The 111,242-nt window shown below is 61.6% G+C and carries 113 protein-coding genes, 7 tRNA genes, 3 rRNA genes and 1 riboswitch (2 of these 124 running past the window's edge); of the genes, 23 read left to right on the plus strand and 100 right to left on the minus strand.

Annotated elements, in window-relative coordinates; genetic code table 11:
* A protein-coding gene (locus LOY42_RS23730; protein ID WP_258599534.1) for an alpha/beta hydrolase crosses the window boundary here: on the plus strand, window positions 1-152 show its end. Its footprint begins 739 nt before the window's first position; only the last 152 of its 891 coding nucleotides appear in the window; its start codon lies off the left edge, out of view; it ends in the stop codon at window positions 150-152.
* A gap of 111 nt (window positions 153-263) precedes the next feature.
* Here LOY42_RS23730 and LOY42_RS23735 read toward each other — a convergent pair whose 3' ends face one another.
* Genes LOY42_RS23735 through LOY42_RS23745 form a run of 3 tightly spaced genes read right to left on the minus strand, consistent with a single transcriptional unit; the run spans window position 264 to window position 3,475 of the window.
* On the minus strand, window positions 264-1,061 hold the full coding sequence (locus LOY42_RS23735; RefSeq protein ID WP_139668176.1) for a nucleotidyltransferase domain-containing protein: 798 nt from the start codon (window positions 1,059-1,061) through the stop codon (window positions 264-266).
* Window positions 1,062-1,100: 39 nt separating this feature from the next.
* Window positions 1,101-2,306 carry an RtcB family protein gene (locus LOY42_RS23740; protein WP_198754406.1) on the minus strand — a complete coding sequence of 402 codons (1,206 nt, stop codon included), beginning with the start codon at window positions 2,304-2,306 and terminating at the stop codon, window positions 1,101-1,103.
* 38 nt (window positions 2,307-2,344) lie between these two features.
* Entirely contained in the window at window positions 2,345-3,475 is a 1,131-nt protein-coding gene (locus LOY42_RS23745; RefSeq protein WP_139668172.1) for a slipin family protein, read from the minus strand.
* Window positions 3,476-4,076: 601 nt separating this feature from the next.
* Between LOY42_RS23745 and rtcR the strand changes: the two genes are divergently transcribed.
* Together rtcR and ribB are read left to right on the plus strand one after the other, a co-directional pair.
* Window positions 4,077-5,660 carry an RNA repair transcriptional activator RtcR gene (rtcR, locus tag LOY42_RS23750; RefSeq protein ID WP_258599537.1) on the plus strand — a complete coding sequence of 528 codons (1,584 nt, stop codon included), beginning with the start codon at window positions 4,077-4,079 and terminating at the stop codon, window positions 5,658-5,660.
* A 36-nt stretch (window positions 5,661-5,696) separates the two neighbouring features.
* A riboswitch (FMN riboswitch) is annotated at window positions 5,697-5,838 on the plus strand.
* Between the two features lie 80 nt (window positions 5,839-5,918).
* Window positions 5,919-6,569, plus strand: coding sequence for a 3,4-dihydroxy-2-butanone-4-phosphate synthase (gene ribB / locus LOY42_RS23755; protein WP_139668168.1), 651 nt, complete (start codon window positions 5,919-5,921; stop codon window positions 6,567-6,569).
* Window positions 6,570-6,620: 51 nt separating this feature from the next.
* Here the strand turns inward: ribB and LOY42_RS23760 are convergent, their stop codons facing one another.
* From LOY42_RS23760 to LOY42_RS23770, 3 genes are read right to left on the minus strand one after another with little or no spacing between them, the layout of a single operon-like run.
* Window positions 6,621-7,814, minus strand: a complete 1,194-nt coding sequence (locus LOY42_RS23760; RefSeq protein WP_258599540.1) for an SGNH/GDSL hydrolase family protein — start codon at window positions 7,812-7,814, stop codon at window positions 6,621-6,623.
* A gap of 1 nt (window position 7,815) precedes the next feature.
* Entirely contained in the window at window positions 7,816-8,988 is a 1,173-nt protein-coding gene (locus tag LOY42_RS23765; protein ID WP_258599541.1) for an SGNH family hydrolase, read from the minus strand.
* Window positions 8,975-10,390, minus strand: a complete 1,416-nt coding sequence (locus LOY42_RS23770; protein WP_258599543.1) for an MBOAT family protein — start codon at window positions 10,388-10,390, stop codon at window positions 8,975-8,977. The genes LOY42_RS23765 and LOY42_RS23770 overlap by 14 nt, the downstream gene beginning before the upstream one ends.
* A 220-nt stretch (window positions 10,391-10,610) precedes the next feature.
* On the opposite strand from LOY42_RS23770, the gene LOY42_RS23775 reads away from it, so the two are divergent.
* The 4 genes from LOY42_RS23775 to LOY42_RS23790 all read left to right on the plus strand — a co-directional run bounded on the left by LOY42_RS23775 (window position 10,611) and on the right by LOY42_RS23790 (window position 15,766).
* Window positions 10,611-10,853 carry an exodeoxyribonuclease VII small subunit gene (locus tag LOY42_RS23775; protein WP_011531978.1) on the plus strand — a complete coding sequence of 81 codons (243 nt, stop codon included), beginning with the start codon at window positions 10,611-10,613 and terminating at the stop codon, window positions 10,851-10,853.
* Window positions 10,850-11,737 carry a (2E,6E)-farnesyl diphosphate synthase gene (gene ispA, locus LOY42_RS23780; RefSeq protein ID WP_139668164.1) on the plus strand — a complete coding sequence of 296 codons (888 nt, stop codon included), beginning with the start codon at window positions 10,850-10,852 and terminating at the stop codon, window positions 11,735-11,737. Before LOY42_RS23775 ends, ispA begins: the two co-directional genes overlap by 4 nt.
* Window positions 11,738-11,906: 169 nt before the next feature.
* Complete coding sequence (dxs, locus tag LOY42_RS23785) at window positions 11,907-13,802, plus strand: 1-deoxy-D-xylulose-5-phosphate synthase (protein ID WP_258599547.1); 1,896 nt, start codon at window positions 11,907-11,909, stop codon at window positions 13,800-13,802.
* 110 nt (window positions 13,803-13,912) lie between these two features.
* Window positions 13,913-15,766 carry a TonB-dependent receptor domain-containing protein gene (locus LOY42_RS23790; RefSeq protein WP_258599549.1) on the plus strand — a complete coding sequence of 618 codons (1,854 nt, stop codon included), beginning with the start codon at window positions 13,913-13,915 and terminating at the stop codon, window positions 15,764-15,766.
* On the opposite strand, the gene LOY42_RS23795 is transcribed toward LOY42_RS23790, so the two are convergent.
* The 12 genes from LOY42_RS23795 to nrdR form a co-directional block, all read right to left on the minus strand.
* Window positions 15,744-16,556 carry a cobalamin-binding protein gene (locus tag LOY42_RS23795; RefSeq protein WP_258599551.1) on the minus strand — a complete coding sequence of 271 codons (813 nt, stop codon included), beginning with the start codon at window positions 16,554-16,556 and terminating at the stop codon, window positions 15,744-15,746. The two genes, LOY42_RS23790 and LOY42_RS23795, sit on opposite strands and share 23 nt — an antisense overlap.
* Complete coding sequence (locus LOY42_RS23800) at window positions 16,556-16,975, minus strand: MFS transporter (RefSeq protein ID WP_111533279.1); 420 nt, start codon at window positions 16,973-16,975, stop codon at window positions 16,556-16,558. The genes LOY42_RS23795 and LOY42_RS23800 overlap by 1 nt, the downstream gene beginning before the upstream one ends.
* On the minus strand, window positions 16,972-17,589 hold the full coding sequence (ribA, locus tag LOY42_RS23805) for a GTP cyclohydrolase II (protein WP_023631163.1): 618 nt from the start codon (window positions 17,587-17,589) through the stop codon (window positions 16,972-16,974). The genes LOY42_RS23800 and ribA overlap by 4 nt, the downstream gene beginning before the upstream one ends.
* A 150-nt stretch (window positions 17,590-17,739) precedes the next feature.
* Window positions 17,740-18,486, minus strand: coding sequence for an ABC transporter substrate-binding protein (locus LOY42_RS23810; RefSeq protein WP_258599553.1), 747 nt, complete (start codon window positions 18,484-18,486; stop codon window positions 17,740-17,742).
* A gap of 16 nt (window positions 18,487-18,502) precedes the next feature.
* Complete coding sequence (locus LOY42_RS23815; protein ID WP_023632630.1) at window positions 18,503-19,006, minus strand: phosphatidylglycerophosphatase A; 504 nt, start codon at window positions 19,004-19,006, stop codon at window positions 18,503-18,505.
* Window positions 19,003-19,959 carry a thiamine-phosphate kinase gene (gene thiL / locus LOY42_RS23820; RefSeq protein WP_198754400.1) on the minus strand — a complete coding sequence of 319 codons (957 nt, stop codon included), beginning with the start codon at window positions 19,957-19,959 and terminating at the stop codon, window positions 19,003-19,005. Before thiL ends, LOY42_RS23815 begins: the two co-directional genes overlap by 4 nt.
* A gap of 18 nt (window positions 19,960-19,977) precedes the next feature.
* Window positions 19,978-20,478 (minus strand): transcription antitermination factor NusB, encoded by a 501-nt coding sequence (gene nusB / locus LOY42_RS23825; protein ID WP_023631200.1) that lies wholly within the window; start codon window positions 20,476-20,478, stop codon window positions 19,978-19,980.
* Window positions 20,475-20,951, minus strand: coding sequence for a 6,7-dimethyl-8-ribityllumazine synthase (gene ribE, locus LOY42_RS23830; RefSeq protein WP_258599555.1), 477 nt, complete (start codon window positions 20,949-20,951; stop codon window positions 20,475-20,477). The genes nusB and ribE overlap by 4 nt, the downstream gene beginning before the upstream one ends.
* 91 nt (window positions 20,952-21,042) lie before the next feature.
* Window positions 21,043-22,134: a bifunctional 3,4-dihydroxy-2-butanone-4-phosphate synthase/GTP cyclohydrolase II gene (gene ribBA, locus LOY42_RS23835; protein ID WP_038707258.1), complete on the minus strand. Its 1,092-nt coding sequence runs from the start codon at window positions 22,132-22,134 to the stop codon at window positions 21,043-21,045.
* An 18-nt stretch (window positions 22,135-22,152) separates the two neighbouring features.
* A complete protein-coding gene (locus LOY42_RS23840; protein WP_102683825.1) occupies window positions 22,153-22,818 on the minus strand; it encodes a riboflavin synthase in 666 nt (221 codons plus the stop codon).
* Window positions 22,819-22,860: 42 nt separating this feature from the next.
* The gene (gene ribD / locus LOY42_RS23845) at window positions 22,861-23,988 is read right to left on the minus strand and encodes a bifunctional diaminohydroxyphosphoribosylaminopyrimidine deaminase/5-amino-6-(5-phosphoribosylamino)uracil reductase RibD (protein ID WP_258599556.1); all 1,128 of its coding nucleotides are present in this window, start codon (window positions 23,986-23,988) and stop codon (window positions 22,861-22,863) included.
* Window positions 23,989-23,990: 2 nt separating this feature from the next.
* Window positions 23,991-24,455 carry a transcriptional regulator NrdR gene (gene nrdR / locus LOY42_RS23850; RefSeq protein WP_009685710.1) on the minus strand — a complete coding sequence of 155 codons (465 nt, stop codon included), beginning with the start codon at window positions 24,453-24,455 and terminating at the stop codon, window positions 23,991-23,993.
* Window positions 24,456-24,560: 105 nt separating this feature from the next.
* Between nrdR and LOY42_RS23855 the strand changes: the two genes are divergently transcribed.
* The 3 genes from LOY42_RS23855 to trxA are packed head-to-tail and all read left to right on the plus strand — an operon-like array spanning window position 24,561 to window position 26,592.
* Window positions 24,561-25,013, plus strand: coding sequence for a YbaY family lipoprotein (locus LOY42_RS23855; protein ID WP_110704211.1), 453 nt, complete (start codon window positions 24,561-24,563; stop codon window positions 25,011-25,013).
* Window positions 25,014-25,673 carry a methyltransferase gene (locus LOY42_RS23860; protein ID WP_139668155.1) on the plus strand — a complete coding sequence of 220 codons (660 nt, stop codon included), beginning with the start codon at window positions 25,014-25,016 and terminating at the stop codon, window positions 25,671-25,673. It abuts the gene before it with no gap.
* 31 nt (window positions 25,674-25,704) lie between these two features.
* Window positions 25,705-26,592: a thioredoxin gene (gene trxA / locus LOY42_RS23865; protein ID WP_198754399.1), complete on the plus strand. Its 888-nt coding sequence runs from the start codon at window positions 25,705-25,707 to the stop codon at window positions 26,590-26,592.
* Window positions 26,593-26,618: 26 nt separating this feature from the next.
* On the opposite strand, the gene LOY42_RS23870 is transcribed toward trxA, so the two are convergent.
* A complete protein-coding gene (locus LOY42_RS23870; RefSeq protein WP_139668151.1) occupies window positions 26,619-26,963 on the minus strand; it encodes a hypothetical protein in 345 nt (114 codons plus the stop codon).
* A gap of 134 nt (window positions 26,964-27,097) precedes the next feature.
* Between LOY42_RS23870 and LOY42_RS23875 the strand changes: the two genes are divergently transcribed.
* The 5 genes from LOY42_RS23875 to LOY42_RS23895 all read left to right on the plus strand — a co-directional run bounded on the left by LOY42_RS23875 (window position 27,098) and on the right by LOY42_RS23895 (window position 31,000).
* Window positions 27,098-27,667, plus strand: a complete 570-nt coding sequence (locus tag LOY42_RS23875; protein ID WP_102683830.1) for a DUF2796 domain-containing protein — start codon at window positions 27,098-27,100, stop codon at window positions 27,665-27,667.
* On the plus strand, window positions 27,668-28,378 hold the full coding sequence (locus LOY42_RS23880) for an ABC transporter ATP-binding protein (protein ID WP_046857325.1): 711 nt from the start codon (window positions 27,668-27,670) through the stop codon (window positions 28,376-28,378).
* Entirely contained in the window at window positions 28,378-29,643 is a 1,266-nt protein-coding gene (locus tag LOY42_RS23885; protein ID WP_110704223.1) for an ABC transporter permease, read from the plus strand. Before LOY42_RS23880 ends, LOY42_RS23885 begins: the two co-directional genes overlap by 1 nt.
* A gap of 8 nt (window positions 29,644-29,651) precedes the next feature.
* Complete coding sequence (locus tag LOY42_RS23890) at window positions 29,652-30,206, plus strand: DUF3299 domain-containing protein (RefSeq protein ID WP_408981066.1); 555 nt, start codon at window positions 29,652-29,654, stop codon at window positions 30,204-30,206.
* Window positions 30,207-30,316: 110 nt separating this feature from the next.
* Window positions 30,317-31,000: an OmpW family protein gene (locus tag LOY42_RS23895; RefSeq protein WP_046857328.1), complete on the plus strand. Its 684-nt coding sequence runs from the start codon at window positions 30,317-30,319 to the stop codon at window positions 30,998-31,000.
* On the opposite strand, the gene LOY42_RS23900 is transcribed toward LOY42_RS23895, so the two are convergent.
* On the minus strand, window positions 30,988-32,211 hold the full coding sequence (locus tag LOY42_RS23900) for an MFS transporter (RefSeq protein ID WP_258601336.1): 1,224 nt from the start codon (window positions 32,209-32,211) through the stop codon (window positions 30,988-30,990). The two genes, LOY42_RS23895 and LOY42_RS23900, sit on opposite strands and share 13 nt — an antisense overlap.
* Before the next feature lie 98 nt (window positions 32,212-32,309).
* Between LOY42_RS23900 and LOY42_RS23905 the strand changes: the two genes are divergently transcribed.
* Window positions 32,310-32,750 (plus strand): helix-turn-helix domain-containing protein, encoded by a 441-nt coding sequence (locus LOY42_RS23905; protein WP_139668149.1) that lies wholly within the window; start codon window positions 32,310-32,312, stop codon window positions 32,748-32,750.
* 30 nt (window positions 32,751-32,780) lie between these two features.
* On the opposite strand, the gene LOY42_RS23910 is transcribed toward LOY42_RS23905, so the two are convergent.
* A complete protein-coding gene (locus tag LOY42_RS23910; RefSeq protein ID WP_139668147.1) occupies window positions 32,781-33,713 on the minus strand; it encodes an NAD-dependent epimerase/dehydratase family protein in 933 nt (310 codons plus the stop codon).
* Complete coding sequence (locus LOY42_RS23915; protein WP_038707252.1) at window positions 33,706-34,590, minus strand: sugar nucleotide-binding protein; 885 nt, start codon at window positions 34,588-34,590, stop codon at window positions 33,706-33,708. Before LOY42_RS23915 ends, LOY42_RS23910 begins: the two co-directional genes overlap by 8 nt.
* Before the next feature lie 181 nt (window positions 34,591-34,771).
* Between LOY42_RS23915 and LOY42_RS23920 the strand changes: the two genes are divergently transcribed.
* Complete coding sequence (locus LOY42_RS23920) at window positions 34,772-35,611, plus strand: alpha/beta hydrolase (RefSeq protein WP_111533286.1); 840 nt, start codon at window positions 34,772-34,774, stop codon at window positions 35,609-35,611.
* A 195-nt stretch (window positions 35,612-35,806) separates the two neighbouring features.
* On the opposite strand, the gene LOY42_RS23925 is transcribed toward LOY42_RS23920, so the two are convergent.
* Entirely contained in the window at window positions 35,807-36,619 is an 813-nt protein-coding gene (locus LOY42_RS23925; RefSeq protein ID WP_023632678.1) for a helix-turn-helix transcriptional regulator, read from the minus strand.
* 181 nt (window positions 36,620-36,800) lie between these two features.
* Here LOY42_RS23925 and LOY42_RS23930 point away from each other — a divergent pair, with 181 nt between their 5' ends.
* Both LOY42_RS23930 and LOY42_RS23935 read left to right on the plus strand, forming a co-directional pair.
* The gene (locus LOY42_RS23930) at window positions 36,801-38,243 is read left to right on the plus strand and encodes a sodium:alanine symporter family protein (protein WP_023632679.1); all 1,443 of its coding nucleotides are present in this window, start codon (window positions 36,801-36,803) and stop codon (window positions 38,241-38,243) included.
* A gap of 75 nt (window positions 38,244-38,318) precedes the next feature.
* Window positions 38,319-39,308 carry an asparaginase gene (locus tag LOY42_RS23935; RefSeq protein ID WP_258599557.1) on the plus strand — a complete coding sequence of 330 codons (990 nt, stop codon included), beginning with the start codon at window positions 38,319-38,321 and terminating at the stop codon, window positions 39,306-39,308.
* 95 nt (window positions 39,309-39,403) lie between these two features.
* Here the strand turns inward: LOY42_RS23935 and LOY42_RS23940 are convergent.
* The 16 genes from LOY42_RS23940 to LOY42_RS24015 all read right to left on the minus strand — a co-directional run bounded on the left by LOY42_RS23940 (window position 39,404) and on the right by LOY42_RS24015 (window position 56,062).
* A tRNA-Sec gene (locus tag LOY42_RS23940) sits at window positions 39,404-39,499 on the minus strand.
* 6 nt (window positions 39,500-39,505) lie between these two features.
* A complete protein-coding gene (gene selB / locus LOY42_RS23945; RefSeq protein WP_258599558.1) occupies window positions 39,506-41,428 on the minus strand; it encodes a selenocysteine-specific translation elongation factor in 1,923 nt (640 codons plus the stop codon).
* Window positions 41,425-42,852, minus strand: coding sequence for an L-seryl-tRNA(Sec) selenium transferase (gene selA / locus LOY42_RS23950; RefSeq protein ID WP_139668141.1), 1,428 nt, complete (start codon window positions 42,850-42,852; stop codon window positions 41,425-41,427). Before selA ends, selB begins: the two co-directional genes overlap by 4 nt.
* A 153-nt stretch (window positions 42,853-43,005) precedes the next feature.
* A complete protein-coding gene (fdhE, locus tag LOY42_RS23955; protein WP_258599559.1) occupies window positions 43,006-43,932 on the minus strand; it encodes a formate dehydrogenase accessory protein FdhE in 927 nt (308 codons plus the stop codon).
* Between the two features lie 4 nt (window positions 43,933-43,936).
* A complete protein-coding gene (locus tag LOY42_RS23960; protein ID WP_102684367.1) occupies window positions 43,937-44,593 on the minus strand; it encodes a formate dehydrogenase subunit gamma in 657 nt (218 codons plus the stop codon).
* Window positions 44,590-45,540: a formate dehydrogenase subunit beta gene (gene fdxH, locus LOY42_RS23965; RefSeq protein ID WP_258599560.1), complete on the minus strand. Its 951-nt coding sequence runs from the start codon at window positions 45,538-45,540 to the stop codon at window positions 44,590-44,592. Before fdxH ends, LOY42_RS23960 begins: the two co-directional genes overlap by 4 nt.
* Window positions 45,540-48,608 (minus strand): formate dehydrogenase-N subunit alpha, encoded by a 3,069-nt coding sequence (fdnG, locus tag LOY42_RS23970; protein WP_139668136.1) that lies wholly within the window; start codon window positions 48,606-48,608, stop codon window positions 45,540-45,542. The genes fdxH and fdnG overlap by 1 nt, the downstream gene beginning before the upstream one ends.
* A gap of 129 nt (window positions 48,609-48,737) precedes the next feature.
* Window positions 48,738-48,926, minus strand: a complete 189-nt coding sequence (locus tag LOY42_RS23975) for a rubredoxin (protein WP_139668134.1) — start codon at window positions 48,924-48,926, stop codon at window positions 48,738-48,740.
* A 51-nt stretch (window positions 48,927-48,977) separates the two neighbouring features.
* Window positions 48,978-49,865, minus strand: coding sequence for a LysR family transcriptional regulator (locus tag LOY42_RS23980; protein WP_177485978.1), 888 nt, complete (start codon window positions 49,863-49,865; stop codon window positions 48,978-48,980).
* Between the two features lie 169 nt (window positions 49,866-50,034).
* The gene (locus LOY42_RS23985; RefSeq protein WP_177485977.1) at window positions 50,035-50,904 is read right to left on the minus strand and encodes a DMT family transporter; all 870 of its coding nucleotides are present in this window, start codon (window positions 50,902-50,904) and stop codon (window positions 50,035-50,037) included.
* Between the two features lie 66 nt (window positions 50,905-50,970).
* Window positions 50,971-52,218 carry a cation:proton antiporter gene (locus LOY42_RS23990; RefSeq protein ID WP_258599561.1) on the minus strand — a complete coding sequence of 416 codons (1,248 nt, stop codon included), beginning with the start codon at window positions 52,216-52,218 and terminating at the stop codon, window positions 50,971-50,973.
* Between the two features lie 57 nt (window positions 52,219-52,275).
* Window positions 52,276-53,511 carry an ATP-grasp domain-containing protein gene (locus tag LOY42_RS23995; protein ID WP_258599562.1) on the minus strand — a complete coding sequence of 412 codons (1,236 nt, stop codon included), beginning with the start codon at window positions 53,509-53,511 and terminating at the stop codon, window positions 52,276-52,278.
* Complete coding sequence (locus LOY42_RS24000; protein ID WP_177485976.1) at window positions 53,508-54,383, minus strand: iron-containing redox enzyme family protein; 876 nt, start codon at window positions 54,381-54,383, stop codon at window positions 53,508-53,510. Before LOY42_RS24000 ends, LOY42_RS23995 begins: the two co-directional genes overlap by 4 nt.
* Before the next feature lie 10 nt (window positions 54,384-54,393).
* Window positions 54,394-54,840 carry a DUF3291 domain-containing protein gene (locus LOY42_RS24005; RefSeq protein WP_139668125.1) on the minus strand — a complete coding sequence of 149 codons (447 nt, stop codon included), beginning with the start codon at window positions 54,838-54,840 and terminating at the stop codon, window positions 54,394-54,396.
* Window positions 54,837-55,295 carry a VOC family protein gene (locus tag LOY42_RS24010; RefSeq protein WP_139668123.1) on the minus strand — a complete coding sequence of 153 codons (459 nt, stop codon included), beginning with the start codon at window positions 55,293-55,295 and terminating at the stop codon, window positions 54,837-54,839. Before LOY42_RS24010 ends, LOY42_RS24005 begins: the two co-directional genes overlap by 4 nt.
* Before the next feature lie 17 nt (window positions 55,296-55,312).
* Window positions 55,313-56,062 carry an ArpA protein gene (locus LOY42_RS24015; RefSeq protein WP_258599563.1) on the minus strand — a complete coding sequence of 250 codons (750 nt, stop codon included), beginning with the start codon at window positions 56,060-56,062 and terminating at the stop codon, window positions 55,313-55,315.
* A gap of 420 nt (window positions 56,063-56,482) precedes the next feature.
* Here LOY42_RS24015 and LOY42_RS24020 point away from each other — a divergent pair, with 420 nt between their 5' ends.
* On the plus strand, window positions 56,483-56,977 hold the full coding sequence (locus tag LOY42_RS24020) for a heme-binding protein (RefSeq protein ID WP_256659220.1): 495 nt from the start codon (window positions 56,483-56,485) through the stop codon (window positions 56,975-56,977).
* Between the two features lie 88 nt (window positions 56,978-57,065).
* Here LOY42_RS24020 and LOY42_RS24025 read toward each other — a convergent pair whose 3' ends face one another.
* Together LOY42_RS24025 and LOY42_RS24030 are read right to left on the minus strand one after the other, a co-directional pair.
* Window positions 57,066-57,614 carry a single-stranded DNA-binding protein gene (locus tag LOY42_RS24025; protein ID WP_023629920.1) on the minus strand — a complete coding sequence of 183 codons (549 nt, stop codon included), beginning with the start codon at window positions 57,612-57,614 and terminating at the stop codon, window positions 57,066-57,068.
* A 9-nt stretch (window positions 57,615-57,623) separates the two neighbouring features.
* Entirely contained in the window at window positions 57,624-59,018 is a 1,395-nt protein-coding gene (locus tag LOY42_RS24030) for an MFS transporter (protein WP_258599564.1), read from the minus strand.
* Window positions 59,019-59,147: 129 nt separating this feature from the next.
* On the opposite strand from LOY42_RS24030, the gene uvrA reads away from it, so the two are divergent.
* Window positions 59,148-61,982 carry an excinuclease ABC subunit UvrA gene (uvrA, locus tag LOY42_RS24035; protein ID WP_046857340.1) on the plus strand — a complete coding sequence of 945 codons (2,835 nt, stop codon included), beginning with the start codon at window positions 59,148-59,150 and terminating at the stop codon, window positions 61,980-61,982.
* A gap of 72 nt (window positions 61,983-62,054) precedes the next feature.
* Here uvrA and bfr read toward each other — a convergent pair whose 3' ends face one another.
* The 57 genes from bfr to tyrS form a co-directional block, all read right to left on the minus strand.
* Window positions 62,055-62,519: a bacterioferritin gene (gene bfr / locus LOY42_RS24040; protein ID WP_028690240.1), complete on the minus strand. Its 465-nt coding sequence runs from the start codon at window positions 62,517-62,519 to the stop codon at window positions 62,055-62,057.
* Window positions 62,520-62,681: 162 nt separating this feature from the next.
* Window positions 62,682-64,121: a catalase gene (locus tag LOY42_RS24045; protein WP_139668117.1), complete on the minus strand. Its 1,440-nt coding sequence runs from the start codon at window positions 64,119-64,121 to the stop codon at window positions 62,682-62,684.
* A gap of 170 nt (window positions 64,122-64,291) precedes the next feature.
* Window positions 64,292-64,678: a 50S ribosomal protein L17 gene (rplQ, locus tag LOY42_RS24050; protein ID WP_003255451.1), complete on the minus strand. Its 387-nt coding sequence runs from the start codon at window positions 64,676-64,678 to the stop codon at window positions 64,292-64,294.
* A 42-nt stretch (window positions 64,679-64,720) separates the two neighbouring features.
* Window positions 64,721-65,722, minus strand: a complete 1,002-nt coding sequence (locus LOY42_RS24055; protein WP_003255452.1) for a DNA-directed RNA polymerase subunit alpha — start codon at window positions 65,720-65,722, stop codon at window positions 64,721-64,723.
* A 22-nt stretch (window positions 65,723-65,744) separates the two neighbouring features.
* A complete protein-coding gene (gene rpsD, locus LOY42_RS24060; RefSeq protein ID WP_023629185.1) occupies window positions 65,745-66,365 on the minus strand; it encodes a 30S ribosomal protein S4 in 621 nt (206 codons plus the stop codon).
* 15 nt (window positions 66,366-66,380) lie between these two features.
* A complete protein-coding gene (gene rpsK / locus LOY42_RS24065) occupies window positions 66,381-66,770 on the minus strand; it encodes a 30S ribosomal protein S11 (RefSeq protein ID WP_012270237.1) in 390 nt (129 codons plus the stop codon).
* Between the two features lie 18 nt (window positions 66,771-66,788).
* A complete protein-coding gene (rpsM, locus tag LOY42_RS24070; protein ID WP_003255457.1) occupies window positions 66,789-67,145 on the minus strand; it encodes a 30S ribosomal protein S13 in 357 nt (118 codons plus the stop codon).
* 131 nt (window positions 67,146-67,276) lie between these two features.
* Window positions 67,277-67,393: a 50S ribosomal protein L36 gene (gene rpmJ / locus LOY42_RS24075; protein WP_011531897.1), complete on the minus strand. Its 117-nt coding sequence runs from the start codon at window positions 67,391-67,393 to the stop codon at window positions 67,277-67,279.
* A 30-nt stretch (window positions 67,394-67,423) separates the two neighbouring features.
* Window positions 67,424-68,755, minus strand: coding sequence for a preprotein translocase subunit SecY (gene secY, locus LOY42_RS24080; protein ID WP_003257108.1), 1,332 nt, complete (start codon window positions 68,753-68,755; stop codon window positions 67,424-67,426).
* Window positions 68,756-69,190, minus strand: a complete 435-nt coding sequence (gene rplO / locus LOY42_RS24085; protein WP_011531896.1) for a 50S ribosomal protein L15 — start codon at window positions 69,188-69,190, stop codon at window positions 68,756-68,758.
* Between the two features lie 3 nt (window positions 69,191-69,193).
* The gene (gene rpmD, locus LOY42_RS24090; RefSeq protein ID WP_011531895.1) at window positions 69,194-69,370 is read right to left on the minus strand and encodes a 50S ribosomal protein L30; all 177 of its coding nucleotides are present in this window, start codon (window positions 69,368-69,370) and stop codon (window positions 69,194-69,196) included.
* A gap of 2 nt (window positions 69,371-69,372) precedes the next feature.
* The gene (gene rpsE / locus LOY42_RS24095; protein ID WP_046857343.1) at window positions 69,373-69,873 is read right to left on the minus strand and encodes a 30S ribosomal protein S5; all 501 of its coding nucleotides are present in this window, start codon (window positions 69,871-69,873) and stop codon (window positions 69,373-69,375) included.
* A 3-nt stretch (window positions 69,874-69,876) separates the two neighbouring features.
* On the minus strand, window positions 69,877-70,227 hold the full coding sequence (rplR, locus tag LOY42_RS24100; protein WP_023629183.1) for a 50S ribosomal protein L18: 351 nt from the start codon (window positions 70,225-70,227) through the stop codon (window positions 69,877-69,879).
* A gap of 10 nt (window positions 70,228-70,237) precedes the next feature.
* Window positions 70,238-70,771 (minus strand): 50S ribosomal protein L6, encoded by a 534-nt coding sequence (gene rplF / locus LOY42_RS24105; protein WP_046857344.1) that lies wholly within the window; start codon window positions 70,769-70,771, stop codon window positions 70,238-70,240.
* A 12-nt stretch (window positions 70,772-70,783) separates the two neighbouring features.
* Window positions 70,784-71,176 carry a 30S ribosomal protein S8 gene (gene rpsH / locus LOY42_RS24110; protein ID WP_046857345.1) on the minus strand — a complete coding sequence of 131 codons (393 nt, stop codon included), beginning with the start codon at window positions 71,174-71,176 and terminating at the stop codon, window positions 70,784-70,786.
* Between the two features lie 210 nt (window positions 71,177-71,386).
* On the minus strand, window positions 71,387-71,692 hold the full coding sequence (gene rpsN, locus LOY42_RS24115; protein ID WP_023629181.1) for a 30S ribosomal protein S14: 306 nt from the start codon (window positions 71,690-71,692) through the stop codon (window positions 71,387-71,389).
* Between the two features lie 13 nt (window positions 71,693-71,705).
* Window positions 71,706-72,245, minus strand: a complete 540-nt coding sequence (gene rplE, locus LOY42_RS24120; RefSeq protein WP_003255474.1) for a 50S ribosomal protein L5 — start codon at window positions 72,243-72,245, stop codon at window positions 71,706-71,708.
* 20 nt (window positions 72,246-72,265) lie between these two features.
* Window positions 72,266-72,580 (minus strand): 50S ribosomal protein L24, encoded by a 315-nt coding sequence (rplX, locus tag LOY42_RS24125; protein ID WP_023629180.1) that lies wholly within the window; start codon window positions 72,578-72,580, stop codon window positions 72,266-72,268.
* An 11-nt stretch (window positions 72,581-72,591) separates the two neighbouring features.
* A complete protein-coding gene (gene rplN, locus LOY42_RS24130) occupies window positions 72,592-72,960 on the minus strand; it encodes a 50S ribosomal protein L14 (protein WP_008089810.1) in 369 nt (122 codons plus the stop codon).
* Window positions 72,961-72,983: 23 nt separating this feature from the next.
* The gene (gene rpsQ, locus LOY42_RS24135; protein ID WP_003255478.1) at window positions 72,984-73,250 is read right to left on the minus strand and encodes a 30S ribosomal protein S17; all 267 of its coding nucleotides are present in this window, start codon (window positions 73,248-73,250) and stop codon (window positions 72,984-72,986) included.
* Between the two features lie 2 nt (window positions 73,251-73,252).
* Complete coding sequence (gene rpmC / locus LOY42_RS24140) at window positions 73,253-73,444, minus strand: 50S ribosomal protein L29 (protein WP_002555481.1); 192 nt, start codon at window positions 73,442-73,444, stop codon at window positions 73,253-73,255.
* On the minus strand, window positions 73,444-73,857 hold the full coding sequence (gene rplP / locus LOY42_RS24145) for a 50S ribosomal protein L16 (RefSeq protein WP_009397508.1): 414 nt from the start codon (window positions 73,855-73,857) through the stop codon (window positions 73,444-73,446). The genes rpmC and rplP overlap by 1 nt, the downstream gene beginning before the upstream one ends.
* A gap of 12 nt (window positions 73,858-73,869) precedes the next feature.
* Entirely contained in the window at window positions 73,870-74,556 is a 687-nt protein-coding gene (rpsC, locus tag LOY42_RS24150; protein WP_011531889.1) for a 30S ribosomal protein S3, read from the minus strand.
* A gap of 13 nt (window positions 74,557-74,569) precedes the next feature.
* Entirely contained in the window at window positions 74,570-74,902 is a 333-nt protein-coding gene (gene rplV / locus LOY42_RS24155; RefSeq protein ID WP_003103908.1) for a 50S ribosomal protein L22, read from the minus strand.
* An 11-nt stretch (window positions 74,903-74,913) separates the two neighbouring features.
* Window positions 74,914-75,189, minus strand: a complete 276-nt coding sequence (gene rpsS, locus LOY42_RS24160) for a 30S ribosomal protein S19 (RefSeq protein ID WP_010486981.1) — start codon at window positions 75,187-75,189, stop codon at window positions 74,914-74,916.
* Window positions 75,190-75,205: 16 nt separating this feature from the next.
* Complete coding sequence (gene rplB / locus LOY42_RS24165) at window positions 75,206-76,030, minus strand: 50S ribosomal protein L2 (protein WP_003255483.1); 825 nt, start codon at window positions 76,028-76,030, stop codon at window positions 75,206-75,208.
* Between the two features lie 14 nt (window positions 76,031-76,044).
* Entirely contained in the window at window positions 76,045-76,344 is a 300-nt protein-coding gene (gene rplW, locus LOY42_RS24170) for a 50S ribosomal protein L23 (protein WP_003255484.1), read from the minus strand.
* Window positions 76,341-76,943, minus strand: coding sequence for a 50S ribosomal protein L4 (gene rplD / locus LOY42_RS24175; protein WP_003255485.1), 603 nt, complete (start codon window positions 76,941-76,943; stop codon window positions 76,341-76,343). Before rplD ends, rplW begins: the two co-directional genes overlap by 4 nt.
* A 12-nt stretch (window positions 76,944-76,955) precedes the next feature.
* On the minus strand, window positions 76,956-77,591 hold the full coding sequence (rplC, locus tag LOY42_RS24180) for a 50S ribosomal protein L3 (protein WP_011531887.1): 636 nt from the start codon (window positions 77,589-77,591) through the stop codon (window positions 76,956-76,958).
* 80 nt (window positions 77,592-77,671) lie between these two features.
* Window positions 77,672-77,983: a 30S ribosomal protein S10 gene (gene rpsJ, locus LOY42_RS24185; RefSeq protein ID WP_003186070.1), complete on the minus strand. Its 312-nt coding sequence runs from the start codon at window positions 77,981-77,983 to the stop codon at window positions 77,672-77,674.
* Between the two features lie 141 nt (window positions 77,984-78,124).
* On the minus strand, window positions 78,125-79,318 hold the full coding sequence (gene tuf, locus LOY42_RS24190) for an elongation factor Tu (protein ID WP_038707241.1): 1,194 nt from the start codon (window positions 79,316-79,318) through the stop codon (window positions 78,125-78,127).
* A 31-nt stretch (window positions 79,319-79,349) separates the two neighbouring features.
* On the minus strand, window positions 79,350-81,494 hold the full coding sequence (fusA, locus tag LOY42_RS24195; protein WP_139668115.1) for an elongation factor G: 2,145 nt from the start codon (window positions 81,492-81,494) through the stop codon (window positions 79,350-79,352).
* Between the two features lie 30 nt (window positions 81,495-81,524).
* Window positions 81,525-81,995, minus strand: a complete 471-nt coding sequence (gene rpsG, locus LOY42_RS24200) for a 30S ribosomal protein S7 (RefSeq protein ID WP_023628750.1) — start codon at window positions 81,993-81,995, stop codon at window positions 81,525-81,527.
* A 106-nt stretch (window positions 81,996-82,101) separates the two neighbouring features.
* Entirely contained in the window at window positions 82,102-82,473 is a 372-nt protein-coding gene (rpsL, locus tag LOY42_RS24205; protein ID WP_003255492.1) for a 30S ribosomal protein S12, read from the minus strand.
* Window positions 82,474-82,684: 211 nt separating this feature from the next.
* Complete coding sequence (gene rpoC / locus LOY42_RS24210; RefSeq protein ID WP_046857349.1) at window positions 82,685-86,884, minus strand: DNA-directed RNA polymerase subunit beta'; 4,200 nt, start codon at window positions 86,882-86,884, stop codon at window positions 82,685-82,687.
* Between the two features lie 62 nt (window positions 86,885-86,946).
* A complete protein-coding gene (rpoB, locus tag LOY42_RS24215) occupies window positions 86,947-91,020 on the minus strand; it encodes a DNA-directed RNA polymerase subunit beta (RefSeq protein ID WP_031314438.1) in 4,074 nt (1,357 codons plus the stop codon).
* 220 nt (window positions 91,021-91,240) lie between these two features.
* Complete coding sequence (gene rplL, locus LOY42_RS24220) at window positions 91,241-91,606, minus strand: 50S ribosomal protein L7/L12 (protein WP_003255496.1); 366 nt, start codon at window positions 91,604-91,606, stop codon at window positions 91,241-91,243.
* A gap of 77 nt (window positions 91,607-91,683) precedes the next feature.
* Window positions 91,684-92,184 (minus strand): 50S ribosomal protein L10, encoded by a 501-nt coding sequence (rplJ, locus tag LOY42_RS24225; RefSeq protein WP_023628748.1) that lies wholly within the window; start codon window positions 92,182-92,184, stop codon window positions 91,684-91,686.
* Between the two features lie 198 nt (window positions 92,185-92,382).
* Window positions 92,383-93,078, minus strand: a complete 696-nt coding sequence (rplA, locus tag LOY42_RS24230; RefSeq protein WP_023628747.1) for a 50S ribosomal protein L1 — start codon at window positions 93,076-93,078, stop codon at window positions 92,383-92,385.
* Window positions 93,078-93,509 carry a 50S ribosomal protein L11 gene (gene rplK, locus LOY42_RS24235; protein WP_011531881.1) on the minus strand — a complete coding sequence of 144 codons (432 nt, stop codon included), beginning with the start codon at window positions 93,507-93,509 and terminating at the stop codon, window positions 93,078-93,080. Before rplK ends, rplA begins: the two co-directional genes overlap by 1 nt.
* A 119-nt stretch (window positions 93,510-93,628) precedes the next feature.
* Window positions 93,629-94,162 carry a transcription termination/antitermination protein NusG gene (gene nusG, locus LOY42_RS24240; RefSeq protein WP_023628746.1) on the minus strand — a complete coding sequence of 178 codons (534 nt, stop codon included), beginning with the start codon at window positions 94,160-94,162 and terminating at the stop codon, window positions 93,629-93,631.
* 9 nt (window positions 94,163-94,171) lie between these two features.
* On the minus strand, window positions 94,172-94,540 hold the full coding sequence (gene secE, locus LOY42_RS24245) for a preprotein translocase subunit SecE (RefSeq protein WP_258599565.1): 369 nt from the start codon (window positions 94,538-94,540) through the stop codon (window positions 94,172-94,174).
* Window positions 94,541-94,584: 44 nt separating this feature from the next.
* Window positions 94,585-94,660, minus strand: a tRNA-Trp gene (locus LOY42_RS24250).
* A gap of 54 nt (window positions 94,661-94,714) precedes the next feature.
* On the minus strand, window positions 94,715-95,908 hold the full coding sequence (gene tuf / locus LOY42_RS24255) for an elongation factor Tu (RefSeq protein WP_038707241.1): 1,194 nt from the start codon (window positions 95,906-95,908) through the stop codon (window positions 94,715-94,717).
* Between the two features lie 79 nt (window positions 95,909-95,987).
* Window positions 95,988-96,063, minus strand: a tRNA-Thr gene (locus LOY42_RS24260).
* A 28-nt stretch (window positions 96,064-96,091) separates the two neighbouring features.
* Window positions 96,092-96,165, minus strand: a tRNA-Gly gene (locus LOY42_RS24265).
* Between the two features lie 24 nt (window positions 96,166-96,189).
* A tRNA-Tyr gene (locus LOY42_RS24270) sits at window positions 96,190-96,273 on the minus strand.
* 152 nt (window positions 96,274-96,425) lie between these two features.
* Complete coding sequence (locus LOY42_RS24275) at window positions 96,426-96,851, minus strand: hypothetical protein (protein WP_258599566.1); 426 nt, start codon at window positions 96,849-96,851, stop codon at window positions 96,426-96,428.
* A gap of 11 nt (window positions 96,852-96,862) precedes the next feature.
* Window positions 96,863-97,612, minus strand: coding sequence for a pantothenate kinase (locus tag LOY42_RS24280; RefSeq protein WP_139668113.1), 750 nt, complete (start codon window positions 97,610-97,612; stop codon window positions 96,863-96,865).
* A complete protein-coding gene (gene birA / locus LOY42_RS24285; RefSeq protein WP_102684361.1) occupies window positions 97,602-98,561 on the minus strand; it encodes a bifunctional biotin--[acetyl-CoA-carboxylase] ligase/biotin operon repressor BirA in 960 nt (319 codons plus the stop codon). The genes LOY42_RS24280 and birA overlap by 11 nt, the downstream gene beginning before the upstream one ends.
* A gap of 179 nt (window positions 98,562-98,740) precedes the next feature.
* A 5S ribosomal RNA gene (gene rrf / locus LOY42_RS24290) occupies window positions 98,741-98,856 on the minus strand.
* A gap of 137 nt (window positions 98,857-98,993) precedes the next feature.
* A 23S ribosomal RNA gene (locus LOY42_RS24295) occupies window positions 98,994-101,887 on the minus strand.
* 245 nt (window positions 101,888-102,132) lie between these two features.
* Window positions 102,133-102,208: transfer RNA gene (locus tag LOY42_RS24300), tRNA-Ala, on the minus strand.
* Between the two features lie 24 nt (window positions 102,209-102,232).
* Window positions 102,233-102,309, minus strand: a tRNA-Ile gene (locus tag LOY42_RS24305).
* 86 nt (window positions 102,310-102,395) lie between these two features.
* Window positions 102,396-103,932: ribosomal RNA gene (locus tag LOY42_RS24310) — 16S ribosomal RNA — on the minus strand.
* Together the 16S, 23S and 5S rRNA genes with 2 tRNA genes alongside form the textbook arrangement of a ribosomal RNA operon.
* Before the next feature lie 611 nt (window positions 103,933-104,543).
* Window positions 104,544-105,763, minus strand: a protein-coding gene (locus LOY42_RS24315; RefSeq protein WP_258599081.1) for an IS3 family transposase whose coding sequence is annotated in 2 segments (ribosomal slippage) — window positions 104,544-105,415 and window positions 105,415-105,763 — 1,221 coding nt in all. Because the reading frame shifts where the segments join, the coding sequence is not laid out codon by codon here.
* Between the two features lie 118 nt (window positions 105,764-105,881).
* Window positions 105,882-107,081 carry a tyrosine--tRNA ligase gene (gene tyrS, locus LOY42_RS24320; RefSeq protein WP_258599567.1) on the minus strand — a complete coding sequence of 400 codons (1,200 nt, stop codon included), beginning with the start codon at window positions 107,079-107,081 and terminating at the stop codon, window positions 105,882-105,884.
* Window positions 107,082-107,294: 213 nt separating this feature from the next.
* On the opposite strand from tyrS, the gene LOY42_RS24325 reads away from it, so the two are divergent.
* Complete coding sequence (locus LOY42_RS24325) at window positions 107,295-108,710, plus strand: peptidoglycan DD-metalloendopeptidase family protein (protein WP_258599568.1); 1,416 nt, start codon at window positions 107,295-107,297, stop codon at window positions 108,708-108,710.
* A 4-nt stretch (window positions 108,711-108,714) separates the two neighbouring features.
* On the plus strand, window positions 108,715-109,806 hold the full coding sequence (locus LOY42_RS24330) for an anhydro-N-acetylmuramic acid kinase (RefSeq protein WP_258599569.1): 1,092 nt from the start codon (window positions 108,715-108,717) through the stop codon (window positions 109,804-109,806).
* Between the two features lie 46 nt (window positions 109,807-109,852).
* Here the strand turns inward: LOY42_RS24330 and erpA are convergent, their stop codons facing one another.
* Together erpA and argC are read right to left on the minus strand one after the other, a co-directional pair.
* A complete protein-coding gene (gene erpA / locus LOY42_RS24335) occupies window positions 109,853-110,203 on the minus strand; it encodes an iron-sulfur cluster insertion protein ErpA (protein ID WP_023629312.1) in 351 nt (116 codons plus the stop codon).
* Between the two features lie 145 nt (window positions 110,204-110,348).
* A protein-coding gene (gene argC, locus LOY42_RS24340; protein WP_258599570.1) for an N-acetyl-gamma-glutamyl-phosphate reductase crosses the window boundary here: on the minus strand, window positions 110,349-111,242 show its 3' portion. 141 nt of this gene lie beyond the right edge of the window; 894 of the gene's 1,035 nt are visible here — the last part of the coding sequence; its start codon lies beyond the right edge, outside the window; it ends in the stop codon at window positions 110,349-110,351.

Raw genomic sequence — 111,242 nt, forward strand, 5'->3', positions numbered from 1 at the left:
TGCAACGACCTGCCCGGGCGCTGGTGGCCAGTCTGGCCGGAGTGAAGGGATTGTCAGTGACTTTCCAGCCATTCGACGGCCTGGACCACGGAGCAATGCTGCCGGCCTCACTGCGGTTCGTGCTGGACAGGATGTCCAAGTCGGCTCAGTGAGGCGTAATTCGTTGTAGAAGCAGTTTTAGCCGCGATGCAAGCCAGGTGTTGTCTGGCACCCGCTTCGCGGGTAATCGCGGCTGAAGCCGCTCCTACAGATGCCGCGCGCCCTCATCCAGCTTGGCGCACGATGTCCCGCAGGAAATCATCCAGCAACCCGGTGTCACCACGCGTCACCGGCACCTCCCGCGCCTCATCCGCCCGCGCCAGCTCGGCCTCGATGAACCCATGCAGTACCTCGTCTCGCGGCCCGTGCTCGGCTTCGCCGCTGCGTCGTTTCACGGCCAGCAACGCATCGATCGACGCCTGCAGGCGCGGGTCATCGACGGTGCGTGCCATCAACGCGGCGAACGCCGTCGGCGGCATGCCCAGGCCCTGGTCGATCCAGCGCACCGCCAGCAACGGTCGCAGCACATACAGGTACTTCTTGAAGCGCACCGTCTCGCCCATCAGGTAGCCACGCAGGTTCTTGCGTGCCATCGACAGGTAGTGATGGCGCACCGCGCGTGGCGAGTAGAACGCCTCGCCCAGCTCGCGCAAGCGCCTAGTAGCTTCGGCGTCGGCGCGATACACCAGCGGCGAGCCCAGCCACTCGAGCAGGCTCGGGTTGGCGCCGCGCATCAGACGCAGGGTCTTGCGCAGCTCCCAGCCGCTGATGTCCAGTTCGTCGCTCAGCGGCCGCTCGATCACGTCGCGAGGCTCGTCCACCCGCAGGTACCAGTCGTTGCGCGGCACGTAGACGAAGCGCACGTCGTAGTCGCTGTCGGGCGAGGCGAAGCCCCAGGCCCGGCTGCCGGACTCGCAGGCATAGAGCACGGTCACCTGGTGCTCGCGCTCGATACGTTGCAGTTCATCGAGCACCCGGGCGCGCATCGCCTCGGGCAGTGGGTGGGGGTCGTCCTGACACATGTCTTCGTTCCTTGTACTGGGCGCCACACGGCGCCCGTCTCAACCTTTCACACACACCACCTGACGCAGGGTGTGCACCACTTCGACCAACTCACGCTGGGCCTGCATCACCGCATCGATATCCTTGTAGGCCATCGGGATCTCGTCGATCACATCCTTGTCCTTGCGGCACTCCACATGGGCAGTGGCGCGCTGCTGGTCTTCGACCGTAAAGCGGCTCTTGGCCTTGGTGCGGCTCATCACCCGGCCCGCACCATGGCTGCACGAGCAGAACGATTCCTCGTTGCCCAGGCCGCGCACGATGAAACTCTTCGCGCCCATGGAGCCGGGGATGATGCCCAGCTGGCCCTTCTGCGCCGACACCGCGCCCTTGCGCGTCACCAGCACCTCGCGGCCGAAGTGCTGCTCCTTCTGCACATAGTTGTGGTGGCAGTTGACCGCCTCGAGGCTGGCCTCGAACGGCTTGCCCAGCACCTTGCGGGTGGCGGCGACCACCGCCTGCATCATCAGTTCGCGGTTGTGCCGGGCGAAGTCCTGCGCCCACTCCACCGCCTCGACATAGTCGGCGAAGTGCCGGCTGCCTTCCTCGAAATACGCCAGGTCGCGGTCCGGCAGGTTGACCATGTGCTGGCGCATGTCGGCCTGGGCCAGTTCGATGAACAGGTTGCCGATGGCGTTGCCGACGCCACGCGAGCCGCTGTGCAGCATGAACCAGACGCGGTCGGCCTCGTCCAGGCAGACCTCGATGAAGTGGTTGCCGCCGCCCAGTGTCCCCAGGTGTTGGCGGTTGTTGGTCTTCTCCAGGCGCGGATGCTTGTCGGTGATTGCCTTGAAGCGCCCGGCCAGGCCGCTCCAGACCTGGTCGGCGTAGTTCGGCACGTTGTCCCAGGCACCCTGGTCGCGACGGCCGAAGGTCTTGCCATGGGGCACGGCCTTCTCGATGGCTGTACGCAGGCCATGCAAGTTGTCCGGCAGGTCACGGGCATGCAGCGAGGTGCGCGCGGCGATCATGCCGCAGCCGATGTCCACGCCCACCGCCGCCGGGATGATCGCGCCCACGGTGGGGATCACGCTGCCGATGGTCGAGCCCTTGCCCAGGTGCACATCCGGCATCACCGCCAGGTGCTTGAAGATGAACGGCATCTTCGCCGTGTTCATCAGTTGCTTGCGGGCGTCGTCCTCGACCGGCACACCGTCGGTCCACAGCTTGATCGGCTTGCCGCCCGCCACTTCGAGTATGTTCATTACCTTGTTCCTTGTTGCGTACGTCGTGTCGCAAAGGGTCAACCCGCCTTGAGACTGACCATGCCATTCAATACCTGATCCAGGCCACCGAACACCGAAATCCGGTCGATGCGCTCGGCCACCCGCTCCAGGGTTTCCAGCTCTTTGAGGCGCAGGGCCGTCGGGTTGCCTTCCATCACCTTGGCGGTGTTGAGCAGCGAGCGGGTCGCCTGGGTTTCCTCACGCCGGCGGATCACGTTGGCCTGGGCAGCCTTCTCTGCCTCCACTACCTGCGCCAGCAGGGTTTTCATCTCGCCCGGCAGGATGATGTCGCGCACCCCCAGGCTGCTCACCTCCAGGCCACTGTCTTGCAGGTGCGCCAGCAGGTGCTCGGTGACGCTACCGTCGATGGACTGCTTGTCTTCCAGCAGTTCGTCGAGGGTGCGGGTGCCCACCGCAGCACGCAAACCGAACTGCAGTTCGCGGTACAGGTGCTCCACCGGTTTGCTCATCTGCCCGTGGGCGCCGAGTACATCGGTGTAGCGCCAGTTGGCCACCAGGCTCAGGCGCAGGCTGACCTTGTCGCGGGTGAGGATCTCCTGGCCGTTGACCTCCAGCGCCTGCAAGCGAGTGTCGACCATCTCCACCGCTACCTGGCTGCCGCAGCGCCAGTAGCCATGGCGGCCCGGCTCGAGCAACCCGGCTACCACGCCGTCGATCTTCAGCACACCGACATGGAACGCCGGCACCAGCGCCAGCAGCACCAGGTCCGTGCCGGCCACACCGGGGCGGTTCAGGCGGACCACCAGTTCATCGTCCAGGCGCCGGCCCTGATTCAGGTCGATGCGCTGCAAGCCATGCTCGACCTGGCCTTTCCAGTACAGGCGGCGACTGTCCGGTGCCAGCAACTCGACCATGCGGCCGTCCTCGAAACGCAGGCCGGCCTCGTGCTGCGCCAGGTCCATGGCTTCGAAATGCTGCTCGACCAGAGCTGGCTCCTGCCCGCGCAGGTACTGTGCCAGCGGGTGGTCGAACAGCGGGGATTGGAGGCTGAAGGTGGTCACCGTCAGCCGGTCTTGCCAGTCGAAACGCGAGTACTGGCCAGGCTCGAGAATCGACACGAAGTCGCCTTCGCTCATCAGCAGGCCACGTTCGTTTTTCTTCACCACAAAGCGTTTCAACAGTTTCATCTTGCTCATCCTTTTATCAATGTCCTTGGTTGCAGGGGTCGCTGACTCACCGAGCGCCGTGGGCGAAGCCTGGCGGAGTCCGGGGCCGGGAGCGCTTGCTCCGGCGGCCTTCATCGTTGCGCCAGGCCCGGCCGGCGGGCCGGGTGGGCCAGCGGTAGCCCAGGCGTCCTTCGCAAAAGCGGACCATCCTGGCCCTGGTTGCGTTGCCTGTGCCCCACCTGCGGGTGTTGCGTTTGTAGCTACCGTGGAGGGTAGTGCCGGGACTTGGCCCGGCGAGCGCCTCGCAAGCCTGTTCACAGGCTTGCGCCGCAATGACCGTTCGTTGCAGCGGCGGCATGCACGACACCGACACCTGAAGGTGGGTACGTGCACCGGCGGGGGTTGATATCCCCTGACCCGAGGGCCTGCCTGGCGATGCGGTCGAGAGGGATATAGCGAGCGGCGTGCCAGGTTTTCATTCGTTCTTGAAAAAACCGCATAATCAACTGATTTATAAGCATTTATTTCTTATTGCGCGTTAGCCGATACATTACAAGGTGTCTAACCGATTTAATTTTTCGTATATCCTGCGATATATATTTATCTTTTTGGATAATCACGGATGACCAAGCCTCTCGTCGCCATCGGTTTTCTCGGCACCACCCTCGACCGCAACGGCAAGGGTGCGGCGCGCTGGAACAGGTGGCGGCCAACCATCGGCCTGTGCCAGCAACCCGACCTGCCCCTGGACCGCCTGGAACTTATCCACGGCCCCGGCGCACGCGACCTCGGCCTGGCCGAGCGAATCCGCGCCGACATCCAGCAGGTCTCGCCCGGCACAGAGGTGCGCCTGCACCCGCTGGCGCTGCGCAACCCGTGGGATTTCGAGGAGGTCTACGGCGCCCTGCACGACTTCGCCAGCGGCTACAGCTTCGACACCGAGCACGAGGACTACCTGGTGCATATCACCACCGGCACCCACGTCGCGCAGATCTGCTGGTTCCTGCTCACCGAGGCGCGCTACCTGCCGGCGCGCCTGGTGCAGACCTCACCCTCGCGCAAGCACGACGAAAACAGCGACCCTGCCGGCATCGCCACCCTGATCGACCTCGACCTGTCGCGCTACGACCCGATCGCCTCGCGCTTTCGCCGCGAACAGGTCGAGGGGCAGTCGCTGCTCAAGTCAGGCATCGCCACGCGCAACCCGGACTTCAACCGCACCATAGAGCAGATCGAACGGGTCGCCCTGCGCTCGAAGGCGCCGATGCTGCTGGTCGGCCCGACCGGCGCCGGCAAGTCGTTCCTGGCCCGCCGCGTCCATGAGCTCAAGCGCGGTCGTCACCAGTTGGGCGGTCGCTTCATCGAGGTGAACTGCGCCACCCTGCGCGGCGACGGCGCCATGTCGACCCTGTTCGGCCATGCCAAAGGCGCCTTCACCGGCGCGCAGAACGCCCGCGACGGCCTGCTGCGCGCCGCCGACGGCGGCATGCTATTCCTCGACGAAATCGGTGAGCTGGGCGCCGACGAACAGGCCATGCTGCTCAAGGCCATCGAAGAAAAGCGCTTCTTCCCGCTGGGCGCCGACCGTGAGGTGGAAAGCGACTTCCAACTGATCGCCGGCACCCACCGCGACCTGCGCGCCAAGGTCGCCGACGGCTCGTTCCGCGAAGACCTGTTCGCCCGCATCAACCTGTGGACCTTCGCCCTGCCGGGCCTGGCCCAGCGGCGCGAGGACATCGAGCCGAACCTGGATTTCGAGTTGCAGCGCCACGCCCGTGAGCAAGGCCGCCAGGTGCGCTTCAACCTCGAAGCCAAGCGCCGCTACCTGGCCTTCGCCCACGCCAGCGAAGCACGCTGGGCCGGTAACTTCCGCGAGCTGTCGGCATCGATCACGCGCATGGCGACCCTGGCCGACAGCGGGCGCATCGACGAGGCACTGGTCGAGGAAGAGATCGCTCGGCTGCGCTATGCCTGGGGCCTGGAATCGGCAACCGAGCCGCTGCTGGCCGGCCGCGAACTGGACCTGTTCGACCAGGTACAACTGCAGGCGGTGATCGATGTGTGCCGCCGCGCCCAGAGCCTGTCCGAGGCCGGGCGCCAGCTGTTCGCGGTATCACGCCAGGAGAAGGCCAACCCTAACGACGCCGACCGCCTGCGCAAGTACCTGGCGCGGTTCGGGCTGGATTGGCAGCAACTAAAGTCGTAGGGCTTGCCATCAGGCTGGCTCGGTACGGTATGCTTGCCCAGTCTTCAGGGCGGGGTGAAAGTCCCCACCGGCGGTAAATCGAAAGATGAGCCCGCGAGCGCCCCGGCCATGCCGGGGGTCAGCAGATCTGGTGAGATTCCAGGGCCGACGGTCATAGTCCGGATGAAAGAAGGCGTTTGGCAGGGGCCGTCCAGGCGCCCTTGCGCGCGCATTTTGTTCGCCCCGAGACGTTCATCGATCATTCACGAGGAGCGTTTCATGTCCACCCCGCTTAACAAGCAATTCCCCAACGTCAGCGCCGCCATCGCCGCCTTCCAGGCCGGGCGCCCGGTGCTGCTGCTCGACGACGACGACCGCGAGGACGAAGCCGACATCGTCGCTGCCGCCGAGAACCTTTCGCTGCAGACCATGGCCATGATGATCCGCGATTGCAGCGGTATCGTCTGCCTGTGCCTGGACGAAGCCACCGTCGACGCCCTGCAGCTGGCGCCGATGGTGCAGAACAACCAGGCCCGCCACGGCACCGGCTTCACCGTCACCATCGAAGCCGCCGAGGGCGTCAGCACCGGCGTGTCGGCGCAGGACCGCATCACCACCATCGAATCCGCGCTGCGCTCCACCGCGCAACAGCGCCACATCGTCAGCCCCGGCCATGTATTCCCCCTGCGCGCCCGTGACGGCGGCGTGCTGACCCGTCGCGGCCACACCGAAGGCTCGGTGGACCTGGCCCGCCTGGCCGGCCTGCGCCCGGCGGCGGTGCTGTGCGAACTGATGAACCCCGATGGCAGCATGGCCCGCGGCGAACAGGTGGCGGTGTATGCGCGGCAGTACAATCTGCCAGTGCTGACCATCGAGGAGCTGGCGCGCTATCGTGAGGCGATGGTGGAACTCGAGGCCGAGCCGGCCTGATACCTGGGCAAGCCCGCTCCCGATCAGCGTGGGAGCGGGCTTACCCTGCCCTCAACGCAACCCCAACGGCCCCTTCAGATACTCATACAACCCCGCCGCACTCTTGCGATAGCCATCGGCTGTCAGATGGACAAGATCAGGCCGCGCCAGCCCCTGCGCCTGCCAGCCGGCGATCGAGCACGGCCCGCCCATGAACCCCTGCCAATCCCAGAACAGCGCCTTGTGCTTGCGCGCCATCTGCTTCTGGATACGAATCACCGAGGCCAGCGGTTGCGGCTGGCGCGCCGCGCAGCTGCGCGCCTTGCGCTGCTTGATCGAGTCCGGCGGGCCGACCAGCAGGATCGCCGTCTGCGGCAGGTCCTTGCGCAAGCCCGTGAGGGTCGCCTCGAGCTGCGCCTGGTACAGCGCCAGGTCGAGCTTGTCGTCGAACGCCTCGTTGGTGCCGTAGGCCAGGATCACCAGGTCCGGCCGCACGGCCTTGAGGCTGTCGCGCCAACCCGCCTGCCACTTGTCCACCACCTCCAGACGCGCGCCGTTGATGCCCAGCGTCGAATAGGTCACCCCGGCATTCTTCTGCCCCTGCAGGTACCAGCCACCCAAGGCGACGCCACGGCCCCCTTCCACCGTCAATTGCACCGGCAGGCCGACATTGGCGAACGCCGGGCTGAAGCGCCACTGGCCATTGCTGGCCGGCAACACCCGACGCTGGCCGCCATTGACCAGCAGGCTGGCACTCCCGCTGGACTGGTACAGCGCCGAGACCTTGTAGCGCTGGCGGTCCTCGTCACGCGCCTGCAGCATCACGCTGGAACGGTTGGCCTGCGGCAGCGACAGGTAGCCGCCCAGCGGAAACTGATGGCTCTGCTGGTTGCGCGCCGACACCAGCTCCCACTGGCGCTTCTCGCTCTTGATGATCACCCGGTCGTTACGGATCCCCGGCACCGGCGAGGCCGGCACCAGGCCAATGCCACCGTCGCCGTAGCGTGCCTGCAGCAGGCGGCGCAGCTCGCCGCTGAACAGGTCGGCGGCGGTGTGCGAATCACCCAGCTGGACGATGGCAACCGGGGCACGCCCGGCATTGCGCAGCTTGCCGGCGAGCAGGGCGACGTTGCCGTCCTGGCGGCTGGCGGGCGCGGCGGTGGGCCGCGCCGCGGGCTGGGCGCTCACGCTGTTGGCGCCGGTGCTGCAACCCGGCGCGGCGCTGATCAGCAGGGCCAGGCCCAGCAGGTGATGCCATTGGCGCATCTCAATGTCCTGTTACGGTCAGGCCTGGAAAGCTGATCAGAGACAGTATCTGCTCGGCGATCATCTTCTGGCCTGTGATGGTGAAATGAATGCCGTCGTCGACCCGCACCTTCACCCGCTTGCCCTGCGCGGTCTGCACCGTGTACGCGAAGCTGGCGTCGGCGTAGCCGAGGATCGGGTTGGCCGACACGTAGTACTGGCCGTACAGCGCGGTCTGCTCCTGGTAGAGCCCGCTGAGGTAACCCATGGCGGTGGACAGCCGCGCCTTCTCCATGTTCGGCGGCCCGACCCAGATAACCTGCACGTTGTGCGTGCGGGCCTGCTCGAGGATCGAATCGATCCGGGCGCGATAGGCCACCTCCCATTCCGGCGACTTGAAGCGCAGGAACGGCTTGCCTTTGCCCTGGGGCATGTCCCACGGGTCGTTGGGGCCGAGGAACACCACCATCAGGCGCACGTTCGGTTCGTGGTCGAGGGTCTCGGCCACGGTCTTCGGCCAGTTGAAGAAGCCCGGGTAGGCAAGGCCGGTGCTCTGCTTGCTGAGGTTGACGGTGCGGATCTGGTAACGCTTGCGCAAGCTGTTGGCCAGGTGCGGGGCAACGCCCTGCATCAGCGAATCGCCGACCAGGAACACCTCGTCACCAGCGACCAGGGAGGCCACGGTGCCCGGTTGCAGCAATACCGGCGCCGGGGCTGGTGCTGGAGTTGCCGCTGGCATTGGCGCTGACGCCGGCACTGCCGCGACGGACGGGGTTACAGCGACGGGCGCGGGCACGTGAACAACGTGAACAGGCGCCGGCGTGTGCGCCGCACCGTGCGGCAGCGGTTTGGCCAGCGCCGCCGGGGTCTGCAGGTCGACCGTGACCACCGGCATCGGCGCGGGCAGGACCTCGGGCAGCGGCGCTTCGGCTACCTGCGGCGCCGGCTGCAGGCGCTCGAGCAGGTCGTCACGGCGGGCCTCCAGCAGCGCCGTCAGTTGCGCCCCCGTACGCCAGGCCGGCATCTGGCCCAGCAGCGGGATTTCGCAGCTCTGGTGGTACTTCTGCTGGCAGTAGAGTTTGATCGAGTCCTGGTTCAGCCAGAACAGCAGCGCGGTGGTGACCACGATCGCGTACAGGCCACGGGCAGCGCCCATCTGTACCTGGAACAGCTGTTTGCTATCAGAAGCTTGCATAGATGAACCCCGGCACGCCCGACTGCGAAGCGAAAATCACCAGCGACACACCGACCCCGAGCGGGATCGGATACAGCTGCCACGGCAGGCGCTGGAAGGCCGCGCCACTCTGGCGCAGCAGCGCGAGCCATTGTGGATAACTGGCCACGAACAGCACGCAGGCCAGCAGCATCAGGCCAGTGACACTGTTCAGGCCCGCCAGGCTCAGCTGGGCGATGTCGCCGAGCATCTCCAGCGCGCCCTCCAACGTCGGGCTGCGGAAGAAGATCCAGGCAAAAGCCACGTAGTGGAAGGTCATCAACCGCGCCAGCAAGCCCGATCCCGGCAGATTGGCGAACCCTGGGCACCACTGGCTGAACAGCTTGGAGATAGCCAGGCCCATGCCGTGCAGCGCGCCCCAGATGATGAAGTTCACGCTCGCCCCGTGCCACAGCCCGGACACCAGCATCGCCAGCAGCATGTTCAGGTTGCCGCGCCATACGCCCTGGCGGTTGCCGCCCAGCGGGATATAGACGTAGTCGCGGATGAAGCGCGACAGGCTGATGTGCCAGCGCCCCCAGAACTCCTTGAGGTTGTGTGCGGCATACGGCGCGTCGAAGTTGTCCGGCAGGCGGAACCCCAGCAACAAGGCGATGCCGGTGACCAGGTTGGTGTAGCCGCTGAAGTTGAAGTAGATCAGCAGGCTGTAGCCGTACACGCTCAACAGCACCTGCTCGGGGGTGGCGCTGCCCGGGGTGTCGAACACCGGGTCCACCCACTCGCTGCCCAGCCAGGCACTGAGGAAGAACAACTTGACCACCGCCATCGCGATCAGCCCCAGTGCCCGCTGCGGCTCCAGCACCTGGCGCATGGCTGGCGGGCGGATCTGCGGCAGCATGTGCAGGGCGCGGTTGACCGGCCCGGCCACCAGGCTGGGGAAGAACGCCAGGTACAAGGCCAGGTCCAGCGGCGCCGACGGCGTCAGCTCGCGCCGGTTGATCGACACCAGGTAGCTGACCGAATGGAAGGTATAGAACGACAGCCCGATCGGCACCAGCACTTCCAGCAACGGCAGCGCCACGTCGAACCCGGCGGTGGCCAGTGCGGCCTGCGCGCCTTCGACGAAGAACGCCTGGTACTTGAACAGGTAGAAACAGCCCAGCACCAGCGTCAACAGCAGCACGCGGCTAAACCAGCGTCCAGGGTAGCGCCCCGCCAGCAGGCCGAGCAGGTATACCAGCACGCTGTAGCCCAGCAGGATGTAAAGCGACTGCAGGCTGAAGCTGGCCACCAGGCCATAGCTGGCCGTCAGCAGCAGCAGGTTCTGCAGCCGGACACTCCAGCACAGGCTCCAATAAAGCAGGAAGAACAGCGTGAAACAGAGGCCGAATTCGATCGAGAGGAAGCTCACAACGTAGTCCATTACATGACGTCGGGGAGGGAAGCCGCTGGCCCACGGGCCAGAGCGCGCGGATTATGGCAGAGGGCCGCCACCCCCACAATTCCATTGCTTCGCAGATTGCAAGATGGCTCACATCGAACAAGTGCAACAAAATGCGACGAACGATAACCCTGCGTAATTTGCTCCCCCTGCCCCGCTCTGCTAGTGTCGCGCCGTTCTGAACACCACCGAGACCGTCGCCATGGCCCGCAAAAAAGCCTCCATCGATTTCGAACAATCCCTCGCCGACCTGCAAGCCCTGGTCGAGCGCCTGGAGAACGGCGAACTGTCGCTGGAAGAGTCGCTGGCCGCCTTCGAGCAAGGCATCGCCCTGACCCGCGATTGCCAGGGCGCCCTGGCCCAGGCCGAGCAGAAGGTGCAGATCCTGCTGGAGCGTGACGGCGAGCTGGCAGCGCAGCCATTCGACGCGGAGCCCGAGGCATGATCGCCCAGTACCAGGCGAGCGCCCAGGCCCGGGTCGACGCGGCGCTCGAACCGTTGTTCCAGGCTCCCGCCAAGGAGCTCGAGCGCCTCTATGCCGCCATGCGCTACAGCGTGATGAACGGCGGCAAGCGCGTGCGCCCGCTGCTGGCCTACGCCGCCTGCGAAGCCTTCGGCGTACCGGCGGAGCAGGCCAACGGCGCCGCCTGCGCGGTTGAGCTGATCCACGCCTACTCGCTGGTACACGACGATCTGCCGGCCATGGACGACGACGACCTGCGCCGCGGCCAGCCGACCACCCACAAGGCCTTCGACGAGGCGTGCGCGATCCTCGCCGGCGACGGTTTGCAAAGCCTGGCCTTCAGCGCCTTGCTCGATCCGCGCCTGAGCCCGCAGCCCGACGCCATCCGCCTGCAGATGGTCCAGGCCTTGGCCAAGGCGGCCGGCCCTGCGGGCATGGTCGGCGGGCAAGCCATCGACCTCGGTTCGGTGGGCCTGAAGCTCGACCAGAAAGCCCTGGAGTACATGCACCGGCACAAGACCGGCGCGCTGATCGAAGCCAGCGTGCGCCTCGGCGCCTTGGCCAGCGCCCGCGCCGGGCAGGTCCAGCTCGATGCGCTGCAGACTTATGCACAGGCCATTGGCCTGGCGTTCCAGGTGCAGGACGATATCCTCGACGTGGAGAGCGACACCACCACCCTGGGCAAACGCCAGGGCGCCGATATCGCCCGCGACAAGCCGACCTACCCGGCCCTGCTCGGCCTGGAGGCGGCCAAGGCCTATGCCCTGGAGCTGCGCGACCAGGCGCTGGCCGCGCTGGCAGGCTTTGGCGAGAATGCCGAGCCACTGCGGGCACTGGCCCGCTACATCGTCGAACGCCGCCACTGATCAGCGCCGCTGCCGGCACACCAGCGCTCACGGACAACGCGATACCTGGGGGAGCCGGCTTGCCGGCGATGGGGTGCGCCGCAGCCCCCGCTCAACACCCGACTGAATGGGCAGCTTTTCCTACAATGGGGTAAACTGCCGCGTCTTCACACCTATAACGACTCGCCTGATGCCCACGACGTTTCAAGAGATCCCCCGCGAACGCCCGGTCACGCCGTTGCTGGACCGCGCCGACACGCCCGCCGGCCTGCGCCGGCTGGCCGAAGCCGACCTGGAGACCCTGGCCGACGAGCTGCGCCAGGACCTGCTCTATACCGTTGGGCAGACCGGTGGGCATTTTGGTGCGGGCCTGGGCGTCATCGAGCTGACGATCGCCCTGCACTACGTCTTCGACACCCCGGATGACCGGCTGGTGTGGGACGTCGGCCACCAGGCCTACCCGCACAAGATCCTCACCGGTCGGCGCGAGCGCATGCTCAGCCTGCGCCAGAAGGACGGCATCGCCGCCTTCCCGCGCCGCAGCGAGAGCGAGTACGACACCTTCGGCGTCGGCCACTCCAGCACCTCGATCAGCGCCGCGCTGGGCATGGCCATCGCCGCCCGCCTGCAGAACGACCCGCGCAAGTCGATCGCGGTGATCGGCGACGGCGCGCTGACCGCCGGCATGGCCTTCGAGGCGCTGAACCACGCCCAGGAAGTCAACGCCGACATGCTGGTGATCCTCAACGACAACGACATGTCGATTTCGCGCAATGTCGGCGGCCTGTCCAACTACCTGGCCAAGATCCTCTCCAGCCGCACCTACGCGAGCATGCGCGAAGGCAGCAAGAAAGTGCTGTCGCGCCTGCCCGGTGCCTGGGAAATCGCCCGCCGCACCGAGGAGTACGCCAAGGGCATGCTGGTGCCGGGCACGCTGTTCGAGGAGCTGGGCTGGAACTACATCGGCCCGATCGACGGCCACGACCTGCCGACCCTGATCGCCACCCTGCGCAACATGCGCGACCTCAAGGGCCCGCAGTTCCTCCACGTGGTGACCAAGAAGGGCAAGGGCTTCGCCCCGGCCGAGGTCGACCCGATCGGCTACCACGCCATCACCAAGCTGGAGCCGGCCGACAAGCCGGTCGCGCCGAAGAAGACCAGCGGCCCGAAATACGCCTCGGTGTTCGGCCAGTGGCTGTGCGACATGGCCGCCGCCGACAATCGCCTGGTGGGCATCACCCCGGCGATGAAGGAAGGCTCGGACCTGATCGACTTCAGCGAACGCTACCCGGAGCGCTACTTCGACGTCGCCATCGCCGAGCAGCACGCGGTCACCCTGGCCGCGGGCATGGCCTGCGAGGGTGCCAAGCCGGTGGTGGCGATCTACTCGACCTTCCTGCAACGCGCCTATGACCAGCTGATCCACGACGTGGCGGTACAGGACCTCGATGTGCTGTTCGCCATCGACCGCGCCGGCCTGGTCGGCGAGGACGGCCCGACCCACGCCGGCGCCTACGACCTGTCCTACCTGCGTTGCATCCCCGGCATGCTGGTGATGACTCCGAGCGACGAGAACGAGCTGCGCAAGATGCTCAGCACCGGCCACCACTACAAGGGCCCGGCCGCCGTGCGCTACCCACGTGGCACCGGCCCCAACGCGCCGATCAGCGGCGACCTGGAGCCCCTGGAAATCGGCAAGGGCGTGGTCCGCCGCCAGGGTGGCAAGGTTGCCCTGCTGGTGTTCGGCGTACAGCTGGCCGAAGCCCTGCAGGTGGCCGAGCAGATCGACGCCACCGTGGTCGACATGCGTTTCGTCAAGCCTCTGGACGAGGCGCTGGTGCTGGAAATGGCCGCCAGCCATGAGTTGCTGGTGACCATCGAAGAGAATGCCATCATGGGTGGCGCCGGCGCAGCGGTCGGCGAGTTCCTCGCCCGCGAAGCGGTGGTCAAGCCGCTGCTGCACCTGGGGCTGCCGGATATCTATGTCGAGCACGCCAAGCCTGCGCAGATGCTGGCCGAGTGCGGGCTGGATGCGGCAGGGATCGAAGCCTCCGTCAAAACCCGAATGGCCAAGCTCGGCCTGTAAGGCCATATCTCGGGGCAAGTCGCATCGGCGCACCGCCGCTCCCACGATAACTGCGTGGGAGCGGCGGTGCGCCGATGCGACTTGCCCCGCGATTGCAATGGAACTGCCCCATGAAGATCCGCGCCCTCCCCCTGCTCTGCCTCCCCGCCGCCGCCCTGGCAGCCGAACCTTCCCGCGATGACGCCCTCAAGCTCCCCGACGTGCTGATCAGCGCCAGCCGCCAGGTCGAGTCGCGTACTGCCACCAGCGCCGCCAACACGGTGTTCACCCGTGCCGACATCGACCGCCTGCAACCCAGCAGCGTCACCGATCTGCTCGCCCGCGTGCCCGGCGTGCAGGTCGCGCCCACCGGCGGTCGCGGCAGCCTGCCGGGCATCTTCGTGCGCGGCACCAAGGCCGCCCAGACCCTGGTGTTGGTTGATGGCGTGCGCATCGCCAACGCCACCTCCGGCGACAGCGGCCTGCAGTTTCTCGGCATCGACCAGATCGAACGGGTGGAGGTGCTGCGCGGATCGCGCTCGGCGGTATACGGCAGCGACGCCATCGGCGGGGTGATCCAGATCTTCACCCGGCGTGGCGAGGGCCCGGGCCTGCAACCGCGCCTGCGCCTGGCGGCCGGCAGCAACCAGACCTGGCAGCGCAGCCTGGGCCTTTCCGGTGGCGATGGCGCGACCCGCTTCAACCTCGGCGCCAGCCTGGACGAGACGGCCGGCATCGATTCGACCGGGCCGTCGTATGCCAGCGATGGCGACCATGATGTTTATCGCAACCGCTCGCTGAACCTGAGCTTGAGCCACACCTTCAACGAGCGCTTCGAAGCGGGCCTGAACCTGCTCGACAGCCGTGGGCGTCGTGAGTTCGACGAACCTCGTGGTAGCAGCCCGCAAGTGCCCTACTCGAACTTCGCCGTCAGCAGCCTAGGCAGTTACTTCGATGCCCAACTTACCGATCTGTGGCATTCCCGACTGGAGATAGCCCACAGCGAGAACCGCGACGACAGCCGCGACAAGCTCACGCACCAAAGCTCGCCATTCAACACCTACCGCGACCAAGTCACCTGGCAGAACGATCTGACCATCGATGACGACAACAGCGTGCTACTGGGTGGCGAGTGGTACGAGGACCGGGTGCATTCGAGTACCGATTTCAATGAGGACAGCCGCTGGAACCGCGCAGTGTTCGCCCAGCATCGCTTCCACAACGAGCACTTCTCGACCGAACTGGGCGTACGCCACGACGAGAACCAGCAGTTCGGCGGCCAGACCACCTGGAGCGGCAGCCTGACCCTCCCATTGAACGCCCGTAATGACTTGCTGTTTTCCTACAGCGAGGGGTTCCGCTCCCCCACGTTCAACGACCTGTACTACCCCGGCTTCAGCAACCCCGATCTCAAGCCGGAGCACTCGAAATCCTATGAGGTGCAATGGCGCAGCCAACTGACCGACAGCAGCCGCCTGGAAACCTCGCTCTATCGCACCGACTTGCGAGACGCCATCAGCTACGACGCAGATGCCAATACCATGGGCAACGTTGCCCAGGCCCGTATCAACGGCTTCGAGATGGCGCTGGACCAGCAATGGGGGGCCTGGACATCGACGTTGGGCCTGGCATTGATCGACCCGCGTGACCGCAAGAGTGGCCACACGCTGTCCCGGCGCGCGCGGCGTACGCTGAGCCTGGATATCGACCGTCAATACGACCGCTTCAATGTTGGCGCCAGCTGGCAGGCCGTGAGCAGCAGCTACAACGACGAAACCAACAACGCCCCCATCGGCGGTTACGGGCTGCTGGGCGTTCGCGGTGGCTGGGCTGCCACTCGCGAGCTGAGGCTCGACTTGAAGCTCGACAACCTGCTGGACAAGCGTTACAGCCGTAACCTCTACAACTACCAGGGCAATGACTACGGCTACCGCGAAGAAGGACGCACCTGGCTGTTGAGCCTTACCTGGACACCGGCGCTCTAGCATCGAGCAACGCACACAGCCGAGCAGTCGCCTCGATCATCTGCCCGCTGGGCCGCTCCAGGCCTTTGTCCGGCACCACCAGCAAGCGCTCGCCTTTCACGGCGCTCAGCCGCGGCCAGTTGCGCCAACTGGCCAGTTGCGCCTCATCGCCCGCCAGGATCACCTCGGGGTCGCGCAGCAACACCGACTCCACACTGACCTGCGGGGCGGGCTGGGCCAGGTCGTCGAACACATTGCGCGCCCCGCACACGCGCAAGGCGTCGCTGACCACCTGACTCCCACCCAAGGTGTACAGCGGCTTGTCCCAGACCTGGTAGAACACCCGCAGCGGCGCCTCACGCCGGTAGCGGTCGCGCAGCCCCTGCAACCGCTCACGCAGGCTGGCGGCATAGGCGCGGCCTTGCTGGTCACGGCCAATACGTTGGGCGATGGCTTCGATCTGGTCGATCAACTGGTTGAGGTTGCCGGGCTCGCCGCTGAACGTGGCGATGCCCAGGCGCCTGAGCTGGTCACGCTGGGCCGGCGGCACGCTGCCGGGCCACAGCAGCAAGAGGTCGGGCTCGAGGCTTAACAGGCGCTCCATGTCGAGCTGGCCATGGCGGCCGACGGAAGGCAACCGGGCCAGCGCCGGCGGACGCTCGCCGCCATCGAGCACACCGACCAGCAACTCGCCGGCTCGTAGCTCCAGGACAATCTCGGTCATCGACGGCGCCAGGCTGACCACCCGCGGCGCGGCCTCGGCCACGGCGCCGAGACACAGCAGCAAAAACCCGGCGAACAGCGCCCGCATCAGCCGAGCTGGCGTGGGATGCGATAGAGGTACAGCAACACCACGGTGGACAGGGCGAGGAGAATCTGCGGTACCGCCTCCAACCCGACCAGCACCGACAGCGCGGCAACCCAGGCCGGGAAGCAGGCGAACAGCATGGCCAGGCGGCGCACGCGGGCCAGCTCGATCCAGGCCGCCGGTTCTTCGGCGCTGCCCAATACCTTGTCGGTGGCGATCAACGCCCGCTTGTACGCGCTGAAGCGCGGCAGGCTGAGGAACATGCTGGCGGCACCGGCGATGAACAGCGGCATGGCCAGCACCGGGATCAGCGCCTCGCCGTCACCAAAGGCCCAGGCCATCACCGGCAGCGGCAGCAACCCCACGGCCAGGTACTGCCACCAGGCCAGCGCCAGCCGCCGCTTCACCTCTGTGCGAGTCACGCCTGGGGCACCTCGCCCTGGTGCTTGTTGCCCATCATGTGCCCGAGCTTGTCGGCCTTGGTGGCCAGGTACAGGCGGTTGTGCGGGTTGTGGCCAGTGTGCAGCGGTACGCGCTCGGCGACCTTGATGCTCATGTCGGTCAGGGCCTTTACCTTGCGCGGATTGTTGGTCATCAGACGCAACGACTTCACGCCCAGGTGCTCGAGCATCGGCAGGCACATGGCGTAGTCACGCTGGTCGGCGGCGAAGCCCAGGCGCTCGTTGGCCTCGACGGTGTCGGCACCGCCGTCTTGCAGTTCGTAGGCGCGGATCTTGTTCAGCAGGCCGATGCCACGGCCTTCCTGGCGCAGGTACAGCAGTACGCCACGGCCTTCACGGGCGATGGCCTGCAATGCGGCCTCCAGCTGCGAGCCACAGTCGCAACGCTGGCTGAACAGCGCATCGCCAGTCAGGCACTCGGAGTGCAGACGCCCCAGCACCGGCTCGCCGTCGGCGATATCACCCAGGCTGAGCACCACGTGCTCGCGGCCAGTGGCTTCGTCGAGGAAGCCATGCATGGTGAAGGTCGCAAAGGGAGTAGGGAGTTTCGAGGCGGCAACAAAGACGACGGGCACGTTGTGCTCCTGGGCAGTAGGATTTTTCAGATCGGTCGATTGTATCAGCAGCCCGGCGCAGGTGCGCAGGAGGAATATCGTGGCTTAAGATCGAAAAGTTAGATGCATATGGCCGCACACCGGCCCCTGCGGGAGCGGACTGCGGGGCATTTATTGATGAGGCAGGTGATCATCCGTAAACGGATAAGGCTGCTTCCAGCGCTCAAAGATCGGCTTCAGCTCGCCGCTGCGCACCAGTTGCCCCATGCGCCGGTCGAACAGGTCGCGCAGGGCCTTGCCCTGTTCGCTGTGGGCGAAGGCCAGATACAACGGCAGCTCGGCGACGTGGGTGCGGCGAAAGCGCGTGGCATCGGGCGCCTGGCCAAGCACGTAGTCGACCTCGGCGAGCGCATCGATGTAGAAATCGACCCGGTCATGTTCGAGCATGGGCAGGATGCCCTCGCGCCGCTGGATCTCGCGGAAGTTGTGGACCTCGGGCAGATAGCTGGCGTAGTCGTAGCCGCGCACCCAGGCCAGCCGGTACTGGCCGATGGTCTCGAGCGTTGGCACCGGTTTGTCGACCAGGCCCAAGGCATAGATATGGTCCTGGTCGAAGTACCACTGCGGGTACAGGTTGTCGGCGTTCTCTTCCTTGTAGGAGCCTACCCAGGCATCCGCCTCGCCGCGTTTCACCAGCCCGACGGCGCGGCTGTAGGGCGCGCTCTTGACCACGACCTTGACCCCGGCCGGCTCGAACACCTTGCGCAACACGTCCCAGGCCAGCCCGCTGCCATCGGCATTGGTGTAGTCGACCCACGCCTCGCTGACCAGACGCACCTGCGCCGGCGCCTCCTGGGCCATCGCACCCGGTCCCGCGACCAATAGCATCGATGCCAGCACCACAGCCTTCAGGCCCATTGCAACGCTCCCTGTCTCAGGCCACCGCCCACACCAGAACCTGCATGCCCAGCCAGGCGAACACGCCGGCCAGGATATCGTCGAGCATGATGCCGAACCCACCATGCACATGGCGGTCGACCCAGCGGATCGGCCACGGCTTGAGGATGTCGAAGAAGCGGAACATCAGGAACCCCGCCAGCAGCCACTGCCAACCTTCCGGCACCAGCCACAGGGTGATCCACATGCCGACGATCTCGTCCCAGACAATGCCCTCGTGGTCGTGCACGCGCAAGTCGTTGGCCACCTTGCCGCACAACCACACGCCGAACAGCATGCTGATGCCCAGCAACAGCCAATAGCCCCAGTCGGGCAACATCTGCCACAGCGGGATGAACGGCAGCGCCACCAGCGAACCCCAGGTTCCCGGGGCCTTGGGCAAAGTCCCGGAGCCGAAGCCGAAGGCGATGAAGTGCCACGGGTTGCGCCAGACCGAAGGCGGAACGAACTCCGCAGGCACCTGGTTGGGGTGGTCGGTCACGGTGTCTCCCTGAAATGTTGATAGCCCCGCTGCACGGGGGTGATGTCCTGGCCTTGCGGGTCACGCAAGGTCACGCCCTGGCCTTCCAGTACACGACCGATGACGTGCACCTCGCGGGCCAGGGCGGTCAGTGCGCTTTCCGGCACGGTGAACGCCAGCACGTAGTCGTCACCACCGGTGAGCGCTGCATGCAAGGCCGCTTCTCGACCGAGGAAAGCCTGTAAAGGAGCAGACACGGGGACCTGCGCCAGGTTCACCTGCAGCGCTACGCCGGACGCCTTGGCGATATGCCCGCAGTCGGCCAGCAGGCCGTCGGAAACATCCAGCGCCGCCGTGGCCAGGCCACGCAGGCGCTCGCCAAGTTGCAGTTGTGGCAAGGGCGACCAATAGTGCTCCAGCAGCGGACCGGCCACATCGGCAGCCGCCTCGCGTTCGCCCAGCACCAGCGGCAAGGCCCCTGCCGCATTGCCCAGGAAACCACCGACACACAGCAGGTCGCCCGGCTGCGCGCCGCTGCGACGCAGCGCCTGACCGGTCGGCACCCGGCCAAACACGGTCACGGTGATGCTCAACGGGCCGCGGGTGGTGTCGCCACCAATCAGGCTGATGCCGCAGCGCGCGGCCATGCGGCCGAGGCCGTCGGCAAAGCCGGCAAGCCATTGCGCGCCGACCTGGGGCAAGGTGAGGGCAAGGGTAAAGCCGATGGCCGTGGCGCCCATGGCCGCCAGGTCGCTGACCGCCACGGCCAGCGAACGCTGGCCGAGTAGCAACGGGTCGCACACTGCGGGGAAATGCACACCGGCCACGAGCGTGTCGGTGGAGATCGCCAGCTGCTCGCCGGCAGGCAGGTCCAGCAGGGCACAGTCGTCGCCGATCCCCAGGGCCACGCCCTCGCCGCCCTGCGCACAGGGCGCTGCGGCGAAGAAATGACGGATCAGCTCGAACTCACCCATGGCTCGTCAGCGCCGCGATCAGCGCTTGTTCGCCTTGACTTCCGCCTCACGCAGACGCGGAGCCAGCTTGTCGAGCACGCCGTTGACGAACTTGTGGCCGTCAGTGGCGCCGAACACCTTCGCCAGCTCCACACCTTCGTTGATGACGACGCGGTACGGCACGTCGACGCGCATCATGAATTCCCAGGTGGACAGGCGCAGCACGGCCAGCTCGACCGGGTCGAGCTCTTCCAGCGGCGTATCCAGGCAAGGCTTGAGCGCCTCGTCGATCTCGGCCTTCTTCGCCGGGACCCCGTGCAGGATCTCGCGGAAGTAGGCGCCGTCGATATCGGTGAAATCGTTGTCGACCCGGAACTGCGCCTCGACCTCGTTCAGCGAATGCTTGGCCATGTGCCACTGGTAGAGCGCTTGCGTGGCGAGCTTGCGGGCTTCGCGACGCTTGGCGCTCTTCGAGGGCTTGCCGGCATCCGCGGGTTTTGGATCGCGCGGGTTGAAACGATCGCTTTCGTCGCTAATCACTTGGCCTCCAACTGCGCCAGCAGGCTGACCATTTCCAGAGCGGACAGGGCAGCTTCGGCACCTTTGTTGCCGGCCTTGGTGCCGGAACGCTCGATGGCCTGCTCGATGGAATCGACGGTCAGTACGCCGAAGGCCACCGGAACACCGAACTCCATGGACACCTGGGCCAGGCCCTTGGTGCACTCGCCCGCCACGTATTCGAAGTGCGGGGTACCGCCACGGATCACCGCGCCCAGGGCGACGATCGCGTTATAAGCGCCCTGTTGGGCGACTTTCTGTGCCACCAGCGGGATTTCGAACGCGCCCGGGGCACGGATGATGGTGATGTCGCTTTCGCTGACGCCGTGGCGCACCAGGGCATCGACTGCACCGCTTACCAGGCTTTCGACGACGAAGCTGTTGAAGCGGCCAACCACCAAAGCATAGCGACCTTTGGGGGCGATGAAGGTACCTTCGATGGTCTTCAGGGTCATTCCGGAGTTCTCATCTTCAAGAGCGAGGCCGCGCTGTGGCGGCCTCGGGAGGGTTTTGACTCGAGCTTAAGGGCGATCAGGCCGCCTCAAGTCACTCGGAGGGCACGTATTCTACAACTTCCAGATCGAATCCGGATATCGCATTGAACTTCATCGGCGAACTCATCAGGCGCATCTTGCGCACACCGAGGTCGCGCAGGATCTGCGAACCGGCACCGACGGTGCTGTAGGTGGTGGGTGCCTTGGGCTGCGCATCGCCCGCACTTTCGCGGATGTGCGCCAGCAGCACGTCGCCGTCCAGCGGGTGGCCCAGCAACAGGACCACGCCGCTGCCGGCCTCGGCCACCGCGGCCATGGCCGCGCGCAGGCTCCAGCGCCCCGGCTGCTTGACCAGCAGCAGGTCGCGCAGCGGATCCATGTTGTGCACCCGCACCAGCGTCGGCTCTTCGGCGCAGATCTTGCCGAGCGTCAGGGCCATGTGCACGTCGCCTTCCACCGCGTCACGGTAGGTGACCAGGTTGAATTCGCCCAGCTCGCTCTCGATCGGCTGCTCGGACACGCGCTGCACGGTGCGCTCGTGGATCATGCGGTAGTGGATCAGGTCGGCGATGGTGCCGATCTTCAAGCCATGCTCGGCAGCGAACACTTCCAGCTCGGCGCGGCGCGACATGGTGCCGTCGTCGTTCATCACCTCGCAGATCACCCCGCTTGGCTCGAAACCGGCCATGCGCGCCAGGTCGCAGGCCGCCTCGGTGTGGCCGGCACGGGCCAGGGTGCCGCCGGGCTGGGCCATCAGCGGGAAGATATGCCCAGGGCTGACGATGTCCTCGGCCTTGGCGTCCTTGGCCGCGGCGGCCTGCACGGTACGGGCGCGGTCGGCGGCGGAGATGCCGGTGGTGACGCCTTCGGCGGCCTCGATCGACACAGTGAACTTGGTGCCGAAGCCCGAACCGTTGCGCGGCGCCATCAGCGGCAGCTTCAGGGTTTCGCAGCGCTCGCGGGTCATCGGCATGCAGATCAGGCCACGGGCGTGCTTGGCCATGAAATTGATGTGCTCGGGCAGGCAGCATTCGGCTGCCATGATGATGTCGCCTTCGTTCTCGCGGTCTTCGTCATCCATGAGGATGACCATTTTGCCCTGGCGGATGTCTTCGACCAGTTCTTCGATGCTGTTGAGCGCCACGCGGCACCCCCTTCTCAATCAGGATTTCAAGAAGCCGTTGGCGGCCAGGAAGCTTTCGGTGATGCCACTGCCTTTGCTCGGCTCGGCGGCCTTGTCGCCCAGCAGCAGACGCTCCAGGTAACGGGCCAGCAGGTCGACCTCAAGGTTCACCCGACGCCCTGCTCGGTAGTCGGCCATGATGGTTTCGGACAGGGTGTGCGGGACGATGGTCAGCTCGAACTCGGCGCCATCGACTTCGTTGACCGTCAGGCTGGTGCCGTCGACGGTGATCGAGCCCTTGTGGGCGATGTACTTGGCCAGCTCCTTGGGCGCACGCACGCGGAACTGGATGGCGCGGGCGCTATCGGCGCGCGAGACGATCTCGCCGACACCGTCGACGTGGCCGCTGACCAGGTGGCCGCCCAGGCGGGTGGTCGGGGTCAGGGCCTTTTCCAGGTTGACCCGGCTGCCGCTCTTGAGGTCGACCATGGCCGTGCGCTTGAGGGTCTCGACGCTGACGTCGGCCCAGAAGCCGTCGCCGGGCAGCTCGACGGCGGTCAGGCACACGCCGTTGACCGCGATGCTGTCGCCAAGCTTGACGTCGGCCAGGTCGAGCTTGCCGGTCTCGACATAGACACGCACGTCACCGCCCTTGGGGGTGAGGCTGCGGATGGTGCCGATGGATTCGATGATGCCGGTGAACATGCTGTTCTCCTCAAGTACGGGCTGCGCGAAGCAAGCCAGGCATTATACGCCGGGGGCCGGCAGGGGGATGGCAGTGACTCGCCAGTCATCGCCGACCGCGCGCATGTCGGTAATCTTCAGCCGCGGCGCCTCGCTCATTTTCGACAACGGCCAGTCCAGCAGCGGACGGGCATCGGAGCCGAGGAAGGTGCCGGCGACGAACAACTGGTACTCGTCGACCAGGCCCTGGCGGGCGAAGGCGCCGACCAGGCCGGCGCCGGCTTCCAGGAGGATTTCGTTGACGCCGCGCCCGGCCAGCACCCGCAGCAGGGCCGGCAAGTCGACGCGGCCGTCGCTGCCGGGCAGGTCGAGCAACTCATGGCCGGCGGCGGCATAACGAGGGTCCTCGCCGGCGGCAGTCACCACCAGCGCCGGGCCGGCCTGGAAGAACGGCGCGTCCAGTGGCAGGCGCAGGCGCCCGTCAATCAGCACGCGCAGCGGCGGGCGCGACACGGCCAGGGCGGTGAGCGCCTCATCCAGGCCCAGTTCTTCGCCACGCACGGTCATGCGGGCGTTGTCGAACAGCACGCTTTCGGCGCTGGTCAGCACCACGCTGGACCGGGCGCGCAGGCGCTGGACCGCGGCACGGGCGGCGGGGCCGGTGATCCACTGGCTCTCGCCACTGGCCATGGCAGTGCGACCGTCCAGGCTCATCGCCAGCTTGGCGCGCACGAATGGCAGGCCGTGCTCCATACGTTTGAGGAAGCCTGGGTTGAGGGCGCGGGCCTCGGCTTCGAGCACCCCGCTGGCGACCTCGATGCCGGCCTCGCTCAGACGGCGCAGGCCATTGCCGGCCACTTGCGGGTTGGGGTCCTGCATGGCCGCCACCACCCGCGCCACCCCGGCGTTGACCAGGGCTTCGGCGCACGGCGGCGTGCGCCCATGGTGGCTGCAGGGCTCGAGGGTGACGTAGGCACAGGCGCCTCGGGCGCGCTCGCCGGCCTGGCGCAGGGCGTGGACCTCGGCGTGCGGCTCGCCAGCACGCACATGCCAGCCCTCGCCGACCACCTCGCCATCGCGCACGATCACGCAGCCCACGCGGGGGTTGGGGTGGGTGCTGTACAGGCCCTTGCGGGCCAGTTCCACGGCCCGGGCCATGTAGTGGGCGTCGAGAATGGTTTGGCTGGACATGCTTACTCTTTGGCTGGCTCGCGGGCCAGGCGGTCGATTTCTTCGCGGAATTCGTCGAGGTCCTGGAAACGCCGGTAGACCGAGGCGAATCGGATGTAGGCCACTTCGTCGAGCTTGCGCAGCTCGGCCATCACCATCTCACCGACCACCAGCGATTTCACTTCACGCTCGCCAGTGGCACGCAGGCGGCTCTTGATGTGCGCCAGCGCCGCTTCCAGGCGCTCGACGCTGACCGGGCGCTTTTCCAGCGCGCGCTGCATGCCGGCCCGCAGCTTGTCCTCATCGAAGGGCTGGCGCGTGCCGTCCTGCTTGATCAGCCGCGGCAGCACCAGCTCGGCGGTTTCGAAGGTGGTGAAACGTTCGCCGCAAGCGACGCACTCGCGACGGCGACGCACCTGTTCGCCCTCGGCGACCAGGCGCGAGTCGATGACCTTGGTGTCGTTGGCGCCGCAAAACGGACAGTGCATGGTGGCAGGCAACAAAAAAAGGGAGGGCCATGGTAGCGCATTGCACTGGCAAGACAAGCCAAAGGGTTTACCATCCATGCAAATCTGCCCGTGAAGGACGACCCCATGTACCCTCGAGCGCTCGTCGTGCTGTGTTGCGCCGCCCTGCTCGCCGCCTGCGGCAGCGACCGCCCCAAGCCGGAACAGGCCCCGGCGCCGGTGCCGGCCAAGGTGGCGAAGAAGACCGAACCCCTGGGCCCGCTGCCGGCCTACCAGCGCGAGCTGAGCGGTACCCTGATGGAAATCCCGGCAGGTGCCGATGTGGAGCTGGCCCTGCTGGTGATCGACGAGCGCGGCCGCCCACAGCAACTGCTGGCCAGCAGTACCCTGAGCGGCACCGGCCAGGCCCTGCCCTACCGCCTGCGCTTCAACCCCGAAGCCTTCCCTGCCGGCGCGCGGGTCGAACTGCGTGGCCGCGCCAGCCGCTCCGGGCAACTGATCCTGCACCTCCCTCCGGTGCGCATCGCCCAGGCCCAGACCCAGGCCACCGGCCCGCTGCGTTTCGAAAAGGCACCGTAGATGGCCCCGCTGGCCCTGCAACAGGCCTTGAGCCGCCTGATCGGCGAAGCGCGCCTGATCGTCAGCGAACTGCCCGAATGCGATCTGAAACTCTGGTTGATCGACGACCAGAACATGGATCGCGCATTCAGCAGCGAGGAAACCCGGCGCATTCTCGAAGAGCCACCCTACTGGAGCTTCTGCTGGGCCAGCGGCCTGGCCATGGCGCGCTACCTGGCCGAGCAACCGCACTGGGTGCGTGGCAAGCGCGTGCTGGATTTCGGCGCAGGCTCCGGCATCGCCGGAATCGCCGCCGCCCGGGCCGGCGCGCTGGAAGTAGTGGCCTGCGACCTCGACCCGTTGGCCTTGGACGCCTGCCGCGCCAACGCCGCACTGAACGGCGTGACGCTGGGCTACAGCCGCGATTTCTTCGCCGAGGACGACCGCTTCGACCTGATTCTGGTCGCCGATGTACTGTACGACCGCGCCAACCTGCCGTTGCTGGACGCATTCCTCAGCCGTGGCCGCCAGGCACTGGTGGCCGACTCGCGGGTGCGTGACTTCAGCCATCCGCTGTACCGCCCGCTCGGCGTGCTGGAAGCGCTAACCCTGCCGGATCTGGCCGAGCCGCACGAATTCCGCCGCGTCAGCCTGTACCACGCCAGCCGCGAGCCCTTATAGTGGGGGCATTCACGGATTTGCGAGAGTTGCGATGAGCCAAGCGCCAGTTAACCAGAACCTGCCCTATATCTTCGATGCCACCGATGCCAACTTCCAGCAACTGGTCATCGAGAACTCCTTCCACAAGCCGGTACTGGTCGACTTCTGGGCCGAATGGTGCGCGCCGTGCAAGGCACTGATGCCGCTGTTGGCGAAGATCGCCGAGGGTTATCAGGGCGAGCTGCTGCTGGCCAAGATCAACTGCGACGTCGAGCAGCAGATCGTCGCCCAGTTCGGCATCCGCAGCCTGCCGACCGTGGTGCTGTTCAAGGATGGTCAACCGGTCGATGGTTTTGCCGGCGCGCAGCCCGAGTCGGCCATCCGCGCCATGCTCGAACCCCATGTGCAGATGCCCGCGCCGCCCGCCGCCGCGCCGCTGGAGCAGGCCAAGGCGCTGTTCGCCGAAAGTCGCTTCAGCGAGGCCGAGGCCCTGCTGCAGGTGCTGCTGGGTGAAGACAACAGCAATGCCGAGGCGCTGATCCTCTACGCCCGCTGCCTGGCCGAGCGCGGCGAGCTGGGCGAGGCCCAGGTGGTGCTCGACGCGGTCAAGACCGACGAGCACAAGGCCGCACTGGCCGGCGCCAAGGCCCAGCTGACCTTCCTGCGCCAGGCCGCCAGCCTGCCGGAAGCCGCGGAGCTGAAGAGCCGCCTGGCGCAGAATCCGCAGGATGACGAAGCAGCCTACCAGCTGTGCATCCAGCAGTTGGCACGCCAGCAGTACGAGGCCGCGATGGATGGTCTGTTGAAGCTGTTCCAGCGCAACCGCGCCTACGAGAACGGCCTGCCACAGAAGGCGCTGCTACAGGTGTTCGAGCTGCTGGGCACCGAGCATCCGCTGGTCAGTGTGTACCGCCGCAAGCTCTCTTCCGCGTTGTTCTGAGGCTGCTGGGGCTGCTATGCAGCCCCTCATCCCACCCAGCGATACACCGGCGCATCCACGCCACTTTCCACCTTCACCTCACTGCTATGGCGCAACCGCACCAGCAGCCGCTTGCCTGCCGCCACGCTTCCGGCCAAACCTTCCAGACGCTCCAGCAGCTCCGGACCACCCATCTGACCCGCCTGACGCAGCACTTCACGCGCCGCCGCCCACTGCCCGTCATCCTGTCGAGGTGCCGGGCTGGCGCTGACCGGCGCTGCTTCCACCGGCGCCTGGGCATCCATCCTACGCCCCAGCTGCGCCCATTCATGCGGCTCCAGCTCGACAGTCAGGTCCACCGGCCACTCGCCGATCTGTCCACGAATTCTCACGATTATTTCCTTGTTTCCAGGCTCGATTGCGCCATGCTCCCACGAACATGAAACCTGTGCCAGGCAGGCTGGCGGCGCAAATAAAAATTGTTATAACATCACAAATTCATCCCAAGCCGCCTGTGGAGCCGTCCATGCGTCGTCTGTTGCTCGCCCTGCCCTTCGCCCTGCTTCCCCTGGCCGTGGCCCATGCCCACGACGATCACGACCATGACCACGATCACGATCACGCCCATGGCACCCTCGGTGCCCATGAGCACGGCGTGGCCAAGCTCAACGCGGTACTCGACGGCAACGTCCTCGAGCTGGCGCTGGACAGCCCGGCGATGAACCTGGTCGGCTTCGAACACGCCGCCAGCAGCGACGCCGACAAAGCCAAGGTTGCCGCCGCCCGCCAGCAGCTCGAACAACCCCTGAAGCTGTTCGCCATCGCCCAGGCCGCCGGTTGCAAGGAGGAGGCCCAGGAGCTGGAAAGCCCGCTGTTCGGTAATGCCCCCGAGGCTGGCGGCGAGGCGCACCAGCACGCCGACATCAATGCCCATTACCAGCTGACCTGCGCCACCCCGGGCAAACTCACCCAGATCGACCTCGGCCGCCTGTTCAAAACCTTCCCGCAAACCCAGAAGATCAACGTGCAACTGATCGGCCCGAATGGCCAGAAAGGCGTGGAAGCCACCCCGGCCAAGGCCGTGGTCGAGTTCTGAATGAGCCAGCCGCTGATCGAACTGCATGACCTGGTGTTCGCCTGGCCTGGCCAGGCGCCGCTGCTGGAGATCCCGGCGTTTCGCCTGGAGCCCGGCGAGGCGTTGTTCCTCAAGGGTCCCAGCGGCAGTGGCAAGACCACCCTGCTCGGCCTGCTGGGCGGGGTCAACCGCCCAGGCCAGGGCAGCATCCGCCTGCTCGGCCAAGACTTGGCGACCTTGGGCCAGGGCGCACGCGACCGCTTCCGGGTCGATCACACCGGCTACATCTTCCAGCAGTTCAACCTGTTGCCGTTCCTCTCGGTGCGCGAAAACGTCGAGCTGCCCTGCCGCTTCTCGAAAAGCCGTGCCGCTCGCGCCGCCCAGCGCCATGGCAGCATCGACCAGGCCGCTGCCCAGTTGCTCGCCCACCTAGGCCTGGACGACCCGGCACTGCTCGCCCGCCGCGCCGACAGCCTGTCGATCGGGCAGCAGCAGCGGGTCGCCGCGGCCAGGGCGCTGATCGGCCAGCCCGAGCTGGTCATCGCCGACGAGCCGACCTCGGCCCTCGACGCCGACACCCGCGAGGCGTTCATCCGCCTGTTGTTCGACGAATGCCGCGACGCCGGCGCAAGCCTGCTGTTCGTCAGCCATGACCAGAGCCTGGCGCCGCTGTTCGACCGCCACCTGTCCCTGGCCGAGCTCAATCGCGCCGCCAAGCCCCGGGAGGCCTGATGTACCTGCTTCGCCTTGCCCTGGCCAGCCTGGCCAACCGCCGTTTCACCGCCCTGCTCACCGCGTTCGCCATCGCCCTGTCGGTGTGCTTGCTGCTGGCCGTCGAGCGGGTACGCACCGAAGCCCGCGCCAGTTTCGCCAGCACCATCAGCGGCACCGACCTGATCGTCGGTGCCCGTTCGGGGTCGGTGAATCTGCTGCTGTACTCGGTGTTCCGCATCGGCAATGCCACCAACAACATCCGCTGGGACAGCTACGAGCATTACGCCAAGGATCCACGGGTGAAGTGGGCGATCCCGATTTCACTGGGCGACTCGCACCGTGGCTACCGGGTGATGGGCACCAGCGCCGACTACTTCAGCCATTACCAGTTCGGTCGCCGCCAGCACCTGGCACTCGACCAGGGCCGGGCGTTCGCCGACGATCCGTTCGAAGTGGTGCTGGGCGCCGAAGTCGCCGAGGCCTTGCACTACAAACTGGGTGACAAGCTGGTACTGGCGCACGGCGTGGCCGCCATCAGCCTGGTCAAGCACGACGACAAGCCCTTCACCGTGGTCGGCGTGCTCCAACGCACCGGCACCCCGGTGGACCGCACCCTGCACATCAGCCTGGCAGGGATGGAAGCGATCCACATCGACTGGCACAACGGCGTCCCGGCCCGTGGCGCCGGGCGCATCAGTGCCGAGCAGGCCCGCGCCATGGACCTACAGCCCACCGCCATCACCGCCTTCATGCTCGGGCTCAACAGCAAGATCGCCACGTTCAGCTTGCAGCGCGAGATCAACGAGTACCGTGCCGAGCCCCTGCTGGCGATCCTGCCCGGCGTGGCCCTGCAGGAGCTGTGGAGCCTGATGGGCACGGCCGAGCAGGCATTGTTCGTGGTGTCGCTGTTCGTTGTGCTCACCGGTCTGATCGGCATGCTCACGGCCATCCTCACCAGCCTCAATGAGCGCCGCCGGGAGATGGCCATCCTGCGTTCGGTCGGTGCCCGTCCCTGGCATATCGCCGGGCTGCTGGTGCTCGAGGCACTGGCCCTGGCATTGTCGGGCATCGCCGCCGGGCTTGGCTTGCTGTATGCCGGCATTGCCCTGGCGCAGGGCTATGTGCAGGCCAACTACGGGCTGTACCTGCCATTGGCCTGGCCAAGCGCCCATGAGTGGACGCTGCTGGCTATCATCCTTGGCGCGGCGCTGCTGATGGGCAGCGTGCCAGCCTGGCGTGCCTACCGGCAGTCGCTGGCCGATGGCCTGTCGATTCATCTTTGAGAACCTTCATGACCGCGACGTCCATGGACAACAGGCAGGCCCCCACTGCTTGGCTTTACCTGTTACTGGCAGTGGTTTTGCTGGCATCCACGGTGTGTGCCGCCGAACCTCGTGAACTGGACTGGCCCGCGCTGATCCCCGAGGGCGCGCCGATCATCCCGCCGCAGCTGACGCCGCTGCACGACCTGTCGCAGATCAGCGACGCGCTGGCTGCCGAGACCGCCCCCGCCGCGCGCCAGCAGGCACCAAACGCACCAGTGGTGAAGGCCTTGGACGGCCAGCCCGTGAAGATCCCCGGCTACATCGTGCCGCTGGAGGTCAGCGACGAAGGCCGCACCACCGAGTTCCTCCTGGTGCCCTACTACGGCGCCTGCATCCACGTGCCACCGCCACCCTCGAACCAGATCGTGCACATCTTCAGCGAGATGGGCGTGCGTATCGAAGACCTCTATCAACCCTACTGGATCGAAGGCACGATGCAGGTCAAGGCGTCCAGCAGCGAGCTAGCCGATGCGGGCTACCAGATGGAAGCCGAGAAAATCTACGCTTATGAGCTGAAGTGAGAACTGTGCACGCCCGTTTGAAGAGGCTTCGTTGAGCTGGGTCAAACTTTCTGTTTAGTCAGCTTCGTACCATTGGACTACTCGATTACTCACGTCCTCTGGGAGCTTCCATGAACAAGTCCTTGCTCAGTGCCTCGCTCGTCGCGTTGGCGCTCGCAGCCCCTGTTGCCCACGCCCACCAGGCGGGGGATTTCATCCTCCGCGCCGGCGCCATCACCACCGCGCCGAACGAAAGCAGCGGTGACATCAAGCTCGATGGCGCCAAAGTCTCGGGCACCAAGGCGACCCTGGACAGCGACACCCAGCTGGGCCTGGCCTTCGCCTACATGCTCACCGACCACATCGGCCTGGAACTGCTGGCCGCCACGCCATTCCAGCACAAAGTCGGCGTCAAGGGCCTCGGCCCAGGCCTGGATGGCAAGCTGGCCGACATCAAGCAGTTGCCTCCGACCCTGTCGCTGCAGTACTACCCGATGGAGCCAAGCTCCAAATTCCAGCCCTACGCTGGCGTGGGCATCAACTACACGATGTTCTTCGATGAAGACCTGAGCAGCAACCGCAAGGCCCAGGGCTTCAGCAACATGAAGCTGAAGGACTCGGTAGGCATCGCCGGCCAACTGGGCATGGACTACATGCTCACCGACAACCTGCTGCTCAACGCCGCGGTCTGGTACGTCGACATCGACACCAAGGCCAGCATCGATGGCCCGAGCGCCCTGGGCGTCGGCAAGACCAAGGTCGACGTGGACGTCGATCCATGGGTCTACATGGTCGGCATCGGCTACAAGTTCTGATCCGCAGGCAAGCCCGTTCCTTCTGGAGCGGGCTTGCCCCGCGCCGCCTCGCCCCACCACAGGTACCCCCAGTAGCCCCAGGCAACCGCGCTTATCCCCGCCCCCACCCCGCACACCGCCACCCAGCCCCACTGCCCGTACACCCAGGTTGCCACGACCGCCCCCACCCCGCTGCCGACCGAGTAGCAGCACATGTAGGCGCCGATCAGCCGGCTGGCCATCTCGCCACGTCCCGCCAGCAACAGGCTCTGGTTGGTCACATGCACCGCCTGCACGGCCAGGTCCAGCATCAGCACGCCGATCACCAGCGCCAGCAGTGACTGCTCCAGGTAGGCGCTGGGCAGCCATGACAGCGTCAACAGCCCGAGCGCCCATCCGCTCACCCGCCGGCCATGCCCTTGATCCGCCAGGCGCCCGGCACGCGACGCCGCCAGCGCGCCAGCCACGCCGGCCAGGCCGAACAGCCCGACCTGTGTATGGTCCAGAGCCAGGGGCGCGGCGCTCAGGGGCAACACCATCGCGCTCCACAGCACGCTGAACGCCGCGAAGACCAGCACCGCAAACACACCGCGCTGACGTAGCAGACGGTCATGCCGGTACAAGCGCAGCACTGAAACCAACAGTACCCGATAGCGCTGCCTCGGCCCCTGCGGCTTGACAGCAGGCAAGCGCCAGGCCAGCAACAACGCCATGGCCAACGCCAGCCCCGCCGCCACGACGTATACGCCGTGCCAGCCCAGCAGGTCAGCCAGTGCACCCGAGACCAAGCGCGCTGACAGTATCCCCAGCACCACGCCACTGGTGACAGTCCCCACCGCCTGCCCCTGCTGAGCTGGCGTGGCCAGTGTGGCGGCATGCGCGACCATCACCTGCACCACCACCGCAGCCAGGCCGACCATGGCCATCGCCGCCAGCAGCATGGCCCAGTCCACGGCAAACGCCACGGCCAACAGCGCGCCGGCCGATGCCAGCAACTGGCCGACAATCAGCCGGCGACGATCAACCAGGTCGCCCAGCGGCACGATCAGCAACAGACCCAAGGCATAGCCGGCCTGGGTCATGCCCACCACCAGGCCGGCGCGCGCAGCGCTTACGCCGAGGCTCGCGGCCATGGCCTCGAGCAGCGGCTGGGCGAGGTACACCGTGGCCACGGCCAGGGCGCAGGCGGTAGCCAACAACAGCGTCAATCCGCGAGTGAGCGGTGGCATCAGCAATCTCTCCAAATCTGGTTTCAATTTAAAACCATGAAACTGGATTTCTAGCAACCATGGTTTTATTCTGCAACCAGATCACACTCAAGGAACGCCTCATGCTCGACGAGAACAACCAGCAATGCCCAGTGGCCCGCGCCCTGGAGGTGCTCGGCGAGCGCTGGGCGCTGATGATCCTGCGCGATGCCTTCGATGGCCCGTGCCGCTTCAGCGAATTGCAGAAAAACCTCGGGCTGGCGAAGAACATCCTCGCTTCGCGCCTGAAACTGCTGGTGGAGGCCGGGCTGCTGGCACAGCAGCCTGCGTCCGATGGCAGTGCCTACAAGGAATATGCGCTGACGGAAAAGGGCCGTTCGGTGTTTCCGATCGTGATCGGCTTGCGCCAATGGGGGGAGCGCTACCTGTTCACGGCGGGAGAGTCACGCTCGCAGCTGGTCGACGATCGCGGCCAGGGTCTGGAGACGTTGCAGGTGCGGGCGCGGGACGGGCGGGTGCTGGGGCCGGAGGATTGCCGGCGGCGGGTGGTCCGTCATTCGTGAAGCCATCGCGGGGCAAGCCCCGCGAGAGGCTCAAGCTTTGCCGAGCAAGCGAGCCAGGCCTTCGACAAACGGCGTTGGCTCGGGAAATGCGAAACGTGCCAGCAAACGCGAGTTGTCCGCCCGCGAATGGCGGATGTCCCCCGACCGTGCCTGGCCGTAGCTGATTGCAGGCAAACCGCCCACCACCTGTTCCAGCGCCTTGAGCAACTGGTTCAGCGAGGTCGCCTGGTTCAGGCCGATGTTCACCGCACCCTCTTCCACCGCCTGCTGCTCAAGCGCCTGCACCATTACCTGGACCAGGTCACCGACAAACAGGAAGTCGCGGGTCTGCTCGCCATCACCGAACACCGTGATCGGTTTGCCACTGGTGGCGCGCTCGCAGAAGATGCTGATCACGCCTGAATACGGCGAAGAAGGGTCCTGGCGTGGCCCGAAGATATTGAAGAAGCGGAACACCACCGGCTCCAGCCCGTGCTGGCGGCGGTAGAAGTCCAGGTACTGCTCGCTGGCCAGCTTGTCCACCGCGTAGGGGGTCAGCGGCGCCTTGGGGGTGTCTTCGGCAATCGACTGGCCTTCGCCGTTGTTGCCGTACACCGCCGCGCTGGAAGCGAACAGCACGCGGCGGATGCCGTTCAGGCGCATCGCCTCGCACACGTTCAGCGTGCCGATGAAGTTGCTCTGGTGGGTCTTCACCGGGTCTTCCACCGAAGCTTGCACCGAGGCCACCGCGGCCAGGTGCACCACCGCCTGGCAGCCACTGGCGGCACGGGCTACCAGCGCGGCATCGGCGACATCGCCCTCGAGCAGTTCCAGGCGCGGGTGGCCAAGCTGCAGGTTGTCGCGCTTGCCGGTCGACAGGTCGTCGAGGATACGCACCGCGTAGCCTTTCTCCAGCAACGCATCGCACAGGTGCGAGCCAATGAAGCCGGCACCGCCGGTGATCAGGATGGGGGCGTCAGCCATGTCGGTAGAATCGGTCCAGTAAGGGCGGCAAGCCGGCGCGCCAGGCGCGTGGCTTGATGCCGAAGGTATGAAGGATCTTCTTGCAGGCCAGTACCGCGTGTTGCGGCTCCTCGCTGGCATCCGGGCGGGCGGCGTGGGCCTGGGCGGTGGGCGCCTGCACGGCCAGCTTGCGCCACTGGGTGGCCTCGGTAAGGATCGCCTGGCCGAGCACCAGCGGCGTGGTGGCCTCGTTGCCGGCGTAGTGGTAGGTCCCCCACAGCGGCGCCTGGCAATCGAGCTGCTTGAGCACCGAGAGGATCACCCGTGCCGCGTCGTCCACCGGTGTCGGGTTGCCGCGGCGGTCATCGGCCAGCAGCAACTCCTGGGGCTGCTCGGCACGGGTCAGGAAACGCCCGAGCGCGCCATCGAGGCTTTCATCCAGCAGCCAGCCGAAACGCAGCAGCACATGCTGCGGGCAGGTGGCGCGCACGCTCTGCTCGATGCGCCACAGCGCCTGGCCACGCAGGCCGAGCGGCACCGGTTCGTCCTTCTCGCTGTAGGCGGTGGCGCGCGAGCCATCGAACACCCGGTAGCTGGACGGCTGCACCAGGATCATCTCGTGGTGCTGGCACAACTCGGCGAGCCGCTCCACCGCCCGCTCCTGCTGGGCCAGGCGTTGCTCGCTGACCGACTCGGCCTGGAACCAGTCAAAGTAGTAGGCCAGGTTGATCACGGTGTGCGGGCGCTGCTCGTCGAGCAGCAGGGTCAGGCTGGCCGGATCCCAGCCGTTTTCCGGAGGGCGAGGCGCCAGGAAAGCGATATCTTCCTCGGCCCCGAGACGAATCAGCGCTTGCCCGAGGGCATTGCCACCACCCAACAGCATCAGGCGCATACGCATAGAGTCAACAGGTCCGGTCTGGTCGATGGAGGAAAGGGTTCATTTTGCTGTTTCCGACAGGGGAAGTCCAACCCAGGCAAGGCCTGGCGCGCGCCGCGTGCCGATTCGAACCGGTCGGGCGGGTGTTCCGCCTTTGCCGACAGCTACTTATACTGCGCATGGCCTGTTCAAGGAGATCAACATGGATGCCGAGCCGAACACCGCGCTGCGCGCCAGATGGCAATACGACGAACCCGCTCCCGGCCCGGAACGCTTCATCGACGAGGCTTTCGACGGCTATCGGCAACAGGCTCGCCTGCTGCTCCCGGCACATGAGTGCGCCCCCACGGTCTTCGTGGTCGGCGGCGCCCGCTCCGATTTCACCCGCCTGAACCCTTTGCTCTATCGCCTGCAACAGCAGGGGATCGGTTCGCTGACCGGCAACCTCTCCGGCCACAGCCTGGCCAGCGAGCCTGGTGCAAAGGACGCGTCGTTGGCCAGCAATCTGCAGGAAGCCCTGCGCTTCCACCAGCATCTGGACGCGCGCAGCGACACCCTGGTCGGCCACAGCCTGGGCGCCGCCATCGCCCTCAAGCTGGCCGCCCAGCGCCCCAACGTGCGCAAGCTGGTGCTGATCTGCCCGGCGGTCTATCCCGATGCGGCCCATGTCGCCCCCTTCGGTCCGGCCTTCAGCGAAGCGATCCGCAAGCCTTATGCGTTCCTCGATTGCGACAGCTACGCCTTCCTGCGCCAGTTCCAGGGCCGGGTGCTGCTGGTAATCGGCGAATATGACGGGCTCAACTCCAAGGTGCACGGCCAGGGCCCCGGCACCTCGGCCGGCACCCGGCGCCTGGCGGGAGTCGAGCGCTACAGTCCGATCCCCGAGGAGGTCACCCACGCCTTGCTGCGTTCGGTGCCGGCGCCCCATGTGGAATGCCTGATGCTCACCGACTGCGACCACGGCATCGCCGCGCACCTGCGTGACCGGCCACAGGTGGCGGATCAGGTGGCCGACGCGGTGGCGGCGTTCATTCTCGATTGAATTCGGTGAAGCACTGCTGTCCTTGCGTGGGAGCGGGCTTGCCCCGCGATGGCGTCTGATCGGGCGACCTTCGTTGGTCGTGCTGACGCTATCGCGGGGCAAGCCCGCTCCCACGCAAGGACGCTGGAAACGCTGCTCCCATCGCGACATCGCCAGTCGAAGGGCTGGGCAATCTCCAGTAGGTCGTGATGGTGGCTACTCGATCTCGAACAACCCGTTGCTGATCATCCCTGCACTGAGGCGGTCGCGGATATCGTCGTCGATGCGCGGATCGTCCGGGCGGTACAGCTTGATCTGCCGGAAGGCGTTGATGCGGTTGATCTCCTCGCCCAGGTACTCCCACACCACCCGGGTGCAGGCCGGGTTGCGCCGGTCACCGCTGGAAACCCCGGTCTTGAGACCGTTCAGGCGGCTGATACGGCTCTTGAAACTGGGGATGAGCACGGTCTGGCTCATTTCGTTGAGGGTCAGCGACTCGTAGTCGATCAGGAACATCCGGTCCTGCAACTGGAACGCCGCGCCCAGGTAGCGGCAGCGCACCTCGGCATGCCGGTCGAGGCCGCTGCTGCGTTCCTGACGCTCCTGGCGCTCGAACAGGAAACTGCCGCGCTCCTCCCACAGGTGCACCAGCGACACCAGGATCGAACCGGGCACCGACATGCAGTTGGAATATTCGAAGTAGTAACCGCAATAACGCGAGAGGTTGCCGGCTTCTTTATGCAGAGGCTTGAACAGCTCGCTGATGGGGTCATCCTGGGGGCCGACAGGCTGCTGCTGGTTACGTGCGCCGATCAGGCGGGCGAACTGCTCGGGCGGTAGGCCCAGCTCGTAGTCCTCCACGCCGAAGAAGTCGCCGATGCGCTTGAGGTTGTAGGCCGTCGGGCGGCTCTGGCCGCTCAGGTACTTGTTGAACTGCGCCCGGTTGATCGACAGCTGCCGGCAAACCTCGGAGATAGAGCGGTAATGGCTGCAGGCCAATTTGAGGTTGATAGCGAAATGATCGCCCATGATACGCGGGTCCAGGTGATGCGAGTGGCGCCATTCTAGCATCAACTCGCACCAAAATGGAGCAACCAGCGAAATTGTAACCATAGTTGTCATGGCCAACCATGCGCCCCCAATGAATAGCGGTGCGCCTGCCGTCCGCTGGTCTTTCCATGCGAAGAATAAGAATCGAGGTCATTTTCCAATGCTCGAAGCACTCAACGATTTCCTTTCGGGGAAACTCCTCATCGTGCTGATCGTCGGACTCGGCGGTTACTTCACCATCCGCTCGCGGTTCGTCCAGTTCCGCCACTTCGGCCACATGTTCGGCGTCTTCAAGGAATCCCTTCGCGGCCAGGCAGGCCAACTGAGCTCGTTCCAGGCCCTGATGCTGAGCCTCGCCGGCCGCGTCGGCGCCGGTAACATCGCCGGTGTCGGTATCGCCGTGACCCTCGGCGGCCCAGGCGCCGTGTTCTGGATGTGGGTCACCGCACTGGTGGGCATGTCCAGCAGCTTCTTCGAATGCACCCTGGCCCAGGTCTACAAGCGCGCCGACGGCGACGGCCTGTACCGCGGCGGCCCGGCGTACTACATCCAGCACGGCCTGAAGCTGAAAAGCATGGCCATCGTGTTCTCGATCCTGCTGCTGGTCACCTACGGCTTCGCCTTCATCGGCCTGCAGTCGTACACCGTGACCCACTCGCTGCAGAACGCCTTCGCCTTCGATCCCAAGCAGACCGGCATCGTCCTCGCCGTGCTGCTGGCCATAACCTTCATCGGCGGCATCAAGCGTATCGCCGCAGTGTCCGACCTGCTGGTACCGGTCAAGACCCTGGCCTACATCGGCGTGACCCTGTACGTGATCGGCACCCAGATCGAACACGTGCCAGCCATGCTGGAAACCATCTTCAAGAGCGCCTTCGGCCTCGACCCGGCGTTCGGCGGCCTGCTCGGCAGCGCCATCGTCATGGGCGTGAAGCGTGGCGTGTTCGCCAACGAAGCGGGCCTGGGCAGCGCGCCGAACGTGGCCGCCGTCGCCGCCGTGAAACACCCGGGCGCCCAAGGCGTGGTCCAGGCCTTCAGCGTGTTCCTCGACACCTTCGTGATCTGCACCTGCACCGCGCTGCTGATCCTGCTGTCGGGCTTCTACACCCCGGGCTTCGAAGGTGACGGCATCGTCCTGACCCAGAACTCGCTGGCCGCCGTGGTCGGTGACTGGGGCCGCATCTTCGTCAGCGTCGCGCTGTCGCTGTTCGTCTTCACCTGCATCCTCTACAACTACTACCTGGGCGAGAACAGCCTGCAGTTCCTCAGCCGCAACCGTGCCGTGCTGATGACCTTCCGTGGCCTGGTGCTGGCACTGGTGGTATGGGGTTCGACCCAGGACCTGTCGACCGTGTTCGCCTTCGCCGACATCACCATGACCTGCCTGGCCTTCGTCAACCTGATCGCCCTGGCCATGCTGTTCAAGGTCGGCCTGCGCGTGATGCGCGACTACGACGCCCAACGCAAGGCGGGCATCAAGCAGCCAGTGTTCGACTCCAGCAAGTTCGCCGACCTGGACCTGGACCGCGCCGCCTGGCCGGCCAACCCGCAGGCTGAAACAGCCGCTGACAAAGCCGCCGCCCCGGCGCCAGCGCAGCACTGATACCCTGCCCTGCCACAACCGCCCCGCCCGGGGCGGTTGTCTCTTTCCTTCGCTACATCGCTACGGAATACTCCCATGCGTGCAGTCAAGAATCTCCTCGTCCTCTACACCGGCGGCACCATCGGCATGCTGCAGACCGCCGAAGGCCTCGCGCCGGCCGGTGGCTTCGAAGCGCGCATGCGCGAACACTTTGCCGCCTGCGGCGATGCGCCAAAGGTGCAATGGGCGCTGCGTGAACTGAACCCGCTGATCGACAGCGCCAACATGCAACAGGCCAACTGGCTGGCGATGCGCGATGCCATCGTCGAGGCGGTCGAGCGCGACGGCCACGACGGCGTGCTGGTGCTGCACGGTACCGACACCCTGGCGTACAGCGCCGCAGCCCTGTCGTTCCTGCTGCTGGGCCTGCCGGTGCCGGTCCTGCTGACCGGTTCCATGCTGCCGGCCGGCGCCCCGGACAGCGATGCCTGGGCCAACCTGGTCGGCGCGCTCAATCTGTTCGAAAACGGCCTGGAAGACGGCGTGCAGCTGTATTTCCATGGCCAGTTGCTGCACGGCTGCCGCGCCTCGAAACTGCGCAGCGAAGCCTTCGACGCCTTCACCGTGCTGCCGCGCCATCGTGATGGCGAGCGTGCCCCGCAACTGCCGGCCCGCCTGGACTACCGCCAGCCACGCCAGCCGGTCAGGTTGGCGGTCATGCCGGTGTTCCCGGGCCTTGCGGCCGAACACCTGCGCGGCCTGTTCGACAGCGGCATCCAGGGCCTGGTGCTGGAGTGCTACGGCAGCGGCACCGGCCCGTCGGATGACCAGGCGCTGCTCGACGCACTGCATGACGCTCGCCAGGGCGGCGTGATGATCGTTGCCATCAGCCAATGCCCGGAAGGCTCGGTGGTGTTCGACACCTATGCCGCCGGCAGCCGCCTGCGCGACACCGGGCTGGTCAGTGGCGGCGGCATGACCCGCGAGGCGGCGCTGGGCAAGCTGTTTGCGTTGCTGGGCTCGGGGCTGGATGTACAGGCGGCGGAGCACTGGTTCGCGCTGGACCTGTGCGGCGAGCGCGCCTGATTCGCAGATCTTCCGTTCGCCATCGCGGGGCAAGCCCGCTCCCACAAATCCGTGGGAGCGGGCTTGCCCCGCGATCGTTTCAGCATCTGGAAAAGTGGCGGAAGGCAGCGGGAGTCGAACCTGCCCGGGAACGGCTGCCGTCCCCAACCGGGTTTGAAGCCCGGCCGCGCCACCGGGCGCGATTGCCTTCCTTGAAATCAGGGCCCGTGTTGCGGTTGGGCCAGGGCGCTGTCGGCACGAACCTGCCGCAGGTCACCGACCCGTCGAGTCAGGCCGATGCGGTCGAAGTACTCGAGTATCTGCACACTGCGCTTGCGACCGATGGCCAAACCATCGCGAAACGCCGCGACCTGCACTATCGGCGAAGTCGCAGCCTGGCGCAACAGCAGCTCCGCCATGCGCCTGAGCGTCGCCTCCGGGTAGAACAGGTCACGCACCACCTGATGCACCAGGCCCAACCGGGCCAGCTTGCGCAACAACAGCCGGACATCCGCCTCTTCGCAACCCTCCTCGCCGGCCAGGGTCCGTACCCAGGGCGGGTCGAACTCACCTGCCAACAAGCGCGGCAACAGACGCTCCCACAACGCGCTGTCCGCGTCGCTCAACTGGACCCGGTGGTCCGGCAGGTGCAACCAGGGGCCGCTGCTGCTGATCGCACCTGCGCCCAGCAGCTCATCGAGCAAGCTGACAAACGCGGGGCGCTCCAATGGCAAGGCGGTAAAGCGGCGCAAGCGGTCCCGGTCCGGGCCAAGCTGGTCGGGCTCTTGCGCATGGAACTGCGCCAGACGCTCCAGCACCTGTCGCTTGAGTGCCTGCCACTGTAAGTGATCGAACAACAGCTGCCCTTGACGGGTGGCAATCACCAGCACCGAATCCGGCAACTGCCAGCTCTCGCGCAGGCGGTTGAACTGGCGCTCCAGACGCCGGGGCTCGAGACCGCCGGGGGCCGCCTCGAGCAGGGCCGACAACGCTTGCTCGAGATTGTCGGCGTCGCGCAGCACCTGCAACTGACGCAAGCGCGCTTCGCTGCGCCGTTGCCGGCTCGGGGCGAACGGGTCGAGCACACGCCCACCACCCAGCGTGCGCTGGGCGCGTTGGTCACGCAGCACCAGACGATCCCCATGCACCGCCTGCAGCGGGGCATTGAGCAGCAACTGGGCAAACATGCGCTGGCCGGCGGCGAGCCGCTCACCTTCGAGCAAGGCAACCCGGGCGGTGACATCCTGTGTGCCCAGGTGCACGTGCACTGCGCTGAAATGCTCGAAGGCGCGGGTTTCACCCGGCAGCAGGGTGAAGTCGATATCGACCCGCACGCTGGGCGCATGCAGCCACTCCGGCACAAGCCAGTCGCCACGATGCACCTGCTCGGCCGAGAGCTTTTCCGCGCTGATGTTCAAGGCCACCCGCTGCCCGGCTGCGGCGACCAGGGCTGCCTGGTTCTGGGCATGCAGGCCACGCACCCGCACCGCTTTGCCGGCCTTGCCGAGCAGCAAGGTATCGCCGACGCTGACCTGCCCGGCCAGCGCCGTGCCGGTGACCACGACTCCCGCTCCGGAAACCGCGAAAGCTCGGTCTACCGCCAGACGGAAACCGCCACGCACGCTGCGCTGGCGAACATGCGCTTCAGCCGCCAGCAAAGCCTCGCGCAGGGCGTCGATGCCCTCGCCGGACAGGCTCGAAACCGCAAACTGCCTGGCCCCGGCGTAGGGGCCGGGCGCGAGCAGTTCGATGATCTGGGCCCGGACTTCACTCAACCGCGACGGCTCGACCCGGTCGCACTTGCTGATCACCACCAGCGCCTGGGGAATCCCCAGCAACTCGATGATCGAGAGGTGCTCACGGGTCTGCGGCATCACCCCATCGTCGGCGGCCACCACCAGCAGTACCAGGTCGATGCCATGGGCACCGGCCAGCATATTGTGGATAAACCGCTCGTGGCCCGGCACATCGATGAAGCCTGTCAGCGGCGCCCCTTGCGCCAGCGCCGCGTAGCGATAGCCGAGGTCGATGGTCATGCCCCGGTCGCGCTCCTCCCGGCGGGTGTCGCCGGCCTGGCCGGTCAGGGCCTGGAGCAGCGCGGTCTTGCCATGGTCGATGTGGCCGGCAGTCCCGACAATCACTGCACCGCCCCCAGTTGCAACGCCGGCAGTTGCGCCAGCCACTGGGCCTCGTCGTCCAGCTGGCGCAAGTCAAGCCACAGGGCATCGTCGTCGATACGACCGAGCACCGGCACCGGCAGGTCGCGCAACGCACGCTCGAGCACATGCAGGCTGCGCCCGCGCAGTTTCTTCGACACCTGCGGGCGCAGGCACAGCGCCGCGCTGGGCAGCCGCGCCACCGGCTGGCTGCCGCTGCCGATCATGCCCAGTGCCGGCTCGACGCTCACCACCCATTGCGCGCCGAGACGAGCAGCCAACTCGGGCGCCAGGCGCTCGGCCTGGGCGGCGATCTCGGCTTGCGCACGGGTCAGCAGGCGCAGGCTGGGCAGGCGTTCGGCCAGGCGATCGGGGTTGCGATAGAGCTGCAGCACCGCCTCCAGCGCGGCAAGGGTGATCTTGTCGACCCGCAGGGCACGCTTGAGCGGGTTCTTCTTGATCTTCGCGATCAGTTCCTTGCGCCCGACGATGATCCCCGCCTGCGGGCCGCCCAACAGCTTGTCGCCGCTGAAGGTGACGATGTCGGCGCCGTCGGCCAGCGCCTGGCGCACCGTCGGCTCGGCCGGCAGGCCCCAGCGGGTCAGGTCAAGCAGGCTGCCGCTGCCCAGGTCTTCGAGCAGCGGCAACTGATGATCGTGGGCGATGCGCGCCAGCTCGGCGGTGGGTACCTGGGTGGTGAAGCCCTGGATGCTGTAGTTGCTGCAATGCACGCGCATCAGCAGCCCTGTGCGCGGGTTGATCGCGCCTTCGTAGTCGCGGGCGTGGGTGCGGTTGGTGGTGCCGATCTCGTGCAGCTTCACCCCCGCGCGAGCCATGATGTCGGGGATGCGGAACGCACCGCCGATCTCGATCAGCTCGCCGCGGGAGATGATGCCCTCCTTGCGTGCGCCCAGGCTGTTGAGCGCCAGCAGCACGGCGGCGGCGTTGTTGTTGACCACGGTGACGGCTTCGGCGCCGGTCAGCTCGCGGATCAGGCCTTCGATCAGGTCGTCGCGGTCACCCCGCTTGCCGGTGGCCAGGTCGAACTCCAGGTTCAGCGGATAGCGGGCGGCGACCTGCATCGCCTCCACCGCCTCCTCCGGCAGCAGGGCGCGGCCGAGGTTGGTGTGCAGCACCGTACCGGTGAGGTTGAAGACCCGGCGCACCTGGCTGCGCTGCTGGATGGCCAGGCGCTCGCCCGTGCGCCCGAGCAGAACGTCGGCGCTCAGTTCCACGGCGCTCAGCTGACCCAGACGGGCCGGTTCGCGCAGGTCGTCGAGGAGTTGGCGCAGGGTGGCCAGGGTAGCGTCGCGGCCATGACGGTCGAGCAGCGGCTGGCAGGCAGGGTGGCGCAGCAGGGTGTCGATGGAGGGCAAGCGTGGGGTGTCGCTGGCGGGGCTTGGAGACATGCGGTACTACCTGTGACTGATCCGTTGTCTGTTCGGGCCCTATCGCTGGCAAGCCAGCTCCCACAGCTCCAGCGCCAGACTCGAGGCTTGCGCTGTACCTGTGGGAGCCGGCTTGCCGACGATGGGGGCAACTCGATAGCGAAGTGTAGACACTCACCCACCACCCGGTGCCAACATAAGGTTCGGCGCCAGCCGATGAAAGCCCTCCTCGTCCAGCCGCATATCCAGCGCCAGGCTCGCCAGGTCATCGGCCAACGGCTCGGCCGCCGCGTCGTTCTCCAGGTAGCTCTGCTTCAGGTAGCCCTGGCACCCCGGACAGCACTCGGCGCGCAGCGGTGCCTTGCCCGGCGCATGGCGGTCATCCTCGAGGCTGCTGTAGCGCAGGCCCTTGCTCGACTCGCAGTACACGCACTTGACCCGCACCACATGCCATTCGCAGGCACACAGCGAACAGGCCAGGTAGCGCAGGCCGTTGTGCTTGCCGCGATTGCGCACCACACCGGCCATGGCCGGCGAGCCGCAGGCCGGGCACTGGGCCAGGCTGCCAGCGGGCTTGAGCTCAGGCTCTGGCAGCGTCAGCAACCAACTCGACCAGGCGGCCTGCAACGCCGCGCCCAAGAAGGGCACCAAGGCCGCCGGTACGGCGTCGTACTGGCCACCGAGCAGCGCGATGGCCCAGCCCTTGCGCTGTTCGTCACCGCTCTCGCGCAGGCTGCCCAGCGCCGCTGCCAGTGGCCCTTCGGGCGCCGGCTCGAAGTGATCGAGCAGCGCTTGCAGCCACACCAGCCACTGCCCTTCGCGCACCAGGCCGTCCGATGCCAGGGGTGGCAGGCCATGACTTATGCACAGGCGCTGACGCTCCTCGGCTACCGGCAAGCCACCGGGCGGGTTATCCACAAGATGCTGCTGGATCCGGCACAGGCGCGCGACCAGATGCAGATACTCGCCAAGGGCATTGCCCTCGGCCAGGTGCTCCAGGCGCGCGGCCCGCACTGCGAACAGATTGGCGGGCGGCAGATGCAGGAACGGCGGCATTACCGCCGACGCTTCGATCTGCCCGGGTTCGAGAATCGTGCTCAAACGCTCATCCTTCTTTTCTACCGTGATTGTGCGGCGTCTTGTCGCCGGTGACTTCCCGGTACCACAGTTCATGGTGCTTGCGCGCCCAGGCGCGGCTGACCCAGCCATGCAGCATCGCGCCGATCGAGCCCTTGATCCAGATCCCGGCGTAGATGTGCACGATGATGCTCAGGATCAGCACGAACGCCGCCAGGGCATGCAGCAAGGTCGCCAGTCGGATAGCACCGATATCAAAGTAATGGCTGAACCAGGCTCGCCAGATCACCACGCCGCTGACCAGCAGCACCAGCATGCACGCCAGCAAGGTCCAGAACAGCAGCTTCTGCCCGGCGTTGTACTTGCCGATCGGCGGCACGCCCTCCTCCTTGTTGAGCATCACCCGGTCGATGCGGCGCAACCACAGGCGGTCGTTGGCGGTGATGAAGTTGGCGCGCCAGAAGCGCAGCACCAGGCCCAGGAAGAACACGAACATCGCCACGCCGATGAACGGGTGGAGGATCCGTGTCCACGGCCCGCCGCCGAACAGGTGGCTGAGCCAGAACAGCGCCGGGTGGAACAGCGCCAGCCCCGACAGGCCGGCCAGCACGAACAGGATCGCGACGATCCAGTGGTTGCTCCGCTCGTTGGCGTTGTAGCGCAGGATAGGCTTGTTGTCGTTCATGGCCGCTGCTCCCCCTGCCCGCCCGGGCGGTTCGGATCATAGACATGCACCGCCGGGTCCACCTGGTGGACATCGTTATCCACAGATGCCGGATGCTCATCCTCCTCGACCCGCTGCGGGCCGACACGTACGTAGTGGAAGAACCCGGCCAGCACCGCCGCGCCCATGGCAAGCAGCGCCAGCGGCTTGCTGAAGCCCTTCCACAGCCCGACCAGCGGGCTGATCACCGGTTGGTCCGGCAGACCGGCGTAGATCCGCGGCGTATCAGCATGGTGCAGCACGTACATCACGTGGGTGCCGCCGACACCGTCCGGGTCGTACAACCCGGCGTTGTCGTAACCCCGCGACTTCAGGTCGACGATGCGCTCGTCGGCGTGCACCTTCATCTCCTCCTTGCTGCCGAAGACGATCGCCCCCGTCGGGCAGGTCTTCACGCAGGCCGGCTCCAGGCCCACGCTCACACGGTCGGAACACAGGGTGCACTTGTACGCCTTGTGATCCTTCTGCGAAATGCGCGGGATGTTGAACGGGCAGCCGGTGATGCAGTAGCCGCAACCGATGCAGTGGTCCTGGTTGAAGTCGACGATACCGTTGGCATGCTTGATGATCGCGCCCGGGCTCGGGCACGCTTTCAGACAACCCGGATCGGCGCAGTGCATGCAGCCATCCTTGCGGATCAGCCACTCCAGGTTGCCGTCGTCGCGCTCGTGCTCGGTGAAGCGCATTAGGGTCCAGGTTTCGGCACTGAGGTCCTGGGGGTTGTCGTAGGTGCCATGGTTGTGGCCAACCTCGTCACGCAGTTCGTTCCACTCCGAACACGCCACCTGGCAGGCCTTGCAGCCGATGCACTTGGTGGTGTCGATCAGCTTGGCGACTTCCTGCTGCTGGCGTACCGAGGGCGGCACGGTGGTGGTGGCCGAGCGGGCAATGATGTCTTGGCTGGCCATCAGAGTTTCTCCACTTTGACGAGGAACGACTTGGACTCCGGCGTCTGCGTGTTGCCATCCCCGAGGAACGGCACCAGGGTGTTGGTCAGGTAGCCGTGCCGCGTGGCGCCGGTGAAGCCCCAGTGCAGCGGGATGCCGATCTGGTGCACGGTCTGGTTGTTGACCTGCAGCGGACGGATCCGCTTGGTCACCACCGCCACCGCATCAATGTGCCCGCGCTTGCTCGACACCCTTACCCGGTCACCGGCCTTGATGCCCTTCTCGTTCGCCAGCACCTCGCCGATCTCGACGAACTGCTCGGGCTGGGCGATGGCGTTGAGCCGGCAATGCTTGCTCCAGAAGTGGAAATGCTCGGTCAGCCGGTAGGTGGTCGCGGCGTGCGGGAACTCGTCGTGGGTACCCAAGGTGTCCCACACCGAATCGAAGATCCGCCCGGCCGGGTTGCTGGTGGCCTTCTTGTTCTGCGGGTGCAGCGGGTTGATGCCGATCGGTGTCTCGAAAGGTTCGTAATGCTCGGGGAACGGGCCCTCGGCCATCTTGTCGATGGCGAAGAAGCGCGCCACACCCTCGGGGTTCATGATGAACGGATTCATCCCCGCTTCCGGCGGCGAGTCGACCTTGAAGTCGGGCACGTCGGTGCCGGTCCAGGCCTTGCCGTTCCACCACACCAGGCGCTTCTTCTCCGGGTCCCATGGCTTGCCTTGCGGGTCGCTGGAGGCGCGGTTGTAGAGGATGCGGCGGTTGGCCGGCCAGGCCCAGGCCCAGTTCTGCACCTGGTGCATGCCATAGGGATCGCTGTTGTCACGACGGGCCATCTGGTTGCCCTGCTCGGTCCAGCTGCCGGCGAAGATCCAGCAGCCCGACGCGGTGCTGCCGTCATCCTTCAACTGCGCGAAGCCGGCGAGCTGTTGCCCAGCCTTGAGCATCGCGCCGCTGGCATCGGTGAGATCACTGACCGCCCAGCCGTTCATCTCCTTGGCCAGCTCTTCGGGGGATGGCTCCTCAGGGACCTTGTACGGCCAGCTGATGTTGAGCAGTGGGTCCGGATAGGCGCCGCCCTCGGCCTGATAGCGCTTGCGCAGGCGCAGGAACAGCTCGCTCATGATGTGCACGTCGGTACGGGTCTGGCCCGGGCCATCGGCGCCCTTCCAGTGCCACTGCAGCCAGCGGCTGCTGTTGACCAGCGAACCGTCCTCTTCGGCGAAGCAGGTGGTGGGCAGGCGGATCACCTCGGTCTGGATGTTGGCCGTGTCGACGTCGTTGAACGGGCCGGCGTTGCGCCAGAACTCGGACGTTTCGGTAGCCAGCGGGTCCATGATCACCAGCCACTTGAGCTTGGCCAGCGCGGCGGTGACGCGGTTCTTGTCCGGCAACGCGGCGATCGGGTTGAAGCCCTGGCACATGTAGCCGTTGACCTTGCCCTGGCCCATCATCTCGAACATGCGCAGCACGTCGTAGGCCGGTACGTCGAGCTTGGGCAGCCAGTCATAGCCCCAGTTGTTCTCCGCCGTGGCATTGGCGCCGTACCAGGCCTTCATCAGGCTGACGTGGAACTTGCCGTAGTTCTGCCAATACGACAGCTGCCCGGGGCGCAGCGGTTTGGAGGCACGCTTGTCGATGTAGCTGGCGTAGTCCTGCTCGGCGTCGCCGGCCAGCGTGAGGTAGCCCGGCAGCGAGTTCGACAGCAGGCCCAGGTCGGTCAGGCCCTGGATGTTGGAGTGTCCGCGCAGGGCGTTGACCCCGCCACCGGGCATGCCGACGTTGCCCAGCAGCAACTGCACCATCGCCGCGCTGCGGATGATCTGCGCGCCGATCGAGTGCTGGGTCCAGCCCAGGGCATAGAGGATCGTCATGGTCTTGCCCGGCACCGAACAGGTGGCGATCTCTTCCCAGACTTTCATCATCTGGTCCTGGGGCATGCCACAGGTCATGCTCGCCAGTTCCGGCGTGTAGCGGCTGTAGTGCTGCTTCATCAGCTGATAGACGCAACGCGGGTGCTGCAGGGTCGGATCGACCTTGGCGAAGCCGTCCTCGCCCAGCTCATAGCCCCAGCCGGACTTGTCGGCATACACGCGCTTGGCCGCGTCGTAGCCGCTGAACAGCCCGTCCTCGAAGCCATAGCTCTCTTTGACGATGAACGACACATCGGTGTAATTGCGCACGTACTCGTGCTGGATCTTGTCGTTGCTCAGCAGGTAGTTGATCAGCCCGCCCATGAAGGCGATGTCGCTGCCGGTACGGATCGGCGCGTAGTAATCGGCCACCGAGGCGGTACGGGTGAACCGCGGGTCGACCACGATCAGCCGCGCCTTGTTGTGCGCCTTGGCTTCGGTCACCCACTTGAAGCCGCACGGGTGCGCTTCAGCGGCGTTGCCGCCCATCACCAGGACCAGGTTTGCGTTGGCGATATCGGACCAGTGATTGGTCATCGCGCCACGGCCATACGTCGGGGCAAGACTTGCCACCGTCGGGCCGTGTCAGACACGCGCCTGGTTATCGAACCCCAGCATGCCGGTCGCACGGACCACCTTGTGCGTCAGGTAGCCCGCTTCGCTGGAAGCGGCGGACGCGGCGAGGAATCCGGTGGTGAGCCAGCGGTTGACCGTCTGGCCCTGGGCATTCTTCTCGATGAAGTTGGCGTCGCGGTCCTGTTTCATCAGGTCGGCGATGCGGTCGAGGGCTTCGTCCCACTCGATGCGGGTCCACTCGTTGCTGCCCGGCTTGCGCACCTCGGGGTACTGCAGGCGGCTCGGGCTGTGGATAAAGTCCAGCAGGCCCGCGCCTTTCGGGCATAGGGTGCCGCGGTTGACCGGATGGTCCGCGTCGCCCTCGATATGGATGATGTTCTGTTTGACGTTCTTGCCCGCGTCACCCTGGCTGTACATGATCAGGCCGCAGCCGACCGAGCAGTAGGGGCAGGTGTTACGGGTTTCCTTGGTATGCGCCAGCTTGAAGTGGCGTATCTGCTCGGCGAATGCCGGTGTCGGGGCCATGCCCAACGCCGCGAGGCTCGAGCCTCCAAGGCCGACGGCGGCGACCTTGAAGAATTGCCGACGGTTGAGGTCCATCGTGCACTCCTGATCAGGTTCTCGGGCGCACGGGACTTGGCCGGCGCCTCAGGGACTTCACGGTGGCGGTGGGTAGAGACCGCCAACTGTTAAGCCTAGTCAAGAATCTGGGAAGTGCGATGACCCAGATCATGCATCGAGCGATTCGACACGAGGTACAAACGCTTCCTTGCCCAGCCCGCAGTCAGGGCAAAGCCAGTCATGTGGAATATCTTCAAATGCAGTCCCCGGCGCGATGCCATGCTCCGGATCACCTACCGTCGGGTCATAGGTGTACCAACAGGTCTCGCAATAGTAATCGGCAACCTGCGTAGCCATCGTATGTTCCTTTTTCCCATGGTCCGGTGCCGCACGAAGCCAGCCATTGCATCAGGTCATCTGCCCTGACCGGCGCAATGCACTCACCAGGTAGTCGACCATCACCTTGACCTTCTGCGACACATGCCGGCCGGGCTGATAGAGCACCCAGGCCATCCCTTGCATCGCCCCCGCGTATCTCCACCCGGGCAACAACTCCACCAGGGTATTGGCGGAAATTGCTTCAGCCGCCAGCCCGGCCGGCAGGCAGGAAATCCCCAGGCCCGAGATCGTGGCATTGAGGACCGCCTCCGGACTGTCCGCGAAGTAGCGCCCCGAAACACTGACCTCGCACATTCCATGCGTTGAAATGAACTTCCAGTTCTGGATTTCGGTGGCCGCGGAAAAAGGGATGCAACTGTGTTCCGCCAACACCGAGGGATGCTCAGGTCGCCCGAACTTTTCCAGGTAACTCTCGGCGGCACAGACAATGAAATCGACGGGGAACAACTTGCGCGCTACCAAACCCAGGGGAGGACTGTCCGTTATCTGAATCCCAATATCGATACTCTCGGCAATAAAGTCCAGTGCTCCCTCATTGGAAATGAGCTGTACATTGACGCCGGGGTAGCGGTACAAAAACTCCGGAACCAACTGGTTACACGCCGCGTACAGCGAACGTGGCACCGCAATGCGAATAAGCCCTTGCGGTGCTTCGAGAAAGCGGTCCTTGAGGCGAAACACATTGGCCGAAGACTCCAGCAACTCTTTGCAGTGTGAGTAGATCTGGGCGCCTTCGGCATTCACTCTCAATTGCCGGGTGCTGCGCTCAAGCAAACGCAATGACAAGGCATTTTCAAGCTTTGACACTTGTTTGCTGACCGCTGAGGCAGTTAACCCCAGCCTGACCGATGCATCTACAAAACTTCCGGTCTCGACGACCACTGCAAAAGCCGCCATGCAAGGCAACATATCAACATGACTTTTTGGAAGGCAGCCTCGATATTCCATTATTATGACCACTCATATCTACAGGCCAATAAACGAAAGCCTCCGCCCATGACCCAAGGACCAAAGAACCAAAGGACCCAAAAAATTCACCGCAAACGTTTGCAACTTTTCGACAACATCATCCATAAAGATGCAAAAGCACCGCCCCCAACAACACCAGACACACACCGCCTACTTGAATGACCGATAACCGCTCGCGATAAAAGAAGTATCCGAGGATGGCCGCGATACCACCCGACAATGTACTGATGACAGTAACGACTGAAACCGAACCGTTGAGTGCCCCCCAGGAAAAAGCCGAGAACCCTCCCAGGTTGAACAGGCTTGCGCCACACAGTGAACCCAATGTCTTCAAACGGATCGTGGCATGATCGCGCAGCAACCTGAAGGCTTCCGGAATCAAGAAGGCCACCCCGACGGCATAACCTAGCGCCAGCATGTTCACCGGTCCCAGCGCCGGCAAGGCGAACTTGCCTTGAATCCAGAAGCTGACGCCGTAAAGCATGGCCGCCAGCAACGCATATCCTATCGATACAGTGCCCTTTGCCTTGCGCTCGAAATCGCCGCCATGGTCACTGCGACTGGCCAGAAGTACACCGAAGAAGCAGACGAAGATACCACTCACCTGCCAGGCTGACAGTGTGTCCCCGCCGAGCCAGGCCAGCAGCGTTGTAAAAACGCCATAGGAGGTGACCAATGGCGCCACGACAGCGGTCTTGCCAACCGCAAACGCTTTTGAAAGCGCCAATGCCCCGATCACGGTACATAGTGAAGCCACAATACCCAGTACCACCGCACGTCCGGGAGCCGACAGGAACTTCTCCCACTGACCGGCCGAAATGACAATAATAGTTATCATTAACAAAAGCCCCAGCAGTTGCCCGAAAAAGACCGCCCGCTTGACCCCTACCGCTCGTGCGTTCACACCGACCAGAAAATCCGTAGCCCCCCAGAACGCAGCGGCCAGCAACCCCATGAATACGTCCACAACATTGTTCCTTATTCTTGACTGATCTATTTAATCTCCAGACGGTAATCGGGATTAACACAAAAATCAAACACCCGTATGAGGCGACGTACTGTAGCCAGTATCACTCTTACGGACCCGGCGATTTAATAATGAAATCAACGGATTAGTTAAAGCCATTGAAACAAGCGCAAGCATCAGGAGAACACCATAGGAACTTTCGGACAGCACTCCAGCCTGCAGTCCTACACCAAGTACTACTAATTCCACAAGCCCCTTGGTATTCATCAACACACCGAGTTCCAATGAAACATTTGGTGTCAGCCCCGACATCCTCGCCCCGACATAAGAACCCAGAACTTTGCCGACAGTCCCCCCCACGAGGAACAGCAGCAACCACAACCATAGAGTGGGGTCACTGAAGGCCCCGAGCGAAACCTGGATACCGGAACTGGCAAAGAAGATTGGCGTGAGAAACAGATGGCCAAATCTGCCGACCCACCGGCGCCAGGCCTGCTCCATCGAGAGCAGGTCGTGAAAGACATAGGCCGCCATTACCGCACCGACTGCCTCATGGAACCCAAGTATTGCGGTAACTTGCGCTGAAAACAGGCAATAGAGCAAGGCAAGCGCCACCTTGGACCGCTCACCCAGGACGGCGTAACTGGCCCACTTTCTCAGCCAGGGTCGGAGCAGCAGGAACGTCAGCGCGGCATAAACCGACAATCCGGCGACCCTGAGCAGGCTATCGACCACGCCGGTGGTGCCGCTCAACTGTAGCGTCAGCACCAACGCAAGTGCAAACCATGCAAACACATCGGTGTAGACCGCCGCCGACAGGGCCAGTTGCCCGGCTCGCCCATCGATACCCGCATGCTCCTGGATAATCCGCACCAACACCGGCAGGGCTGTCACGGACAAGGCAACCCCACAGAAGATCACGTAAGGCCAATAGGGTTGCATTGGTGCAAGCGATGCCTTGGACCAGGCTCCGACGATGCAACCCAGGGAAAACGACAGCACGATCCCCAGGGTAGCGATCAAAGCGGGCACTCGCTGCCCTCCCCCCTTGGACCCGATGCCAGCGGCGTGCCATGGCACCTCGACCATCAGGATAATCAGCCCCAGTTCGCTCAACGACCTGACGACATGCATCGACTCAGGCGCGAACAACTGAGTCGAGGCCTGCGGAAACCAGGCACCAAGCACTGTGGGCCCCAGCAGGATACCTGCGGTGATCTCCCCGATCACCCGGCTCTGGCCAATCACTGTCGCAAGCTGTCCACAGATCGCACATGCGAGCAATATCAAACACACCAGCATTATCCAGTTCATGGGCTCTCCCTTACCCGAATTCCTGCCGACGGGTGCCCATGAGCGGGCACCCACCGCTTACGCGAGCACCAGCCTCAGGCGCTCATGGACGATCTCGGCATGCCTGCGCAGAACTGCGGGATCCTGGTGGATGAGGTAGACGAACCCCCAGGTCGACAGGAAATCCCGTGTCCCCTCGATCACCTCGCCCTCGCTGACAAGAAAACCAAACTCATGGAACGACTCGAGCCCCTCGACTTGCTCCACACCTTCGATCCCCGTGACCGTGCCGCCCGCTTCGCAGATCAGGCAGCAAATACAGAAGTGTTTGTCGTAGTGCGGAACAGGTAACGCCTGCGGCGCATTACCAAGGTAGATATCGATGTTCAGGTCATAGCAATTGAGCCCCGTGCACAGCTCTATCAGGGTGGGTACATTCGCCCCCGGCAACCGGCCATTCTGCTCGATGATGAAATGTCCATCGGCATTGATCTTGAACTCGATGTCGTTGATGCCGATATCGGCCTCGATGGCCGAGTTGACCCGAGAGATATAGGCAAACGCCTGACGAGCCTTGTCACCTACGGGCGAAATGGATCGAATGTTGCGATAGACGCTAGGGTGGTCGCCGACGCGGATTTTTTCGTACTCGGCGAAACAGAGAATCTGCCGGCCTCGCGCCGCCCCGAGGTTCGCCGTGACAATAAAGAACTCAGGACCTTCCACATAAGCTTCCACCAGCGCATGCTTTTCCTCCTGGGCACAGGGCTCTTCATTGCTCTCGATGGCGGCCAGCGCCTTATACATATCGCTTCTGGACTGGCAGATCTTCACATGCCTCGCCCCCGTGCCTTGGCTGGGCTTGACCACGACGGGGAAAGCAATGCCAGGGTCGTGTCCCTGGGCGAGCTCGTCCATGGACAATCGAAAGGCCGGCATGGAAGGAACGCCCTCATCCTTCAGCCGATTCTTCATTTCCAACTTGTTCATCCGGGCCAGGTGCGTTGCCACCGGATTTCCCGCCACGCCAAGATGGGCCGCCAACCGATCGGCGATGAGCAATGCCGAGTCAGAACCGGGAATGACCGCCAGCACCGTCCTTCCTGCCAGTTTCACCTTGGCTTGCTCCAGCCCCTCGGCGTGCAACACCTCATCGAAGCCATCCACCCCATGCAGCTTCTGCAACCGCCCGGGGAAGCGCTCCCGGGTTACCAGCGCCAGCGCGTGATAGCCCTTGCGACGAATGTCCTCACCGTATCGCCGCCCGGAACTGATCGGATCGATGACCACTACCGTTTGCGCTCGTGTGTTCATTGCAGACTCCGCATGGCCTGATACATGTAGTGGTAATAGCGCAGCGCGACGTTGTAGCGGATCATCACGCCCAACGAGAGCTCTCGCACCACATCCTCACCACCAGCCGCGTAATGTTGCAGGACCGTTTCGTACCAGGCGGCGCTATGCCGTGTATCGATGCTGATGTGGGCCTTGTGGTAGGCAATCACGTCCCTGGGCAGGCCCAGACGCTCCATTGCCGCCGTTGTCGCGCCGAAGCGTACCGGCGCCGAACCCTCCACCAGCCCCATGGCGCCGATCAGGCGCATGTTGTACTCGCGTCGCACTGCCCACATCAGCAGGATGTTGCCATTCATCAGGCACTCGAGCGGGGGAACCTCCACACTGATGCCGGCCTCGCCCAGCAGATCGCGCATGTAGCTGGAGGACGTGCGGAACATCGTGGTATGCACGCCAGCGAAATCACCATTGCCCATTTCATCCCAGTAGTTCTCGCCTGCGACCATCTTGCAGTGGATCGGCATGCCCAATTGCGCAACCGCCATCAGGTCATCGAACGAGCCATCGACCATTTCCTCCATGCAGATGTAGTAGGCCACCTGCTCGACACTGGCATGGTGCCGCATGAAGTCCACGAAGAAGCGGATATCTTCGTTTATCTTCTTCTCGCACATCAGGTACCAGGGCAGGAAGGCCTCCCGGGTGCTCGGTAACTCGCGCAAGTCAACCAGGCGCTCCTCGGCCGTATTCCATTGATCCTCCAGACACTCCACCAGGTTGCGGGACAGCCTGACCGACTTCTGCGCATTGACGAGCTGTGCCGGATCACCCAGAAAACAACGGTAATAGTCGGCCAGTTGCTGTTGCGTATCACGTGCCAATTGAGTCATCTGTCCCTCCTCAATACAGGACGGTTGGGAGTTCACTGGAGCGCAGGTCGAACGCGTCATGTGACGGTCCGACATCATAGAGCCGTGTGAGCCGGGTGTGCGCCTCGTGCAAATCCGGGATATGGCCTTCAGGTACCCACCACAGCACCACTCGAGGCCGCGAGATGGGTTCGAACCATTCCGATCCGCGTTTCATGAATGTTTTGTGCGGGGTGTTGTAGAGAAAGTCCTTGAGTGATCGGACGTCTCGCCAGAGCGAAAGCGTATAGAGGTAGCCTTCGCCCCATAGCCGGTCGAGCAACGGTTGGTTCTCCTGGGTTTCACGCCAGATAAAACCCGGATGCTGCTCTGCCAGCCAATTGACGTAGCCGGTCGATGCATAGAACCCTTCCATCCGGGTGTCACCCTTGGGAAATCTGGGCTTCACCAGGTCGAACTGAGCAAGTCTGCGCTTCATGCGGCCTCCCATCCTTGGACCTCGATAATGTTCCGGTCAGGGTCTCGTACATACACAAACGTACAGACACCTACCCCCTCGACAGGCTGGCGCGTCAACTTTCCGAGCAGCCAGCCACCGGAACGAATGACCTTGTCGCAAACTTCGTCCAGGTCAGATACTTCGAATGCGATATGCGTGAACCCACGCGAATTGGCAAACTTCTCCGGCGCTTCACGAACACGACTATATTGAAAAACCTCCAGCGTCGGACCGCCCTCTGGATGACCGGGCAACTGAAGATGAACACCTTCTATTTCCGGATCGAGCAGGCCGGTTCCGTCTGCTACTGGTTGACCTGAAAGCCGGCGGACAGGGCCGACTGGAACACAGCCAAATACATCTATGTAAAACTTGGCAATTTTCTTCCAGTCGGTGGCGATCAGGTTAGTATGTGAATACTTGACCTTGGCCATGCGTAATTCCTCGGGGATCAATCACGGAAAACGAACGTTTCATGTTCGACTTGTCGATCCTTGTCCCTTGCCCGCTCCCAGGTCGTATTCAGAATAATCCGGGTGACATCCTGCGTCAGGGGCTTAACCCGATGCAGTGTGGTATCCGCCTTGAGCAGATAGACATCGCCGGTCATGTGGAAGTAGGAGTCGACCTTGTTCTCGACCAACAGGTTTTCGACGCGCGGGTTCTGCTTGTCCCAGTGGGTATGCGGTACGCATTCCAGCAGCCCACCGGCCTCAAGCGCAGGCGCCTCGACGATCCAGATGATCGTGTAGGGGTAGTCGCCCCAGTGCCAGCCATGGGTGTCACCGGACTTATGCTGGCTATTGATGATAAAGTTGTCCCACTTCCACGGTGTGGGAATGATTTCTTCCTTAACGATGTGAGAAATAAGACTCATGAGGTAGCGTGACTTATACGCCAGCGGAATATAACGCCCGTTAACCTCGATGCTCTCCTGAGGCACATTGCTCAAGTAGCGCGGAGTATTACCCGTTGACTCGATGAGAAAATCACGACGCTTTGAAAAATTAGCAAGCAGATACCTTACATCCTCCGAAATACGATCACGCACACCGGGGTCTATCAAGTGATTTATCTTAAGGTAACCATCCCTGGCAAACCGGTGTTGCTCCCAGAAAAAGTCCTGCCCTGCAAAAGGATCTGAATCCAGAATATCCTGACTATGTTCCACACGTACTTGAACGGCAGCACCATCCGTCATGTGAATGCTCCTTGTGAGTTAGCGTGATGAGTTACTTACTGACACATTCAAATCCTACCCACTCCAGCAGCATGGATAAACCCTACGCACAGACTTTCATTCATTCCACAAACACAGGAATTCGAAAATCATTAGCCGAGTGACTTTATTAGTATAACTAATAAGACTAAATAGCCTTACTCATGAGACTTATTCGTTTGGATAGTCTAATAGCGAAGAACAAGCCGTGGATGCTTGGGAAACCTTGAGACGAAAAGCTCCGCCACACCTGGACGCTGAAGCCAACGAAGGCATTTGAGAGCGACTATGCATCATTAAATCGCCAGGCCCACATCACAAACGGAAATGGACTACATCCCGACATATCCAGTGCCTGTTAAGTTGACGCGCCACACATGGATGAGGCTCACAGGAATGGACATGAAATATCTCTTGGGCAATCTCCTGATCGGCATCTCGGTGCTTGTTCAACCGATGGTAGTGGCAACCGCCAATAGTGATCACAACCCACCCGCCGCTCACCTGCAGATCACCGCCGAGCGGGCACGGGCGATGGCCGATGCCGCCGAGCAGGCCGCCCGTGCCCAAGGCTTCGCCATCGTCATCAGCATCGTCGACAACCACGGCAACCTGAAGCATTTCCACCGCATGGACGGCACCAGCAGCGGTAGTGTCCAGGTAGCGCAGCTCAAAGCCGCTACATCTGCGCGCTTTCCACTTTCATCCCGTTCACTGGGTGAACGCAGCGCTGGGTTGCCAGCCAATCCCTACGCTTCGCTGCCCGGTTTCACTTTGCTGGAAGGCGGGTTGCCAATTATGGATGTGAACGGCAGGCATATCGGCGGTATAGGCGTCAGCGGAGCAACACCAGAGCTTGATGCACAATTTGCCCAGGCGGCGCTCGAAGAAAACTGACTGGCAAAAAGAAACCCGCTTCATGCCTGAAGCGGGTTTCTTGTCACAGCTCCGTTCACCTGTGGTACCTAGTGCCCACAGGAAAGGATCAGAACGGAATATCGTCGTCGAAGCTGTCGAAGTCAGCGGCAGGCTGCGGAGCCGGCTGTTGCGGCGCGGGGCGCTGCGGCGCTTGTTGCGGGCGCTGGGCCTGCTGGCGTGGGGCCTGATTGTACTGTTGCTGCTGACCGCCCTGGTTGTAGTTGTTGCCACCACCCTGGTTGTACTGGTCGCCACCGCCCTGCTGGCCCTGCGGACGACCGCCGAGCAGCTGCATGGTGCCGTTGATGTCGACAATGATCTCGGTGGTGTAGCGCTTGATGCCGTCCTTTTCCCACTCGCGGGTCTGCAGCTTGCCCTCGATGTAGCACTGCGAACCCTTGCGCAGGTATTCGCCGGCGATTTCGGCGACCTTGCCGAACAGCGAGACACGGTGCCACTCGGTGCGCTCGACCTTCTGGCCCGACTGCTTGTCGGTCCACTGCTCGCTGGTGGCCAGGCTCAGGTTGGTCACGGCGTTACCGTTGGGCAGGTAGCGGACTTCGGGATCCTGACCGCAGGTACCGACCAGAATGACTTTGTTAACCCCACGGGCCATAACGTTCTCCTAGGCTTCGCACGCCGCAGAGGCTGGGTTCACCAGACACTCGAGGGTCGCACGGTCCAAAATTTTCGTATCCAGTTTGATATAGATGGCGGCTTCTTCTGCCACCACCACGGCGTCGGTCACACCCGGCACGGCCATCAGGCGCTCGATCAGCCCGGCTTCCCGGACCGCTTCCGGCGTCAGCGGCATGCGCAGGCTGGTCACGTACGGCGGCTCGTTCATGCGCAACGCCGTCAGCAGCCAGAAGGCGCACAAGCCAGCGCAGCCGAGGAACACCATGCTCAAGCCACCGTGCTGGAACAACCAGCCACCGAGGATGCCACCCAGTGCCGCGCCAAGGAACTGGCTGGTGGAGTAGACCCCCATCGCCGTGCCCTTGCCGCCGGCAGGCGACACCTTGCTGACCAGCGAAGGCAAGGATGCCTCCAGCAGGTTGAATGCAGTAAAGAATACCACGGTGCCGATCACCAGTCCGCGCAAGTTGTCAGCCCACTGCCAGAAGAACACCTCCACCAGCAGCAGGACACTGACCGCGCCGAGCAACACGCGTTTCATCTTGCGCTTCTTTTCCCCGTAGATGATGAAGGGGATCATTGCAAAAAATGAAACCAGCAGCGCGGTCAGGTACACCCACCAGTGCTGCTCCTTGGGCAGCCCGCCGCGCTCGACGAAGGCCAGCGGCAGCGCCACAAAGCTGGCCATCAGGATCGCGTGCAGCACGAAAATACTGATGTCCAGGCGTAGAAGGTCCGGATTGCGCAGGGTCGGGCCGAGGGCCTGACGGGCGACACCGGACTCGCGATGGCTCAGCACACTGTGCGAGCTGGGCACGACGAAGGCGATCAGCGCGATGCCGACCAGGGCAAGTCCTGCCGTGGCCAGGAACAATCCTGACAAACCAAAGGCGCGGGTCAACAGCGGGCCGACCACCATCGCCACGGCGAACGACAAGCCGATGCTCATGCCGATCATGGCCATGGCCTTGGTCCGGTGCTGTTCGCGGGTCAGGTCGGACAACAGCGCCATGACCGCTGCGGAAATCGCCCCCGCGCCCTGCAGGATGCGCCCGGCGATAACCCCCCAGATCGAGTCGGCCTGGGCCGCCAGCACACTGCCCAGGGCGAAGATCACCAGCCCCACATAGATCACCGGTCGGCGACCGATGCGGTCGGAAATCACCCCGAACGGAATCTGCAGCACCGCTTGCGTCAGACCATAGGCGCCGATGGCCAGGCCGATCAGTGCAGGCGTGGCGCCGGCCAGGTCCATGCCGTAGGTGGCCAGCACCGGCAGCACCATGAACATGCCCAGCATACGAAAGGCAAAGACCAGGGCCAGGCCGCTCGCGGCGCGGGTTTCGCTGCCACTCATGCGCTCGTTGTGGGTGTCGTGCATGGATTAACCTCGTGTGAACCGGCGGCGATTCTATCAGTCCGACGCCTTGACGGCATATACGCGACGCTTTGCCGCGTACTGGCAGCGCGCCGTATACTGCTTTGTTTATGCCCGCCGAGCGAGGCCGTAGTGGACAAGATCCTGATCCGTGGGGCGCGTACCCACAACCTGAAGAACATCGACCTGACCCTGCCCCGGGACAAACTGATCGTGATCACCGGCCTGTCCGGGTCCGGCAAGTCCTCGCTGGCGTTCGACACGCTGTACGCCGAAGGCCAGCGCCGCTATGTCGAGTCGCTGTCGGCCTATGCCCGGCAGTTCCTGTCGATGATGGAAAAACCCGACGTCGACACCATCGAAGGATTGTCGCCGGCCATCTCCATCGAGCAGAAGTCGACCTCGCACAACCCGCGCTCGACCGTCGGCACCATCACCGAGATCTACGACTACCTGCGCCTGCTCTATGCCCGCGTCGGCACCCCACGCTGCCCGGACCATGACATCCCGCTTGAGGCGCAAACGATCAGCCAGATGGTCGACCTGGTGCTGGAAAAGCCCGAAGGCAGCAAGCTGATGCTGTTGGCGCCGGTGATCCGCGAGCGCAAGGGTGAGCACCTGGCGGTGTTCGACGAGCTGCGCGCCCAGGGTTTCGTACGCGCCCGGGTCAACGGCAAGCTGTACGAGCTCGACGAGTTGCCCAAGCTCGACAAACAGAAGAAACACAGCATTGATGTGGTGGTAGACCGCTTCAAGGTCCGCGCCGACCTGCAGCAGCGCCTGGCCGAGTCCTTCGAGACCGCGCTCAAGCTGGCCGACGGCATCGCCCTGGTGGCGCCGATGGACGACGAGGAAGGCGAAGAAGTGATCTTCTCGGCGCGCTTCGCCTGCCCGGTGTGCGGCCATGCGATCAGCGAGCTGGAGCCCAAGCTGTTCTCCTTCAACAACCCGGCTGGCGCCTGCCCGACCTGCGATGGCCTGGGGGTTAAGCAGTTCTTCGACACCAAACGCCTGGTCAACGCCGAGCTGACCTTGGCCGAAGGCGCGATTCGCGGTTGGGACCGGCGCAACGTCTATTACTTCCAGATGCTCGGCTCGCTGGCCGCGCATTACGGCTTCAGCCTGGAGGAACCGTTCGGCGAGCTGTCCGCCGAGCATCAGAAGGTCATCCTGCAAGGCAGTGGCAAGCAGAGTGTCGACTTCAAGTACCTCAACGACCGTGGCGACATCGTCAAGCGCTCGCACCCGTTCGAAGGCATCGTGCCGAACCTTGAGCGTCGCTATCGCGAGACCGAGTCGGCCACCGTGCGTGAAGAGCTGGCCAAGTTCCTCGGCACCCAGCCCTGCCCTGATTGCCGCGGCACCCGCCTGCGCCGCGAAGCGCGCCACGTCTGGGTGGGTGAGAAGACCCTGCCGGCAGTGACCAACCTGCCGATCGGCGAAGCCAGCAATTACTTCGGCGCGCTGAGCCTCACCGGCCGCCGTGGCGAGATCGCGGCGAAGATTCTCAAGGAAATCTGCGAGCGTCTGCAGTTCCTGGTCAACGTCGGCCTCGACTACCTGACCCTGGACCGCAGCGCCGATACCCTGTCTGGCGGCGAGGCCCAGCGTATCCGCCTGGCCAGCCAGATCGGCGCAGGCCTGGTGGGCGTGATGTACATCCTCGACGAGCCCTCGATCGGCCTGCACCAGCGGGATAACGACCGCTTGCTGGCAACGCTCAACCACCTGCGCGACCTGGGTAACACGGTGATCGTGGTCGAGCACGACGAGGACGCCATCCGCCTGGCCGACTACGTGGTGGACATCGGCCCGGGCGCTGGCGTGCATGGCGGGCAGATCGTCGCCGAGGGCTCACCCGAGGAGGTGATGGCGCATCCCGACTCGCTGACTGGCAAATACCTGTCCGGACGCAAGAAGATCGTCGTGCCGGCCAAGCGCACCCCGCGCAACAAGAAGCTGTCGCTCAAACTCAAGGGCGCGCGCGGCAACAACCTGCAGAACGTCGACCTGGAAGTGCCGATCGGCCTGCTGACCTGCGTGACCGGTGTGTCCGGCTCGGGCAAATCGACGCTGATCAACAACACCCTGTTCCCCCTGGCCGCCACTGCGCTAAACGGGGCAAGCAGCCTGGAAGCGGCGCCGCACGCCAGCGTCGATGGCCTGCAGCACCTGGACAAGGTGGTCGATATCGACCAGAGCCCGATCGGCCGTACGCCACGGTCGAACCCGGCTACCTACACCGGCATCTTCACGCCGATCCGCGAGCTGTTCGCTGGCGTGCCGGAATCGCGTTCGCGCGGATACGGCCCAGGGCGCTTCTCGTTCAACGTCAAGGGTGGGCGCTGCGAGGCCTGCCAGGGCGACGGCCTGATCAAGGTGGAGATGCACTTCCTGCCGGACATCTACGTGCCGTGCGACGTGTGCAAGAGCAAGCGCTACAACCGCGAAACCCTGGAGATCAAGTACAAGGGCAAGAACATCCACGAGGTGCTGGAAATGACCATCGAGGATGCCCGCGAGTTCTTCGACGCGGTGCCGGCCCTGGCGCGCAAGCTGCAGACCCTGATGGATGTGGGCCTGTCGTACATCAAGCTGGGGCAATCGGCGACCACGCTGTCGGGCGGCGAAGCGCAGCGGGTCAAGCTGTCCCGCGAGCTGTCCAAGCGCGACACAGGCAAGACCCTGTACATCCTCGACGAGCCGACCACCGGCCTGCACTTCGCCGATATCCAGCAACTGCTGGACGTGCTGCACCGCCTGCGTGACCACGGCAACACCGTGGTGGTCATCGAGCACAACCTGGATGTGATCAAGACCGCCGACTGGCTGGTGGATTTGGGGCCGGAAGGTGGGTCCAAAGGCGGCCAGATCATTGCCTGTGGCACGCCAGAAGAGCTGAGCAAGATGAAGCAGTCGTACACCGGCCACTACCTCAAGCCACTGCTGGAGCGTGACCGTGCCTGAGTGGAGTCACTGACATGAAAAAGCCCCTGGTACCGTCGGCGCCAGGGGCTTTTTCGTAGGGCTGTGGATAACTTACATCTGCGACTGCAGGTAGTTCTCCAGGCCGATGGCCTTGATCAGACCCTGCTGCTTCTCCAGCCAGTAGGTATGATCTTCTTCGGTGTCGGCCAGCTGCGCGCGCAGGATGTCGCGGCTGATGTAGTCCTTGTGCAGTTCGCACAGCTCGATGCCCTTGCACAGCGCGGCACGTACCTTGTACTCGAGCTTGAGGTCGGCCTCGATCATCTCCGGCACGGTACTGCCCACTTCCAGGTCGTCGGCGCGCATGTCCGGCGTGCCTTCGAGCATGAGGATACGGCGCATCAGGGCATCGGCGTGCTGCGTCTCTTCTTCCATCTCGTGGTTGATACGTTCATAGAGCTTGGTCAGGCCCCAGTCTTCGTACATGCGCGAGTGAATGAAGTACTGATCGCGTGCTGCCAGTTCGCCCTTCAGCAACGTGACGAGATAGTTGATTACGTCCGGGTGACCTTGCATCGCCCTGCTTCTCCGTGTGAATACGTCAATAGGGCTAGTGTGAACCAGGTTTTGCTCGCGGTCACTGAAAAACGCGCAATTAGAAGCAAAAAATCGGCTAAACAGTAGTGATATTCATTGAAAAACCGCCCAAATGAGGGCGGTTCTTCTTATCACTTCGACTTAGCCGAGATTCACGCCCAATGCCTTGGCAATCCCTTCGCCGTAGGCCGGATCAGCCTTGTAGAAGTACTGCAGCTGACGCTGGATGACATCGTCGCTGACACCGGCCATGGTCCCGGCGATGTTGTTGATCAACAGCGCCTTCTGCTCATCGCTCATCAGACGGAACAGTGCCCCGGCGTGGCTGTAGTAATCGTTGTCCTCTCGGTGATCGTAACGATCCGCCGAGCCGTTCAGGGCCAGTGCGGGCTCGGCATGCCGCGGCGATTGCTTCGGCGCGCTTGCATGGCTGTTGGGCTCGTAGTTAGGAGCGCCGCCGTATGCGCCGATGGCCATGGAGCCGTCGCGCTGATAGCTGTTCACCGGGCTGCGCGGCGCATTGACCGGCAGTTGCTGGTGGTTGGTGCCTACGCGGTAGCGATGCGCATCGGCATAGGCGAACACACGCCCCTGCAGCATGCGGTCTGGCGACAGGCCAACCCCGGGAACCATGTTGCTGGGCCCGAACGCCGCCTGCTCGACCTCGGCGAAGTAGTTGAGCGGGTTGCGGTTGAGCTCCAGCACACCGACTTCGATCAACGGGTAGTCCTTCTGCGACCAGGTCTTGGTTACATCGAACGGGTTTTCGTCACGGCTGGCCGCCTCGGCCTCGCTCATCACCTGGATGCACACGGTCCAACGCGGGAAATCGCCGCGCTCGATGGCCTCGAACAGGTCACGCTGGGCGTAGTCCGGGTCGCTCCCGGCCAGACGGGCGGCATCAGCCGGCGCCAGGTTCTTGATGCCTTGCTGGGTCTTGAAGTGCCATTTGACCCAGCTCCGCTCGCCCTGGGCGTTGATCAGGCTGTAGGTGTGGCTGCCGAAGCCGTGCATGTGGCGGTAGCCATCGGGAATGCCGCGATCGGAGAACAGGATGGTGACCTGGTGCAGTGCCTCGGGCGAATGCGACCAGAAGTCCCACATCATTTGCGCGTTCTTCAGGTTGGTCTGCGGGTGGCGCTTCTGGGTGTGGATGAAGTCAGGGAACTTCAGCGGGTCGCGAATGAAGAACACGGGAGTGTTGTTGCCAACAATGTCCCAGTTGCCTTCCTCGGTGTAGAACTTAACCGCAAAACCACGCGGGTCGCGTTCGGTATCCGCAGAGCCGCGTTCGCCGCCCACGGTGGAGAACCGCAGGAACGTTTCGGTCTGCTTGCCGATGCTGTCGAACAGCTTGGCACTGGTGAGCTCGGTGATATCGCGGGTGACGGTGAAGGTACCGTAGGCGCCGGAGCCCTTGGCGTGCACGCGACGCTCCGGGATGTTCTCGCGGTTGAAGTGGGCAAGCTTCTCGAGCAGGTGGAAGTCGTCGAGCAGCAGCGGGCCACGAGGGCCTGCGGAACGGGAGTTCTGGTTGTCGGCTACGGGTGCACCGCTGGCGGTAGTGAGAATCTTGCTCATGGGCTCTCCTGATCGGTCTTGAATTGCCGGCTAATCGGCTTGAGGAGAGTATCGTCGAGCGAGGTTACAAGGACAAATTCATTAAGTGACTTATATCAATAGAAAATAACAATTCACCAGACAACAAAAAACCGGGCCTAGGCCCGGTTTCTTGTAGCAGACAGAACGTCTTACTCGGCAGCTTCTACAGCACCACCGACCGGACGATCAACCAGCTCGACGTACGCCATAGGCGCGTTGTCGCCAGCGCGGAAACCGCACTTCAGGATACGCAGGTAGCCGCCCTGACGGGTGGCGTAACGCTTGCCCAGGTCGTTGAACAGTTTGCCAACGGCGGACTTCGAACGGGTACGGTCGAAGGCCAGACGACGGTTGGCAACGCTGTCTTCCTTGGCCAGGGTGATCAGCGGCTCGGCAACGCGGCGCAGTTCCTTGGCTTTCGGCAGGGTGGTTTTGATCAGCTCGTGCTCGATCAGCGACACAGCCATGTTCTGGAACATAGCTTTGCGGTGAGAGCTGGTACGGCTCAGGTGACGTCCACTTTTACGATGACGCATGATTCATTCCTTACCAAACACAACGTTCGGTGATTACGACGATCAGGCAGTCGCCTTGTCGTCTTTCTTAAGGCTTGCAGGCGGCCAGTTGTCGAGGCGCATGCCGAGAGACAGACCACGGGAGGCCAGGACGTCCTTGATTTCAGTCAGGGACTTCTTGCCCAGGTTAGGAGTCTTCAACAGCTCTACTTCGGTACGCTGAATCAGGTCGCCGATGTAGTAGATGTTCTCCGCCTTGAGGCAGTTGGCCGAACGTACAGTCAGTTCCAGGTCGTCAACCGGGCGCAGCAGGATCGGATCGATCTCGTCTTCCTGCTCGACCACAACCGGCTCGCTGTCACCTTTGAGGTCGACGAACGCGGCCAGCTGCTGTTGCAGGATGGTCGCGGCACGACGGATAGCCTCTTCAGGATCCAGGGTACCGTTGGTTTCCAGATCGATGACCAGCTTGTCCAGGTTGGTACGCTGCTCAACACGGGCGTTCTCGACCACGTAGGCGATACGACGCACCGGGCTGAACGAGGCGTCCAGCTGGAGACGGCCAATGCTGCGGCTTTCGTCTTCGTCAGTCTGACGGGAGTCGGCCGGCTCGTAACCGCGACCACGAGCTACGGTGAGCTTCATGTTCAGGGCGCCGTTGGACGCCAGGTTCGCGATTACGTGATCGGGGTTGACGATCTCGACATCGTGATCCAGCTGAATATCGGCAGCGGTAACCACCCCCGAACCCTTTTTCGACAAGGTCAGCGTAACTTCGTCACGACCGTGCAGTTTGATAGCCAGGCCTTTCAGGTTCAACAGGATTTCAATGACGTCTTCCTGTACACCTTCGATCGCGGAGTACTCGTGGAGTACGCCATCGATCTCGGCCTCGACTACTGCACAGCCAGGCATGGAGGACAACAGGATGCGGCGCAGCGCGTTGCCCAGGGTATGGCCGAAGCCACGCTCGAGAGGCTCGAGCGTGATCTTGGCGCGGGTTGGACTGACAACCTGCACGTCGATGTGACGGGGTGTCAGAAACTCATTTACCGAAATCTGCATGGATGCACCTATTTTCTAGCCCTTACTTGGAGTAGAGCTCGACAATCAGGTTTTCGTTGATGTCGGCGGACAGGTCGCTGCGAGCAGGAACGTTCTTGAAAACGCCCGACTTTTTAGCAGCATCCACATCAACCCACTCAACGCGGCCACGCTGGGCGCACAGTTCAAGGGCTTGAACAATGCGCAGCTGGTTCAGCGACTTCTCGCGAACCGAGACCACGTCACCCGGACGAACTTGGTAGGATGGAATGTTTACAGTCTTACCGTTGACGCTGATCGCTTTGTGCGAAACCAGCTGACGGGACTCGGAACGAGTCGAGCCGAAGCCCATACGGTAAACGACGTTATCCAGACGGCACTCGAGCAGTTGCAGCAGGTTCTCACCGGTTGCGCCTTTTTTCGAGGCAGCAGCTTGGTAGTAACCGCGGAACTGACGCTCCAGAACACCGTAGATACGACGGACTTTTTGTTTCTCGCGCAGCTGGGTACCGTAGTCGGACTGACGGCCACGGCGCTGGCCGTGGATACCTGGGGCTGCTTCGATGTTGCACTTCGATTCCAGAGCGCGAACGCCGCTCTTCAGGAACAGGTCAGTGCCTTCACGGCGAGACAGTTTGCATTTTGGACCAATGTAACGTGCCATTTATCTGTCTCCTGATTACACGCGACGCTTCTTCGGCGGACGGCACCCGTTATGCGGGATTGGCGTCACGTCGGTGATGCTGGCGATCTTGTAGCCGCAGCTGTTCAGTGCACGAACGGCGGACTCACGACCCGGACCTGGACCCTTGACGTTCACGTCGAGGTTCTTCAGACCGTATTCCAGCGCAGCTTGACCAGCACGCTCAGCAGCGATCTGTGCTGCGAACGGGGTGGATTTGCGCGAACCACGGAAACCCGAACCACCGGAAGTAGCCCAGGACAGTGCGTTGCCCTGACGGTCGGTGATGGTCACGATGGTGTTGTTGAAAGACGCATGGATGTGGGCGATGCCATCAACCACTGTCTTTTTGATTTTTTTACGAGGACGAGCAGCAGGTTTTGCCATGTCTATATTCCTGGGCGATTACTTGCGGATCGGCTTACGCGGGCCCTTACGGGTGCGTGCGTTGGTCTTGGTGCGCTGACCGCGAACCGGCAGACCTTTACGATGACGCAGGCCGCGGTAGCAACCCAGGTCCATCAAGCGCTTGATCTTCATGTTGATGTCACGGCGCAGGTCACCTTCGGTGGTGAACTTCGCGACTTCGCCACGCAGGGTTTCGATTTGCTCGTCGCTCAGATCCTTGATCTTAGCGGCTGGGTTTACACCAGCATCCGCACAGATTTTCTGTGCAGTTGTGCGACCGACACCATAGATGTAGGTCAGCGAGATAACAGTATGCTTGTTATCTGGAATGTTGACGCCTGCAATACGGGCCATTCAGTGGGACTCCAATTGACAGCTACCTACGCCCCGGAAGCCAAGAAATAGGGCGCGAGATAATATCGCTGTAGAAACGAATAATCAACCCAGCAGCACACTAGCTGCTGGGTTTGAAGCGCGGATCACACTCAGCCTTGGCGCTGCTTGTGACGCGGTTCCGCGCTGCAGATCACGCGCACGATACCTTCGCGACGAATGATCTTGCAGTTGCGGCACAGCTTTTTCACCGATGCACGAACTTTCATTACCGACTCCTCGAACCTTAAGGGGCTAAATCAGCGCAGCAGACCGCTGCCGCCGTAGCCTTTCAGGTTGGCTTTCTTCATCAGGGATTCGTACTGGTGCGAAACGAGGTGCGATTGTACTTGGGACATGAAGTCCATCACAACCACTACCACAATCAGCAACGAGGTCCCGCCAAGGTAGAACGGCACGTTTGCTGCTACCACCAGGAACTGGGGCAGAAGGCACACGGCCATCATGTAAAGAGCACCGAACATGGTTAAACGGGTCAGAACGCCATCAATGTAGCGCGCCGACTGCTCACCAGGACGGATACCCGGAATAAAGGCACCGGACTTCTTCAGGTTTTCCGCTACGTCTTTCGGGTTGAACATCAACGCTGTGTAGAAGAAGCAGAAGAAAATGATCCCTGCACTAAACAGCAGAATGTTCAACGGCTGACCAGGAGCGATCGACTGCGAGATGTCCTGCAGCCAGCCCATACCTTCAGACTGACCGAACCAGGCACCCAGCGAAGCCGGGAACAGCAAGATGCTGCTCGCGAAAATGGCCGGAATTACGCCCGCCATGTTCACTTTCAGCGGCAGGTGGCTGGTCTGCGCAGCGAAGACCTTGCGGCCCTGCTGACGCTTGGCGTAGTGAACGGCGATACGACGCTGACCACGCTCGATGAACACCACGAAGCCGATAATCGCTACTGCCAGCAAACCGATTGCGACCAGGGCGAAGATGTTGATATCGCCTGTGCGTGCAGACTCGAAAGACTGCCCGATTGCTCTCGGAAGACCGGCAACGATACCTGCGAAGATCAACATCGAGATACCGTTGCCCACACCGCGCTCGGTGATCTGCTCACCCAGCCACATCATGAACATCGCGCCCGCCACGAAGGTGGAGACGGCGACGACATGGAAGCCGAGGCCAACAGAAAACGCCACGCCCTGGTTGGCCAGGCCAATGGACATGCCAATGGCTTGAACCAGCGCCAGGATAACGGTGCCGTAGCGGGTGTACTGGCTGATCTTGCGACGGCCAGCTTCACCTTCCTTCTTCAACTGCTCCAGCTGCGGGCTGACAGCGGTCATGAGCTGCATGATGATCGATGCCGAGATGTACGGCATGATCCCCAGTGCAAAGATGCTCATGCGCTCCAGCGCGCCGCCGGAAAACATGTTGAACAAGCTAAGAATGGTCCCCTCATTCTGCCGGAACAGATCCGCGAGACGGTCCGGGTTAATGCCTGGTACCGGGATGTGCGCGCCAATCCGATAGACGATGATCGCCATGAACAGAAAACGCAGACGAGCCCAGAGTTCCGACATCCCGCCCTTACCGAGCGAAGAGAGAGCACCTTGCTTAGCCATTTATTCCTCGAACTTGCCGCCAGCTGCTTCGATAGCCGCACGTGCACCTTTGGTGACGGCGATACCCTTGAGGGTGACTGCGCGAGTGACTTCGCCCGACAGCATGATTTTCACACGCTGTACGTGCTGACCGATCACGTTGGCGTCCTTCAGGGACTGAACGGTGATCAGATCGCCTTCCACCTTGGCCAGCTCGGACAGACGCACTTCGGCGCGGTCCATGGCTTTCAGGGAAACGAAGCCGAACTTCGGCAGGCGACGGTGCAGCGGCTGTTGACCGCCTTCGAAGCCTGGAGCGATGGAGCCACCGGAACGGGAAGTCTGACCTTTGTGACCACGGCCACCAGTCTTGCCCAGACCGCTACCGATACCACGGCCCGGACGGTGCTTCTCGCGACGGGAACCCGGCGCTGGACTCAGATCATTGAGTTTCATTGATTAACCCTCGACCTTCAGCATGTAGTAAGCCTTGTTGATCATCCCGCGATTCTCGGGAGTATCCTGGACTTCTACAGTGTGACCGATACGACGCAGACCCAGACCCTTCACGCACAGCTTGTGGTTAGGGATGCGGCCCGAGACGCTCTTGATCAGCGTAACTTTGACGGTTGCCATGATCAGCGGATCTCCTCAACAGTCTTGCCGCGCTTGGCAGCAATGGACTCAGGGGATTGCATGGCTTTCAGACCCTTGAAGGTGGCGTGAACCACGTTCACCGGGTTGGTCGAACCGTAGCACTTGGCCAGGACGTTCTGAACACCAGCAACTTCCAGGACGGCACGCATTGCGCCGCCGGCGATGATACCGGTACCTTCCGAGGCAGGCTGCATGTAGACCTTCGAGGCGCCGTGGGCGGCCTTGGTGGCGTACTGCAGGGTGGTGCCCTTCAGGTCAACCTGAATCATGTTGCGACGAGCAGCTTCCATGGCTTTCTGGATCGCGGCAGGTACTTCGCGCGATTTGCCACGGCCAAAGCCAACACGACCCTTGCCATCACCTACCACGGTCAGCGCGGTGAAGGTGAAGATACGGCCGCCTTTAACGGTTTTGGCTACGCGGTTAACTTGAACCAGCTTCTCGATGTAGCCTTCGTCGCGCTTTTGATCGTTATTTGCCATAACTTAGAACTCCAGCCCGCCTTCACGAGCAGCATCAGCCAGCGCTTTGACGCGGCCATGGTACTTGAAGCCGGAACGGTCAAAGGCAACTTGAGATACACCGGCGGCTTTCGCGCGCTCAGCTACCAGCTTGCCAACCTTAGTGGCCGCGTCGATGTTGCCAGTGGCGCCATCACGCAGTTCTTTGTCCAAGGTAGAGGCGCTTGCCAGAACCTTGCTGCCGTCGGCCGAAATGACCTGGGCATAGATGTGCTGCGAGGAGCGGAACACGCACAGACGCACGGCTTCGAGCTCGTGCATTTTCAGGCGTGCTTTGCGAGCGCGACGCAGTCGAATAACTTTTTTGTCGGTCATTTGCTAGGCCCTACTTCTTCTTGGCTTCTTTACGACGGACTACTTCGTCCGCGTAACGCACACCCTTGCCCTTGTAAGGCTCTGGCGGACGGAAACCGCGGACTTCAGCGGCCACCTGACCTACCAGCTGCTTGTCGATACCCTTGATCAGGATGTCGGTCTGGCTTGGGGTTTCAGCGGTGATACCGGCTGGCAGTTCGTAATCCACTGGGTGCGAGAAGCCCAGAGCCAGGTTCAGGACGGTGCCTTTGGCCTGAGCTTTGTAACCAACACCGACCAGCTGGAGCTTGCGCTCGAAGCCTTGGCTTACGCCTTGGACCATGTTGTTCACCAGGGCGCGGGTGGTACCGGCCATGGCGCGAGCTTGCTGGTCACCGTTGCGAGCGACGAAACGCAGCTCACCAGACTCTTCGGTAACTTCAACAGACGAGTGAACGTTCAGTTCGAGAGTGCCCTTGGCACCCTTCACCGAAAGCTGCTGGCCGGCGAATTTGACTTCGACGCCTGCTGGCAGCTTAACGGGGTTCTTAGCGACGCGAGACATGCCTATCTCCCCTTAGAACACTGTGCACAGAACTTCGCCGCCGACACCGGCAGCGCGCGCAGCGCGGTCAGTCATCACACCTTTGTTGGTGGAGACGATAGACACGCCCAGGCCGCCACGTACTTTCGGCAGCTCAGTGACGGCCTTGTACTGGCGCAGGCCAGGACGGCTGGTACGCTTCAGTTCCTCGATGACCGGACGGCCTTCGAAGTACTTCAGCTCGATCGACAGGGAAGGCTTGGCTTCGCCGTTGACTTCGTAGCCAGCGATGTAGCCTTCGTCTTTCAGTACTTTGGCAACCGCGACCTTCAGGGTAGAAGAAGGCATGCTTACGACAGACTTTTCAGCCATCTGGGCATTACGGATGCGAGTTAGCATGTCCGCTAACGGGTCCTGCATACTCATGGGCTAGATGCTCCTGATACAAGAATTATTAGCCTTGCGGCTATCACAACCACCCGAACAGGCAGGGCAAAAAACCCGGGCTCAGGTGAGCCGGTCATTCTAGACACAAGGCAGAAACGAAACAAGCCCCATATAGGGGCTTGTTTCAATGCGAGGTCACCGGCGGTCGGAAGATCGCTCCCCTTCCACCGGCGGTCACGCCAACCGGGATTACCAGCTGGCCTTGACCAGACCCGGCACGTCACCACGCATGGCAGCTTCGCGCAGCTTGTTACGGCCGAGGCCGAACTTGCGGTACACGCCGTGCGGACGACCGGTGATGCGGCAACGGTTACGCATGCGCGAAGCGCTGGCGTCACGTGGTTGCTTCTGCAGGGCGACAACGGCAGCGAAACGCTCTTCTGGAGAGGCGTTCAGGTTGACGATGGTCGCTTTCAGCTCGGCACGCTTTTTGGCGTACTTGGCTACCGTGAGCTGACGCTTCAGCTCGCGGTTCTTCATGCTCTTCTTGGCCATTTTCCTACTCCAATCAGTTGCGGAACGGGAACTTGAAAGCACGCAGCAGAGCGCGGCCTTCGTCGTCCGAACGAGCAGTGGTGGTCAGGGTGATGTCCAAACCGCGCAGAGCATCGATCTTGTCGTAGTCGATTTCCGGGAAGATGATCTGCTCTTTCACGCCCATGCTGTAGTTGCCACGACCATCGAAGGACTTGGCATTCAGGCCGCGGAAGTCGCGAACCCGAGGCAGGGAGATCGCCAGCAGGCGGTCCAGGAATTCGTACATCTTGTCGCTACGCAGGGTCACCTTGACGCCGATCGGCCAGCCTTCACGGACTTTGAAGCCCGCGATGGATTTACGAGCGAAAGTCACGACCGGCTTTTGACCGGTGATCTTTTCCAGGTCGGCAACAGCGTGCTCGATGACTTTCTTGTCGCCGATCGCTTCGCCCAGACCCATGTTCAGGGTGATTTTGGTAACGCGCGGAACTTCCATCACGTTCGACAGCTTAAGTTCTTCCTTAAGCTTGGGAGCGATTTCGTTCCGGTAAATCTCTTTCAGTCGTGCCATGGTCTTCTACCTAGCAGTGTTCAAGCATCAACCGCTTTTTGGGTCGACTTGAAGACACGAATTTTCTTGCCTTCTTCTACTTTGAAGCCAACGCGGTCAGCCTTGTTGGTTTCGCTGTTGAAGATGGCAACGTTGGAAGCGTGCAGTGGCGCTTCTTTTTCGACGATACCGCCCTGAACGCCCGCCATCGGGTTAGGCTTGGTATGACGCTTGACCAGGTTCACGCCACCGATGACCAGACGGTCATCAGCCAGAACCTTCAGCACCTTACCGCGCTTACCCTTGTCTTTGCCGGCGATCACGATGATCTCGTCGTCACGACGAATCTTTTGCATGTCGGATCTCCTTAGAGCACTTCAGGGGCGAGCGAAACGATCTTCATGAACTTCTCGGTACGAAGTTCACGGGTCACTGGCCCGAAGATGCGAGTACCGATCGGCTCTTGCTTGGTGTTCAGCAGAACAGCAGCGTTGCCGTCGAAACGAATGATGGAACCGTCAGCGCGACGTACACCGTGACGGGTACGGACGACAACAGCGGTCATCACCTGGCCTTTCTTGACCTTACCGCGAGGAATTGCTTCCTTGACGGTAACTTTGATGATGTCACCGATACCGGCGTAACGACGGTGGGAACCGCCGAGCACCTTGATGCACATGACGCGACGAGCGCCGCTGTTATCGGCCACATCGAGCATGGATTGAGTCTGAATCATAAAATTTCTCCGACCCCTAGCCCTTAGACTTCAACAGCGCGTTCGAGGACTTCAACCAGTGCCCAGGACTTGGTCTTGGCCAGCGGACGGGTTTCACGGATGGAAACCTTGTCGCCGATCTTGCACTGGTTGGCTTCGTCGTGCGCGTGCAGCTTAGTCGAACGCTTAACGTATTTACCGTAGATCGGGTGCTTTACGCGACGCTCGATCAGAACGGTGATGGTCTTGTCCATTTTGTCGCTGACGACACGGCCAGTCAGCGTACGGACGGTTTTTTCAGCTTCAGCCATGATCACTTACCTGCCTGCTGGTTGAGCACAGTTTTCACGCGAGCGATGTCACGCTTAACTTGCGAGAGCAGGTGCGACTGCCCCAACTGGCCAGTTGCTTTCTGCATGCGCAGATTGAACTGGTCGCGCAGCAAGCCGAGCAGTTGCTCATTCAGTTGCTGTGCGGATTTTTCACGAAGTTCATTCGCTTTCATCACATCACCGTCCGCTTAACAAAGGAGGTGGCGAGTGGCAGCTTTGCAGCAGCCAGGGCGAAAGCTTCGCGCGCCAGCTCTTCAGAAACACCCTCGATCTCGTACAGGACTTTGCCTGGCTGAATCTGGGCAACCCAGTATTCCACGGAACCCTTACCTTTACCCATCCGCACTTCGAGAGGCTTCTTGGTAACCGGCTTGTCCGGGAACACACGGATCCAGATCTTGCCGCCACGCTTAACGTGACGGGTCAGGGCACGACGTGCCGACTCGATCTGGCGAGCGGTGAGACGACCGCGGGCGACAGCTTTCAGAGCGAACTCGCCGAAGCTGACCTTGCTACCGCGCAGTGCCAGACCACGGTTGTGGCCGGTCATCTGCTTGCGGAATTTTGTACGCTTTGGTTGCAACATTTGGCGTACCCCTTACTTAGCAGCTTTTTTACGAGGCGCTGGTGCTTGCGGCTTCAGCTCTTCCTGGCGACCACCAATAACTTCGCCTTTGAAGATCCAAACCTTCACACCGATCACACCGTAGGTGGTGTGAGCTTCGTAGGTGTTGTAGTCGATATCGGCACGCAGGGTGTGCAGGGGCACACGACCTTCGCGATACCACTCGGTACGTGCGATCTCGGCACCGCCGAGACGACCGCTCACCTGGATCTTGATGCCCTTGGCACCAATACGCATGGCGTTCTGCACGGCGCGCTTCATGGCGCGACGGAACATTACGCGGCGTTCCAGCTGCTGGGCTACGCTCTGAGCAACCAGCATGGCGTCGAGTTCCGGCTTGCGGATCTCTTCGATGTTGATGTGCACAGGCACACCCATCTGCTTGGTCAGGTCCTGACGCAGCTTCTCAACATCTTCACCTTTCTTGCCGATAACGATACCGGGACGAGCGGTGTGGATGGTGATGCGTGCAGTTTGAGCCGGACGATGAATATCGATACGGCTAACGGACGCGCTTTTTAGTTTGTCTTGGAGGTACTCGCGAGTTTGCAGATCCTTCAGCAGGTAATCTGCGTAAGTCGCGCCGTCTGCGTACCAGACGGAGGTGTGCTCCTTGACGATTCCCAGGCGAATGCCAGTGGGATGTACTTTCTGACCCATCTGATCGACTCCGTTACTTGTCCGCAACCTTGACAGTGATATGGCAAGACCGCTTGACGATGCGATCAGCACGGCCTTTGGCACGTGGCATGATGCGCTTCAGCGAACGCCCTTCGTTGACGAAGACGGTGGAGACCTTCAGGTCATCAACGTCTGCGCCTTCGTTGTGTTCGGCGTTGGCAACGGCCGACTCGAGGACTTTCTTCATGATTTCAGCGGCTTTTTTGCTGCTGAAGGCCAACAGGTTGAGCGCTTCGCCCACCTTCTTCCCGCGGATCTGGTCGGCGACCAAGCGGGCTTTCTGGGCGGAGATGCGAGCGCCCGACAACTTAGCGGCTACTTCCATTTCCTTACCCCTTAACGCTTGGCTTTCTTGTCAGCCACGTGCCCGCGGTAGGTGCGGGTACCGGCGAACTCGCCCAGTTTGTGGCCGACCATGTCTTCGTTCACGAGAACTGGGACGTGTTGGCGACCGTTGTGTACCGCGATGGTCAGACCGACCATTTGTGGCAGGATCATCGAACGGCGCGACCAGGTTTTAACTGGCTTGCGATCGTTCTTCTCCACCGCCACTTCGATCTTCTTCAGCAGGTGAAGATCGATAAAAGGACCTTTTTTCAGAGAACGTGGCACTGTCGTATCCCTCTAGTTACTTGCGACGACGGACGATCATGTTGTCGGTACGCTTATTACCACGGGTTTTGGCACCCTTGGTTGGGAAGCCCCATGGCGATACCGGATGACGACCACCGGAGGTACGACCTTCACCACCACCATGTGGGTGGTCAACCGGGTTCATGGCAACACCACGAACGGTTGGGCGAACGCCGCGCCAGCGTTTGGCACCAGCTTTACCCAGCGAACGCAGGCTGTGCTCGGAGTTCGAGACTTCGCCCAGGGTCGCACGGCACTCAGCCAGGACTTTACGCATTTCACCAGAGCGCAGACGCAGGGTCACGTAGACACCTTCACGAGCGATCAGCTGAGCCGAAGCACCAGCGGAACGAGCGATCTGAGCACCTTTACCCGGCTTCAGTTCGATGCCGTGAATGGTGCTACCTACTGGAATGTTGCGCAGTTGCAGGGAGTTACCGGCCTTGATTGGGGCCAGGGCACCTGCGATCAGCTGGTCGCCAGCACTCACGCCTTTAGGGGCGATGATGTAGCGACGCTCGCCGTCTGCGTAGCACAGCAGGGCGATGTGAGCAGTACGGTTTGGATCGTATTCGATACGCTCGACAGTGGCTGGGATGCCATCTTTGTCGTTGCGACGGAAGTCGACCAGACGGTAGTGCTGCTTATGACCACCACCCACGTGACGCGTGGTGATGCGGCCATTGTTGTTACGACCACCAGACTTCGATTTCTTCTCGATCAGCGGTGCGTGAGGAGCGCCTTTGTGCAGCTCCTTGTTGACCACCTTGACCACGAAACGGCGGCCAGGGGAAGTCGGTTTGCATTTAACGATTGCCATGATGCACCCCTTCCTTACTCAGCACTGCTGCTGAAATCGAGATCTTGGCCTGGCTGAAGGGAGACGATCGCCTTCTTCCAGTCATTACGCTTGCCCAGACCACGTGCGGTACGCTTGGTTTTACCCAGAACGTTAACAGTCGACACGTTTTCAACTTTTACGTTGAACAGGCCTTCGACAGCTTTCTTGATTTCCAGCTTGGTTGCATCGGTAGCAACCTTGAATACGAACTGGCCTTTTTTCTCAGCCAGAACGGTAGCCTTCTCGGAAACGTGCGGGCCAAGGAGGACTTTGAATACGCGTTCCTGGTTCATCCCAGCAGCTCCTCGAATTTCTTCACGGCCGAGACAGTGATCAACACTTTCTCGTATGCGATCAGACTGACCGGGTCGGAACCTTGAACGTCACGTACATCGACGTGCGGCAGGTTACGAGCAGCCAGGTACAGGTTCTGATCAACAGCGTCCGAAACGATCAGTACGTCGCTCAGACCCATGCCGTTCAGCTTGTTCAGCAGATCTTTGGTTTTCGGTGCTTCAACAGCGAAGTCCTGAACCACGACCAGACGGTCGCTACGCACCAGCTCGGCGAGGATGGAGCGCAGGGCTGCGCGATACATCTTCTTGTTGAGCTTCTGCGAGTGATCTTGAGGACGAGCTGCGAAGGTTACACCACCGCCACGCCAGATCGGACCACGGGTAGTACCGGCACGAGCACGGCCAGTACCTTTCTGACGCCATGGGCGCTTACCGCCACCGGCCACGTCAGAACGGGTCTTCTGCTGCTTGGTGCCCTGACGGCCGCCAGCCATGTAGGCCACGACTGCTTGGTGTACCAGCGTCTCGTTGAATTCGCCACCGAAAGTCAGTTCGGAAACTTCGATCGCCTGAGCGTCATTTACATTAAGTTGCATGTCAGTTTCCCCTTACCCGCGAGCCTTGACAGCTGGACGCACAACCACGTCGCCGCCAGTAGCGCCTGGAACGGCACCCTTGATCAGCAGCAGGTTGCGTTCAGCGTCTACGCGTACTACTTCCAGGGACTGCACAGTCACGCGCTCAGCGCCCATGTGACCGGACATTTTCTTGCCCTTGAATACACGACCAGGAGTCTGGCACTGGCCGATGGAGCCAGGGACACGGTGCGATACGGAGTTACCGTGGGTGTTATCTTGACCACGGAAGTTCCAGCGCTTGATGGTACCGGCGAAGCCTTTACCTTTGGACTGACCGGTTACGTCTACCAGCTGGCCTGCAGTGAAGAGTTCAGCTTTGATCAGATCGCCAGCCTGGAAATCGCCTTCTTCAAGACGGAACTCCCAGACACCGCGACCAGCGGCAACGTTGGCCTTGGCAAAGTGGCCTGCCTGAGCGGCGGTCACACGCGAAGCACGACGCTCGCCGACAGTGACTTGCACTGCACGGTAGCCATCAGTTTCTTCGGTTTTGAACTGGGTGACGCGATTCGGCTCGATCTCAATGACCGTGACCGGAATGGAGACACCTTCTTCGGTGAAAATACGGGTCATGCCCGCTTTCCGACCGACTACACCAATAGTCATGTTGTAAACCTCATGAGTGTACGGGGCTTTCACCCGCTATGGCCGCCCATTTCAGAGCGTTACACGACCAGACCGAAGTCTTAGCCGAGGCTGATCTGTACTTCCACGCCGGCCGCCAGATCGAGCTTCATCAGCGCGTCAACGGTTTTATCCGTTGGCTGGACGATGTCCAGAACACGCTTATGAGTGCGAATCTCGTACTGGTCACGCGCGTCTTTGTTGACGTGCGGGGAGACCAGAACGGTGAAACGCTCTTTGCGGGTAGGCAGTGGAATTGGACCACGCACTTGTGCACCAGTACGTTTCGCGGTTTCCACGATTTCCTGGGTGGATTGGTCGATCAGGCGATGGTCGAAAGCCTTCAACCTGATACGGATTTGCTGATTTTGCATTGGATTTCAGACTCCAGGCTGTTCCCAACGGACGCACTACGCCCGCTAAAAGGAGGCGTGATTCTATAGACGCCCCAATTTAGTGTCAACCCAATAAAAAAAGCCCCCGCTGAGCGGGGGCTTTTTCAATCGGTCGAGTGATTACTCGATGATTTTGGCTACGACGCCGGCGCCGACGGTACGACCGCCTTCACGGATGGCGAAACGCAGACCGTCTTCCATTGCGATGGTCTTGATCAGGGTGACAGTCATCTGGATGTTGTCACCTGGCATTACCATTTCAACGCCTTCCGGCAGTTCGCAGTTACCGGTCACGTCAGTGGTACGGAAGTAGAACTGAGGACGGTAGCCTTTGAAGAACGGAGTGTGACGACCGCCTTCTTCCTTCGACAGGACGTAGACTTCTGCGGTGAACTTGGTGTGCGGCTTGACCGAACCTGGCTTGACCAGAACCTGGCCACGCTCAACGTCGTCACGCTTGGTACCACGCAGCAGAACGCCGCAGTTCTCGCCAGCACGACCTTCGTCCAGCAGCTTGCGGAACATCTCAACACCGGTGCAGGTGGTGGTGGTGGTGTCACGCAGACCAACGATTTCCAGGGCGTCCTGAACGCGGACGATACCACGCTCGATACGACCGGTAACAACGGTACCACGACCCGAGATCGAGAATACGTCTTCGATTGGCATCAGGAATGGCTGGTCGATGGCACGAACTGGCTCAGGGATGTAGGCATCCAGAGTTTCTACCAGCTTCTTGACAGCGGTAGTGCCCATTTCGTTGTCGTCTTTGCCTTCCAGCGCCATACGAGCCGAACCGATGATGATCGGGGTGTCGTCGCCTGGGAAGTCGTAGGTGGACAGCAGGTCGCGAACTTCCATCTCGACCAGTTCCAGCAGCTCAGCGTCGTCTACCAGGTCAGCCTTGTTCAGGAAGACCACGATGTACGGAACGCCAACCTGACGGGACAGCAGGATGTGCTCACGGGTTTGTGGCATCGGACCATCGGCGGCCGAGCAAACCAGGATCGCGCCGTCCATCTGGGCAGCACCGGTGATCATGTTCTTCACGTAGTCAGCGTGACCTGGGCAGTCAACGTGAGCGTAGTGACGAATGTTCGAGTTGTACTCGACGTGCGCGGTGTTGATGGTGATACCGCGAGCTTTTTCTTCCGGAGCCGAGTCGATCTTGTCGAACTCAACGACGGCCGAACCGAAAACTTCGGAGCAGACGCGGGTCAGAGCTGCGGTCAGAGTGGTTTTACCGTGGTCAACGTGACCGATGGTGCCAACGTTGACGTGCGGAAGGGAACGATCAAATTTTTCTTTAGCCACGACAGTGAACTCCTAGCCTAAAGGGGCTGAATCAGCCTTGTTTTTTAATGAGAGCTTCGACGATGTTCGACGGAGCTTCAGCGTACTTCGAGAATTCCATGGAGTAGCTTGCGCGACCCTGAGACATGGAACGAACGTCGGTTGCGTAACCGAACATCTCTCCCAGCGGAACCTCAGCGCGGACGACGCGGCCAGAGACCGACTCATCCATACCCTGGACCAGACCACGACGACGGTTCAGGTCACCCATCACGTCACCCAGGTAGTCTTCCGGGGTTACAACTTCGACCTTCATGATCGGCTCGAGAACCACGCCACCGCCCTTCTGGGCCAGTTGCTTGGTTGCCATCGAAGCAGCGATTTTGAACGCCATTTCGTTGGAGTCGACGTCGTGGTACGAACCGTCGAATACCGTGGCCTTCAGGCCGATCAGAGGATAACCGGCAACAACGCCGTTTTTCATCTGCTCTTCGATACCCTTCTGGATCGGAGCGATGAATTCCTTAGGAATCACACCGCCAACGACTTCGTTGGAGAACACCAGACCTTCGGTGATGTTGCCCTTGTCGTCCTGATCTGGCTCCGAGAAACGGATCCAGCAGTGACCGAACTGACCACGACCACCCGACTGACGAACGAATTTGCCTTCGATCTCAACGCCGGATTTGGTGATCTTCTCACGGTACGAAACCTGAGGCTTACCGATGTTGGCTTCGACGTTGAATTCGCGCTTCATGCGGTCAACGAGGATGTCCAGGTGCAGCTCACCCATACCGGAGATGATGGTCTGGCCGGTTTCTTCGTCGGTCTTGACGCGGAACGACGGGTCTTCCTGGGCCAGCTTGCCCAGAGCGATACCCATCTTCTCCTGGTCAGCCTTGGTTTTCGGCTCGACGGAGAGCGAAATCACCGGCTCAGGGAAGTCCATACGCTCAAGGATGATTGGCTTCTCGATGTTGCACAGGGTTTCGCCGGTGGTCACATCTTTCATGCCGATCAGGGCCGCGATGTCGCCAGCGCGTACTTCCTTGATCTCTTCACGCTGGTTGGCGTGCATCTGCACCATACGACCAACGCGCTCTTTCTTGCCCTTGACCGAGTTGATGACCGAGTCACCGGAGGCCAGAACGCCCGAGTAGACGCGAACGAAGGTCAGAGTACCCACGAACGGGTCAGTCGCGATCTTGAACGCCAGAGCCGAGAACGGCTCGTCGTCGTCTGCGTGACGCTCGTCCTTACGAACAGCCGGATCTTCTTTGTCCAGCTCTTTGTCGTCCGGGTTGATGCCCTGGATTGCAGGGATCTCGGTCGGAGCAGGCAGGTAGTCGATGACAGCGTCGAGAACCAGGGGAACGCCCTTGTTCTTGAACGACGAACCGCAGACAGCCGGAACGATCTCGCTGGCCAGGGTGCGCGCGCGCAGACCGGCCTTGATCTCTTCGACGGTCAGCTCTTCGCCTTCCAGGTACTTGTTCATCAGCTCTTCGCTGGACTCTGCAGCCGCTTCAACCATGTTGGAGCGCCACTCTTGAGCCAGCTCCAGCATATCGGCAGGAATTTCTTCCTCGCGATAAGTGGTGCCTTTGTCGTCGTCGTTCCAGTAGATAGCCTTCATCTTGATCAGATCGACCTGACCCTGGAAGTTATCTTCCGAACCGATGGCCAGCTGAACCGGAACCGGGGTGTGGCCCAGACGGTTCTTGATCTGACCTACGACGCGCAGGAAGTTGGCACCGGCACGGTCCATCTTGTTCACGTAGACAACACGTGGAACACCGTACTTGTTGGCTTGACGCCATACGGTTTCGGACTGCGGCTCAACGCCGGAGGTACCGCAGAACACAACGACCGCGCCGTCGAGTACGCGCAGCGAACGCTCAACTTCAATGGTGAAGTCAACGTGGCCGGGGGTATCGATGACGTTTACGCGGTAGTTGTCGTACTGACCGACAGAACCTTTCCAGAAGGTGGTAACGGCAGCGGAGGTAATGGTGATACCGCGCTCCTGCTCCTGCACCATCCAGTCGGTGGTCGCGGCGCCGTCATGCACCTCGCCCATCTTGTGGCTCAGACCTGTGTAGAACAGGATCCGCTCGGTAGTGGTAGTCTTGCCCGCGTCAACGTGCGCGCAGATACCGATGTTACGGTAGCGGTTAATTGCTGTAGTACGAGCCATAAAGCCCTCGCAAAATAATTGATGCTTGAATTAGAAGCGGTAGTGCGAGAACGCTTTGTTGGCTTCGGCCATACGGTGCACGTCTTCACGCTTCTTGACTGCAGCACCCTTGCCTTCGGCAGCATCCAGCAGCTCACCGGCCAGGCGCAGGGCCATCGACTTCTCGCCGCGCTTGCGGGCGTAGTCTACGAGCCAGCGCATTGCCAGAGCGTTACGACGGGACGGACGAACTTCAACCGGGACCTGGTAAGTGGCACCGCCGACACGGCGGGACTTTACTTCGACCAGCGGAGCGATGGCGTCGAGAGCTTTCTCGAAGATTTCCAGGGGGTCGCTGTTCTTGCGTGCTTTGACTGCATCCAGGGCACCGTAAACGATGCGCTCGGCCACAGCCTTCTTGCCGCTTTCCATCACGTGGTTCATGAACTTGGCGAGGATCTGGGATCCGTACTTCGGATCGTCCAGGATCTCACGTTTTGCTGCTACACGACGTCTTGGCATGATAAGCCCTCAAACGGTCTTCAGGTTAGCCCGGGACGTGGGTCTTCGACCCCTGCCCGACCTTACTCTTATCGACTCAAAAAAATGGATATGTGCAAACGGCCGATTACTTCGGACGCTTGGTACCGTACTTCGAACGACCCTGGTTACGGCCTTTGACGCCCGAAGTATCCAGAGAGCCGCGAACGGTGTGGTAACGAACACCTGGCAAGTCTTTTACACGGCCGCCACGGATCAGGACGACGCTGTGCTCTTGCAGGTTGTGGCCTTCACCACCGATGTACGAGGAAACCTCGAAACCGTTGGTCAGACGCACACGGCATACTTTACGCAGTGCCGAGTTAGGTTTTTTCGGCGTGGTGGTGTACACACGGGTGCACACGCCACGACGTTGCGGGCAGTTCTGCAGCGCAGGAACGTCGGACTTCTCGACCGAACGCTTACGCGGCTGACGTACCAGCTGGTTGATAGTTGCCATCTACTAGCTCCACTGATTGTCTTGCGACTCTATTGTCTTGCAAGAAAGCCAAAAATTGGCGAGACGGAGCCTCACCAAATTTAAGGGTACAAAAGTCTAAAGAGGATCTTGCACCCAGTCAAGACGAGGCCCCGGCCCTCCTCGCCCGGTCATCGGCAACAAATCATGTCGCCGATGCCCGCTCGAGGCTTGCCGGGGCCCTGCCCTGTACTTAGTTACCGCTGGAATTCAGCGCTTCGGTCAGTGCGGCTTCCACCTCACTGGCGCTCACACGCAGCGGTTTGTCGGCATCACGGCGACGCTTGCGCTCGCTGTGATAGGCCAGACCAGTACCGGCCGGGATCAGACGACCCACGACCACGTTCTCTTTCAGGCCGCGCAGGTAGTCACGCTTGCCGGTTACCGCCGCCTCGGTCAGTACACGGGTGGTTTCCTGGAAGGAAGCCGCCGAGATGAACGATTCGGTGGACAGCGAGGCCTTGGTGATACCCAGCAACACACGGGTGAACTTGGAGATGAACTTGTCTTCGCCGGCGAGACGCTCGTTCTCTACCAGGACCTGAGTCAGTTCCATCTGGTCGCCCTTGATGAAGCTGGAATCGCCCGACTCGGAGATCTCGACCTTGCGCAGCATCTGACGCAGGATGGTCTCGATGTGCTTGTCGTTGATCTTCACGCCTTGCAGACGGTAAACGTCCTGGATCTCGTTGACGATGTACTTCGCCAGCGCGCTCACACCCAGCAGACGCAGGATGTCGTGCGGATCGCTCGGGCCGTCGGAGATAACTTCGCCGCGGTTGACCTGTTCGCCTTCGAAGACGTTCAGGTGGCGCCACTTCGGAATCAGCTCTTCATACGGATCGCTACCGTCGGTCGGAGTGATGACCAGGCGACGCTTGCCCTTGGTCTCTTTACCGAACGCGATGGTGCCGCTGACTTCAGCCAGGATCGAGGCTTCTTTCGGACGGCGCGCTTCGAACAAGTCGGCAACGCGTGGCAGACCACCGGTGATGTCACGGGTCTTCGACGTTTCTTGCGGGATACGCGCGATAACGTCACCGACGCCGATCTGGGCACCGTCAGCCACGCCGACGAGGGCGTTGGCCGGCAGGAAGTACTGGGCAGGTACGTCGGTACCTGGCAGGTACAGGTCCTTGCCGTTGGCGTCGACCATCTTGATCGCCGGACGGATTTCCTTGCCTGCGGCAGGGCGATCCTTGACGTCCAGGACTTCAATGTTGGTCAAGCCGGTCAGTTCATCGGTCTGACGCTTGATGGTGATGTTTTCTTCCATGCCCACGAAGGTCACGGTACCTTTCAGCTCGGTAACGATCGGGTGGGTGTGCGGGTCCCACTTGGCGACGATGGCGCCAGCTTCGACCTTGTCACCTTCCTTGACCGAAATCACGGCACCGTAAGGCAGCTTGTAACGCTCACGCTCACGACCGAACTCGTCGGCAATCGCCAGCTCGCCGGAACGCGATACGGCAACCAGGTTACCGTCGGCACGCTCAACCTGTTTCAGGTTGTGCAGGCGCACCATACCGCCGTTCTTCACCTGGACGCTGTCGGCAGCCGAAGTACGGCTTGCAGCACCACCGATGTGGAACGTACGCATGGTCAGCTGGGTACCCGGCTCACCGATCGACTGCGCAGCGATAACGCCGACAGCTTCACCGATGTTCACCTGGTGGCCGCGCGCCAGGTCACGACCGTAGCACTTGGCGCAGATGCCGTAACGGGTTTCACAGTTGATCGGCGAGCGCACGACGACTTCGTCGATGCTGTTCAGCTCGATGAACTCGACCCACTGCTCGTCTACCAGGGTGCCGGCCGGAACGATGACGTCCTCGGTGCCTGGCTTGAATACGTCGCGGGCGATGACACGACCCAGTACGCGCTCACCCAGCGGCTCGACAACGTCGCCGCCTTCGATGTGCGGGGTCATCAGCAGACCCTGGTCGGTGCCGCAGTCGATCTCGGTCACGACCAGATCCTGGGCAACGTCCACCAGACGACGAGTCAGGTAACCGGAGTTCGCGGTCTTCAACGCGGTATCCGCCAGACCTTTACGAGCACCGTGAGTCGAGATGAAGTACTGCAGTACGCTCAGACCTTCACGGAAGTTCGCGGTGATCGGCGTCTCGATGATCGAGCCGTCCGGCTTGGCCATCAGGCCACGCATACCGGCCAGCTGACGGATCTGGGCGGCGGAACCACGCGCACCGGAGTCGGCCATCATGTACATCGAGTTGAAGGACTCTTGCTCGACTTCCTTGCCCTCGCGATCGACTACCTTCTCTTTCGAGAGGTTGGCCATCATCGCCTTGGACACTTCGTCGTTCGCCTTGGACCACAAGTCGATGACCTTGTTGTACTTCTCGCCCTGGGTGACCAGGCCGGAGGCGTACTGGCTCTCGATTTCCTTCACTTCGTCGGTAGCGGTACCGATGATGCGGGCTTTCTCGTCCGGGATAACGAAGTCGTTAACGCCGATCGAAACGCCGGAAATGGTCGAGTAGGCAAAACCGGTGTACATCAGCTGGTCAGCGAAGATCACGGTCTCTTTCAGACCCACCACGCGGTAGCACTGGTTGATCAGCTTGGAGATCGCCTTCTTCTTCATCGACTGGTTGACGACGTCGAACGGCAGGCCGGCCGGTACTACCTGGAACAGCAGCGCACGGCCGACGGTGGTGTCGACGATACGGGTGTTCTTGGTGATGCTGCCATCACGGTCTTTCACGGTTTCGTTGATACGAACCTTGATTTTCGCGTGCAGGGCGGCTTCGCCGGCGCGGAATACGCGGTCGACTTCCTGCAGGTCGGCGAATACGCGACCTTCGCCCTTGGCGTTGATGGCTTCACGGGTCATGTAGTACAGACCCAGTACCACGTCCTGCGACGGAACGATGATTGGCTCACCGTTGGCTGGCGACAGGATGTTGTTGGTCGACATCATCAGCGCACGCGCTTCGAGCTGGGCTTCCAGGGTCAGCGGCACGTGAACGGCCATCTGGTCACCGTCGAAGTCGGCGTTGTACGCGGCGCAGACCAGCGGGTGCAGCTGGATCGCCTTACCTTCGATCAACACAGGCTCGAAAGCCTGGATACCCAGACGGTGCAGGGTAGGCGCACGGTTGAGCAGTACGGGGTGTTCGCGGATCACCTCGGCGAGCACGTCCCACACCTCCGGCAGCTCGCGCTCGACCATCTTCTTGGCAGCCTTGATGGTGGTCGCCAGACCACGCATTTCCAGCTTGCCGAAAATGAACGGCTTGAACAGCTCGAGGGCCATCTTCTTCGGCAGACCGCACTGGTGCAGACGCAGGGTCGGGCCTACGGTAATTACCGAACGACCGGAGTAGTCCACGCGCTTACCGAGCAAGTTCTGACGGAAGCGACCCTGCTTACCTTTGATCATGTCGGCCAGGGACTTCAGCGGACGCTTGTTCGAGCCAGTGATGGCGCGACCGCGACGGCCGTTGTCGAGCAGGGCGTCGACCGCTTCCTGCAGCATGCGCTTTTCGTTGCGCACGATGATGTCCGGCGCCGACAGATCGAGCAGGCGCTTCAGACGGTTGTTACGGTTGATCACCCGACGATACAGGTCGTTCAGGTCGGAGGTCGCGAAGCGGCCGCCATCCAGCGGTACCAGCGGACGCAGGTCCGGCGGCAGTACTGGCAGGACGGTCAGGACCATCCACTCAGGCAGGTTACCCGAGCCCTGGAAAGCTTCCATCAGCTTCAGGCGCTTGGACAGCTTCTTGATCTTGGTTTCCGAGTTGGTCTGCGGAATTTCTTCGCGCAGGCGGCCGATCTCGTGCTCCAGGTCGATAGCGTGCAGCAGCTCGCGGACAGCCTCGGCACCCATGCGGGCGTCGAAGTCGTCACCGAACTCTTCCAGCGCTTCGAAGTACTGCTCGTCGTTCAGCAGCTGGCCCTTCTCGAGGGTGGTCATGCCCGGATCGATCACCACGTAGCTCTCGAAGTAGAGCACGCGCTCGATGTCACGCAGGGTCATGTCCATCAGCAGGCCGATGCGGGACGGCAGCGACTTCAGGAACCAGATGTGGGCAACCGGCGAGGCCAGTTCGATGTGCGCCATGCGCTCACGACGAACCTTGGCCAGGGCAACTTCAACGCCGCACTTCTCGCAGATCACGCCGCGGTGCTTGAGGCGCTTGTACTTGCCGCACAGGCACTCGTAGTCCTTGACTGGGCCAAAGATCTTGGCGCAGAACAGGCCGTCACGCTCAGGCTTGAACGTACGGTAGTTGATGGTTTCCGGCTTCTTGACTTCACCGAACGACCACGAACGGATCATTTCAGGCGACGCCAGACCGATGCGGATGGCGTCGAACTCTTCGACTTGACCCTGGTTTTTCAGCAAATTCAGTAGGTCTTTCAAGGCCTTTCCTCCTGGCGGAGCAGGGAGCGGGCATTACCTGCCCACTCCCCTCGCGTCACGTGTTATTCGGTTTCCAGATCGATATCGATACCGAGGGAACGGATCTCTTTGATCAACACGTTGAAGGACTCGGGCATGCCCGGCTCCATACGGTGATCGCCATCCACGATGTTCTTGTACATCTTGGTACGGCCGTTCACGTCGTCCGACTTCACTGTGAGCATTTCTTGCAGGGTGTATGCCGCGCCGTATGCTTCCAGCGCCCACACTTCCATCTCCCCGAAACGCTGACCACCGAACTGCGCCTTACCACCCAGCGGCTGCTGGGTAACCAGGCTGTAGGAACCAGTGGAACGCGCGTGCATCTTGTCGTCCACCAAGTGGTTCAGCTTGAGCATGTACATGTAACCAACGGTCACCGGACGCTCGAACTTGTTGCCGGTACGGCCATCGAACAGCACCATCTGGCCGCTCTCTGGCAGATCTGCCAGTTTCAGCATGGCCTTGATCTCACGCTCCTTGGCACCGTCGAAGACTGGAGTGGCCATCGGCACGCCCTTCTTCAGGTTGTTCGCCAGGGCGATGATCTCTTCGTCGGTGAACTCTTCCAGGTTCTCCTGACGACCACCGATCTCGTTGTAGATCTCGGTGAGGAAGGTGCGCAGTTCAGCGGCTTTGCGCTGCTCTTCGATCATGCGGTCGATCTTCTCGCCCAGGCCCTTGGCCGCGAGGCCCAGGTGGGTTTCAAGGATCTGACCGACGTTCATACGCGAAGGTACGCCCAGCGGGTTCAGTACGACGTCGACCGGAGTACCGTTGGCGTCGTGCGGCATGTCTTCGACCGGCATGATTACCGAGACGACACCCTTGTTACCGTGACGACCGGCCATCTTGTCACCCGGCTGGATGCGACGGCGGATTGCCAGGTAGACCTTGACGATCTTCAGTACGCCCGGAGCCAGGTCATCGCCCTGCTGCAGCTTGCGCTTCTTGTCTTCGAACTTGTCATCCAGCAGGCGACGGCGATCGACGATGTACTGCTGAGCCTTTTCCAGCTGCTCGTTCAGTGCATCTTCGGCCATGCGCAGCTTGAACCACTGGCCGTGCTCCAGACCGTTCAGCACGTCGTCGCTGATCACGGTGCCTTTCTTCAGGCCCGCGCCACCGTCAACCACCTGGCCGTTCAGAGCCGAACGCAGACGCTCGAAGGTCGCGCCTTCGACGATGCGGAACTCTTCGTTGAGGTCCTTGCGGATCTCGTCCAGCTGCATCTTCTCGATGGCCAGGGCGCGGCTGTCGCGCTCGACGCCATCACGGGTGAAGACCTGTACGTCGATGACGGTACCCTTGGTGCCGGTCGGCACACGCAGGGAGGTGTCTTTGACGTCGCTGGCCTTCTCACCGAAGATCGCACGCAGCAGTTTTTCTTCCGGAGTCAGCTGGGTCTCGCCTTTCGGAGTGACCTTGCCGACCAGGATGTCGCCAGCGCCGACTTCGGCACCCACGTAGACGATACCGGCTTCGTCCAGCTTGTTCAGCGCAGCTTCACCGACGTTCGGGATGTCCGCGGTGATTTCCTCTGGGCCAAGCTTGGTGTCACGGGCCACACAGGTCAGTTCCTGAATGTGGATCGTGGTGAAGCGGTCTTCTTGAACCACACGCTCGGACAGGCAGATGGAGTCTTCGAAGTTGAAGCCGTTCCACGCCATGAACGCGATGCGCATGTTCTGACCCAGTGCCAGTTCACCCATGTCGGTGGACGGGCCGTCGGCCATGATGTCGCCACGCGCAACCTTGTCACCCTTGCTGACCAGCGGACGCTGGTTGATGCAGGTGTTCTGGTTGGAGCGGGTGTATTTGGTCAGGTTGTAGATATCCACACCTGCTTCACCAGTCTCGACTTCGTCGTCGGCAACGCGCACGACGATCCGACTGGCGTCGACCGAGTCGATCACACCACCGCGGCGAGCAACCACGCAGACACCGGAGTCACGGGCAACGTTGCGCTCCATGCCGGTACCTACCAGCGGCTTGTCGGCGCGCAGGGTCGGTACAGCCTGACGCTGCATGTTGGAACCCATCAACGCACGGTTGGCGTCGTCGTGCTCGAGGAACGGAATCAGCGACGCGGCAACCGAAACTACCTGCTTCGGCGAAACGTCCATCAGGGTGACGTCTTCCGGCGCCTTGACGGTGAATTCGTTCAGGTGACGAACAGCTACCAGCTCATCGATCAGCTGCTTCTTGTCGTTCATCGCGGCCGAAGCCTGGGCGATCACGTGATCGGCCTCTTCGATGGCGGACAGGAACACGATGTCGTCGCTGACCACGCCTTCCTTCACCACACGGTACGGGCTTTCCAGGAAGCCGTACTGGTTGGTGCGGGCATAGGCCGCCAGGGAGTTGATCAGACCGATGTTCGGACCTTCAGGAGTCTCGATCGGGCACACGCGGCCGTAGTGGGTCGGGTGTACGTCACGGACTTCGAAGCCAGCACGCTCACGGGTCAGACCGCCCGGGCCGAGTGCGGAGACGCGGCGCTTGTGGGTGATCTCGGAAAGCGGGTTGTTCTGGTCCATGAACTGCGAAAGCTGGCTGGAACCGAAGAACTCTTTCACCGCCGCCGCAACCGGTTTGGCGTTGATCAGGTCCTGCGGCATCAGGCCTTCGCTTTCAGCCATAGACAGACGCTCTTTGACCGCGCGTTCAACACGCACCAGGCCAACGCGGAACTGGTTCTCGGCCATCTCGCCGACGCAACGGACGCGACGGTTACCCAGGTGGTCGATGTCGTCGACGATGCCTTTGCCGTTACGGATATCGACCAGGGTCTTGAGGACCTCGACGATGTCTTCCTTGCTCAGCACGCCCGAACCTTCGATCTCGGTGCGACCGATACGACGGTTGAACTTCATGCGGCCAACAGCGGACAGATCGTAACGCTCGGCGCTGAAGAACAGGTTGTTGAACAGGGTCTCGGCGGCGTCCTTGGTTGGCGGCTCGCCTGGACGCATCATGCGGTAGATCTCGACCAGCGCTTCCAGTTGGTTGCTGGTGGTGTCGATCTTCAGCGTATCGGAGATGAACGGACCGCAGTCGATGTCGTTGGTGTACAGCGTCTCGACGCGAACGACCTGGGCCTTGGCGATCTTCACCAGCAGGTCGGTGGTCAGCTCGGTGTTGCACTCGGCAATGATCTCGCCGGTAGCCGGATGCACGATCGCCTTGGCGGTGGTGCGACCCAGTACGTACTCCAGCGGAACGTCCAGCTCTTTCACGCCAGCCTTTTCCAGCTGGTTGATATGGCGCGCGGTAATACGGCGGCCTTGCTCGACGATGACCTTGCCGCTGTCGTCATGGATATCCATGACCGCAACTTCACCACGCAGACGCTGAGGCACCAGTTCCAGGCTGAGTTTCTCGCCGGAAAGGTGGAACACGTTGGTGGTGTAGAAGGTGTTCAGAACCTCTTCGGTGCTGTAACCCAGGGCACGCAGCAGTACCGAGGCCGGCAGTTTGCGGCGACGGTCGATACGTACGAATACGCAGTCTTTCGGGTCGAACTCGAAGTCCAGCCACGAACCGCGGTAAGGGATGATGCGCGCGGAGTACAGCAGCTTACCGGAGCTGTGCGTCTTGCCACGGTCGTGGTCGAAGAACACACCAGGCGAACGGTGCAGCTGGGAGACGATCACACGCTCGGTACCGTTGATAACGAAGGTACCGTTTTCAGTCATCAGGGGAATTTCACCCATGTAGACTTCTTGCTCTTTGATGTCCTTGATCGCTTTATTCGACGATTCCTTGTCGAAGATGATCAGGCGCACCTTCACCCGCAGCGGGACCGCGAAGGTCACACCGCGCAGGACACATTCCTTCACATCGAAAGCCGGCTCGCCCAGGCGATAGCCGACGTACTCCAGGGCAGCATTGCCGGAGTAGCTGATGATCGGGAATACCGATTTGAAGGCCGCATGCAGACCGACGTCGCGGAACTGATCCTTGGATGCTCCCGCCTGCAGGAATTCGCGATACGAATCCAGCTGGATGGCCAGGAGGTACGGCACATCCATGACGTCCGGCAACTTGCTAAAGTCCTTGCGGATACGTTTTTTCTCAGTGTATGAGTAAGCCATCAGCATTCCCCAGCTTGGTCACCTGCTTGTTTGGCATCTCCCGGCGGGAGCAGCCAGAAAATCGTGCAAACCCTTTGGTTTGCGCCACCCTCTTGGGTGTCTTGCAGCTCGTTATCGGGGCCGACCTGATCGGCCACCAATAACGGAAAAAGGCCGGTGGCATAAGCCACCAGCCATCAGCCCTTCGCTTGACGCTCGGGCTGGCATCGCAAAGTCGAAATTACTTCAGCTCGACTTTAGCGCCTGCTTCTTCCAGCTTCTTCTTAGCGTCTTCAGCGGCTTCTTTCGAAACGCCTTCAGCTACAACCTGAGGAGCGCCATCGACTTTCTCTTTGGCTTCTTTCAGGCCCAGACCAGTCAGCTCGCGAACGGCCTTGATCACGTTTACTTTCTTGTCGCCGGCTTCAACCAGAACAACGTTGAACTCGGTTTGCTCTTCAACAACGGCAGCGGCAGCAGCTGGGCCGGCAGCGGCAACAGCAGCGGTAACGCCGAAGGTTTCTTCCATTGCTTTGATCAGCTCAACAACTTCCAGAACGGTTTTCTGGCCGATTGCTTCGATGATTTGCTCGTTAGTCAGAGACATGACTTAAATCCTGTATTGGGGTGACAGCCTACGCAGCTATCAAATTAAACGTATGATTTGAAAGAGTTTCCGGTGCCTTAGGCAGCGGTGGCTTCTTTCTGGTCGCGAATGGCTGCCAGGGTACGGGCCAGCTTGCTGGTAGCGCCTTGAATCACGCTCATCAGCTTCGCGATGGCTTCGTCGCGGGTCGGCAGGGTAGCCAACACGTCGATCTGGTTCGCTGCAATGAACTTGCCGTCAAACGCAGCTGCCTTGATCTCGAACTTGTCCTGACCCTTGGCGAACTCCTTGAACAGACGAGCAGCGGCGCCCGGGTGTTCGTTGGAGAAAGCGATCAGGGTCGGGCCAGTGAAGGCGTCGTTGAGGACACTGAATTCAGTGTCGGCAACAGCGCGCTTGAGCAGGGTGTTACGTACGACACGTACGTATACGCCAGCTTCACGAGCCTCTTTACGGAGTCCGGTCATTGCGCCTACAGTCACACCACGGGCATCAGCCACGACAGCGGACAGAGCGACTTTGGCAGCCTCGTTGACTTCAGCGACGATGGCCTTCTTGTCTTCGAGTTTAATTGCCACGGGTAAAACTCCTGCTTGTTACCGTTTCATCTGGCCGAAGCCGGATGTCGTTTTGGTGTCTGATTCGGTAAGGAACCGGGAGCACCATCTGCGTAGGCTGGTTGTTTAAGGCTTGCGCCGCCTACGGTCTTGGATAGCCCCCGCCAGGCAGGGACCCCAATTTTTGCTGCCGGCGAGCTTACACCCGCCGGCATGGTCTTACACGTCCAGCGAGCTCTGATCGATGATCAGACCTGGGCCCATGGTGGTGCTCAGGGTAACGCGCTTGACGTAGATACCTTTCGAGGAAGCCGGCTTGATACGCTTCAGATCAGCGATCAGGGCTTCAACGTTTTCCTTCAGCTTGCCAGCTTCAAAGCCGATCTTGCCAACGGAGGTGTGGATGATACCGTTCTTGTCGGTACGGTAGCGAACCTGACCAGCCTTGGCGTTTTTCACGGCAGTGGCTACGTCTGGGGTAACGGTACCGACTTTCGGGTTAGGCATCAGGCCGCGAGGACCCAGAACCTGACCCAGCTGACCTACAACACGCATGGCATCAGGCGATGCGATGACGACGTCATAGTTCAGGTCGCCGCCTTTCATTTCGGCAGCCAGATCGTCCATACCTACGCGGTCAGCGCCGGCAGCCAGAGCGGCTTCAGCAGCCGGGCCCTGGGTGAAGACGGCAACACGTACGGTCTTGCCAGTGCCGTGCGGCAGCACGGTAGCGCTACGTACGACCTGGTCGGATTTACGCGGGTCAACACCGAGGTTGACGGCGATGTCGTAGGACTCGACGAACTTGGCAGCAGGCAGCGAGGCCAGCAGAGTTGCCGCTTCTTCGAAGTTGTAGGCCTTGCCTGCTTCGATTTTTTCGGCGATTGCCTTTTGGCGCTTGGTCAGCTTAGCCATTACACACCCTCCACGTTCAGGCCCATGCTGCGGGCAGAGCCAGCGATGGTGCGTACAGCAGCGTCCAGGTCAGCGGCAGTCAGGTCAGCCTGTTTGGCTTTCGCGATGTCTTCCAGCTGAGCACGGGTAACGGTACCGACTTTAACGGTGTTCGGGCGAGCCGAACCACTGGTCAGGCCAGCAGCTTTCTTCAGCAGAACCGAGGCAGGGGTGCTCTTGGTTTCGAAGGTGAAGCTACGGTCACTGTAGACAGTGATGATCACTGGAGTCGGCAGACCTGGCTCTTGACCCTGAGTACGGGCGTTGAAGGCCTTGCAGAATTCCATGATGTTAACACCGTGTTGACCCAGTGCTGGACCAACGGGTGGGCTTGGGTTGGCCTGGCCGGCCTTTACTTGCAGCTTGATGTAAGCCTGAATCTTCTTAGCCATGAGCTACTCCAAAATCGGGTACAAACGCCAGATGGCTCCCCGGATGACTTGCGTTTTATCCCAGTGACGACAAAACCCCGCAGCACATAGGGCTGCGGGGTATGGGATGCTTCGTCCTGCTAGACCTTTTCGACCTGGCCGAACTCGAGCTCCACCGGAGTAGAGCGACCGAAAATGAGCACTGCAACCTGCAGGCGGCTCTTTTCGTAGTTAACCTCTTCGACGGTGCCATTGAAGTCAGCAAACGGACCATCAACGACTCGAACCACTTCACCCGGCTCGAACAACGTCTTCGGCTTCGGCTTGTCACTACCATCGGCAACGCGACGGAGGATCGCCTCGGCCTCTTTATCAGTGATCGGCGCAGGCTTGTCTGCGGTACCACCAATGAAACCCATGACCCGAGGGGTATCCTTGACAAGGTGCCAAGTCCCTTCGTTCATTTCCATCTGGACCAATACATAGCCAGGGAAGAATTTGCGCTCGCTCTTGCGCTTCTGGCCGTTACGCATTTCAACGACTTCTTCGGTCGGGACCAGGATCTCGCCGAATTCGTCTTCCATGCCAGCCAGCTTGACGCGCTCGATCAGGGAGCGCATCACATGCTTCTCGTAACCCGAGTAAGCATGCACTACGTACCAACGCTTAGCCACGGGACACCCTTAGCCAACAATCAAGGAGACCGCCCAACCGAGCAGGGAGTCGAGACCCCACAGCAGCAGTGCCATAACCAGAACAACAGCCACGACAATCAGCGTGGTCTGAGTGGTTTCTTGGCGGGTCGGCCACACGACTTTACGGATCTCGGTCCGCGCTTCCTTCGCCAGCGTGAAGAACGACTTACCCTTCGCAGTCTGCAAGGCAATGAAGCCTGCAACCGCAGCCAGGGCGAGAAGTGCAAGAACGCGGTACAGGATCGGCGAGGCGGAGTAATACTGATTACCCACAACGGCGACAACCACCAAAGCCACTACAGCCAGCCACTTGAACAAGTCGAAACGCGATTCTTGGGCTTCAGTTTTGGGAGTCATCGGGGAGGATCCTGTAAGAAGAAAGCCAATCACACCGAGGTGAATGGCAGGTCAGGAGGGAATCGAACCCCCAACCTACGGTTTTGGAGACCGTCGCTCTGCCAATTGAGCTACTGACCTGTAACGCTGTATCAGGCCGGCCATTATACCGGCCTGATCAAGTAAATCAACTACTTATTCGATAATTTTTGCTACGACACCGGCGCCGACGGTACGACCGCCTTCACGGATGGCGAAACGCAGACCGTCTTCCATTGCGATGGTCTTGATCAGGGTGACAGTCATCTGGATGTTGTCACCTGGCATTACCATTTCAACGCCTTCCGGCAGTTCGCAGTTACCGGTCACGTCAGTGGTACGGAAGTAGAACTGAGGACGGTAGCCTTTGAAGAACGGAGTGTGACGACCGCCTTCTTCCTTCGACAGGACGTAGACTTCTGCGGTGAACTTGGTGTGCGGCTTGACCGAACCTGGCTTGACCAGAACCTGGCCACGCTCAACGTCGTCACGCTTGGTACCACGCAGCAGAACGCCGCAGTTCTCGCCAGCACGACCTTCGTCCAGCAGCTTGCGGAACATCTCAACACCGGTGCAGGTGGTGGTGGTGGTGTCACGCAGACCAACGATTTCCAGGGCGTCCTGAACGCGGACGATACCACGCTCGATACGACCGGTAACAACGGTACCACGACCCGAGATCGAGAATACGTCTTCGATTGGCATCAGGAATGGCTGGTCGATGGCACGAACTGGCTCAGGGATGTAGGCATCCAGAGTTTCTACCAGCTTCTTGACAGCGGTAGTGCCCATTTCGTTGTCGTCTTTGCCTTCCAGCGCCATACGAGCCGAACCGATGATGATCGGGGTGTCGTCGCCTGGGAAGTCGTAGGTGGACAGCAGGTCGCGAACTTCCATCTCGACCAGTTCCAGCAGCTCAGCGTCGTCTACCAGGTCAGCCTTGTTCAGGAAGACCACGATGTACGGAACGCCAACCTGACGGGACAGCAGGATGTGCTCACGGGTTTGTGGCATCGGACCATCGGCGGCCGAGCAAACCAGGATCGCGCCGTCCATCTGGGCAGCACCGGTGATCATGTTCTTCACGTAGTCAGCGTGACCTGGGCAGTCAACGTGAGCGTAGTGACGAATGTTCGAGTTGTACTCGACGTGCGCGGTGTTGATGGTGATACCGCGAGCTTTTTCTTCCGGAGCCGAGTCGATCTTGTCGAACTCAACGACGGCCGAACCGAAAACTTCGGAGCAGACGCGGGTCAGCGCTGCAGTCAGAGTGGTCTTACCGTGGTCAACGTGGCCGATAGTGCCGACGTTAACGTGAGGTAGCGAACGATCAAACTTTTCCTTAGCCATCGATACAGTCCTCCGCAGAAGAAATAGTCATACCGCTGATAAAACAAAGGCAGATATTTTCATATCTGCCTTGTTTATATGGAGCTCTTGAGCGGACTTGAACCGCTGACCTCACCCTTACCAAGGGTGTGCTCTACCAACTGAGCTACAAGAGCGCAACACTTTGTGCAACAACAGCAAACTTGGAGCGGGTAGCGGGAATCGAACCCGCATCATCAGCTTGGAAGGCTGAGGTTCTACCACTAAACTATACCCGCGGAGCTTGCGGCTCTCGCTAAAACTGGTGGAGGGAGAAGGATTCGAACCTTCGAAGCTCTCGCAACGGATTTACAGTCCGTCCCCTTTGGCCGCTCGGGAATCCCTCCAGATGTGGCCGGCATTCTATTTGGCTGCCGCCCCAGTGTCAAGCGTTTTTTCAAATTTTTTCAATCAAATCTGAAACTTAGCTGCTTTGACACTGCCTCCAGATCTACCACCTAAGTGATGTTCCCTGTGAAGCGGGCGCCATTCTATCAAGCTATTCAGCAGTTGCAATACCCTCGCACAAAATAATTTTGTGTTTTAAGTCTTTGAAATCCTTGGAAAGAGTCGAGAGCACAGCTGGGTCCAGCAAACGCTCGCTTTCCTGGGCAACCTTGAGCCATAGCCCCTCGGCACCCGGGAGCTGACCAACCACTGGCAGGGCAGCGATATCCAGACTGACCAGCCGCTGACGCAAGGCCTCGAGTTGCTCGGGCGCAGTCATCCCCCCAACAACCAGACATTCGTCACGGCGTCGGGCGGGCGCCGCAACTCCGGTTTCACGCAACAGGCGGATTTCCTGCTGGGAACCTTTGTACAAAGCCAACGGGGCGACTTCCTTGACCCTCAGGGGAGCTTCCTGCTGATGCCACACGTAATAAAAGACGTTGAGCACAACCAACAGCAGAAACAACCAGCGCATAGTCAGTCACCTCAGTTCAATGGACAGGCCATGGCCAAACCGACGAATACCAGGTCCGGCACGATCCGAGCCTTCGGCGCCGCCTCCTGCACCAAGGGCGCATCTCCACCAGTCAGAAAGACAGTGAAGTCCTCACCCCACATCGCCCTGGCCTGCTCGACCTGGGTACGGGCGAATCCCTGGAGCATCAGCACACAACCACGCTCGACCGCCTCGACGGTCGAGCGCCCCGGCGCCAGGCTGTTCAGGGCGCGCTCGGCCGACGCATCGTCATAGCGAATACGCCGGGTATGGGTACGCAACTGGCTACGCATCAGCGGCATGCCCGGGCAGATGTAGCCACCAAGGTGCTCACCATTGGCCGCGACGAAATCGGCCTTGGCCGCAGTGCCGAAATCGATGACCAGGCAAGCACGCTTGGCCAGGTGATAGGCGCCCAGCGCCCCCAGCCAGCGGTCCATGCCCAGGCGCTGATAATCGTCATAGCCATTGCGCACGCCAGCCATTTCCCTCACAGGCTGGGCCACGTTTGCCTCGACACCGAACGAGGCCTGGATCAGCGCACACAGCGATGAAGTTTCCTCTTCACTGCGTACACTGACCATGCGGCAAGCAGTAAGTCGCAGGCTCGAGAGCCCCGCGACAGCTGCGACCAATGCCTGGTCGGAGTCCACGATGCCACCACCGTTGATGGTGGCGTCGGCTGAATGGATGACGCGCCACTTGATAAAGCTGTTTCCACAATCGAGCTCAAGAATCATCACGCAACCTCAGGCTCAGCTCGCCGCCGCTGAAGCTCTTCTCCACACCATCGACCTCCAGACGCAAGCCGCCCTGACCATCCACCCCCAGCGCGACGCCTTCGATACGCGAGGTGCCCGCGACAAGTGAAACTTTACGCCCCTGCCAAAGATGCGCCTGTTCCCATTCTTCCTGGAACGCAGCGAAACCATAGCGGCGATGGCGACCAAGCTCGTGCTGCAACTGCTGGCTGAGCACCGCCACCAGGTGGTTGCGATCCACCAATTGCCCAGCTTCGCCGCGCATAGAGGCCCATTGCTGATCGATCTGTTCGTTGCCCTGCATGTTTACATTGATACCAATACCCAGCACTACATGGCAGACGTCCGCAGGATCCCCGACCAGCTCCAGGAGGATCCCGGTGATCTTGCGCCCGCCGGCAAGGACATCGTTGGGCCACTTGAGCCCCACATCCTTTAGCCCGAACGCCTGCAGTGTACGCATTACCGCCAGGCCGACCACCAGGCTTAAACCCTCGAGCTGACGCATGCCACCATCGATGCGCAAGACCAGGCTGTAATAGAGGTTTTCGGCAAAAGGACTGACCCACGGGCGCCCGCGCCGACCGCGACCTGCACTCTGGCGCTCGGCCAGCACCAGAAACGGCGCAGCCTGCCCTTGCGCGACCAGCCTCAGCCCTTCGGCATTGGTGGAGTCGATGGTTTCGTGAATGAACACCGGCCACGGCTCGCCCTGGGAGAACTTGGCGATCGCCTGCGCTTCGAGCAGGTTCAACGGCGCCGCCAGCTGATAGCCGCGGCCACGGACCTTGTGAATGGTCAGGTTCAGTTCGCTCTCCAGGTGCTGCAGCTGCTTCCAAACGGCGCTGCGACTCACCCCAAGGGCGGCCCCCAGGGCTTCTCCGGAATGGAACCGGCCATCCTTGAGGAGGTTCAACAACTTCAGCATGCCAATCTCGACTCGAAATAAGGCTGGCATGATAGCCACGCCCCGAGGGCTTGCATAGGAAAAGGGCTACCGTTGGCATTGCAGGCGACGCGCTCCTACAAGGGAGCGCATCGACTTGCCAAAAGCACAAAAGACAAAACCCCTACCTGCTCGCGCAGATAGGGGTTTTGCGAAATGAATCTTGACGATGACCTACTCTCACATGGGGAAACCCCACACTACCATCGGCGATGCATCGTTTCACTACTGAGTTCGGGATGGGATCAGGTGGTTCCAATGCTCTATGGTCGTCAAGAAATTCGGTTGCCAGTACGTCCTTGCAGACATGCCAGCCAATTCGGATATGCGATATTTGTGGTTCGTCGCGAACTTTCGGTTCGTTTCGTCTTCACCACCACAATTTGGCCTCAGCGCAAATTGCTTGGGTGTTATATGGTCAAGCCTCACGGGCAATTAGTATTGGTTAGCTCAACGCCTCACAGCGCTTACACACCCAACCTATCAACGTCGTAGTCTTCGACGGCCCTTCAGGGAGCTCAAGGCTCCAGTGAGATCTCATCTTGAGGCAAGTTTCCCGCTTAGATGCTTTCAGCGGTTATCTCTTCCGAACATAGCTACCCGGCAATGCCACTGGCGTGACAACCGGAACACCAGAGGTTCGTCCACTCCGGTCCTCTCGTACTAGGAGCAGCCCCTCTCAAATCTCAAACGTCCACGGCAGATAGGGACCGAACTGTCTCACGACGTTCTAAACCCAGCTCGCGTACCACTTTAAATGGCGAACAGCCATACCCTTGGGACCGGCTTCAGCCCCAGGATGTGATGAGCCGACATCGAGGTGCCAAACACCGCCGTCGATATGAACTCTTGGGCGGTATCAGCCTGTTATCCCCGGAGTACCTTTTATCCGTTGAGCGATGGCCCTTCCATACAGAACCACCGGATCACTAAGACCTACTTTCGTACCTGCTCGACGTGTGTGTCTCGCAGTCAAGCGCGCTTTTGCCTTTATACTCTACGACCGATTTCCGACCGGTCTGAGCGCACCTTCGTACTCCTCCGTTACTCTTTGGGAGGAGACCGCCCCAGTCAAACTACCCACCATACACTGTCCTCGATCCGGATAACGGACCTGAGTTAGAACCTCAAGGTTGCCAGGGTGGTATTTCAAGGATGGCTCCATGAGAACTGGCGTCCCCACTTCAAAGCCTCCCACCTATCCTACACAAGCAAGCTCAAAGTCCAGTGCAAAGCTATAGTAAAGGTTCACGGGGTCTTTCCGTCTAGCCGCGGATACACTGCATCTTCACAGCGATTTCAATTTCACTGAGTCTCGGGTGGAGACAGCGCCGCCATCGTTACGCCATTCGTGCAGGTCGGAACTTACCCGACAAGGAATTTCGCTACCTTAGGACCGTTATAGTTACGGCCGCCGTTTACCGGGGCTTCGATCAAGAGCTTCGCTTGCGCTAACCCCATCAATTAACCTTCCGGCACCGGGCAGGCGTCACACCCTATACGTCCACTTTCGTGTTTGCAGAGTGCTGTGTTTTTAATAAACAGTCGCAGCGGCCTGGTATCTTCGACCGGCGTGGGCTTACGCAGCAAGTGCTTCACCCTCACCGGCGCACCTTCTCCCGAAGTTACGGTGCCATTTTGCCTAGTTCCTTCACCCGAGTTCTCTCAAGCGCCTTGGTATTCTCTACCTAACCACCTGTGTCGGTTTGGGGTACGGTTCCCAGTTATCTGAAGCTTAGGAGCTTTTCTTGGAAGCATGGCATCAACCACTTCGCGCTCTAATGAGCACTCGTCATCAGCTCTCGGCCTTGAGATCCCGGATTTGCCTAAGATCTCAGCCTACCACCTTAAACTTGGACAACCAACGCCAAGCTGGCCTAGCCTTCTCCGTCCCTCCATCGCAATAACTGGAAGTACAGGAATATTAACCTGTTTTCCATCGACTACGCTTTTCAGCCTCGCCTTAGGGACCGACTAACCCTGCGTCGATTAACGTTGCGCAGGAAACCTTGGTCTTTCGGCGTGCGAGTTTTTCACTCGCATTGTCGTTACTCATGTCAGCATTCGCACTTCTGATACCTCCAGCAAGCTTCTCAACTCACCTTCACAGGCTTACAGAACGCTCCTCTACCGCATCACCAAAAGGTGATACCCGTAGCTTCGGTGCATGGTTTGAGCCCCGTTACATCTTCCGCGCAGGCCGACTCGACTAGTGAGCTATTACGCTTTCTTTAAAGGGTGGCTGCTTCTAAGCCAACCTCCTAGCTGTCTAAGCCTTCCCACATCGTTTCCCACTTAACCATGACTTTGGGACCTTAGCTGACGGTCTGGGTTGTTTCCCTTTTCACGACGGACGTTAGCACCCGCCGTGTGTCTCCCATGCTCGGCACTTGTAGGTATTCGGAGTTTGCATCGGTTTGGTAAGTCGGGATGACCCCCTAGCCGAAACAGTGCTCTACCCCCTACAGTGATACATGAGGCGCTACCTAAATAGCTTTCGAGGAGAACCAGCTATCTCCGAGCTTGATTAGCCTTTCACTCCGATCCACAGGTCATCCGCTAACTTTTCAACGGTAGTCGGTTCGGTCCTCCAGTCAGTGTTACCTAACCTTCAACCTGCCCATGGATAGATCGCCCGGTTTCGGGTCTATACCCAGCGACTAAAGCGCCCTATTAAGACTCGCTTTCGCTACGCCTCCCCTATTCGGTTAAGCTCGCCACTGAATATAAGTCGCTGACCCATTATACAAAAGGTACGCAGTCACCTAACAAAGTAGGCTCCCACTGCTTGTACGCATACGGTTTCAGGTTCTATTTCACTCCCCTCTCCGGGGTTCTTTTCGCCTTTCCCTCACGGTACTGGTTCACTATCGGTCAGTCAGTAGTATTTAGCCTTGGAGGATGGTCCCCCCATGTTCAGACAAAGTTTCTCGTGCTCCGTCCTACTCGATTTCACTGGCAAGAGATTTTCGTGTACGGGGCTATCACCCACTATGGCCGCACTTTCCAGAGCGTTCCACTAATCTCAAACCAGCTTAAGGGCTGGTCCCCGTTCGCTCGCCACTACTAAGGGAATCTCGGTTGATTTCTTTTCCTCAGGGTACTTAGATGTTTCAGTTCCCCTGGTTCGCCTCTTGCACCTATGTATTCAGTACAAGATAACCAGCTTATGCTGGCTGGGTTCCCCCATTCAGAGATCTCTGGATCACAGTCTGTTTGCCGACTCCCCAAAGCTTATCGCAGGCTACCACGTCTTTCATCGCCTCTGACTGCCAAGGCATCCACCGTATGCGCTTCTTCACTTGACCATATAACCCCAAGCAATCTGGTTATACTGTGAAGACGACATTCGCCGAAAATTCGCACGTCGCTCTTTCGAGCAGAACTCACAAATTTTACCTTAGCCTGATCCACCCGCAGTGAAACGGGTGTTCAGTCTATTTCTATCACATATCCGAATTTTTAAAGAACGATCTGACAAAAGTCAGAAATCAACATTCATCGCCGAATGTTCATTTCTAAGTTCTGAGCAGTGCTGCGAAACCTGAAAGAGTGGTGGAGCCAAGCGGGATCGAACCGCTGACCTCCTGCGTGCAAGGCAGGCGCTCTCCCAGCTGAGCTATGGCCCCATTTGACCAGCCGCACCAAGTAATTGGTAGGTCTGGGCAGATTTGAACTGCCGACCTCACCCTTATCAGGGGTGCGCTCTAACCAACTGAGCTACAGACCTATAACAGGGTCGCGTTACAGCATCGTCTTTACACAATGAATCAAGCAATTCGTGTGGGAGCTCATCAGCAGGCTGATGTCTTCGATTAAGGAGGTGATCCAGCCGCAGGTTCCCCTACGGCTACCTTGTTACGACTTCACCCCAGTCATGAATCACACCGTGGTAACCGTCCTCCCGAAGGTTAGACTAGCTACTTCTGGTGCAACCCACTCCCATGGTGTGACGGGCGGTGTGTACAAGGCCCGGGAACGTATTCACCGCAACATTCTGATTTGCGATTACTAGCGATTCCGACTTCACGCAGTCGAGTTGCAGACTGCGATCCGGACTACGATCGGTTTTGTGAGATTAGCTCCACCTCGCGGCTTGGCAACCCTCTGTACCGACCATTGTAGCACGTGTGTAGCCCAGGCCGTAAGGGCCATGATGACTTGACGTCATCCCCACCTTCCTCCGGTTTGTCACCGGCAGTCTCCTTAGAGTGCCCACCATAACGTGCTGGTAACTAAGGACAAGGGTTGCGCTCGTTACGGGACTTAACCCAACATCTCACGACACGAGCTGACGACAGCCATGCAGCACCTGTGTCAGAGTTCCCGAAGGCACCAATCCATCTCTGGAAAGTTCTCTGCATGTCAAGGCCTGGTAAGGTTCTTCGCGTTGCTTCGAATTAAACCACATGCTCCACCGCTTGTGCGGGCCCCCGTCAATTCATTTGAGTTTTAACCTTGCGGCCGTACTCCCCAGGCGGTCAACTTAATGCGTTAGCTGCGCCACTAAAATCTCAAGGATTCCAACGGCTAGTTGACATCGTTTACGGCGTGGACTACCAGGGTATCTAATCCTGTTTGCTCCCCACGCTTTCGCACCTCAGTGTCAGTATCAGTCCAGGTGGTCGCCTTCGCCACTGGTGTTCCTTCCTATATCTACGCATTTCACCGCTACACAGGAAATTCCACCACCCTCTACCATACTCTAGCTCGCCAGTTTTGGATGCAGTTCCCAGGTTGAGCCCGGGGCTTTCACATCCAACTTAACGAACCACCTACGCGCGCTTTACGCCCAGTAATTCCGATTAACGCTTGCACCCTCTGTATTACCGCGGCTGCTGGCACAGAGTTAGCCGGTGCTTATTCTGTCGGTAACGTCAAAACAGCAAGGTATTAACTTACTGCCCTTCCTCCCAACTTAAAGTGCTTTACAATCCGAAGACCTTCTTCACACACGCGGCATGGCTGGATCAGGCTTTCGCCCATTGTCCAATATTCCCCACTGCTGCCTCCCGTAGGAGTCTGGACCGTGTCTCAGTTCCAGTGTGACTGATCATCCTCTCAGACCAGTTACGGATCGTCGCCTAGGTGAGCCATTACCTCACCTACTAGCTAATCCGACCTAGGCTCATCTGATAGCGCAAGGCCCGAAGGTCCCCTGCTTTCTCCCGTAGGACGTATGCGGTATTAGCGTTCCTTTCGAAACGTTGTCCCCCACTACCAGGCAGATTCCTAGGCATTACTCACCCGTCCGCCGCTGAATCAAGGAGCAAGCTCCCGTCATCCGCTCGACTTGCATGTGTTAGGCCTGCCGCCAGCGTTCAATCTGAGCCATGATCAAACTCTTCAGTTCAATACTGCTTGGGTTTTTAAGAAACCCTAAACTTGGCTCAGCAATCTCAAATGACTATGTGATTTCTCGCATGGCCACTTGTGATGCTGATAATCTTGGCGACTATCAGTCCGTACTCACAAGCACCCACACGAATTGCTTGATTCAATTTGTTAAAGAGCGTTTGGCCAAGAGCTTTTCATCTCAACCGAGGCGCGCATTCTACGCTTTCCTCATTTGCTGTCAAGCGTTTATTTTGAAGTATTTTGCGAGAAACCCGTTCAACTTCAAACACTTGACTCGCTGCGATCTCTCGTAGCGGGAGGCGAATCATACAGCGTTACAACCTGCTGTCAACTGCCTTTTTCACCGCTGCCGACCAGATGACCGAAGCACTTCCGACACTACCTGAAACACTCAACTTATTGATTAACAAGAGGTTTTGCGTTTCGACTACGTCGGAAGTGGGGCGCATTATAAGGGGATCTGAAACCCCGTCAACCGTTAATTTCATAAAAATCAAAAAGATCGCGCCAGGTGCCCGCCGACGCCCTACCACCCTGACACCTATATAAGAAGCGCTTGTCTAGTCCTGAAATAGGTTTACACCTGTTCAGGTAGGCCGACAGACCTCAAAACGCCCGATGCACCGCATCGGGCGTTTTGTTTTTCAGGGCCATATGAGGCCGTTCTGTGTTGTAGATCTGCACTGCCTCATCAACCATCTTCCTCGCCTGCTCAAGATCTTCAGGGATCCTCAACAACAGCTCCGTCTTGAGGATTCCGTTGATGCGCTCCGCCAGCGCGTTCTGATAACAGTCATACCCATCAGTCATGGAGCACTGAACGTCGTGCCGTTGGTGCAGTGACTGGTACAGCGTCGAGCAGTATTGGATGCCTCGATCCGAATGATGGACTAATGGCTGGCGACGACGTCGCTTTCGTAAGGCCTGCTTGAAGGCTTGCGCCACTGACTCGGCATGCAGGCTTTCATGGACGTGGTGGCCAACAATTTTCCTGGAGTACGCATCCGTTACCAGGCTCAGATACAGCGGGCCGTTACGTGCGGGCAGATAAGTAATGTCGGCAACCCAGACGTGCTCTGGCCTTGTCGGTACGACTTGGCTTGGGCCGGGCTTAAGTAAGTTGGGATGACGGTAGAAGCGATGAAAGCTCTGCGTTGTCTTGTGATACGCCCGCTTAGGCAGCACTAGCAAGCGGCGCTCACCCAAGACCTGGAAAAGCCTGTCTCGGCCGAGCTGGACTCGTCTGTCAGGTTGGCAATGCAGCAGATAGTGCAGCTTGCGTGTACCCAGACGAGGCTGGCGCATCCGGATTTGCTGTACGAACTCAACCACTCGATCCGTCTGGCGCTCTTTGTCATCAGCGGCTTGGTTGCGCTTGTAGTATGCCTGTCGACTGATGCCTAGAAACTGACAAGCCCTGGCAATGCTCAGTCCTGCGACTTGACCTTGCGTGAGGACTTGCCGGATCGCTTTTTTACGACCGATACACCGTAGTCATTTTTCAGAACATCAACGACCGTCTCAAAGAACTGAGCCTTCTGACTCATCAGCTCAAGCTGCTGCTCAAGCTCTTTGATTCGCTGCTCTGGAGTGAGCGTTTTGGGGTCAGACATCGCGCAGCTCCTCTCGTCGCGGATCGAGGCCCCCTGGCTCCAATCCTGCCGACCGTGCTTACGCAACCATACCAGAACCGTAGATTTTCCTTGGATGCCGTACCGCTCCCGGGCCTGGGTGCAGGTCAGCTCGCCTTTTTCGATCTGATCGACCACTGCCAATTTAAAAGACAGCGAGTAATCACGCTGTGTGCGCTTTACACCTTGATCCATCTGACTCTCCGGAAATTCGGGATGGGAGGTGTAAACCTTATTCAGGACGGGACAGCTAAAGCAAAAGCGGGGAGGCCTACCGGCCTCCCCGCTTCTATATAGCTACGCCTGCAGGCAATCACTCAGCCTTGAGGGTAACCCGAGCAAACGCCTTCTTGCCCGCCTGGCACACGTGGGTCGCGCCGAGCACAAACATGAAGTCACGGTCGACCACCTCACCATCCACCTTGACCGCGCCTGCGCCGAGCAGATCCCGCGCCTGTGCCGAGTTTTTCACCAGGCCAGCCCGGTTCAGCACGGCGGCGATCGGCAGATTTTCAGCAGCGGCCACTTCGATCTCCGGCAGGTCTTCTGGCAGCTCGCCTTCCTTCATGCGGTTACCCGCAGCACGGTGCGCATTGGCCGCAGCCTCTTCACCATGGAAACGCGCCACGATTTCCTCGGCCAGCTTGATCTTGATGTCACGCGGGTTGGCGCCGTTCTCGACATCCGCCCGGAACTGATCGATCTCTTCCATCGAACGGAAGCTCAGCAGCTCGAAGTAACGCCACATCAAGGTATCGGGAATCGACACAAGCTTGCTGTACATCACCCCAGGGGCTTCCTGGATGCCGACATAATTGCCCAGCGACTTGGACATCTTCTTCACGCCATCCAGCCCTTCAAGCAGCGGCATGGTGACGATGCTCTGCGCCTCCTGGCCATAGGCGCGCTGCAGCTCGCGCCCCATCAGCAGGTTGAACTTCTGGTCGGTGCCACCCAGCTCGACATCGGCCTTCAAGGCAACGGAGTCGTAACCCTGCACCAGCGGATAGAGAAACTCATGGATCGCGATTGGCTGGTTGGTGGTGTAACGCTTGTCGAAGTCATCGCGTTCGAGCATGCGCGCCACGGTGTACTGCGAGGCCAGGCGAATAAAGTCGGCAGGCGTGAGCTTGTCCATCCAGGTGGAGTTGAACGCCACCTCGGTCTTCGCCGGGTCGAGAATCTTGAAGACCTGCTGCTTGTAGGTCTCGGCGTTGTCGAGCACCTGCTCGCGGGTCAGCGGCGGGCGAGTAGCGCTCTTGCCGCTCGGGTCGCCGATCATGCCGGTGAAGTCGCCGATCAGGAAGATGACCTGGTGGCCCAACTCCTGGAACTGACGCAGCTTGTTGATCAGCACCGTGTGCCCCAGGTGCAGGTCGGGCGCGGTTGGGTCGAAGCCCGCCTTGATGCGCAGCGGCTGGCCGCGCTTGAGCTTCTCCACCAGTTCCGACTCGACCAATACCTCTTCCGCACCGCGCTTGATAAGCGCCAGCTGCTCTTCAACCGACTTCATAGACAGACCCGCAACGCTAGGATTCAAGGGGAGCCAACCATACAAGATCGGCCATCAAATACAAGTTTCGCAACGGATTGTGACCCGAACGGCGCACCGCAACGTCTATGCGCCCTTGCGTGAGAATGGATTTGGTTATATTTTATACAGTTATTTCATCTTCATCATGTCATTCATCTTTTCCATTTCACCTTTTTCAAAGTCACCTTATCTATGACCAACGAAACGCCTAAAGCGCCCCCGCTTTATCCGAAAAGCCATCTGTTGGCCGCCAGCGGCATCGCCGCCCTTCTCAGTCTGGCTTTGCTGGTATTCCCGTCCAGCGAAGTGGAAGCCAAGAAAACCACCCTCAGCCTGGAGCTGGAAAGCCCGGCCGAACAGCTCAAGGACGAGTCTCGCGGCGCCCCGCTGGTACAGGCCGAGCAGAACAGCGACTCACCCTTCGCTCAGATCGAAGGTGCAGAACCCGAAACCGCCAAGGCGGAACCCGCTCCAGCCCCTGCGGCAAAACCGGAGGACAAGGCCCCGGGTCACCGCGAAGTGGTCGTCAGCCGCGGCGATACACTCTCGACCTTGTTCAACAAGGTCGGCCTGCCTGCCAACGTCGTTCACGACGTACTGGCCAGCAACAAGCAGGCCAAGCAGTTCAGCCTGCTCAAGCATGGCCAGGTGCTGCAATTCGAGCTGGACAAGGACGGCCAGCTGGCAAGCCTGCACAGCAAAGTCAGCAACCTCGAGACCATCCGCCTGAACCGCACCGACAAGGGCTTCGCCTTCGAGCGCGAGGTCAGCAAGCCGGTGGTGCGCACCGCCTACGCCCACGGCGTGATCAAGAGCTCGCTGTCCGCCTCCGCCCAGCGCGCTGGCCTGTCCCACAGCATGACCATGGACATGGCGCGCATCCTCGGCTACGACATTGATTTCGCCCAGGACATCCGCCCGGGCGACGAATTCGACGTGGTCTATGAGCAGAAGATGATGGACGGCAAGGTGGTCGGCACCGGCAACATCCTCTCCGCCCGCTTCACCAACCGCGGCAAGACCTACACCGCCGTGCGCTACACCAACAAGCAGGGCAACACCAACTACTACACCGCCGACGGCAACAGCCTGCGCAAGGCGTTCATCCGTACCCCGGTGGATTTCGCCCGCATCAGCTCGCGGTTCTCTGCCGGCCGCAAGCACCCGATCCTCAACAAGATCCGCGCGCACAAGGGCGTGGACTACGCCGCGCCACGCGGCACGCCGATCAAGGCTGCAGGCGACGGTCGCATCGAACTCGCCGGCCGCCGTGGCGGCTACGGCAACACCGTGATCATCGCCCACGGCAACTCGTACAAGACGCTCTATGGCCACATGCAGGGCTTCGCGAAGGGCATCAAGACCGGCTCCAGCGTCAAGCAGGGGCAGATCATCGGCTACATCGGCACCACCGGCCTGTCGACCGGCCCGCACCTGCACTACGAGTTCCAGGTCAATGGCGTGCACGTCGACCCACTGAGCCAGAAGGTGCCGATGGCCGACCCGATCGCCAAGGCCGAGCGCCAGCGCTTCAACCAGCAGAGCCAGCCCCTGATTGCCCGCATGGATCAGGAAAAGGCCACTCTGCTCGCAGCCAACAAGCGCTGAGCCCATGGCGCTCTACCTGGGGGTGATGTCCGGCACCAGCCTCGATGGGCTGGACATCGCCCTGATCGAGCAAGACGAGCAGCTGCGGCTGCTCGCCACCCACTACATCCCCATGCCCGTCGACCTGCGCCAGGACCTGCTCGGCCTCTGCGCCAGCGGCCCCGACGAGATCGCCCGTGCCGCCCTTGCCGAGAACCGCTGGGCCACACTGGCCGCCCAGGGCATCAACCACCTGCTGGACGCCCAAGGCCTGGGCCCCGAGGCCATTCGCGCCATCGGCAGCCACGGCCAGACTGTTCGCCATGAGCCGGCCCGCGGCTTCACCGTGCAGATCGGCAACCCCGCCCTGCTGGCCGAACTCACCGGCATCTGCGTGGTGGGCGACTTCCGCCGCCGCGACGTGGCGGCAGGCGGCCAGGGCGCTCCCCTGGTACCGGCATTTCACGAGGCCTTGTTCGGGCATCTCGGCCAGTGCCTGGCGATCCTCAACGTAGGCGGTTTCAGCAACCTCAGCCTGGTCGAGCGGGACCAACCGGTACATGGCTTCGACTGCGGGCCGGGCAATGTGTTGCTGGATGCCTGGATCGAGCGCAAGCAAGGCCAGGCCTTTGATGCCAATGGCGCCTGGGCGGCCAGCGGCTGCGTGCAGCACGGCCTGTTGAACGCGCTGCTGAGCGATCCATTCTTCGCCGGCAGCGGCCCGAAGAGCACCGGACGCGAGGTGTTCAACCTGCCATGGCTGGATGCCCACCTGGCCCGGCTACCCGCTTATCGCGACGAAGACGTCCAAGCCACGCTGCTGGAGCTGACGGCCCACACCATCATCGACTCGCTACGCCAGGCTCAGTCAGGGACTGAAGCCCTACTGGTCTGCGGTGGTGGCGCCCGCAACGGCGTCCTCATGGCTCGCCTGGCCGCCCTGCTGCCTGGGGCGAAGGTTGCCAGCACCGCCGCGCATGGCGTGGACCCCGACTGGGTGGAGGCCATGGCCTTCGCGTGGCTGGCCCATTGCTGCCTGGAAGGCATTCCCGCCAATCGGCCCAGTGTGACCGCCGCCAGAGGCCTGCGTATCCTCGGCGCGATCTACCCCGCCTGAATGCAAAACGCCGCGCAAATGCGCGGCGTTTTTTTGCCCGACCTGATCAGATCGAGAACGACGAACCGCAACCGCAGGTGGTGGTGGCGTTCGGGTTCTTGATCACGAAGCGCGAGCCTTCCAGCCCCTCCTGGTAATCCACCTCGGCGCCGGCCAGGTACTGGTAGCTCATCGGGTCGACGACCAGTGCAACGCCTTCGCGCTCGACGATGGTGTCGTCATCGGCCACGTCCTCATCGAAGGTGAAGCCGTACTGGAAGCCCGAGCAACCGCCGCCGGTCACGAACACACGCAGCTTCAGCCGGTCGTTGCCCTCTTCGCTGACCAAGGTCTTCACCTTGTGCGCAGCCCCGGGGGTGAACTCCAAAGCCGTGGGGGTGAAGGATTCGACGCTCATGTTGATTCTCCCGGCGCAGTGCCGCCATAAAACTCGATGGGGCGTATTATCCGCTTGTCCGAGAAAATCGGTCAAGAATTGTGCGGCTTTAGTCGGCCCCACGAAAAAGGCCCGCACGCGGCGGGCCTTGGCGACGTACGCTGGCTTACGGCAGCAGGCCCGCGTGGGACAGGCCCATGCGTTCATCCAGGCCGAACAGGATGTTGAGGTTCTGCACCGCCTGGCCCGACGCGCCCTTGACCAGGTTGTCGATCACCGACAGCACCACCACCAGGTCACCGCCCTGCGGCCGGTGCACGGCGATGCGGCAGACGTTGGCACCGCGCACGCTGCGGGTTTCCGGGTGGCTGCCGGCGGGCATCACGTCGACGAACGGTTCATTGGCATAGCGCTTCTCGAACAGCGCCTGCAGGTCGACAGACGTGTCGGCGACCGTCGCATAGAGCGTGGCATGGATGCCGCGGATCATCGGCGTCAGGTGCGGCACGAAGGTCAGGCCGATATCCTTGCCGGCTGCCTGGCGCAGGCCCTGGCTGATCTCCGGCAGATGACGATGCCCTTTGACCGCGTATGCTTTCATGCTTTCACCAGCCTCGCAGAACAGCGAGCCGACAGCGGCACCACGCCCGGCACCGCTGACGCCCGACTTGCAGTCGGCGATCAGCCGCGACGGATCGGCCAAGCCAGTCTCCAGAAGGGGCAGGAAGCCGAGCTGGGTGGCGGTCGGATAGCAACCCGGCACCGCGATCAGCTGCGCCTGGCGGATCTTCTCGCGATTCACCTCAGGTAAACCGTAGACCGCGTCCTTGAGCAACTCTGGGGCGCCGTGAGGCTGGCCGTACCACTTGCCCCACTCGACAGCGTCCTGCAGGCGGAAGTCGGCGGACAGGTCGATGACCTTGGTCCCGGCGGCCAGCAGCTCGCCGGCCAAGGCGTGGGCGACACCATGGGGCGTGGCGAAGAACACCACATCGCAGGCCGCCAGGGTCTTGCTGTCCGGAACGCTGAACGCCAGGCCGTCGTAGTGGCCGCGCAGGTT

It is taken from the genome of Pseudomonas sp. B21-023 (assembly GCF_024749165.1).
GTDB lineage: Bacteria > Pseudomonadota > Gammaproteobacteria > Pseudomonadales > Pseudomonadaceae > Aquipseudomonas.

What these genes read in the sequence shown, in the direction of transcription:
- erpA (WP_023629312.1), bottom strand. Translation starts at nt 110,203, where the DNA reads ATGAGCGTCGAATCCTTCACCCCCACGGCTTTGGAGTTCACCCCCGGG.
- trxA (WP_198754399.1), top strand. Translation starts at nt 25,705, where the DNA reads ATGAGCCAAGCGCCAGTTAACCAGAACCTGCCCTATATCTTCGATGCC.
- secE (WP_258599565.1), bottom strand. Translation starts at nt 94,540, where the DNA reads ATGACTCCCAAAACTGAAGCCCAAGAATCGCGTTTCGACTTGTTCAAG.
- rpmJ (WP_011531897.1), bottom strand. Translation starts at nt 67,393, where the DNA reads ATGAAAGTTCGTGCATCGGTGAAAAAGCTGTGCCGCAACTGCAAGATC.
- LOY42_RS23925 (WP_023632678.1), bottom strand. Translation starts at nt 36,619, where the DNA reads ATGGGCGATCATTTCGCTATCAACCTCAAATTGGCCTGCAGCCATTAC.
- rpsJ (WP_003186070.1), bottom strand. Translation starts at nt 77,983, where the DNA reads ATGCAAAATCAGCAAATCCGTATCAGGTTGAAGGCTTTCGACCATCGC.
- LOY42_RS23920 (WP_111533286.1), top strand. Translation starts at nt 34,772, where the DNA reads ATGGATGCCGAGCCGAACACCGCGCTGCGCGCCAGATGGCAATACGAC.
- LOY42_RS24325 (WP_258599568.1), top strand. Translation starts at nt 107,295, where the DNA reads ATGACCAACGAAACGCCTAAAGCGCCCCCGCTTTATCCGAAAAGCCAT.
- fusA (WP_139668115.1), bottom strand. Translation starts at nt 81,494, where the DNA reads ATGGCTCGTACTACAGCAATTAACCGCTACCGTAACATCGGTATCTGC.
- LOY42_RS23935 (WP_258599557.1), top strand. Translation starts at nt 38,319, where the DNA reads ATGCGTGCAGTCAAGAATCTCCTCGTCCTCTACACCGGCGGCACCATC.
- rpsE (WP_046857343.1), bottom strand. Translation starts at nt 69,873, where the DNA reads ATGGCAAATAACGATCAAAAGCGCGACGAAGGCTACATCGAGAAGCTG.
- tyrS (WP_258599567.1), bottom strand. Translation starts at nt 107,081, where the DNA reads ATGAAGTCGGTTGAAGAGCAGCTGGCGCTTATCAAGCGCGGTGCGGAA.
- secY (WP_003257108.1), bottom strand. Translation starts at nt 68,755, where the DNA reads ATGGCTAAGCAAGGTGCTCTCTCTTCGCTCGGTAAGGGCGGGATGTCG.
- LOY42_RS24000 (WP_177485976.1), bottom strand. Translation starts at nt 54,383, where the DNA reads ATGACTCAATTGGCACGTGATACGCAACAGCAACTGGCCGACTATTAC.
- LOY42_RS24020 (WP_256659220.1), top strand. Translation starts at nt 56,483, where the DNA reads ATGAAATATCTCTTGGGCAATCTCCTGATCGGCATCTCGGTGCTTGTT.
- LOY42_RS23915 (WP_038707252.1), bottom strand. Translation starts at nt 34,590, where the DNA reads ATGCGTATGCGCCTGATGCTGTTGGGTGGTGGCAATGCCCTCGGGCAA.
- rpsH (WP_046857345.1), bottom strand. Translation starts at nt 71,176, where the DNA reads ATGAGTATGCAGGACCCGTTAGCGGACATGCTAACTCGCATCCGTAAT.
- rpsK (WP_012270237.1), bottom strand. Translation starts at nt 66,770, where the DNA reads ATGGCAAAACCTGCTGCTCGTCCTCGTAAAAAAATCAAAAAGACAGTG.
- rplB (WP_003255483.1), bottom strand. Translation starts at nt 76,030, where the DNA reads ATGGCAATCGTTAAATGCAAACCGACTTCCCCTGGCCGCCGTTTCGTG.
- rplO (WP_011531896.1), bottom strand. Translation starts at nt 69,190, where the DNA reads ATGAAACTCAATGATCTGAGTCCAGCGCCGGGTTCCCGTCGCGAGAAG.
- rplV (WP_003103908.1), bottom strand. Translation starts at nt 74,902, where the DNA reads ATGGAAGTAGCCGCTAAGTTGTCGGGCGCTCGCATCTCCGCCCAGAAA.
- rplF (WP_046857344.1), bottom strand. Translation starts at nt 70,771, where the DNA reads ATGTCTCGCGTCGCTAAGAACCCCGTTAAGCTGCCAGCAGGCGTCGAA.
- LOY42_RS23765 (WP_258599541.1), bottom strand. Translation starts at nt 8,988, where the DNA reads ATGCAAGCTTCTGATAGCAAACAGCTGTTCCAGGTACAGATGGGCGCT.
- rpsC (WP_011531889.1), bottom strand. Translation starts at nt 74,556, where the DNA reads ATGGGTCAGAAAGTACATCCCACTGGCATTCGCCTGGGAATCGTCAAG.
- LOY42_RS23740 (WP_198754406.1), bottom strand. Translation starts at nt 2,306, where the DNA reads ATGAACATACTCGAAGTGGCGGGCGGCAAGCCGATCAAGCTGTGGACC.
- rplQ (WP_003255451.1), bottom strand. Translation starts at nt 64,678, where the DNA reads ATGCGTCATCGTAAAAGTGGACGTCACCTGAGCCGTACCAGCTCTCAC.
- LOY42_RS24025 (WP_023629920.1), bottom strand. Translation starts at nt 57,614, where the DNA reads ATGGCCCGTGGGGTTAACAAAGTCATTCTGGTCGGTACCTGCGGTCAG.
- LOY42_RS23890 (WP_408981066.1), top strand. Translation starts at nt 29,652, where the DNA reads ATGACCGCGACGTCCATGGACAACAGGCAGGCCCCCACTGCTTGGCTT.
- rplK (WP_011531881.1), bottom strand. Translation starts at nt 93,509, where the DNA reads ATGGCTAAGAAGATTCAGGCTTACATCAAGCTGCAAGTAAAGGCCGGC.
- LOY42_RS23875 (WP_102683830.1), top strand. Translation starts at nt 27,098, where the DNA reads ATGCGTCGTCTGTTGCTCGCCCTGCCCTTCGCCCTGCTTCCCCTGGCC.
- LOY42_RS23930 (WP_023632679.1), top strand. Translation starts at nt 36,801, where the DNA reads ATGCTCGAAGCACTCAACGATTTCCTTTCGGGGAAACTCCTCATCGTG.
- fdxH (WP_258599560.1), bottom strand. Translation starts at nt 45,540, where the DNA reads ATGGCCAGCCAAGACATCATTGCCCGCTCGGCCACCACCACCGTGCCG.
- thiL (WP_198754400.1), bottom strand. Translation starts at nt 19,959, where the DNA reads ATGGGTGAGTTCGAGCTGATCCGTCATTTCTTCGCCGCAGCGCCCTGT.
- LOY42_RS23810 (WP_258599553.1), bottom strand. Translation starts at nt 18,486, where the DNA reads ATGGGCCTGAAGGCTGTGGTGCTGGCATCGATGCTATTGGTCGCGGGA.
- LOY42_RS23960 (WP_102684367.1), bottom strand. Translation starts at nt 44,593, where the DNA reads ATGAACGACAACAAGCCTATCCTGCGCTACAACGCCAACGAGCGGAGC.
- dxs (WP_258599547.1), top strand. Translation starts at nt 11,907, where the DNA reads ATGCCCACGACGTTTCAAGAGATCCCCCGCGAACGCCCGGTCACGCCG.
- LOY42_RS23775 (WP_011531978.1), top strand. Translation starts at nt 10,611, where the DNA reads ATGGCCCGCAAAAAAGCCTCCATCGATTTCGAACAATCCCTCGCCGAC.
- LOY42_RS23735 (WP_139668176.1), bottom strand. Translation starts at nt 1,061, where the DNA reads ATGTGTCAGGACGACCCCCACCCACTGCCCGAGGCGATGCGCGCCCGG.
- LOY42_RS23795 (WP_258599551.1), bottom strand. Translation starts at nt 16,556, where the DNA reads ATGCGGGCGCTGTTCGCCGGGTTTTTGCTGCTGTGTCTCGGCGCCGTG.
- LOY42_RS24330 (WP_258599569.1), top strand. Translation starts at nt 108,715, where the DNA reads ATGGCGCTCTACCTGGGGGTGATGTCCGGCACCAGCCTCGATGGGCTG.
- LOY42_RS23855 (WP_110704211.1), top strand. Translation starts at nt 24,561, where the DNA reads ATGTACCCTCGAGCGCTCGTCGTGCTGTGTTGCGCCGCCCTGCTCGCC.
- LOY42_RS23990 (WP_258599561.1), bottom strand. Translation starts at nt 52,218, where the DNA reads ATGAACTGGATAATGCTGGTGTGTTTGATATTGCTCGCATGTGCGATC.
- LOY42_RS23885 (WP_110704223.1), top strand. Translation starts at nt 28,378, where the DNA reads ATGTACCTGCTTCGCCTTGCCCTGGCCAGCCTGGCCAACCGCCGTTTC.
- selA (WP_139668141.1), bottom strand. Translation starts at nt 42,852, where the DNA reads ATGTCTCCAAGCCCCGCCAGCGACACCCCACGCTTGCCCTCCATCGAC.
- tuf (WP_038707241.1), bottom strand. Translation starts at nt 95,908, where the DNA reads ATGGCTAAGGAAAAGTTTGATCGTTCGCTACCTCACGTTAACGTCGGC.
- LOY42_RS23895 (WP_046857328.1), top strand. Translation starts at nt 30,317, where the DNA reads ATGAACAAGTCCTTGCTCAGTGCCTCGCTCGTCGCGTTGGCGCTCGCA.
- rplA (WP_023628747.1), bottom strand. Translation starts at nt 93,078, where the DNA reads ATGGCTAAGCTGACCAAGCGCCAAAAGGCAATCGCCGAAAAAATCGAA.
- LOY42_RS23910 (WP_139668147.1), bottom strand. Translation starts at nt 33,713, where the DNA reads ATGGCTGACGCCCCCATCCTGATCACCGGCGGTGCCGGCTTCATTGGC.
- rpmC (WP_002555481.1), bottom strand. Translation starts at nt 73,444, where the DNA reads ATGAAAGCGAATGAACTTCGTGAAAAATCCGCACAGCAACTGAATGAG.
- rpmD (WP_011531895.1), bottom strand. Translation starts at nt 69,370, where the DNA reads ATGGCAACCGTCAAAGTTACGCTGATCAAGAGCGTCTCGGGCCGCATC.
- rplL (WP_003255496.1), bottom strand. Translation starts at nt 91,606, where the DNA reads ATGTCTCTGACTAACGAGCAAATCATCGAAGCAATCGGCCAGAAAACC.
- LOY42_RS24030 (WP_258599564.1), bottom strand. Translation starts at nt 59,018, where the DNA reads ATGCACGACACCCACAACGAGCGCATGAGTGGCAGCGAAACCCGCGCC.
- LOY42_RS24005 (WP_139668125.1), bottom strand. Translation starts at nt 54,840, where the DNA reads ATGAAGCGCAGACTTGCTCAGTTCGACCTGGTGAAGCCCAGATTTCCC.
- rpsM (WP_003255457.1), bottom strand. Translation starts at nt 67,145, where the DNA reads ATGGCCCGTATTGCAGGCGTCAACATTCCAGATAACAAGCATACTGTT.
- LOY42_RS23975 (WP_139668134.1), bottom strand. Translation starts at nt 48,926, where the DNA reads ATGGCTACGCAGGTTGCCGATTACTATTGCGAGACCTGTTGGTACACC.
- ribD (WP_258599556.1), bottom strand. Translation starts at nt 23,988, where the DNA reads ATGTCCAGCCAAACCATTCTCGACGCCCACTACATGGCCCGGGCCGTG.
- LOY42_RS24280 (WP_139668113.1), bottom strand. Translation starts at nt 97,612, where the DNA reads ATGATTCTTGAGCTCGATTGTGGAAACAGCTTTATCAAGTGGCGCGTC.
- LOY42_RS23860 (WP_139668155.1), top strand. Translation starts at nt 25,014, where the DNA reads ATGGCCCCGCTGGCCCTGCAACAGGCCTTGAGCCGCCTGATCGGCGAA.
- LOY42_RS23840 (WP_102683825.1), bottom strand. Translation starts at nt 22,818, where the DNA reads ATGTTCACCGGCATCATCGAATCCATCGGCACCATCCGCAGCCTCACC.
- birA (WP_102684361.1), bottom strand. Translation starts at nt 98,561, where the DNA reads ATGCTGAAGTTGTTGAACCTCCTCAAGGATGGCCGGTTCCATTCCGGA.
- rplC (WP_011531887.1), bottom strand. Translation starts at nt 77,591, where the DNA reads ATGACTATTGGTGTAGTCGGTCGGAAAGCGGGCATGACCCGTATTTTC.
- LOY42_RS23980 (WP_177485978.1), bottom strand. Translation starts at nt 49,865, where the DNA reads ATGGCGGCTTTTGCAGTGGTCGTCGAGACCGGAAGTTTTGTAGATGCA.
- LOY42_RS23790 (WP_258599549.1), top strand. Translation starts at nt 13,913, where the DNA reads ATGAAGATCCGCGCCCTCCCCCTGCTCTGCCTCCCCGCCGCCGCCCTG.
- rplN (WP_008089810.1), bottom strand. Translation starts at nt 72,960, where the DNA reads ATGATTCAGACTCAATCCATGCTCGATGTGGCCGATAACAGCGGCGCT.
- rpsD (WP_023629185.1), bottom strand. Translation starts at nt 66,365, where the DNA reads ATGGCACGTTACATTGGTCCAAAATGCAAACTGTCTCGCCGTGAAGGC.
- rpoB (WP_031314438.1), bottom strand. Translation starts at nt 91,020, where the DNA reads ATGGCTTACTCATACACTGAGAAAAAACGTATCCGCAAGGACTTTAGC.
- LOY42_RS23745 (WP_139668172.1), bottom strand. Translation starts at nt 3,475, where the DNA reads ATGAAACTGTTGAAACGCTTTGTGGTGAAGAAAAACGAACGTGGCCTG.
- rtcR (WP_258599537.1), top strand. Translation starts at nt 4,077, where the DNA reads ATGACCAAGCCTCTCGTCGCCATCGGTTTTCTCGGCACCACCCTCGAC.
- rplX (WP_023629180.1), bottom strand. Translation starts at nt 72,580, where the DNA reads ATGCAAAAGATTCGTCGTGACGACGAGATCATCGTGATCGCCGGCAAA.
- LOY42_RS24015 (WP_258599563.1), bottom strand. Translation starts at nt 56,062, where the DNA reads ATGACGGATGGTGCTGCCGTTCAAGTACGTGTGGAACATAGTCAGGAT.
- LOY42_RS23760 (WP_258599540.1), bottom strand. Translation starts at nt 7,814, where the DNA reads ATGCGCCAATGGCATCACCTGCTGGGCCTGGCCCTGCTGATCAGCGCC.
- rplW (WP_003255484.1), bottom strand. Translation starts at nt 76,344, where the DNA reads ATGAACCAGGAACGCGTATTCAAAGTCCTCCTTGGCCCGCACGTTTCC.
- nrdR (WP_009685710.1), bottom strand. Translation starts at nt 24,455, where the DNA reads ATGCACTGTCCGTTTTGCGGCGCCAACGACACCAAGGTCATCGACTCG.
- LOY42_RS24275 (WP_258599566.1), bottom strand. Translation starts at nt 96,851, where the DNA reads ATGCGCTGGTTGTTTCTGCTGTTGGTTGTGCTCAACGTCTTTTATTAC.
- rplP (WP_009397508.1), bottom strand. Translation starts at nt 73,857, where the DNA reads ATGTTGCAACCAAAGCGTACAAAATTCCGCAAGCAGATGACCGGCCAC.
- LOY42_RS24055 (WP_003255452.1), bottom strand. Translation starts at nt 65,722, where the DNA reads ATGCAGATTTCGGTAAATGAGTTTCTGACACCCCGTCACATCGACGTG.
- ispA (WP_139668164.1), top strand. Translation starts at nt 10,850, where the DNA reads ATGATCGCCCAGTACCAGGCGAGCGCCCAGGCCCGGGTCGACGCGGCG.
- LOY42_RS24010 (WP_139668123.1), bottom strand. Translation starts at nt 55,295, where the DNA reads ATGGCCAAGGTCAAGTATTCACATACTAACCTGATCGCCACCGACTGG.
- rpsQ (WP_003255478.1), bottom strand. Translation starts at nt 73,250, where the DNA reads ATGGCTGAAGCTGAAAAAACCGTCCGTACGCTGACTGGCCGTGTCGTC.
- rpsG (WP_023628750.1), bottom strand. Translation starts at nt 81,995, where the DNA reads ATGCCAAGACGTCGTGTAGCAGCAAAACGTGAGATCCTGGACGATCCG.
- ribB (WP_139668168.1), top strand. Translation starts at nt 5,919, where the DNA reads ATGTCCACCCCGCTTAACAAGCAATTCCCCAACGTCAGCGCCGCCATC.
- LOY42_RS23905 (WP_139668149.1), top strand. Translation starts at nt 32,310, where the DNA reads ATGCTCGACGAGAACAACCAGCAATGCCCAGTGGCCCGCGCCCTGGAG.
- rplR (WP_023629183.1), bottom strand. Translation starts at nt 70,227, where the DNA reads ATGACCGACAAAAAAGTTATTCGACTGCGTCGCGCTCGCAAAGCACGC.
- LOY42_RS23770 (WP_258599543.1), bottom strand. Translation starts at nt 10,390, where the DNA reads ATGGACTACGTTGTGAGCTTCCTCTCGATCGAATTCGGCCTCTGTTTC.
- rpsL (WP_003255492.1), bottom strand. Translation starts at nt 82,473, where the DNA reads ATGGCAACTATCAACCAGCTGGTACGTCAGCCGCGTAAGCGTTCGGTC.
- rplD (WP_003255485.1), bottom strand. Translation starts at nt 76,943, where the DNA reads ATGCAACTTAATGTAAATGACGCTCAGGCGATCGAAGTTTCCGAACTG.
- rpsN (WP_023629181.1), bottom strand. Translation starts at nt 71,692, where the DNA reads ATGGCCAAGAAGAGCATGAAGAACCGCGAGCTGAAGCGTCAGCTCACG.
- LOY42_RS23880 (WP_046857325.1), top strand. Translation starts at nt 27,668, where the DNA reads ATGAGCCAGCCGCTGATCGAACTGCATGACCTGGTGTTCGCCTGGCCT.
- LOY42_RS23995 (WP_258599562.1), bottom strand. Translation starts at nt 53,511, where the DNA reads ATGAACACACGAGCGCAAACGGTAGTGGTCATCGATCCGATCAGTTCC.
- LOY42_RS24045 (WP_139668117.1), bottom strand. Translation starts at nt 64,121, where the DNA reads ATGAGCAAGATTCTCACTACCGCCAGCGGTGCACCCGTAGCCGACAAC.
- bfr (WP_028690240.1), bottom strand. Translation starts at nt 62,519, where the DNA reads ATGCAAGGTCACCCGGACGTAATCAACTATCTCGTCACGTTGCTGAAG.
- rplE (WP_003255474.1), bottom strand. Translation starts at nt 72,245, where the DNA reads ATGGCACGACTGAAAGAGATTTACCGGAACGAAATCGCTCCCAAGCTT.
- ribE (WP_258599555.1), bottom strand. Translation starts at nt 20,951, where the DNA reads ATGACCCTGAAGACCATCGAAGGTACCTTCATCGCCCCCAAAGGTCGC.